We start from the raw sequence: 115,343 nt of genomic DNA, 5'->3' as shown, positions 1-115,343 counted from the left end.
TTGATGCATTATTATGCTGCGTGGTGAGCTGCTGTAGCACATTGTCAATATTGGCAGGATTATTGCCGGCTTGCGCATTCATGCTTAAACTTGCGGTTAAAGTAATGCTCGCCAATCCAAGTAAAGATTTGCTCACTGTTTTCATGGTTACACCTTTAGTATTGAAAACTCTGACAATGATTGAAAAATCGGAACATACTTAGCAAAGTATGCACAAATCAGAGTCAAAACATTATGTAAAATACCACTTCAAAAGATCAATGCAGTATCAATAAAAATTAATAAAAGAAAATGCTCATTGATGTAGTGCGCATCAAATACCTTATCTTAGCACTATTTTTTGAAATTACAAGGTCAATTATTCGCTGTTTTGGCGGATATTGATCAAATTTTGTACAAAATATGGATAAATATTCTAAAAATCGCATCTTAGAAAAATATTAATCCAAGTCACTATGGCACCAAACTTTAATTTCAAATAGGTATTTATTATTGATATTATCAATAATACCTTTATAATATGGGGTTGATTTGCTAAATTTCAAGCAATCGAGTATCCTGTCGGTGATGGATCAAATAATTTGGCGGTGAATTGATGAAAAATTTGAATCAATGCTTTTTGTTTATACTTATCATAAGTACATTGGCAGCCTGCAACACGCCCACACCAACCAAACCGCAAGCAGCACCGATAAAAAAGCCGTCGGTGGTCATCACTCAAGCCAAAACGAGCGAGCACACGCATGAGCATGATGAATCTGTGAGTGATGTGGGGCTACAGACACATTTTGAGACTTGGCTGCAGACGCATCGCACCGCCGAGCAAGAGGTAGCAAGCTATCAAGCGTATTTGCGATCAAGATTTGGCGATCATGTGCCGCCTATGAGTCAGCTGCTAACGACTGCGCGCTCATGGCAGGCGTGCGGTCATGAACCTTATCAGGTGCCGCCTGCACACCTTTGGGATAAGATTGTACCGACATTGCTGTTATATCAAGATCTCAAAAGCAGGGGTATATTGCCAGACAATACGCAAATTCGCTCAGTGTATCGAAATCCTGAGCTCAACCACTGCGCTGGCGGCGCGCCAATGAGTAAGCATTTGACCAATGGCGCCATTGATATTTGGGTGCCTGACTTTGAAATACAAAGCCAAGCATTGTACGATCTTCAAAATCGCTTATGCCAGTATTGGCTAGATCATGGCGAAAACCGCAATTTTGGGCTAGGTTTATACGCCACAGGCGCCATCCATTTGGATACCCAGGGCTTTAGAAAATGGGGGGCTCAATTTTCCGAGGCGAACTCTGTTTGTCGTTATGTCTTGCCTAAAAGTACGCTATAATAATTGGCTAATCTTCAGCGGTATAAGTTATGTTGCCAACGCGCCTTATTCAAAATCGTCACATCTTAACTGAACTTGGCATCACTATGTGGGTGCCAAGACATGCTGATGTGATGACTCTGCCGTCTTGGTCTGGCGCATCTATGGAGGGCGCTGATGTCAAAGGCTCTGATTTGTCGATATCATCCATGCAGCCGCCTGCCCATCAGTCGCTGTCGCCGAAGTCAGAAGTGCCGATACCACCGATCATACAAAGCTTGGATCCCCAACCAAAGACAGCCCCAACACCAGTTGGGCGCAATCCAAAGCAGGTGATCGATACCCTACTCAAGACCCAACAAGCCAAAACATCACAGCCGAAATCGCTGCCGAATGACGATATTTTGGAGGCAGATCAGCTGGTTTCTGAATCTAAGCCGAAGGCTAGGGTGCTTGAATATCATGTGAAAGTCATGATATATAGAAGCTGGATGATTATGGTTGATGTCGATGCTTTGGATACGGCAGGGCGTGAGCTTTGGCTGTCTTTGCATCAGTCACTGACTCGTCAGGCAAAGCAGCATCAGCTTTCATTAATCAGTAGACAATTTGACTATCCATTATTTGAGGATGACCCTGAAAGTAACTCTGTGTCTTTGGCAAATGTCAGTCTTAGAGGATTTATTTTTGGGTGTATGCGCGAATCTGGTCAGGTGAAATACCTTGCGCCTTTGACAACCTTGCCTGATTATCTGAATTTAGAGAGCATTCAAAATTTGACGCTTATTAGCGACCATCAAATCAGCCAAATGCTGCTAGATGGCGCGGCAAAAAAAGCATTTTGGCAAGCGCTGCATCGCTGAATGATGAATTTGATGGATAGTTTTAGCGCTATAAAATAGACCAATCAATACAGAATTGGTCTATTTAGGTCATCAATCTGAGAAAATCAGGATGTTAATGACAAGGCTTTTTGAAAATGCCGCCGCAGTCAAGCTCACCTTGCTTGATAGGTATTTGCTCGCCGTGAGCATGGCGTGATGAGGTATCAAGAGCCTGACCGATCTTGGGCTTGGGCTTGCCATACATCAAAGCACCGACCCACATCGCGACATACATCAAAAGCTCGCTGCCTTCTTCGACAATGATACCCAGATCGCCCAAATTTAGCCATCCGTGCTCGCCAATATATTGTAGCCATAATAAAACAATGCCAGATAGAAGCATCAATCTAAAGCTTGCGCCTTTTGGGATCCATCGCTGAGCTTTGCCTTTGATCAGATAATTAAGCGCAGTCAGACCGATCACGCCCATAACAAAATGCGTATAAGTGCGATTGCTGATACCAAACCAACTCGCATCAACAGGATATAACACTCCGCGCAGCATATTGGTTTCGCGAATGACAAGCAATAAAAATACCATGCCCACCCCAAGCCACAACCATCGATCCATCTGACTCAAGCGATTACCAGACAGATAAAACGAGCAAAAAGTTGCCAAAATCAGCAGCAGGCATTGTAGATTTTCAATTAGCTGATATTCATCAAACCAAATTCTTGGCAAATAGGGCGCAAATGGTACAGTCAGCACCGCCACGCACAACAACAAAACCCAAAACCACCCATCAGTACTCATGTGTTTATGTCTAAAAATCATCTTAAAATCCTTACTGCGTGATCATAGCGCTGATAATTGGCTTCTTCATCTTATACATGGTGCAGTCTGATCGCTGTATTTTTGCTGGTCTAGACTTTAAATAATCAGTCATCGACTGGCGACTTAAGTAGCGTGAAATTTTAACATAATTGTCATAATTTAATAGTGCAAAAATGCCTGCAAAAATAGAAAATGATTTTGCAAATTTGTCAGTTAAATGAAAAGCTACTAAGCTTTGATCTTGTCATCCTAAGCGATCGCTTATGAAAAATAATGAAGCCTTTTTTGAGGATATTTACTGATGAAATGTTTAAATACCGTCAAATGCCATAAATTTTCATGATATACTATGATGATTTATGGCGTCTTTTTTAAGGATAATAATATGACTCGTTTTGCAAATTTTTGTGCTGGTCCTGCCACCATGCCAACCGCCGTCCTTGAGCGTGCTCAAGCTGAGATGCTTGATTGGCAAGGTCTTGGCGCATCGGTGATGGAGGTTAGCCATCGTGGTGCGGATTATATTGAGATGGCTCAAAAAGCCGAAGCTGATTTGCGACAACTCATGGGCATCAGCGATGAATATGCTGTGCTGTTTTTGCAAGGCGGAGCGTCACTGCAATTTTCAGCAATCCCCTTAAATCTGATGAACGGCGGGACGGTGGATTATCTTGAGACGGGCACATGGTCAAATAAAGCCTATAAAGAAGCCAAGCGCTATGAGTCATTAGGTCTTGGTCAAGTTAACTTGGTCGCAACAGGCAGCGAAACACAGTTTAGCGATGTCCCAGATCCAAGCACTTGGCAGCTCACCGAAGGTGCAAGCTATTTTCATTATTGCCCAAATGAGACCATTCATGGTGTTCAGATGTTTGATGTGCCGACAGTTGAGGCGCCCATCGTCGCGGATATGTCATCGTGTATTTTATCTGAGCCGATTTCGGTAGATAAATTTGGTGTCATCTATGCAGGCGCCCAAAAAAACATCGGTCCAGCAGGCTTGACTTTGGTCATCATTCGTAAAGATTTATTAGATCAAGCCAGCGCATGGTGCCCGATGATCATGAGTTATAAAAATCAGCATGCCAATGACTCTATGCTCAATACGCCATCGACGTATGCCTGGTATTTATCAGGACTGGTGTTTGAGTGGCTGCTTGAGCAAGGCGGTGTCGAAGCGATCGCTAAAGTCAATCGCGCTAAGGCAGATGCTCTGTATGCCGCCATCGATGGCAGCGATTTTTATGATAATAAAGTCAATCCAAAATATCGCTCAATCATGAATGTACCGTTTCATTTGGCGGATGACAGTTTGGATAAGTTGTTTTTGGAAGAATCCAAAAAAGCAGGCTTACTAAACTTAAAAGGCCATCGTGCGGTGGGTGGGATGCGTGCCAGCATTTATAATGCCATCACACTGGAACAAGTTCAGTCGCTGACGGCATTTATGGCAGAGTTTGAGCGTAAGCACGGCTGATCATTGATGCGCTTGGCTTTTAGAGTTTGTCAAAAACCACGAATCGCATGGCTTGGTTCGTGGTTTTTGGTATTCATGGTGGCTTTATATGGCTGTGGCTACCATGATGATCATTCTTCTAATCATAAAACCAACCAGTCGGTATCTCAAGATACGGATACCAAATCATTAAATGTCCAACCAGATTTTTTAAATACGCTTGATCCTGCACCGCTTAGCCAAGCTCGGCGCGACAGTCATTTAACCGATCGGCTGCAGACTCAGACAGCTTTGGCGTTTAATAATAGTGCCCAATATGCTCATCTTAAGCATCTACCCTACGCCAATCCTCATGCACCCAAAGGTGGCACCCTGTCGATGGCAGCGATTGGCATGTTTAATAGTCTAAATAGCTTCATTGATCAAGGAGTGCCAGCGGCGGGCACCTTTTATTTGTACGACACTTTGATGGCAGGCTCGCTTGATGAAGCCTTTGTGCTGTATCCACAGCTGGCTGACAAGGTGAGCTTTGATCCAACTGATCGCAGCTGGATTATTTATCACATTCATCCAGACGCCCGATTTTGGGATGGTAGTGCGGTGACGGCTTATGATGTGCAAGCGACTTATCAAGCCATCTTATCAAAAGGCTTGATGTCTTGGCGGGCGTTTTTGTCAGGCATTGAGGCGATCGAGGTGCTAGACACCCATCAGGTTAAATTTTACTTTACGCCTTCGGCGCCGACTGACTTGGGGGCGACGGTCGGTTTGATGCCAGTATTTGCGCGTGATGATATCATTCAAAATTTTGATAAAATCAGCTTAACGCCGCTCATGGGCAGCGGTCCTTATCGCCTAGACCGAGTAGAGCCTTCACGCCGCATCCGCTATATCAAAGACCCGTCATATTGGGGGCAAGATATCATGGTCAATCAAGGGCGATTTAATTTTGATGCCATTGAATATGTGTATTTTGCTGATGAAGCGATCGCCTTTGAAGGCTTTAAATCAGGCACTTATCGATTTCGTATCGAAAATGATATCAAGCGCTGGGCGACTTTTGAGCCAAAAGCTGCCCATGGGATTTTAAAAGCTGCTATCCCAAATGATAATCCCGTGCTGATGCAGGGCTTGGTGATGAATCTTAGAAAGCCGCTATTTCAAGACATTCGCGTGCGCCGCGCACTGAATTTGGCGTTTGATTTTGAATGGACGAATGCACAGCTTTTATATGGCGAGTATGAGCGATTAAACAGCTATTTTTTTGGCTCTGAAATCCAAGCCAAAGGTCAACCCGATGAGATGGAGCGCCAAATTTTATCCAGCTTACCCTTAAATGATGACGAAAAATCCGCGCTAATTGGCGTGCCAAAACAGCCCATCTCTACCCACGATGGCATTAATCGCAGCAATTTATTAAAAGCCAAAGCGCTGCTTGAGCAGGCAGGATTTAGTTATCGGCAAGGTCATCTGATCGATCCGTCAGGAAAGCCTGTGCGTATCGAGATTTTATTGGCGGATGATCAGTATGAGGCTATCATTTTGCCATATATTACTCATCTTAAGCGGCTTGGTATTCAAGCCAGCTTGCGACGCGTGGATAATGCCAGTTATATTCATCGTAAGCGGCATTATGATTTTGATATGATTATTGATCGGTTTATGCAGGGCAATGCTCCAGGGGCGGAGCAGGCATATCTGTGGGGTAGCGCATCCGCCGATGAAATTGGCAATCAAAACACCATCGGTATAAAAAGTGCTGCCATTGATCAGCTGATCGATCGGCTGACTCAAGCGGACACTCGGGCGGATATCGTGCGCCATGCCAGAGTGCTCGATCGGCTGCTGCTGGCGGGGGAGTATATGATCCCTTGGTATGGCAAAACAACCACTGATGTGTTGTATTATAATAACTATCACCATCCCGACCGTCTGCCCAGTAGCAGCATCGGTTTGGATTATTGGTGGTATGAATAATTTTCAATAAAATTTTTTGAATACAGTTAAGGTGTAATGATGAAAAATTATCAGATTCAAGCGGTATCAGCTTTTGAGGATAATTATATTTGGCTGATTCATGATGACACCCAGGCGATCATCATCGATCCAGGCAGTAGCCAAGAAGTGCTTGATTATTTGAACAGGCATCAGCTGATAGCCAGTGCCATTTTGGTGACGCATCATCATGATGATCATACAGGTGGCGTGCGTAAGATTTTGAATGTTTATAAAGACTGTGCTTTGTATGCGCATGAAGAGCACGGCTTTAAAGAGTTGTCTTTTGTCAATTTGGTGGATGAAGGTGATGAATTTGGCGTGATTGGTCTGACCTTTAAAGTTTGGCGCACCGCAGGGCATACAGACAGTCACTTAAGCTATGTGGCGGATATTGACCAAAAAACGCGTGTCTTTTGTGGTGATACGCTGTTTAGTGCAGGCTGCGGGCGAGTGTTCACAGGTACGATGGCGCAGATGTTTGAGAGTATGCGTAGGTTTAATGAGATGGATGATGGGGTGGTTTTTTATCCTGCGCATGAATATACGCTGTCAAATCTTAAGTTTGCTCAAAGTGTGGCGATTGATGATGCTCAGCCGATGATCGATCAGGCGACCCAAGCAGTCAAAACCTTGCGCCAAGCAGGTAAAATGTCTTTGCCTGTGACTCTTGAGCACGAACGGAAAATCAATGTGTTTTTGCAAGCGTGCGATGCCCAAAAAGCCAAAGAATTTGCTGCCAAGCATCATTTGGCACAAGATGCTGCGCTGTCGGTATTTACATGGCTGCGCGAAAAGAAAAACAATTTTTAATCAGTGATGAGAGATAAAATCATTATCCCAAGGGCTGGTTTATGAGTTTGATTGCGCTGATCATTTTGGCATTGAGTATGTCGATGGATGCATTCTCTGTGGCGATTGCCAAAGGCGTGGCGACTCGTGATATGACGCTCGCCAAAGCGCTGCGTCAAGGATTGGTCTTTGGCTTGGTGGAGGCGATTGCGCCCATCATAGGCTGGGTGATGGGTCGTCTGGCGCATCAATGGATGCAAAGTGTTGATCACTGGATCGGATTTATTTTATTATCCGCTTTGGGTGTGCGCTGTATTTATGAAGGGCTGACGGGCGAACCAAGCGCTGAGTCTTCATCACAAACCGGCATTTGGCTGGTCATTACCGCCATCGCCACGAGTATTGATGCAACCGTGGTTGGTGTTTCGCTTGCGTTTTTGGAGGTGAATATTTGGCTGGCTGCGGCATTGATTGGTGCTGCGACGACTATCATGGCGACACTGGGACTTACTTTGGGGCAGCGACTTGGTGCACATTTTGGTAATCGCGCAATGGTCTTGGGCGGGCTGATGCTGATCGCCATTGGTACTTATATTCTGTACAGTCATTTGACGGGGTGATAATGCGTTATGTTCTAAAGCGTTTGGGGCTGATGCTGCCGACCTTGTTTGTGATTTTATGTATTAATTTTATCATCGTTCAGATGGCGCCCGGTGGACCGGTGGAATATCAGCTGACCAAAATCCAAAATGAACAACAAGCCCTAGCTGCTCAGGGTTTTGCGCTTGCCAATATCAACTATCAAGGGGCGAGCGGTCTATCACCACAGATGCTTGCAGAGCTGAACGCTCGCTTTGGCTATGATTTACCTTTGATTGAGCGTTTTTGGCTGATGATGTCAAATTTTGCTCGCTTTGATTTGGGCGAATCTTTTTTTCAGGGTAGGGCGGTGATTGAGCTGATTATAGAAAAAATGCCAATCACGCTTTTATTGGGAGTTTTGAGCCTGATAGTGATGTATGGTTTTGGAATTGTGATTGGACTGTACAAGGTGCGCCATCATCGGTCGTTGCGCGATTCTGTGTTGACGGCGGTTTTGGCGGTACTACATGCTTTGCCGGTATTTATGCTTGGGGTGCTTTTGCTGGTTTTATTGGCTGGTTCGAGCGGTTGGCAAATTTTCCCTATTCAGGGCGTGGTTTCCCCAAATTTTGAGCAGCTTGGCTGGATTGGCAAAATTAAAGATTTGCTTTGGCATTTAAGCTTACCAGTACTTGCTGGTAGTCTTGGTTCTATTGCTGGTATTGCTTATTTGACCAAGTTTAGTGTGATGACAGAGCTTGATAAGTCATATGTTCAAGCGATGCAGGCGCGGGGATTGACACGGACTCAAATCATCTACACCCAAGTGCTCAAAAATGCGCTGCTGCCCGTGATGTCGCATTTACCAATGGCGGTAGTGGGTGTACTGTTTTCGGGGAATTTTTTGATTGAAATTATTTTTGGTATTGATGGCATTGGGCGTTTGGGTTATGAGGCGGTGATGCAGCGAGATTATCCATTGATGTTTGGTATTTTATACATCTTTACGCTGATCGCAATGGTGGTGCAGCTCATCTTTGATGTGCTGTATCGCATGATTGATCCTAGAGTGGACTTTGAGGCTGTCTGATGCATCATTTGCCAGATGATTTACCCACAAAAAATCAGCCAATCAGCCGAATCGCAATTATTTGGCGAAAGTTTTATGCTCAGAAGCTTGCTTTGGTCTCTTTGTGTTTATTTGTGCTGATTTTGATTGTATCACTATGCGCCCCGCTGATCGCCAATGATAAGCCGCTGTATGTGCATTATCAAGGCGAGCATTTATTGCCCATGTTGCAGGCGTATCCTGAGACGAGATTTGGGGGCGACTTTGAAACGCCGACCAATTACCATGATCCTGCAGTATTAAAATTAATCCGTCAAAATGGCGATGTGTGGATGCCGCTCATAAAGTACGGTGAGCAGACATTGGTGCTGGATGCGCAGATGCCGCACCCAGCCGCCCCAAGCTTTGCGCATCCACTGGGAACAGATCAGGTAGGACGAGATGTACTGGCACGGCTGCTTTATGCGCTGCGTATATCGCTGATATTTGGCATAGGACTGTCTTTGATTGGCAGCATTTTTGGGGTGCTTGCAGGCTTATTGATGGGCTATTTTGGTGGGCTGACCGATTTATTCGGTCAAAGGCTCATCGAGATTTGGATTGGTCTGCCGCAGCTGTTTGTCATGATCATTTTGGCAAGTATCTTTGAGCCTTCATTGACGGTGCTATTTTTATTGCTGCTAAGCTTTGGTTGGTTGTCGCTGGTTTCGCTGACTCGGGTGCATTTTTTGCAGTCACGAAGATTGGATTATGTGCTCACCGCCCAAAATTTGGGTGTCCCTGCGTGGGTGATTATTTATAGGCACATTTTACCCAGTACATTTTTACTGGTGCTCTCACAACTGCCTTTTGTGATGGTGGCTAATATTTCTGCCCTAACCACCCTTGATTTTTTGGGATTGGGATTGCCGATGGGCTCAGCAAGCCTTGGCGAGCTTTTGGCACAAGGTAAAAACCATCTGGATGCGCCACATTTGGTTTTGTCAGGTTTTGTCGCTTTGGCAGTGGTTTTGTCGCTATTGATTTTCATTGGGGAAGGCTTAAGAAATGCACTTGCCAGATGAGCAAAACCCAAATAATCTGCCTATTTTGGCGCTTCAAGATTATCACTTAAGCTTAGGCGATCGTGTGCTGATCTGTGGCTTGACAGTGACGCTGTCGGCTGGCGAAATCTTGGGCGTCGTCGGTCGTTCAGGCGTCGGCAAAAGCTCTGTCATGCTGTCGCTACTAGGGCTGCTGTCGCCTGAATTTCAAGCTAAGGCAAGGTTTGCCGCCTTAGAAGATCAGCCAATTTTGCTATCTAAACAAGGTGATGAAACAGCCTTTTTGCCCATTCGAGGTCAAGGGATTGGCTATATTTTTCAGGAACCCAAAGCGGCATTTAACCCAATTCATACGATCGCCAAACACTTTGATGTTGTCTTAAGTCGGCTTAATACCCCCAAAAAATCGCGCAAATCTGTGATGCTTGAGCTGCTTGAACAAGTCCATCTGCCAAATCCAGCATCATTTTTAGGGCGTTATCCGCATCAGTTATCAGGCGGTGAGGCGCGGCGGATTAGCATCGCTTTGGTATTGGCGATGTCGCCTAAGCTGATCATTGCTGATGAGCCGACAGGGGCGCTGGATGCTGACTTAACAGATGAAATTTTGGCGTTATTGACCCAGTTATGTCAAGACAGATCCATCGCGCTCATCTTGATCAGCCATGATTTAGGCAGTATTGAGCACCGCTGCGATTGGCTGCTTGCCATGGATTATGATGATCAAGGCGCGCACCATGAGTTTGGGGCAGCTCAAGATGTGCTACAAATGCCCATCGCGCTTCGGCTACTCGAGGCTGATTATGGTGAACCTATCCCAATCAGCAGTGAGCGCGCCGTACTTAGGCTTTGTGATGTGAGTGTGGGATATCGCACATTTTGGTGGGTGCGCCAACAGCCAGTGATCCAAAATTTTAGCCTATGCATCCATCAAGGTGAGATTGTTGGTATCATGGGGCGCTCAGGCGTCGGCAAGACAACACTGGCAAAAGCGATCACGCGCTTAGATAGTGATTTGGTTGTCCAAGGTGATATGAGTATTGAGGGTAAAACCTTGTATCAGCTATCAGGGCGTGCGCTTAGGCAGGCTCGCAGGCGTGTTCAGATGGTCATGCAAGATGCACGCGCAAGCCTAAATCCAAACCTAACCATCGAGCAAAGCCTCAATGAAGCGATCTTAGCCGATCATGATCAGGCAAGGCAGATGATTGATGAGCTGTTGGGACAATGTCAGCTGCCAAAACAGATACTAAAGCGCTATCCCGATCAGCTATCGGGGGGCGAGTGTCAGCGTGTGTGCCTGGTGCGTGCATTACTTGCCAAGCCTTCGCTGCTGATCTTAGATGAGCCGACAGCGATGTTAGACCGTATCGCCATCGCTCAGCTGCTCAAGCTACTTAGGCACATCAATCAAACTTATCATACATCTATGATGATAATTAGCCATGATGGATCTGTCCAAAGCGCGATATGCCACCGCATCATTGAGATGGTACACTAAGGATAATTGATTTAAATTTAGATCATATTAAACGGCTGAGCGATTCAACACTTCTCGCAGCACAAAACTGGTGTGCAGCTGGCTGACACCGTCAATCTTACTTAGCCGATGTAGCAAAAATTCTTCATAATGGCGCATGTCTTTGACCAATACTTTGAGCAAATAATCTTCGCTGCGCCCTGTGACGACGCTACAACTGACCACTTCATCAAAGTTTTGAATTTGGTTTTCAAATTCGCAAAAGCGCTCGGCGGTGTGCTTATCCATACTCACCGCCACATAGACCGACAAAGAATAGCCAAGCGCATCAGGATTTGTGGCGGCGTGATACCCTGTGATGACGCCGGCATCTTCAAGTCGCTTGATGCGGCGGATGGTGGGTGTGGCAGACAGATTAATCTGTTCGCTGATTTCTGCGATGGATACTCGGGCATTGGTGGTGAGTATGCGCAGTATTTTTTGGTCAGTTGTATCTAAGATGACTTGTTCGTTGGGAGTACTCATTCAAATTATCCTAAATTATGGTTATTTTTACTATATATTATCATATATTTAGTACAATCATCTAAAATATCCGCAAATGAGTGCAAAAATAAGTAAAAATTGCTATACTTTCTTTGATAAAATTTAGCCATTAAAACATTTAATATTTAAAACTCAATTCACTTTTTGGAGCTTTTATGCCACACATTACCCCAAAAAATCCGGCATTTGATTTTAATAAATATCAGCCATTTGCATTTGCGCCTAAGCTTGAAAACCGCACTTGGCCTGATAAGACCATCACCAAAGCCCCGATTTGGGCAAGTGTTGATCTGCGCGATGGCAACCAAGCCTTGATCGATCCGATGAATATCGAACAAAAATTAAAATTCTTTAAATTGCTTGTGGATATTGGCTTTAAAGAGATTGAGATTGGTTTTCCTTCAGCGGCGCAAGTTGAGTTTGATTTTACGCGTCGCTTGATTGAAGAAGGTCATGTGCCTGATGATGTGACCTTGCAGGTATTAGTGCAGGCGCGAGAGCATTTGATTGACCGTACTTTTGAAGCGCTGCAGGGTGCGCGCCGCGCGATTGTGCATGTTTATAATTCTACCTCAAAAGTTCAGCGCGATAAAGTCTATCAAATGGATAAGCAGCAAATCAAACAAATCGCCATCGATGGGGCGACCATGCTGCGCGATAAGGCGAAAAATTATCCAGACACACAGTGGGTGTTTCAGTATTCGCCAGAAAGCTTTAGCCAAACCGAGACCGATTACGCGGTGGAAGTGTGTGACGCTGTCTGTGAAGTCTGGCAGCCTGAAAATGGGCAAGAGGTGATTTTAAACCTACCTGCCACTGTCGAGGCATCGACGCCAAATATCTATGCTGACCAAGTGGAATATTTTTGCCGACATCTCAAAGCACGCCCCCATGTGATCATCAGCCTACACACGCACAACGATCGCGGCTGTGCGGTGGCTGCCTCTGAGATGGGCATGATGGCAGGCGCGGATCGCATCGAAGGCACGCTACTGGGTAATGGCGAGCGCACGGGTAATATGGATATTTTGGTCATGGCGATGAATCTGTACACCCAAGGTATCGATCCTGAGCTTGATTTTAGTCAGGTCAGTGAAATTGTGCAAATCGTCAGTGAGTGTAATAATTTGCCAGTACATCCGCGCCATCCTTATGTCGGCGAATTGGTCTTTACTGCATTTAGCGGCTCACATCAAGACGCCATCAAAAAATCCTTGGATTATAACGAAAAACATCCTGAGACTGAGCAGCATTGGGATGTGGCATATCTGCCCATCGATCCGATGCACATCGGTCGCGGCTATCAAGATGTGGTGCGGATTAATAGCCAGTCGGGCAAGGGCGGGGCTGCCTATATCTTGCAGCGGCACTATGGCTTTAATTTGCCACGCTGGACACAAATTGACTTTGCCCGCGTGGTGCAGGCTCAAGCAGAAAGCATGGCACGCGAGCTAAAAACCGATGAATTGCTTGAAATTTTTACCCAAGCGTATCTTGAACAAGACAAATTCCGCCTAAGTGACTACACCATCAGTAATAAAGGCGGCGATGTCAGCTTCCAAGGTCAAGTGGCTGCGCCTGAAGAGGTGTTCGAAGTGATTGGTCAAGGTAATGGCGCCTTATCCGCCTTCATTGATGGGTTGGTCAAGTCCACAGGTAAGCAAATTCATGTCACCAACTATGCTGAGCATGCCATCGATAAAGCAGCTCGCAAGGATGGAGATACTGATAATCAAACGGATGCCGCTGCTGCTGCTTATATTCAACTGTCGGTAGATGGACAAATCTATTCAGGCATCGGTACTTGTAGCAGCACCGTATCGGCCATGCTAAAAGGCACCTTATCTGCTTTGGCACAGGCTTGGTAATTATAAGACAAAAAAAATCCTGCATGATTGCAGGATTTTTTGTGTTATCAATATAATCCATCTTTAATCACAGCTTAATTATCATAAAAATACATCAGACAATCGGCTTACGACGATAAAATAAAATGCCAGGAATGGACAATCCCAATACTAACGCTGAAATGACAAAGATCGCATCAAAAAAGTGGCTCATCATGACAATAAATAGATCCATACTAAACCCAAAATAGCCGATTTGTACCATGCTGACCATTGCCTTATAGGCGGCGATCCCTGGCATCATACAGATCAGGCTAGGCACGATCAGAGCTTTGGGCGGCAGACCATAGCGCTGTGCAAAATGCACGCCCAAAAAGCTGCCTGCCATCGCCCCAAAAAAAGTCGAGACCGCCAAATGCACCCCAAAGGCGACCATGATTTGCTTAAGACCAAAGCCAAGCGCCGTCACCATGATGCAGTGAATGATGTAGCGCTTAGGTAGCGTGAACATCAAGCACCAGCCTACTGTGATAATGCAAGATAGCAGGATTTTTTGGAGAATTTCAAGCCAATCCATCACAGCCCCCAGTGTGGAATCTGAAGAAAAATTAAAGTAATCACAATCCCCACACAAGCCGACAAGGTGAGCATGGTGGCAAACATCCATCGACCCACACCCATGTTCATATAGCCTTTTAGAATATCCGATAAGGCATTAATGATGGGAAAGCCAGGAACCAGCAGTAAGACACTGGCTGCAACAGCAATATCAGCATTGACGCCCAAATCCAAAAAATATGCCGATGCCGCCAATAAAGTTGCCGTAAAAGCTGTGATAATCACTACAACAAATGGATTAAAATGCTTCGCTAAAAGATAAACACGCATACGCATTGCCACAAAACTTGCAATCAAAGTGATCAATGACATCATCAGCGTACCGCCATTTAAGTAAGCGAAGCTTGCACAAGACAGACCCACAAAAAATGACATCAAGTTATTTGGATAACTGGTGCGATTCATGTGGTCAAAATCTTGCTCAATGCCATCAATCAGCGCGTCTTGTGCATCGGGTGATGGCGGCGCTTGCCGACTGTGCTGATCTAGCTCGGCTTTTAGGATGATCTGCTGAATTTGAACCAAAATGCTGACATTGATGCCTTGATGAATGGTGTTTCTAACCGTTGTAATGCAGCGACCTTGATATAAAGTGGTCAGTGTGACTGCATTAAAGGACAAACCACACTCCACGCCATCAATTCCAAGCGCTACCCCAAGCCGCTTGGTCAAATCGACCACCACGACCGATTCTGCGCCATATTGCATCAGCAGGAGCGCACAGCGGATACACAGCCTTGTGATGCGCTGCTGCTGAGCGTAGTTTAGGCGGCTGGCAGGCACGTCAAATAAAATGCTGGGCGTATCGTCGGCTGAGTTTGTCATTGGGTAACTTTGGATGGTTTGGATGTTTGGCATGGCATCACTCATATTCAAACTTCAATAAGATTGATTGAATAACCCCGCCAAAAAATCAGTCATTTTATCAATGAGCAAAGCGGTATCTTGTTTTGATAAATTCAATGCTGGTAACAAACGAATGACATTGCCGCCTGTGACATTGATGATCAAGTGGTGCTGATCGCGAGCGATATTGACAGCCTCGGTGAGATCGATCTCTTTTGGCATGGCAAAGCCAATCATCATCCCGCGTCCTCGTGCGCTGACCCCTTGTGCGCCAAATTTATCCACAATATGCGCGCGAATGGTATCGCCTTGGGTGCGTGCATTATCCATGATCACCTCATCAAGCACGTCATAAACGGCGCATACTACGCGGCTGCCAAGCGGCGTACCGCCATAGGTTGAGCCATGCGAGCCTGCACCAAATAGCCCAACGGCTTTATTGTTAACCATACAAGCACCAATCGGAAAGCCGTTACCCAAGCCTTTGGCGGTAGTCAGCACATCAGGTGTGATGCTTGAATATTGATAAGCAAAATATTTGCCCGTGCGACCATTGCCCGTTTGAACCTCATCGAGCATCAAAAGCCAGTTGTTGTCGTTGCAAATTTTTGACAGTTTTTCTAAATAATCATCAGGGGGTGTGTGTAAGCCGCCTTCACCCTGAATCGGCTCAACGAGCACCGCACAGATGTCTGGATCGCCAGACAGTGCCGCCACTGCATCAGCCTCCCCAAAAGGCACGCGCACAAATTCATCATCAAGTGTATAAAAGCCAGCACGCGCCTTAGGATTGGCGGTAGCAGAGACTGTCAAAAGCGTACGCCCATGAAATGAGTTTTCCATCACAATGACTTTAGGCTTGGCTTTACCTTGATTGTGCGCATAAAGACGAGCGATCTTTAAGGCGCATTCATTGGCTTCAGCACCGGAATTGGCAAAAAACACCTGCTGCATGCCGGCAGCTTGGCACAGCTTATCTGCCGCCTTTTCTTGCCAGTCAATGCCAAATAGGTTGCTGGTATGCACCAAACTAGAAGCCTGCTCTGTGATGGCTTGAGTGATGGCAGGGTGGCAGTGCCCAAGACCGCATACGGCAATGCCGGTCAAGGCATCCAAATAAGCCGTACCATCTTCAGTGTATAGGTATGAGCCTTCGCCACGCACAAAGCTGATGGGCTGGCGGGCATAGGTGGGCATGATGTGACTGTTCATGAAGCGTCCTTAATGTCTTTAATTTAAAGATGAATTTAATATTCTGATGATTCATCATGCTCAGGCAATGACAGCTCGTCGCCTGTAATTGAATACTCATCAGATGCCCACGCACCCAAATCAATGAGCTTACAGCGCTTTGAACAAAATGGGCGGTTTGGGTTGTCAGACCATGTGGTCGGCGTCTGACAGATTGGGCATGGATAGGTGACTTGAGTCATAATTTATGATACTAAAAATAATGTGTATTTTATCATAATTTGGCAAAACTAAGCAGCCAAATCCTTGAATGGCTGACATGATAATTTAAATTGTCTATATAATTATACAAAATTTGCATAAACATGCCGCTTAATACCAATGATAACTACACTTTATGCCATTTTTGCAAAATACATCAGTTTTTCTTTTAAAGTTATAAAATTCATAAAATAATACATGACAGAAATATTAAAGCAAGCTATAATCCCACGCGATCAATTTAGAATAAGACCAAAGAACTGCAGCAGCAGACGAATTTAATCAATAGCAATAATAAGGAGAATATTGTGAGTGATTCAAATCCGGTCACCGATGATGATATCTTAAACAAATCATACCGCGAACTGCATCGTCCTAGCTCAAGTTTTGAGACGCGTGATGATTATCTCAAGCACGAATTACAAATCATGAAACCGCGTCGCTGGCGTGCAAACCTACCTTTTCGTGATTACCGCTTTGAATTAGAAGACACCATCCCTGCGATGGCAGGTACCATCGGTAAGATTGTGATGGTGGGCGCGATGGCGGCTGCATTTGCTGCGCCGTTAGGGCTTGGCGAGGCGTTTGTTTTGGAAAACGTGCGTTATGAGATGTTGATTGCGGCGGTATTTGTGCTGCTGTTGTCGGGATTTTTATTGCCGACAGCGAATTTGGCTGGAACACATGGACCCTTGATTCCGCTGATTCCACTGGTGGTGGCAGCAGGTGGTCATCCATTGGCTTTTGGTCTTTTGATTGGTGTATTTGGAATATTACTTGGATTATTTAAGGGCGGCTCATTGCTTGCTAAGCTGACCAGTAACGGTGTGGCTGGGGGGCTTTTGCTGTATTTGGGCTTTGTGGGATTGACCGCTCAAGTCAAAAACATGATGGCGTGGTCTGAGTCAATTGGACTGCCGCATTTGGCATTTATCATCATCATTGCAACGATTGTGATGTATGCCTTGCTTGAGCATTGGCAAAAAAGATGGCTGGCTGTACCGATTGGCTGTGCCTTGGCTGGGTTGATTGCATTTGCTTTAGGTGCGCCATTTGAGTTTAAGACTGAGCCTGGATTGCCGCCGCTAAACCCAATGTACTGGTGGGGCGAGGACACTGGCTGGACGATGGGATTGCCAGACTTAAAAGCGTTCATCGTAGTGTTCCCTTTTGCGGTGCTTGCTGTTGCGATGTGGTCGCCTGACTTTTTGGGTCATCAAGTATTTCAAAAAATCAGCTATCCACCCAATACTGAGCGCACGCACATGAATATCGACGATACCATGATCAGCGCTGCCACTCGTCAAGCAGCAGGCTCGATCCTAGGTGGTGCAAACTTTGCGTCATCATGGGGGACTTATATTGTACCTGCGGCGATCGCCAAGCGTCCGATTCCTGCTGGCGCTGTATTGACCGCAGTTTTTTGTATCGTTGCGAGTATTTGGGGTTATCCGATGGATTTGGCAATTTGGCAGCCTGTGTTGTCAGTTGCGCTGATTGTTGCGGTGTTCGTGCCGCTACTTGAAGCAGGCATGGAGATGACGCGTAAGGGTAAGACCACGCAGTCGGCGGCGATTGTAGTATTTGCGTCTGCACTGGTGAATCCAGTCTTTGGCTGGTCATTGACAATGATGCTGGATAATTTGGGTTTGATTGGGGACAAGCAGCGCAGCGTCGAGCTTGGTTTATCAGGTCGAGTGGTCATCCCATTGGTAGGATTTATCGTGCTTTGCTCTGTCATGGCTGCCGTTGGTATGTTCCCAGGCATACCTGCGTTATTACCGCAGTTTAGACTCTGATTTTTGATTGGTTCCATAAATCGCTCCACTGATTGGGGGCGATTTTTTTATGACTCATATTTTTATGGCTCATATAGATGGTGTATAGCCCCAGTCATTGCAAAATGAAGGCAATTATGCTAAATTGTGCGATTTAACTCTTTTATAATCAAAGCCTTGGAGATTTTCATGAAACAAAGCGAGCAGACCACTTTTAACATGCGCGTAGACAAGCATTTGGTCGAGCAGTTCAAGCAAGCGGCGCGAGATAATAATCGTACTGCAAGTCAGCTACTGCGCGATTGCATGATTGAATATGTTAAGAAAAATCGCCAAGCGGATATGTTTAAGCGTTAATTTACTCACAACTCAATGGGTGGTATATGGATTTTAAAGCCGTTGTTGATCATCGCCGTGCGGTGCGAGATTATGATTCAAGTCGGGTGCTAGACCCAGCATTGGTGGTCGATTGCCTAAAGCTTGCGCAGCTGTCGCCCAGTAGCTCAAATATGCAGCTGTACGAATTTTATCACATTACTGATGCCGATATGCTCAAAAAGCTTGCCAAAGCTTGCCTGTCACAGCAAGCGGCTACCAGTGCCGCCCAAATGGTCGTTTTTGTGACGCGCCAAGATAAATATGCCCAAAGAGCCAAATCGGTACTGTCTTTTGAGCGAAATAATATCAAGACCTATAGTCCGCCTGAGCGTCAAGCATCGCGCATTAAGCGCATGGAGAAATATTATGGCGTGCTGATGCCAACGATTTATCGAAAGACATTTGGCGTGCCAAGTTTGCGCAGCGCAGCATTTTCAGCCATCCAAAAATTCAAGCCTGTATATGACCGTGTCTCTGCTACCGATGTGCGGATCATGGTGCATAAAAGCTGTGCCTTGGCTGCCCAAACTTTCATGCTTGCCATGAGTGCAGCAGGGGCTGATACTTGTCCGATGGAAGGCTTTGACAGTAAAATGGTTAATAATTTACTCAATTTACCCGAAGATGCCGAAGTCAATATGATCATCTCATGTGGCTACCGCACCGAAAAAGGGGTTTGGGGTGAGCGTTTTCGTGTGCCTTTTGAGGAAGTTTATCGGCAGATTTAACCAAATAAAAAACCTTTTGCTTTGCAGAAGGTTTTTTATTTTAAATATCTTTAATTACGCGACTTTTTTATAAATCATCAATTAAACTTAGCGACAAGTCAATATCATCTAATTATAAATTTAAAAAATGATGAAAATGATTTGTATGTTTATTATTGATGAAATACAATGAGTTTACATTTCATATAAATTATTGTTATGATCTCTCGTCAAGCACTCAAAAATGGCATTGAAGCAGCATTCGTGCTTGCTGTCGTGATGGGTTTTGGGCGTTTTGCTTATACCGCTTTATATCCGTATATGGTGAGTGAGCGAATTTTAAGCATTGAGCAGGGCAGCTTGGCAGCTTCGGCAAATTATGTGGGTTATTTGATCGGGGCTTTGATGGCGGTGCGGATTAAGCCGTCCAAAGCGCACCAAATGGCATTTGTTGCGTTGCTTGGCACAGCGATTGGCTTGGCGGCTTTATATTTTGTGCAGTCAAGCTTTGGTATTATTTTTGTGCGTCTGTTGGCTGGTGTGCTCAGCGCGCTGGGGATCGTATCAACTTCGATGTGGCTTTTGGGGCAGCGTCATCTGCCGCAAGCTGCGCCCATGATGTATGCTGGTGTGGGCTTGGGCATTGCGCTATCGGCGGAAAGCGTGGTTTGGGCGGTCGGTCAAGGATGGTGCTCACCGATGATGTGGCTGATGCTGGGTGCAGTGGCAGTTTTGGTGATGATGAGCGTCTTACATGGGCTATTTTTTGACAGGCGCTTTGGGCAGGCAGATCAAGCCGCAGCCCAGCAGCCAGATACGCCCATCAGCGCCAATGCCTTGATTGGGGTGTATGGATTGGCAGGATTTGGTTATATCGTCACAGCCACTTATCTGCCACTGCTGGTTCAAATGGCGCTGCCTAAGGCTAATATTGGTCATATTTGGGCGGCATTTGGCTTGAGTGTGATCCCGTCTTGTTTTATTTGGTATCTATTGCGTCAGCGTTTAGGTAGTCGCGCAAGTCTGACTTTGAATATGGCGATGCAAGCGCTGGGCGTGACCCTGCCTTTAATTTTGCCTAATACTTGGGGATATGTGCTAAGCGCTGTGCTTGTTGGAGGTGGGTTTATGGGTACGGTCACTTTGGTGATGCCGATCGCACAGCAGCTGGCTAAGGACAGCGGTAAAAATCTCATCGCCATTGTGACGGTCTCATACAGCGCAGGACAGATCATTGGTCCGCTAATTTCAGCAAAACTTTATCAGTGGACACATGATTTTCAAGCTTCGCTAGTCTTAGCAGCCTGTGCGCTGAGCTTGGGTGCGCTCATTGCTTGGAAAAACGGTTAGCTGTAGGATTTCAAATGCATTAAATTCTTAATCAAAAACTTTATTCTTGAACAACATCAACACAGGAGGGCGATATGCCGTATGTCAATGTCAAAGTCACAGGGGGCAGCGAAGCACCCACTACTGAGCAAAAGCAGCAGATCATCGAAGGCGTGACCGAACTGCTTGCGCGCGTTTTGAATAAAAATCCTGCCACTACTGTCGTCGTCATCGATGAAGTTGATATGGATAATTATGGATTGGGCGGCAAGACCATTACCGAAGTGCGTAAGCTTGCCAAATAAGGTTGGATGATTGAGGCGTCAATGCGCCAGCCACCGTATTGATGCCTCATTGCCACGCTTCTTTGATCCAGTCGCTAGGCAGCACATGCCGATACCATTTGCCGCCACCACCCGTGATGGCATCAGGTGGGTTAATCTCCCCATGGAAGATCACAATTTTGGCATTGGCAGGTTTTTTTGGTGGTACAAAATATGCCAAAGGAATTTTTTGTAGGCAGTGGTATTTAAAGCTGACGCACCAAGATGGATCCCAATATTCCAAATGATGATGCTCTCTCAGATAATTTGACAAAAATGCCTGTTCGTGGCGAACTTCTTTGCGGATTTTTTCAAAATTTTGCTCGAAGTATTCAAGCAAATGTGGATATGTGTTATACCCCACTTTGAAACGATACACCGAACTGTTACCTACCATGCGCCAAGGCTTTTTCCAGTCACGGATGATCATGACACTGTCGTCATGTTCGGCTTTATGAGTAAAAAAAGCATCAATATTATCAATGATAACGATATCAATATCCAAAAACAGTGCCGTACCTTTTAGCCCATATAAATCAGGCTTAAAGGTGGTAAGTTTTTTCCAGCCGCGCTCTGGGGTATTGCTCGGTAAGTTCAGCTCTGGAATGGGGTGGCAGACGACTTCTTCTCGAATGCCAGTCGCATCGTCAGTCAGGCAAACCATGGTAAATGGCAAAGTCATATTGCGCTTGACCATATTATACAAGCGATTAACATATTCAGCACCGTATTTGGTACCCCATTTCATACAGATGATATAATTTGTGTCACTCATAACTATCCTTAGGTGCAGCTTGAAGCTCGATGGCGATATTTTTTAGCTCATCTTTATTAAGTAAATAAGGATTATTTGCCAGTGGTGTGTGTTTGAACCGACGATAGCCCCACATATAATGCAAAAAATGCGGATAAATCATTTGCTCCATCGCTCGGTTGAGGGCTGCGGTTGCAATTTTGGTGTCCTTTGAATACAGGCGCTCATCGTTTAGCTCATAACAAAACACTTCAAAACCATCGCCATGCTCACGTTTTATACAGCTTAAACCAACCAAAGCACAGCCAGTTTTTGCGGCAAGCTTTGGGGCTAGCGTACTGGTGATGGTCTCAATCCCAAAAAAGGGGACGATCTCACCACCTGACACATCAGGCACATGATCGGGCAATATGATACTAAAGCCACCTTCTTTGAGTGTTTTAAAAATTGCCTTAACACCGCTGGCATCCGTAGGCACCAGACTGGCATTAAGCCGTTCGCGCCCTTGTAAAACAAAGCGATCTACCGCCGCATTTTTCATGGGCTTATACATGATGGTTGGAGAGCCAAACGTATTTAACCAAGCATTCATCATCTCCCAAGTCCCAATATGAGGCACGATTGCAAGCATGCCATTGGGATTGGCAAGGGCTTTGGTTAAAATGTCTTCATGATGGACTTGTTTAATTTGTCTCACAGACCACTTTGGCGGCATTGCCCAAGTTTTAAAGCTATCTACCGTGCTGATGAGCTGGTTTTTGAGAATTTGTTTGGTCAGTTTTTGCCGCTGCTTGTCCGGCATCTGAGGGTGAACCAAGATTAAATTGGCTTGGATACTGCGATAAATGCTAAGCTGACAATGATAGGCAATATAAGACGCACACGCTGCCAATCCACGCAGGACTGACAGCGGTACATATCTTAAAAAGCCAAGCACTGATTATTCTGCTTTTTGTTTTTCGCGAATGCGAATGCCCAAATCGCGCAATTGGCGATTATCCACTTCGGCAGGTGCTTCGGTCAATGGGCAGTCAGCAGTTTTAGTTTTTGGGAAAGCGATGACATCACGGATTGAGCTTGCGCCGACCATCAGCATGATCAGGCGATCCAAACCAAATGCCAAGCCACCATGCGGCGGCGCACCAAAACGCAGTGCATCCATCAAGAATTTAAATTTAAGCTCAGCTTCTTCTTTTGAGATACCTAGCGCATCGAAGACCGCCTCTTGCATCTCGACTGTATTAATACGCAGTGAGCCACCGCCAATTTCCGTCCCATTTAGCACCATATCATAAGCGATGGATAGAGCGGTTTCAGGATTTTGTTTCAGCTCTTCAACCGACCCTTTAGGGCGTGTGAAAGGATGGTGAACAGATGTCCATTTACCATCGTCGGTTTCTTCAAACATTGGGAAATCAACGACCCAAAGTGGCGCCCACTCACAGGTAAATAAGTTTAGATCAGTACCGATCTTGACACGCAGCGCGCCCATAGCGTCATTGACGATTTTGGCTTTATCGGCACCAAAGAAAATGATATCGCCAGTTTGGGCATCGGTACGCTTAATCAGCTCAACCAAGACCTCGTCGGTCATGTTTTTGATGATAGGGGATTGCAGACCAGAATCTTTATCGACGCCGTTATTGATGTTGGTGGCATCATTGACCTTGATATATGCCAATCCACGCGCACCATAGATGCCGACAAATTTGGTGTATTCATCAATTTGCTTACGGCTCATCTCGCCGCCACCAGGAATGCGCAGTGCCACGACGCGACCTTTAGGGTCTTGTGCTGGTCCTGAAAATACTTTAAATTCAACATCTTGCATGATATCAGCGACATCGACAAGTTTCAAAGGAATACGCAAATCTGGCTTATCCGAGGCATAGTCACGCATGGCATCTGCATAGGTCATGCGCGGGAAAGTATCAAACTCAACATCAAGCATGGTTTTGAACAAATCTTTGGTCAAGCCTTCGGCGATGTCCATGATTTCTTCATCTGATAAAAATGATGTTTCAATATCCACTTGGGTAAATTCAGGCTGACGGTCAGCGCGTAAATCTTCATCGCGGAAGCATTTGGCGATTTGGTAGTAGCGATCAAAACCTGCCACCATCAACAGCTGCTTAAATAGCTGTGGTGATTGGGGTAGGGCGAAGAAGTTGCCTTGACGCGTACGCGATGGCACCAAATAGTCACGCGCACCTTCAGGTGTTGCGCGCGTCAATACGGGTGTTTCGACATCCAAAAATCCATGATCGTCCAAATAGCGGCGAATGGTTGAAGTGGCTTTGGCGCGGAATTTCATACGCTCTTGCATCTCAGGGCGGCGCATATCTAAGAAACGATACTTTAAGCGAAGCTCTTCTGAGACGGTGATGTTATCGTCGTTCAGTGGAAATGGCGGCGTGTCCGCTTTGGCAATCAGTTCAATTTCTTTACCGAGCAGCTCAACCTGACCGCTGACCATGTTCGGATTTTCGGTGCCTTCATAGCGGCGGCGCACGCGTCCTGTAATCTTCAGCAAATATTCTGAGCGAGCGGCATCGGCGGTAGCAAAAGCTTCAGGCGTATCAGGATCGATCACCACTTGCAGCAAGCCTTCACGGTCACGCATATCCAAGAAGATCACCCCGCCATGGTCGCGGCGACGATGTACCCAGCCTGCAATGGTAATGGTTTGGTCAATCAGCTCTTCGGTCACCTGACCGCAGTATGTGCTACGCATCATAATTTTGCCCTAAAAACAGTGCTACCGCATTCATACGGTTGCGAAAAATGTTAAATTAATAAGAGTTTAAAACGCTACATTATGCCTTTTAATTGGCTTTCGTGCAAGTATTGCCGCAAGAAAATTTATTGTTTTTGGAAGCGGTTTTGACTGATTTTAGTGATGATTGGCTTTACTGTGTTAGGTTGATTGATGAAGTGAGCGATAAAAAAAGCAAGCATGTTTTTATCTGCTCATACAGTCCACTTATATAGAATAAAAATACAGTAAAAATTTATTACTTATCAAATTTTCAAATCTTAACCATTTATATTTTGCATAAAAAATGGCAATTTTTTCAAGATTTTTTATGGCATCTGACGGGTAGCTATGATAGGATTTGAGTAATTTGATGGCGCAAGTTTGAATGGATTTAAAATTTAAGCCAATCACTGATATTGAAACTTGTTGTATTTGCGGTAAATGAGTCGCCTTAGTTAGGATTGTAAATTATCGATGGTCACCTTAAATATTTTATATGTCGTTGCTTCATTATTGATATTTGCCAGTATCATGACGAGCACGCTGTCAGCGCGTTTGGGCGTGCCTTTGCTGTTGTTTTTTTTGGGCGTGGGCATGTTGGCGGGCGAAGAAGGTATTTTGGGGATTGAATTTGCTGAATATAATTTGGCAAACTTCATCGGTCAGGCGGCGCTTGCGTGTATCTTGTTAGATGGCGGTCTGCGTACTTCGATGCGCTCGTTTCGCGTGGGGCTTAAGCCTGCGGTCACTTTGGCAAGCTGGGGCGTATTAGCGACGGTGTTGGTGACAGGCATTTTTGCGACTTGGCTTTTGGATGTGGATTGGCGGCTGGGCGTATTGATGGCTGCCATTGTGGGTTCGACCGATGCAGCGGCAGTATTTAGTCTGTTGCGAAACGGCGGCGTCAAGCTCAACGACCGTGTCCAAGCCACGCTTGAGATTGAATCAGGCGCGAACGATCCATTGGCGATTTTATTAGTCACGGCGATGATCGCCTTAAATCTTGATCCGACCAGTCAGGGCATTGGCGATATCATCTTTATGCTCATCAGTCAAATTGGCATTGGTTTGGTGCTTGGGCTGTTGGCAGGTTGGGCATTATCCAAGATGCTGCCAAAAGTCCACTTGGCAGATGGCATGTACGCCATTTTGATTTTATCTGCTGGTTTGATCGTCTTTGGTATGACAAACCTTTTGGGCGGTTCTGGATTTTTGGCGGTGTATTTGGCAGGCGTGGTGATCGGTAATACCAAAGTGCGCGCCACAGAGCATGTGCTGCGCGTGATGGACAGTTTTGCTTGGCTGTCGCAAGCGGTGCTATTTGTGGTGCTTGGTTTGTTGGTGCAGCCCTCAAGCATCTTAGAAGTAATTCATTATTCACTGCTGATCTTTATCTTTTTATTATTTGTGGCGCGTCCGATCGCAGTATTTAGCTCATTATTACCGTTTCGTTTTGGCATGCGTGAGATCAGTTTTATTTCTTGGGTGGGCTTGCGCGGAGCGGTGCCGATTACGCTTGCAATCATCCCAGTGACGATGGCGGTACCTGGCGCTGACTTGGCTTTTAATATTACTTTTGGCGTGGTGATTTTATCCTTATTGGTGCAAGGAGCGACCATTCCGCTGATGTCTCGTTTATTTCGTGTTTGGGTGCCAACGAATAACGAGCCAAAAGCTGAGCACGAAATTTGGGTGGGAGATCAGGCAAATATTACATTATACGAATTTGAAGTCAAGCAGGGCGCGTTTGCCATCGGTCGCCATCCTCAAGCGATTTCTACCAAATTTGATGCGCAAGCCTTGTCTTTATTTGCGTTGGTGCGCCATGATAAGCTTGTCAATGTCAATGAAGATACGATCTTAAAGATGGGCGATGTGGTTTGGTATGCCATGCGCGGTGATGATGCGCCGAGCATTGCCAAGATTTTTAATAACTCTGCCACCCAATATCAAAAAAACAGCGAATTTTATGGCGATTGGCTGCTGTCTCCCCATGCGCGCATTGCTGATTTGCCGTTTTATAATTTGGCGACGCGCTCACTTGCCGCCAATTCATCAAGCCGCTTACCAAGACCTGTCGCCAGTGCCTTTGATGTATTTACCGTACCGCCACCGGTTGGGGCATTGGCTGGGGTTGATGAAGATTTGGTGAATAAATTAACCGAAGCCAAAAATCAAACCGTCGAAGAATTTATGATGCAATATTTTAAGACCGAGCCTGTCAAGGGCGATGAAGTGTATCTCAATGAAACTTGGTCGCTCATCGTGCGTGATGTGGACGGACGCGGTCGCTTGCGCGGTGTGGGTCTAAAAAATAAAATCAAAAAAGACACTTAATTGAGCGATGATCAATCCTGGCTTAGCTGGTTTGTGCGATTTTTGTAATTAAGTGGTGTTGGGTGTTTAAATTGGGTATTTTTTCCCCATTTATCATCAAATACGCTTTGATTGATTGAGATATTTAAGGAAAATTATGTTACATATTTCAAAAAAACCCATTGAACTACGCATCACCCATCTGAATAAAGTTCAAAAAGATACTAAAAAAAGAATCGAAACCATTCAGTCTGATCATGATGATGCCTCGCATAAGCTCAAAGATAAGCTGTGCGAATTATTTAAAGATGTTAAAAAATTAGATAAAAAACGCGAGCAGTCCACCGATGAGCGTACAAAGCAAAAATCGATTTATGTCCTTGATTTTGACGGTGATATTAAGGCAAGCGCTGTCGCTCACTTGCGTGAAGAGATCAGTGCCATCATCAGCGTCGCTAATCAGGGTGATGAAGTGGTGGTGCGTCTTGAAAGCGGCGGTGGTCAAGTGCATGCTTATGGCTTGGCTGCCGCACAGCTTGTACGCATCAAAGAAGCAGGATTAAAACTCACCATCTGTGTCGATAAGATCGCTGCCAGTGGTGGCTATATGATGGCTTGTACCGCCGATAAACTCATTGCCAGTGATTTTTCGGTGATTGGCTCTATCGGTGTGATCAGTCAGCTGCCTAATTTTCATGAATTTTTGAAAAAACACGATGTGCAATTTGAGCAGTTCACAGCAGGTGAATATAAGCGTACTGTGACGATTTTTGGGGAAAACGACGACGAAGATCGCGCTAAGCACCAAGCCGACATTGAGCGCATTCATGAGTTATTTAAAGGTTTTATTAATAAACATCGTCCTCGGTTGGATCTTGAGCGCGTCGCGACAGGCGAAGTGTGGTTCGGTGAAGACGCTCTAGAGCTTGGGCTGATTGATGAGATTGGCACTTCAGATGCCTATTTGCTTGATAAGCTAAAAACACACGAAGCGTATTTATTACATTCGCGCAGCAAGCCGACTTTGGCAGAGAAAATTGGCTTAGCTGAGCAGCTTGGCAGTAGCGTCGCACATCTGATTGGGCAAACTGGCGATCTGTTGGGTCAGGCTTTGGCTAAATTTGGCAGACCTTGAGTGATGACTGAAGAGTCTTCAGAAAATTTAAGCTAAACATAATTAATGCTGTGATTTTTAGCTCGGTTGCGTTAAAATAGGCGATTTAGTCATTTTGATGACGCAGATGAGCTTGGTTGTAATTTCCATGAAAAAACTTGAAGAATTATTTAGTAAAGCCGATAAATTTGGTCGTGTTGTTGCCAACCGTTTTAATAAAATTAAAGACTTAAATGACATTCGCGGTATCGGCGCAGGTAAGACAGTGCTGATCACAGGGGCAAGCTCGGGACTGGGTGCGATGATGGCGCGTAAGTTTGCGTTTTTGGGCTATGATTTGGCGATTTGCGCGCGCCGCCTAGAGAGACTTGAGGCGATCAAAGCTGAGCTTGAGGGCGATTATGGCATCACAGTGCATACTAAGCGCTTGGATGTCACTGATTACGAACAGATTTTTGAGGTTTTTGGCGAATTTGCCGAACAAATCGGTCAAATTGATAAAATCATCGTCAATGCGGGCGTGGGTGATAGTCGTGTGATCGGTCATGGCCGATTTAACATTAACCGCGCCACCGCCGAAACAAACTTTATCGCTGCTATGGCTCAATGTGAGGCAGCGATGCAGATTTTTCGTAGCCAAAACAGCGGGCAATTGGTTGTCATCTCTAGCATGTCAGCGGTGCGAGGTTTGCCGCGTCATTTGACGACTTATGCCGCTGCCAAAGCTGGTCTTGCCAGACTGGCTGAAGGCATTCGCGCTGATATGATCAAAGAAAAATTACCGATTACAGTTTCCACCATTTATCCAGGTTATGTGCGCACGGATTTAAATATCGGTGCCAAATATTTGCCTTTTGAGGTGGAAGAAGATGAGGGCGCTGATGTGATCGTCAAGGCCATCGAAGCAAAGGTTTCGGAAGCTTATGTTCCACTTTGGCCATGGCTTCCGATTGGACTGGGGATGAAGTATTTGCCGCTTAAGGTAATTACTAAGTTTATCTAATAGAGTATATCATTTTATCAAATAAAGGCTTGTATTTACAAGCCTTTTGGGTTATGAAGAACACAGTGATGGGGAAGTCATGAGTCAAAGTAGCACTGAGAATGCTGAACTAGCAAATGCCACCCTTGCGGTCGCGGATGCTGCCGAAACCGCCAAAGAAGTCGCAGCTGATGCAGCAAAAATAACCAAAGATACGCTTGAGCATGGTGCTAATGACACCTTGCAGTTTTTGGGCATACCAATAGATATTAACACACTTACTCATCTGCTGATTGACTTATCAGGTCGATTGGTGTTGGCGCTGCTCATTTTCTTTGTGGGCAAGTGGATTGGTAAGCGCATGGTGCGCATTGCCAAGCATGTCATGGCAAAAAGCCGACTGGATAATACTGCCGCCAACTTTTTGGGCAATTTATTATATGGTCTCATGCTTGTTGCGGTGGTTTTGGCATCTTTAAATAAGCTTGGTGTAAACACCAACTCATTCGTTGCTATGCTCGGTGCAGCAGGCGTTGCTATTGGTGTATCGCTAAAAGATCAGTTATCAAACTTAGCAGCAGGTGTTTTGATTGTCATTTTTAGACCGTTTGGTCGTGGCGATGTCGTCGAAGTCGGTGGTAAACTTGGAACGGTGCTTGATATCAGCTTGGTAAATACACGCATCCGTACCGCCAATAATCACGAAATCATCATACCTAATGGCGATATCATGACCACTGCCAGTATCAACTATTCATCCCTGCCAACACGCCGCGTGGATGTCGAAGTGGGTATTGGTTATAGTTCAGACATTCGCGCTGCAAGGGAGGTGATGGTCGCACTTGCCAAGGCTCACCCCAATGTTTTGGATGATCCAGAGCCAAGCGTCATCGTAACGGCTTTGGCGGACAGCTCTGTGAATTTGATGCTCAGAGCATGGACGAATAACGATGATTGGTTCATGACACATGCTGAGCTGCTTGAACAGGTCAAATATGCATTTGATGAAGCGGGCATTGACATTCCCTTTCCAAATCGTACAGTGCAAATTGATGGCTTTGAGATGGATAAACTTAATGCGCTGTTTGAGTCCAAAGCTGAGCATGCACGCTTAATCAAAACTTCTAAACAAGATCCAATCAATTAATCCAAATCCTAAAGCCTCTGCGATCTCACGGAGGCTTTTTAGCGAAACTCACAATCGATCACATGATCATTCACCATACCCACTGCTTGCATAAAGGCATAGCAAGTGGTTGGACCGATAAACTTAAATCCTTGATTTTTTAGAGCTTTTGCTAATCTTACCGAGGCGTCGGTTTGGGTGGGTATGTCGGTGAGTGTTTTGGGATGATTGATGACAGGCTTGCCATCTGGCGTCGCGATCCCCCAAAGATAGTCACTAAAACTTTGATGCTCAGTGATGGCAAGATAGGCTTTGGCGTTATTGATGATGGCGCTGATTTTACCAAGATGGCGGATGATGCCTGTATTTTGCATCAATGCTTCGATCTTGGCTTGGTCGTATTTGGCGATTTTATTTGCGTCAAACTGATCAAACGCATCATAATAATGATCGCGTTTTTTTAAGATCGTAATCCAGCTTAAGCCTGATTGCATCGACTCTAAGCAAAGCTGAGCAAATAACATCTGATCATCATATATAGGCTTACCCCACTCATGATCATGATAATCTATGTAGATCGGATCGGACAGGCACCAAGCGCAGCGATGGGGTGCCTTGGTCATCAAATCGCTCATATCAAATGTGATAGTCAGGCTTTAAATCTTCGCCATCAAAGACATCCAAATCATCCTTGCACAGTGATTTTATGCCTTTGGGAGTGAAGTTTGGATCCAATTTCTTGACCGCGGCGGTAAGCTCACAGATTTGCTTATCGCGCTCTTGGATGTGCGCCAATAAAGCAGCAATGCTCGATGCGACAGGGTCTTTGGAATCAGGTTTTAGACCATAGGCGTTAAAGAGTGCTTCGGACTGGGCTTGATGTTCGGTGGGCTTTTGTTCTTGTTTGTTTTTGACGACCATGCGAGCGGCGCTACCGACCATCGTGGCACCAGCCGGCACTGGCTTGACAACAACAGCGTTTGAGCCGATCTTAGCGTCATCACCGACACTAAAGCCGCCCAAAATCTTAGCGCCTGCACCAACAACGACATTATTGCCAAGCGTTGGATGGCGTTTGGCGCCTTTTTCCCAAGACACACCGCCCAAAGTCACGCCATGATATAAGGTAACATCATCACCAATTTCAGCAGTCTCACCAATCACTACGCCCATGCCATGATCAATAAAAAAACGCTTACCGATCTTGGCGGCAGGGTGGATCTCAATGCCTGTCGTGCAGCGACTAAAATGAGAGAGTGCTCTTGCCATAAACTTATGGTCAGAATTCCATAAGCGATGTGCCCCTCGGTGCATGATGCGCGCATGAATACCTGGATAGGTTAAGAGCACTTCCATCTGACTGCGCGCCGCAGGGTCACGCTCAAGCACTGCTTTGACATCCTCATGGATGGCATTTTTTAATTTAAATAGTTTTTTTAGCATGTGATTTTCCTAAAATTTCTGTCATCATATCGCTCAATGTGAAATTTATCAAGTCAATCTTGGCATATTGATATGATTGACTATGAGCAATCACGCGAAGCTAAGGCAAGCTTTTATCAATCTTAGCGATCAGTGCGCGAATTAACGCGTATTCTTTTTGGTCGAGCTGTAAGCGGCTATTCAAGCGAGATAAGCGGTTTGGTAGATGCTTAAGATCGTCGTCGTGCGCAAGATTTAGTCGCTGCATTAATGCGATGAGCGCGCCTTCAAGGCTGGCTGCCTGCGCTTGAGTGATCGCAGGCTCATCCCAGTCGGTGCGTATGTGTATGGGCAGCGAGTGATTCTCTTGCTGCACGCCTTGCGTCTGCTTGGTGCTGATAAGAGGGGATGATGTCAGCGTACTGGCAAATTGATCAAAAAAGTTAGCGGCGATGACCTGTATGGCACTGGCGACATTGAGCACAGGATAGTCTGGGTTGGCGGGAATCTGTATGTGATAATCAGCCAATGACAGCTCCTCATTGGTCAAGCCTCGATCTTCACGCCCAAATAAAATGGCAATTTTGGGTAGGGCATTAAGAAAATCATCAGATGATTGCGCTGTATCAGCCAAAGATGGTGCTAAATCATTTGTTGGATCAGTCTTTGATAATTGCTTGAGTGCAACTTGTGCTGCCATACTTGGGGTGAGTACAGGTCTAGGCATTTGGCGTGAGCGGGCACTGGCTGCAAAAATGAGCATACAATCACCAATGGCATCTTTAAGGTCTTTTGTGATGCAAGTTTTATCCAGTAATGCGCCTGCGCCTGCGGCATTGGCATAACTGCTGTCATCAATCGGCAGACGCGGATTGACAACCACCAAATCATCCAATCCCATGGTATGAAGCGCACGTGCCGCCGAGCCGATATTGGCAGGCAAGGTGGTGCCAATCATCACGATACGAATGCGTGATAGCCAAGATTTGAGTAAAGCATGAGTCATTAACGGAACACCAAATGATCATCAGTGAGATGATTTTTTAATTGAGCGATGTTTTGATCGCTGGGGTATAGTCGCAATCGGTCATTGGTTTGGACACGTGCAACACTGCATTCATCATATAAATACAGTGATAAAGGTACGCACAAATCGCCTACTTGACCGATATCCATAGCGTCATCATGCTCTGAATTTGGGTAGGAGCCCCGTTTGATAACTTCAGGCGGCGGGCTATTTTCTTTGATCACGCTCAAAATCCCCGCAAGCGCTTGGGTGTCATCACAAGCAAGCTTAAGATGGATTTCCTTAAGTCGGCGAATCCGTGCGGTTTCGATGGATTCAATGTGATGTAGGCGAGTAAAAATCCGACCATCGTCACTTTCACGGACACCGATTTTGGCGATGACGATATTAGCGATGGTCATATTTGCACGCTCACCTTTGGTATATGAAGGTTCGTACTCTTCATCAATGTCGGGCACGCGTTTACCTGCGGTCAAAACATCTTTAAACTTATTAAAAGTTTCGCCATAACAGCTCATCTCAATGCGACCTTTACCATCGTCAAGCTTCACGACAATGCGCTCCCCAAAAAACGCCACATCATAGATCAAGCCTGCAATCCATGCAAAGCCTTTGCCGGTATCTTTTAGATCGAGGACACTCTTGACGGTGGTATATAAGGGTAGCTCGCTGCGATACTCATCCAAAGGATGACCTGTCAAATACAGTCCAAGTGTGGCTTGTTCATAGCGTAAGCGATCTTGGGGCTGCCAGTAGACATCCTCAAGCGGTGGTGCGACAAACAGCGCATCATCAACATCTGCAAATAAATCCATCGTCCCGGTCAGTTGATTTTGGCGGTTTTGGTCAGCTGCCGCCATCGCTTCGGGGAGCTGTCGCCACAAGCCACGGCGAATTTGGTAGCTTTGATCTGACTGATCGGTGATATAATGCGGTTTTAGGTTTTCGGCCAAAATATCAAAACAGCCTGCTTTGATGAGTGCTTCTAATGAGCGCTTGCCCACTTTTTTGATGTCAACGCGATTACAAAAATCGTATAAATCCTTAAAAGGACCGTCCTTGCGCGCAGCGACAATACTATTAACCGCTTCTTCGCCCACGCCCTTGACAGCGCCCAGCCCATAGACAATTGTCTTGGCGTCTCTGACTACAAATTTCCACTGGCTGTGATTGACACTGGGCGGAATAATATTTAGCCCAAAATTATCCCGACAATCCGACAGCAAAAAAACCACCTGGTCGGTATCATCCATTTCGGATGTCAAGACCGCTGCCATAAATTCAGCAGGATAATAATGCTTTAGATAAGCAGTCTGATAAGCAAGCACGCCATAGGCTGCCGAATGCGATTTATTAAACCCATAGCCGGCAAATTTTTCAACCAAATCAAAAATCTGCGCCGCTAAGCTGCCATCGATATTTTGTCCTATCGCTCCATCAACAAAAGTACTGCGCTGCTTGGCCATCTCTTCGGGTTTTTTCTTACCCATGGCGCGTCTTAGCATATCCGCCCCGCCTAGGGTATAACCTGCCAAGACCTGCGCGATCTGCATGACTTGCTCTTGATAGACGATCACCCCGTAGGTCGATTCAAGCGGCGGCTGTAGCAGCTCATGCTGAAACTGAGGGTGGGGGTAAGCCACTTCCTGGATGCCATGCTTTCTGTCGATAAAGTCAGAGACCATACCTGACTCAAGCGGACCAGGTCGATACAAAGCACACATCGCAATGACATCTTCGATATTTGAGGGCTTAAGCTGCGCTAAGTATTTTTTCATGCCGCTACTTTCTAGTTGAAAGACAGCACTGGTTTTGGCTTCTTGGAGCACTGAGGTATAGACATCGGCATCATCAAGCGGTAAGGTTTCTAAATCAATTGGCGCTTGACCTTGGGCTTGGCGAGTTTGATTGATGTTATCGACCGCGGCTTGAAGTACGGTCAAATTTCGAAGTCCTAAGAAGTCAAATTTCACCAAGCCGACCGCCTCGACATCGTCCTTATCATACTGGCTGACAGGATGACCTTCGCCATCACAATAGATGGCCGAAAAGTCACTGATACGATTCGGGGCGATGAGTACGCCGCCTGCGTGCTTACCGACATTACGCGTCAGTCCTTCAAGTTTTTTGGCCATCTCCCAAATCTCAAGTGCCAACTCATGATCTGGCGCATCTGGATTGGTGAGCAGCTCTTTGAGCTGCGGCTCTTGATCAAAGGCATCTTCAAGCTTAATGCCAGGTGTTTTTGGAATCATCTTTGAGATGCGATCACCCAGGCCAAAAGGCTTACCCTGAACACGCGTGACATCACGAACCACAGCACGCGCCGCCATCGTACCAAAAGTGATGATCTGACTGACCGCTTGGCGACCATACGCCTGTGCCACGTAGTCGATCACGCGGTCACGCCCTTCGATACAAAAATCGATATCAAAGTCAGGCATCGAGACGCGCTCAGGATTTAAGAATCGCTCAAATAACAAATCATAGCTCAAAGGGTCAAGATCAGTAATGTTAAGCGCATAAGCAACCAAAGAACCTGCGCCTGAGCCACGACCAGGACCGACAGGCACACCATTGGCTTTCGCCCAGCGGATAAAGTCCATCACGATTAAAAAATAGCCAGGAAAACCCATTTTAAGAATGATGCCAAGCTCATACTCAAGACGCTCATCATAAGGTTTTCGTACTTGATCCCAATCGTCACCTCTTTCTTCAACGGGATAGAGCTTCTCAAGGCGTCTGTTTAAGCCATCGGCGGACACTTTCTTAAAAAAAGTCTCAATGGTATCACCCTCTGGGATGGGAAAATCAGGCAAAACATTGATCCCAAGCGTGATCGTTACATTGCATCGGCTGGCAAGCAGGCGCGTATTTTCAATGGCTTGGGGCAGATCAGCAAACAGCTCGGTCATCTGCGTTTGGCTTTTGAAATATTGAAGCTCGGTATATTCTCTTGGGCGTCTGTCATCCGCCAAGGTATAACCATTGGCGATACAGACGCGAGCTTCATGCGCATCAAAATCTGTGCTGACGGTGTTGTTTTTGTCGTTCGTCTCGGTGGGGCTTGCATGAATAAAGCGCACATCATTATGTGCAACGATAGGAATGCCAAGTTTGACCGCTTGAACGATGGCGCTTTCATTGAACCTGTCATCGCTGGCTTTGACTCGGCGAATGCCAATATAGAGCCGATCGCCAAAGATACCTTGCCAGTTTTGTAACATGGGCAGGGCATTATCAGGATTATTGCCCAGTAAAGGCTGAGCGATCTCTGAGCGATGTGTCAAGATGACGATCAATCCATCAGAGCGTTCCGCTAAAGCCGCTTTGGTGATGATAGGCGTTTCAAATTCTACTGAGCCATGATTGTTCATTGGGCGGTTGGTATAAGCGTCCGAAATCAGGCGCATCAGATTTTGGTAGCCGTCATTATTCATCGCATACAAGATGACGCTGTGGCGCGCATCGGCAGCATCTTTATCAATATGCTCACCAACCACCACTTCAGTCCCAATGATTGGCTTAATGCCAGCGCCGATACATGCTTTATAAAATTTCACCGTCGCAAACATATTATTCCAGTCAGCCAAAGCAAGTGTATCTTGACCGTCGGCGACGGCGGCTTTGACTAGGTCTTTGATGCGGACGATTGAGTCTACGATGGCGTATTCGCTGCGAATACCTAGATGTACAAAGGACATAATCTTCTATTTTGAGTTAAGCTGACTGTGCCTAAGACACAGAAACCACAGGAATGGGATTGACGTTGTCAGCATGATGGTTTTGAAATTGACCAAACACATACACACCGATCAACAAAAAAATCATCAAAAGCATCAGCACGCGAATGACTCTTAACATGGCATCAAACCAAAATCAGCCAATTGTCATTGAGCCACTGGCTAAGCCAGGGCAGATTTTTCAAATTGGCATCTTCAGCAGTGATGGCATCCCCTTGAGTCAGGCGTTCAAGATGTGCTCGTTCATCATCTGTCAAATCAACTTTTTCACCATTGATGTACCACGCATCAGACACACGCACAAAGCGGCAAGCAGGATTTAGCAACAAACATTCACCGTCTTCTAGGCGAGTTTTGAGTGTATCAGCATCCAGCTCATCTTCAAACGCAAGTAGTTCGTACTGACGCTGACTGACCAACTCACCGATGGCATCTGAAAATAGTGCATCGCCTTCTTTAGAGTTTAGCAGGGTGATAAGTTCATTTTTAAGTGCTTGAAGGCTGTCGTGGCTCAGCTCATAGGCATCTTCTTGGGCAGCTTGCGGCAAGCTAAGAACGCGAAACAGCTTGGCGTGATTGGTGGATACATCTGCCAGCTCATCCATGATCTGCACAAGATTGGGTCTGCGAAAACCAAATGAAAATGTCAAGCAGTCATTCATCGCAACCCCATGATGACTAAGTCCTGGCGGTACATAGAGCACATCGCCAGCTTCAAGGACTTCATCAAAAATAATCTCGCCCATATCATCCAAAAGGCGTATCGGCTGATCAGGCACAAACGGCGTATCGGCTGTGCACATCTTACCCAGCTGCCATCGGCGCGCGCCATAACCTTGGGCAAGAAATACATCATATTCATCATAATGCGCACCCACCGAACCGCCTTCAGGGGCGACTGATACCATGATGTCATCTTGTTGCCATTTGGGAATGAAATCAAAATACGACCAAAGCTCGCCAAGCTCAGGCGACCACTGCTCAAGATTTTGTACTAAGATTGTCCAAAGTTTGGGCGCTTGATTGATATCTTCTTCATCAAGTGGCGCAGACTTTAGCGACCATTGGTGGGTATTTTCATCGCTTTGACTGATCAGGCGTGCAGATACGCCGTCTTCAAGCGCCAAACCAAGCACATCTTCAGGCTCAAACATACCCACCAAATCAGGTAAACCCCCCTTAATCAGCAGCGGCTTTTTTTGCCAATATTCTGCCAAAAAAGTCTCATGGCTCATGCCTTGGGGCAGGCAAAATCTTGTCGTATCAGTCATTATGGTCTCAAAATTAATCAAAAAACTTAGCAAAAATTTGGGGTATGGCGCACTTAATTTAAGCCTTTAGTTTAACAATTTTTTGGCTTAAAACCAATCACATTCACCAAATTTTGATGTTTTTATAGGCTTTTATTTCATGGGACTGTGCCATGATTTTGGTAAGAGCTTCTAAAACAGTGGCAAATTTTTGCTAAGTTGATTATAATGAAAAGTATTTGAATATCACTTTATGCAGGGCATGACAAAAGGCAGCTTGATGACAACTGATACCCACTTTGACGCTGACGATTTGGCGGAATATGATTTTGATTACACGATGAATGAAAATGGTCAGCTCACTCAAGCAGAGATCGCCACATTGTATGCCGAGCTTGGTGAAGCTGAGCAGGCATTGGTGACCATTCGTGATTTTATCCGCTTTGTGGTGACCAAGCTTCGGCAGTACGATGTCGTCGTGGCGCAAGGGACAACGGATGAATTTGCTGAAGCGGCGGCGATTGTTTTGCATTCTTTATCGCTTGAGTGGTCGGCTGATGAGCAGATTTTGGAGTGTAAGCTCACGCCCAGCGAAAAGCAAGAAGTCTTGACCTTATTATCCGAGCGTATCATTCAGCGTAAGCCTTTGTCTTATTTGATTAATTTGGCGTATTTTTGTGGGCTGCCTTTTTATGTTGATGAGCGCGTTTTGATTCCACGCTCTCCGATTGCCGAGCTGATCAATCAGCAGTTTTATCCGTATTTTGATGTCGATGATGTGCGAAAAAACTCATTTTTTAGCCACGGTTTGGAAGAATCGCAGTTGGCAGCGCCTGAGCATATTTTGGATTTATGCACAGGATCGGGCTGTATTGCCATTGCGCTTGCTAAGGCTTTCCCTGATGCTAATATTGACGCCACAGATATTGATAAAGATGCCCTTGAAGTGGCATGGACAAATGTTGAGCATCATGAGCTTGCTCATCAAGTCAATTTGCTTGAATCAAATTTATTTGCCAAACTGCCTGCCGAAAATCAATATGAATTGATTGTGACCAACCCGCCTTATGTGGATGCAGCGATCATGGCGGATCTGCCGCCTGAGTTTTTACATGAGCCTGAACATGCGCTCGCGGCAGGTCAAGATGGCTTGGATTTGGTGCATCAGATTTTGTACCATGCGCCTGATTATTTGACCAAAGACGGCTTATTGGTCTGTGAAGTTGGTGATAGTGAGTGGGCGCTACGCCAAGCTTATCCTGAAATTCAATTTGATTGGCTGATCTTTGAAAAAGGCGGCAGCGGTGTGTTTGCCATCACCTGCGAAGAGCTTTTGGAATACCGAGAGGATTTTGCTAAACAAGTTGAGCGTGTGCAAGGTTTGGCTCACTAAAATCATTGATGATCTGTTTTATAAAAAGCAAATGGACTCTCCGTTTGCTTTTTATTATTTGTAGCGCGCCCCTTTGGCATGACTTTAACTTGAAATTTTAGTATAATAATTGGTTTAATTAAATATTTTTATAGAGCACACCGTGAATAAAATTCCTGTCATTGCCACCGCTGAGCAGTCCGACCAAGCAGCTCAAAAAATCAATCTTTTGGGTATGTCAAAAGACGAATTATCGGCGTTTTTTGTGTCTTTGGGTGAAAAGCCGTTTCGTGCAACGCAGGTGATGAAGTGGATTTATCAATTTGGCGTGACAGATTTTTTTGAGATGACAAATATTTCAAAAAAACTTCAGCAAAAGCTGCATGAAGTCGCTTATATCGCGCCGCCGACTGTCAAATATAAAGAGTTCAGTCAAGATGGGACGCGTAAATGGGTCTTTGAGGTGGCGGGTGGTTCGCTGGTTGAGACGGTCTTGATTCCTGCTGAAGATGGTAAGCAATTTGGGCGTAAGACGTTGTGCATCTCATCGCAAGTGGGCTGTGCGCTGGATTGTTCTTTTTGTAGTACGGGCAAGCAGGGCTTTGAGCGGGATTTGACGCCAAGCGAGATCATTGGACAGCTTTGGGTTGCCAATCAGTCTTATATGGAAGATGTGACACCAACCGAGCGAGAAAACCGCGTCACCAATGTCGTCATGATGGGCATGGGTGAGCCTTTATTAAACTATGATCCTGTGGTGGCGTCGATGTCACTCATGCTTGATGATCATGCGTTTGGCTTATCCAAGCGCCGTGTCACGCTCTCGACATCAGGCGTCGTCCCAAAAATGTATGACTTAGCCAAAGACATTGATGTGGCGCTTGCCATCAGCTTGCATGCGCCCAATGATGAGCTGCGTGATGAGCTTGTGCCAATCAATAAAAAATATCCTTTAAAAGAGCTTATCAAGGCTGCCAAAGCCTATGTGTATGATGAAAATCCGCGCCACAAAAAACACGTCACCATCGAATATGTGATGCTGGCAGGGGTGAATGATTCTGATGAACACGCGCATCAGTTGGTTGATTTATTAAAAGATTTACCAAGCAAAATTAATTTAATTCCATTCAATCCATTTCCGCACGCGCCTTATGGTCGCTCAAGCAATAATCGGATACATGCTTTTAGCAATATCTTAAATCAAGCGGGGTTTGTTTGTACGATTCGCCAAACTCGCGGCGATGATATTGATGCTGCTTGCGGGCAACTGGTGGGTCAAGTCGCTGATCGTACACGCCGCGCCAAAAAATGGCAAGAAAGTATCCAAAAACGCCAAAGTCATCATGAATGAATTGATGCCACTATTTACTAATGATGCCAAACCTTGATAGAATGGACGCTGCATGAAAATCCGAGTAAAGTGGCTTATGATCATGGTGACTGGGGCGGTATTGAGTGCCTGCCAAAGTACACCGCCACCACCCAAAAATAATCCGCATCTGGCACAAATCCGCACTCAGATTGCAGTCTCGCTACTGGACATGGGTCAGCTTGATCAAGCCAAGCAGCAGCTGGACGCGGCGCTGTCAGCTGATCGGCAGTTTGCGCCTGCTTATCGTACCTTGGCAAAAGTCTATCAGGCGTCAGAGGATGCTGCTCACCAAGCCAAGGCTCGACATTTATTTGAACAGGCGATCGCGCTAAATCCTGAAGATATGCAAAGTCATATGGATTATGGGCTTTATTTGGTGCAGATGGGGGATTTGTCAGGTGCGTTGGCTTATTTTGATCAGCCTAGCCGAGCCATCGGCTATGAAGGGCGTGTGATCGCCATCGAAAATATGGCGTATATTTATTATCATCAGTATCAAGCCGCCAAACTGCCAACAGAAGATATGTATCATAACGCCAAATCAGCACTTGAGCGTGCGTTGGCTTCAGGCACTCAAAATGGTGAAATTAAAAAGTCTTATGATAAATTATTAAGTGATCATCACTAGTATGTGATGATCATTACTAATGTATTTGGTTAATTGAACAATAATAACGGTAATACCATGTCAACACACAATCCGATCAAACGCCGCCCCACCAAAAAAATCCACGTCGGTAATGTCGCCATCGGCGGTGATGCTCCCATCAGTGTGCAGAGTATGACAAATACAAACACCTGCGATGTTGACGCTACGGTCGCACAAATTCAGCGCTGCGTGGAGGCAGGCGCGGACTTGATGCGCGTATCGACACCGACGATGGAAAGTGTGGCTGCCTTTGCCGAAATCAAAAAACGCGTCTCAATCCCGCTAATTGCTGACATTCATTTTGATCATAAGATCGCCATTGCGGTGGCAGATGCAGGCGCTGACTGCTTGCGCATTAACCCTGGCAATATTGGTAATGATCAAAAAGTCAGAGAAGTGGTGGCAGCAGCGCGCCATCATAATGTGCCAATTCGTATCGGTGTGAATGCAGGCTCGCTTGAAAAGGATCTGCAAAAAAAATATCGTGAGCCGACAGGGGAAGCGATGCTTGAATCGGCGCTCCGTCACATTGATATTTTAGAAAATCTTGATTTTCAGAATTATAAAATCTCAGTCAAAGCCTCAAATGTGTTTTTAACCTTGGATGCGTATCGGCTGATTTCGGCGCAGATTGATAATCCACTGCATCTTGGGGTCACTGAAGCGGGCGTGTATCGTACCGGTACGGTCAAATCCGCCATTGCACTTGGCGGACTTTTGCTTGAGGGTATTGGCGATACCATGCGTATCTCACTTGCTGCTGAACCTGAAGAAGAAATTAAAATTGGTTTTGATATTTTAAAATCACTGGGCATCCGAAGTAATGGCGTCAATTTCATTGCTTGCCCAAGCTGCAGCCGCCAAGAGTTTGATGTGATCAAAGTGATGAATGAGCTTGAAGCTCGCTTAGAGGATGTGCGTGAGCCACTGGATCTGTCAGTCATCGGCTGTAAAGTCAATGGGCCGGGTGAAGCCAAAGAAGCTACCATCGGGGTGGTGGGCGCAAGTCCTAATAGCTTGGTCTATAAAAATGGCGCAAAAAGTCACCTGATCGACACCACAAAATTAGTGGATGAAATCGAGGCGATGGTGCGCGCTCAGGTCAAAGAGCTGCAAGATAAGCGAGCAAATGAGATCATCCGCATAGGCTAAATGTATGAGCGATCAGGATAAATTGGGCTTTGTGGATTTAGCGGTGCATGCGATGGCGATGGTCAATCGACCAATGACAATCGCACAGCTGTGGGAGTTTGTCCTTGCAAATAAATTGCATCATAGGTTAAGATCTTATGATGTTTCCACTAAATCTTTCATTGGTAAATCACCAGAAAGAACATTTCGCGCTATAATTACTCGCAATAAACATATCTTCGAGGAAGTTCCAAATACTAAGCCAAAACAATATATTTTAAACTCTCAACAATCACGACAAGCACAGTCAGAAGTGACGGATAATTCTAGCCAAATTGCTCATCACTCAGATAAATATCATGAGCGAGATTTGCATCCTATATTGACTTACTTTTTGAAATCTGATGAATATTTTCAAGCTTATTCAAAAACCATCTTTCATGAAGTCAGTCCAAAAGGGACAAAGGGTGAGGATAAATGGCTATATCCAGACATGGTGGCGGTGCATTTTGAATATGCCAATTATCAAAAAAGCTCTGTCCTGAATTTTATTACGAAATTTAATAAGCCGCCAATAAAAATCTATGCATTTGAAATCAAAAAAGAGCTAAATTTTAGTAATTATAAAGAAAGCTTTTTTCAGGCGGTGAGTAATTCAAGTTGGACAAACGAAGGCTATTTGGTGGCAGCACAGATCTTGCCTGATGGTCAATTTATCGAGGCGCTCAAAAAGCTGAGTCAAAGCTTTGGCATTGGTATCATTGAGCTAAATAGGCGCGAGATAAGTCAAAGTAAAATTTTATCACCTGCCAAACTCAAGGACATGATGGATTATTCGGTGGTCGATGAATTGGCGAATAAGAATGCCAATTTTTCACAATTTTTAAAAACGATTACCGATTTTGATGTCAATCATCCCCACCGATTTAAAGGCGAGTTTGATAAAATTTTGAACTTACATGAACTTAACGATATGACTCATTGATTGGATTTTTATTAAGGAAATATTATGAATAAAATTACCGCCATTCGTGGCTTTAATGATGTACTCCCCGAGCAAACACCAGCATGGCGTGCGATGGAGCGGGCATTGATTGAGGTAATGGACAGCTACGGATATAGCCAAATTCGCCTGCCTTTGGTTGAGGAAACTCAGCTATTTGCACGAGGTGTCGGTGAAGCGACTGATATCGTCGAAAAAGAAATGTTTGGCGTGGTGCATGGCGGAAATAAGGGCGATGAAGGATCTTCTTTTACTTTACGCCCTGAAGGGACGGCAGGCTGTGTGCGATCGATTGTTGAGCATAACTTAACTCGTGGTGATACGCCAAAACTATGGTACCTAGGCCCAATGTTTCGTTATGAGCGTCCCCAAAAAGGACGCTATCGCCAGTTTCATCAGTTGGGCGTAGAATATTTTGGTTCTGAGCTGCCTGATGCTGACGCTGAGCTGATCGCCATGACCTATCATATGTGGCAAAAACTTGGCATCAAAGATCATGTCACACTTCAGCTAAACACCTTGGGCGAGGCTGATGAGCGCGCGGCATATAAGTCTGCATTGGTTGAGTATTTGACGGCACACCAAGAGGCTTTGGATGAGGATTCAAAACGCCGCTTAAGCACCAATCCACTGCGGATTTTGGATTCTAAGGATGAAAAAACCCAGCAAATTTTACAAAACGCCCCTAAGCTTGGTGAATTTTTGGGCGAAGCGTCGTTGGCGCATTTTGAAAAAGTGCAGCAGTATCTGTCTGCGCTTGGCATTCCGTTTGAGCTCAATGATAAATTGGTGCGTGGTTTGGATTATTATAATAAAACCGTGTTTGAATGGGTGACTGACAAATTGGGCTCACAAGCGACTGTCTGCGGCGGTGGTCGTTATGATGGCTTGGTGGGTATTATCAAAGGCAAAGCCGAGCAGTCAGAGCCTGCGGTTGGATTTGCCATGGGGCTTGAGCGCTTGATGCTATTGATTGATGCGGTTAATCCTTATCAAGCAGCGTCCCAGTGTGATGTTTTTGTGATCGCGCATCCTGATTATTATATTGATGGCTTAAAATACGCCGAATCACTTCGCTTGCGTCAGACGGATTTGCGTGTCAAAATGGCAAGTGCCACAGGACTAAAATCGCAAATGAAAAAAGCCGATAAATCAGGTGCCGCTTATACGGTGATCATCGCAGAAGATGAAGTGAGCGCCAATCAGATCACCATCAAGACGATGGCAACAGGCGAACAAAGCCGCGCGCCCGCTGATTATCAATTTGTGCTATAAAGTGCGTATGGATAAAAACCGCATGAAAACGTTTGTGTGTGATATAATGCGTGCAATTTTCAATTAGAGTTTGATTATGACTGACACTCCGAAGAATGACAATAATTTTGCGGATCAAAAATCTTTAACTGCCTTAAAATTGCATGGCGAAAAGATTATTTATGCAGTGCTTTTGGTATTGGCTGTCTTTTTTGGTTGGCAGTATTATCAAAAGAATTATGCCAAGATAGACACCGTCGCTGCAGATGCTTATACGTCGATCTCGGCGCGCGACGAGCAGCTGGTACAGGCATATTTAAATCCAGAGCTCGATGCGGCTGGCAAGCAGGCACTGGCTGAAGAAGAAAAGCAGCTTTTGGGTGATATTGATGCACTTGTTGAGGCGCATGGCGATACTGCTTATGCCTGGCAAGCGCTCATGATTAAGGCGCGCCATCAGACCAATAATAATGATCTTGAAGGTGCGGTCGCAACGCTCAGCCAAGCCGCTTCAATCGATCTTGATGACGACGGTTTGACAGCGATCGCCAAAATTCGCCATGCGCGAGCCATGCTGGCAAATGGTGATGCCGAAGGTGCGCTATCGATCGCCAATGAAACCATGCCGACAGCGTTTGAAGCGTCGCGCCAAGAGCTTTTGGGTGATATTTATCATGCCAGAAATGAAATTGACAATGCCAAAGCTGCTTATACCAAAGCTTGGGAAGCACTGCGTGAGCGCCAAGAAAACCGCGCGGTATTGGCTTTAAAATTACAGTCACTTGGGGTCAGTGTTGAGCCGATCGAGCCTGCCCAATCAGTGGTGTCGATACCAAATACTCAGCCAGCAGTTGAGGGTGGGGACACATCACAGATCGTTGAGCACGATTCGGCAGTAGCAGACACACAAAACCCACAAAATGGCAATTAGTGCTTAGCAAAGACACCTTATAATAATGGTCAAATACACTTAATTAAGAATAGCAAAGTAAGGATATTTTATGTATCAGCGCTTTATCAATACCGCATTGGTTGCAGCATTGGCGGTAACTATGGTGGGCTGCGGCACCAAAGCCATCAAGCCAACCGAGCGTAAGCCTGCCAAATTGGTTAATATTCAGGCGCCAGTCGCTGTATTGACACAGGTATCGAGCGTCCGCTTGGATCAAGGTCGATCGGTGTTTAGTCGCAGTGGTACCAAAGTGCGAAAGGATGTGATTGATTTACAAATTGCACCTGTGGCAGATGGTATGATCGCAGCAAGTCGTAGCGGTATTGTTAGTGGGTACATGGGTGGATCTACTGCTTGGCAATATAACGCTGAAGATGCGATTACCAGTGGTGTTGGCATTGATGATCAAGGAAGGGTGGCAGTCATTGGCACACGCTCTGGCAAAATGATTGCGCTCGATGCCCGTACAGGTGCGCCGCGTTGGACGGCGGAGCTTGGTTCTTCAAGTTTGGCGCCAGCTTTGATCAGCGGTGATAAAGTGATTGCCATCACTAACAGCGGCGCGATTTTTGGATTGGATATTAACAGTGGTGCGACAGTTTGGCAGTACAACACCCAAGCACCAAATACCAGTGTGCGCGGCATGGCAAAGCCTTTGGCGCTTGATACTCGCACGGTATTGATTGGTGGCTCGGATGGGCGTATTCATGCACTAGATACCATGACAGGTGCGCCTGTATGGGCTCGCCGTGTGGGATTGGCGATGGGTTCTGGAGAGATTGATAAGCTGCGTGATGTCGATGGCACTCCGATCGTATCAGGGAATCATCTGTACGCTGCCAGTTACAGTGGACAATTAACTGGCTTTGATATGGCAACGGGGCGCACCATGTTCGTCAGCGAGCTATCTAGCACCAAAAAACTGACTACTTTGGCGAACACTGTCATCGGTAGCAGTACTGATGGCGATGTGGTTGCCTTTGATCGACTGACTGGCGATAAGCTTTGGGAAAATAATGAGCTAAAATATCGCGGATTAACCAACCCTGTAACCATCGGCTCTTATATCGCTGTTGGGGATGCAGATGGTATGGTACATATTTTAAATAATCAAGGCAAAATTATCAGCCGAGTCAATACCAAGGGTGCTTTGACCAGTCTGACTGTCGTCAATAATCGCCTATATGCTCAATCAGCGGATGGTGTTGTCACTGTTTGGCAGTTTTAAATGATCAATGAAATCAGCATCCTTTGTCACTTCATGAGTGGCAAAGGTTTTGCTGTTTTGGGTTACTGATTATTAATACAGCATCACATCCAAAGTGCTATAGATTTAATTTCAATATATTAAGAGTAAAACATGAGTATAAAACCTGTGGTCGCCTTGATTGGTCGCCCCAATGTCGGCAAATCGACCTTATTTAATCAGTTGACTAAGAGTCGTCAAGCACTGGTGGCGGATTTGGCAGGTCTAACCCGTGACCGTCAGTACGGCGATGCACATTTTGAAAATAAGTCATTCATTGTCGTTGACACTGGTGGTATCGGCGAGATGGATGATGGTTCAGGCAATATCGACGATTACATGGCGACTCAGTCATACACGGCGATTCATGAAGCAGATATCGTTGTTTTTGTGGTAGATGCGCGTGCAGGATTGATTGGTGCGGACAGTGAAATTGCCCGTTTTTTGCACACCTTGGGTAAGCCTGTATTTTTGGTGGCAAACAAGATGGATGGCGTTCACGAAGCGGCATATGCAGAGTTTTTTGCCTTGGGATTTGGTGAGTCCTACGCCACCGCAGCTAGTCACGGCAGGGGTGTTACCAATTTACTTGAGTCTTTGACGGCGGATATGCCCGAAGATGTGCCTGAAGATGAACTTGATGACAAAGCCTTGAAACTTGCCATCATTGGTCGCCCTAATGTCGGTAAATCGACCTTGGTCAATCGCTTGCTTGGCGAAGATCGCGTGGTGGTCTTTGATATGCCTGGCACGACGCGTGATAGTATTTATATTCCTTTTGAGCGAGAAGGGCGCAGCTATGTCCTGATCGATACGGCAGGTGTGCGCCGCCGCGGTCGCATTGATGAGAAAGTAGAAAAATTTTCTGTGGTTAAGACGCTGCAAGCGATCAAAGATGCCAATGTCGTGGTAGTAGTCATCGATGCCAAAGAAGGCATTGTTGATCAAGATTTGCATATGCTTGGCTATGCACTAGACGCAGGGCGCGCCATTGTCGTGGCAATCAATAAATGGGATGGCTTAAGCCAAGATCAAAAAGATTATGTAAAAATTGAAATTGATCGCCGTTTTAATTTTGTGCCTTGGGTAAAAATTCATTTAATTTCTGCTTTATATGGCAATGGCGTGGGCAATCTTTATCCTTCGATCCATAAAGCTTATGAAGCATCGATGTTTAAGGTGTCAACCAATCAGCTGACGCGAATCTTGGAAGATGCTGTTGCTAGTCATCCGCCGCCGATGGTGGGTGGTCGTAGAATTAAGCTAAGATATGCGCATTTGGGTGGGCATAATCCCCCAGTGATCGTCATTCACGGCAATCAAACTTCTTCACTTCCCAAAAGCTATCAGCGCTATCTTGAAAATGTGTTTCGCGAAGTGTATAAGCTTGAAGGGACGCCGCTGCATGTGGAGTTTAAGCAAAACGCCAACCCATATGAAGGTAAGAAAAATCCCGTCGTCAAGAATAAAGCTAAGCTGATGCGCGAGAAAAAACGCATTCAGCGGTTTAAGCGTGCCGAGAAAAAACGATAAAAAAAGCGGGTAATGCCCGCTTTTGTATTTATGGTGATTCAGCCGTCAGATGTTTGATATGTGGTGGTCGCTATGACTACCAGTGATTTAGATTGGTAAATCCTTGATCATATAATTCACGAATCGGTGAAAAGCTGCGACGATGCTCAGGTAAAATGCCATATTCTAAGATAGCAGCTTTATGCTTGGCGGTCAAATAGCCTTTATGCTTATCGAGCAGATACTCAGGATAAGATTTGGCATACTCAACCATCAAACGATCGCGATGTACTTTAGCCAGTATACTAGCACAAGCAATACTGCTATGCGTGGCATCACCTTTGATCATCGCATGAATCTTAAAATGCTCGCCTAATCCGCCAACCATTGAAGGCAGCTGATTGCCATCCACCAAGATGGTTGTGTTTATTTCACTTAAACCATGCTTCATAATTAATGTCTCAATGACAAGGCGCATACCAAGCATCGTGGCTTGATAAATATTTATCTCATCAATGATCACCCTTGGAACATCAACAATCACATAGTCAAGTGCCACATCTGAGATGATGCCAAACAGCTGCTCTCGGCGTTTTTCGCTCAGCTTTTTACTGTCGTTTAATAAAGAAATGTTAGTAGGCGTTAAATCTATCTCATCAAAGCGACCGCTGAGCTCATCAGGTAAGATGACCGCCCCGACAGTCATATTTCCGAACAGCGCACCTCGTCCAACCTCATCGATACCGATGATGGGTGCTTGACTTGATAAAGTGGCATTGGGCTTAGTATGGATGGTGCAATCATTCATAAGCTTTGCCAGTGGTGAGATGGTGTTTTTCATATTAATTTCTGGCGTTCATCAAATAGTGGTCTAACACTGCTTTGGCAGGACTTTGGCGACTTTGGCTGCGCAGCCACGCCGAAATTTCGCTCAGATGCGCGCTTTGCTTACTTGGGTCATGTAGAATTTCTAGCGCTTCAGTGCTGACTTTTTCGGCGGTGGCGTCAGATTGTAGTAGCTCAGGCACGATCGGGCGACCAAGATGCTGATCAGCCAAGATGTTAGGCAGTGAGACATAAGGAATTTTGACCAAGCGCTTGGCGATCATAAAGGTCAGTGGATTGACTTTATAGACCACGACCATGGGGCGCTCAAGCAATAAGCATTCTAGCGTGGCTGTACCTGATGCCAAAAGCACCACGTCACTGATCGTCATGCAAGCATGACTGATCGCAAGCTGATTTGTCTTTTGAGACTGATTGCGATGATCCAAAATATGCACGCAATCGATCAAGCTGGTATGATGAGCGTGTAAAATTTCAGTCACCAGTTGCGCATGCTCGGCGCTCACCACTGGCAGCACAAACTGAGCGCTTGGTAGCTGCTGATGAATTTTTTGGGCGCTTGTTAATAATAGCGGTAAAATGGCTTGAATCTCAGAAGTGCGCGAGCCTGCCATGATACAGATGATGTGACTTGCTTGCGTGAGCGCTGCCGTGCCATGATATTTGTCATTAAATTGTTGAATAAAATTCTGCAAACGAGTCTTTGGCGGATTTTGATCGGCGTGTAGTTTATTCAAAAGTGGATGTCCGACGCAGACAGCAGGATGGGCGTGCTTTTGGTACACGCCCAATTCAAAAGGAAACAAACACAGCACCAAATCCGTCGCCGCCTTAATGTGATGAATGCGACCTTCGCGCCATGCCCATACCGACGGGCTGACGTATTGCACACAAAATATGCCCTGATTTTTTAAAACCTTACCAATTCGTAGATTAAAATCAGGCGCATCAATGCCAATAAATAGATCGATGTGATGATCTTGAAATGCGCTGATGATCTGCTTTTTGGCTTTTAGTAAATCGGGCAAATGCATCATCACCTCTGCCAAGCCCATCACCGATAAGCGCTGCATATCGATCACTGAGCTTAGCCCTTGTACCGCCATGGATCGTCCGCCAACACCGACCCAGCGAATGTTTGGGTGCAGGGCGTTCATTTGCTGCATAAAATCACCGCCAAGCGCATCCCCTGAAACTTCACCTGCCACGATGCCGATGGTCAGTGATGATGTATTTTTCATAATCTTCTCAATTTTAATAACTAAATTCATCGAAAGTTTGACTGTATTGTAATGCCATGTCAAGGCGCTTGCAATGACTAATTCAAGCCTACAAGATCCTATAAAAACAGTCTGAATAATATCATTTAATTAACGCATCATTGGTTAGAATTTTAATTAAATAGTAAAATCTATAATATTATAAGAAAATACTATAAATAAAGAATTTTTTATCAAAATAAACTGTTTTTCTTTTTACTAAAAATTTTGCATACTGTTTCCACCAAGAAATTTAAGTTATGAATCTAGGTCAAATAGGGAGTGTTTTTATGAAGCTAATCAGTGCCATCATCAAGCCATTTAAGCTAGATGCAGTACGCGAAGGGTTGTCGGATATCGGTGTACAAGGCGTCACTGCAACCGAAGTAAAAGGCTTTGGTCGCCAGCAAGGTCATACCGAAATGTATCGTGGTGCAGAGTATGTCGTCGATTTCTTACCAAAAATCAAAATTGAAATCGCTACAACTGATGAAATGGTTGAGCAAGTGATTCAAGTGATTATACAAAATACGAATACAGGTCGTATTGGTGACGGTAAAATTTTTGTGACTTCGCTTGAGCAGGTGATCCGAATCCGCACAGGCGAGATGGACGAAGCGGCATTATAATTTAATATGACTACAATGAAAAAGGGAGAGGGTCATGAATCGGTTTGGTAAATGGGCGTCGCTGAGCGTTGGGCTTGGCTTGCTGAGTGCATCAAATTTGGCATATGCTGAAGATGTACTGGATACTGGTGATACGGCTTGGGTTTTGATATCGACGGCATTGGTTTTGATGATGACACTGCCAGGGCTTGCGCTGTTTTATGCTGGGATGGTGCGTAAGAAAAATATCTTATCAACCATGATGCACAGCTATGGCGCTACGGCTGTGGTGTCGGTGCTTTGGGTGGTCATAGGCTACTCGTTGGCGTTTTCAGAGGGTAGTTTTAATGCCTTTGTGGGCGGGTTTGATCATGTGATGCTGGCTAATATTGGGCTTGATGATGTCAGCGGTACCATTCCTGTGATCTTGTTCGTGGTCTTTCAGCTGACTTTTGCAGTGATTACAGTGGCAATCTTAGCAGGCTCATTGGCAGAGCGTATTAAGTTTGGCGCGTTTATGTGGTTTTCTGCCGCTTGGGTTGTGCTGGTGTATGCGCCGATTTGTCACTGGGTGTGGGGCGGTGGCTGGCTCACTGGAGATGCGCTTGATTTTGCTGGAGGTACAGTCGTTCATATCAATGCTGGTGTGGCAGGGCTGGTGCTGGCAGCATTACTTGGCAAGCGTAAAGATTATGGCAAAGGTATTTTGGCACCTGCAAATCTTTCACTCACGCTCATTGGTGCAGGCTTGGTATGGGTAGGCTGGTTTGGATTTAATGGTGGATCAGCTTTGGGAGCCAACGGATCAGCGGCGATGGCACTGGTCGTATCACAGGTGGCAGCAGCGATTGGCGCGATCGCTTGGATGGCATGTGAATATATTGTGCGCAAAAAAGCGTCTGCGCTTGGCGGTGCTTCAGGTGCGATCGCAGGCTTAGTTGGTATTACACCTGCGGCAGGCTTTGTTGATGTCTTTGGTGCACTTGCCATCGGCGCGATCACAGCAATTGCTTGCTTTGTTATGATTCATTATGGTAAGCGCCGTTTGGGTATTGATGATAGCTTGGATGCGTTTGGATTGCATGGTGTGGGCGGTATTGTGGGTGCGGTATTGACTGGGGTTTTTGTCAGCTCAGCCATTTATCCAGATGCCGCTGAAGTGAGCATGGCAACTCAATTATGGCTACAAATTGAAGGCGTGCTTGCCACCATCGCATACAGCGCAGTGATGACGGCGATTATTGGACTTGTCATCAAATACACCATCGGTCTGCGTGTCGATGCTGAAGATGAATATCAAGGTCTTGACTTAGCCATCCACGGTGAGAAAATCGCAGATTGATTTTGATAAATAAAATAAAACGCTGCCAAAACAGCGTTTTATTTTTGTCACTCAATCCAGATCATTGCCAACATCAACGGCGTTTATCTAAACACCATACCGCCATCAGTTAAGATGGTCTGACCTGTGATATAGTCAGCATCAGAAGATGCCAAGAAAGAAACCAAATTGGCAACATCATCAGGCTCTTGAGGGCGACCTACCAAAATACCACTGGTAAACTCATTCCAAGCTTGCTTAGGCTGATAGTCTTTGTGCTTGACAAAGGCAGCATCGATGCGCTCCCACATGGGCGTGTCAGCCACACCAGGGCAGTAAGCATTCACACGAATATTATAAGGCGCAAGTTCTTTGGCGGTAGAGTGGGTCAATGAGCGTACCGCATGTTTGGAAGCGCAGTATAAACTGAGCATTTCATAAGATTCATGTCCTGCGATGCTGCATGCATTGATGATCTTGCCAACACCATCTTGTTTTTTCATCTGTTCGGCAGCAGCTTGCGTGCCATAAATCACACCTTTGATATTGATGCCAAGCACCCGATCAATCTCATCGCCCTGAATTTGCATAAAAGGCTCCACAGATTCTACGCCTGCATTATTGACAAAGACATCGACCTGACCAAATGCCTCTACTGCTTCTTGAACGAGTCGAAATTGGTCATCGCGATTGGCGCTGTCGCCTTGAACAGCGATGCTTTTGTATCCTTGTGAGTCGAAGTCTTGCTTAGTTTGATTAAGATTTTCTTCATTAATATCGTGCAAAACTACCGCAAAGCCATCTTTGGCAAGCCGAGTGGCGATGGCTTTACCGAGTCCTGCAGCAGAGCCTGTAACAATAGCAACTTTTTGAGCGTTCATCATAATTCCCCTGAGTGAATGTGTGTCAGTCGATGACAAACCAAGCCTAAAGCTGATTTGATCATCGTACCAAAAGATAGTTTAATCACTACCACAATCATTATAGAAGGCTTAATTATCCCAAATGGCACTCATTATGATAGGTTTTGTTGGTTTTTGTTACGGATCTTTTTTGGATGACTTCTTTTTGAGTAGCACCAACACCGAGCCATTGCCGCCATCTTTGGCAGGTGCAGAGACGAAAGCCATGACATCTTCCATTTGGCGCAGCCAGCCATTCACACAGGTTTTGATGATGGCATCTTTACCCTTGCCGTGCACAATCTTGACGACGGTTTCGCCTTTATTGATCGCTTGGTTGATGAGCAATAAGACGGCATTGCGCGCATCTTCAATGCTTGAGCCATGTAAATCTACCGCATCATACCAGCGCAGTTTGCCTTGTTTGAGCTGCTCAAAGACTTTGTTTTGTAGGGTGGGATTTTTGTAGGATAAAAAAGCCTCGCCCGCTACAGGATTTAATAAAGCTTGCATATCAGACAAAATGCCTTCGATCTGCTCGCCGCCTTCGGCTGACGCACGGCGACGCAGCACATTTTCATCAGCTTGGGCGGGCTTGGTGTGGCTGACGACGGCATCAGTTTTTAGAGGTGTAACACCGCTCATCGCCTGCATAAACAGCACGGTGTCATCAGTGATGGCATCGTGATTGAAGCGTTTGACTTCATTGGCGATGGCTTTTGAGCTGGGCAGTTGTACGTTTTCATTGGGCTTGCCAGTTGCCAATTCAGGTTTGGCGGAAGGCTTGACCATTTGTTTTAGGTCTTCTTGGAGTGACTTTGATAATAAATCTTTAAAGCTTGGATTGCTCATACTGATCTTCTGATGATATTTTGATAAATTAAGATGAAACAAAAACCGCTAATCAAAAGCGGTTTTTGGGTATTTTGGGATATTTTAGCGATTTGGCAGGTGCGTCTTCACTGTTTTGGCAAAGGCGCGCAAGGTCTCAACTGTCGCCTCCCAATCCAAACAGCCGTCTGTGACAGACTTACCGTACTCCAAATCCGCCAAATTAACAGGGATATTTTGGCGACCGCCCTTAAGATGACTTTCGATCATCAAGCCCATGATAGACAGATTGCCATGCTCGATTTGGCTGGCGACATTTTGGATGACCATAGGTTGTAAATATGGGTCTTTGCCACTGTTGGCATGGCTGGCATCGATCATGATTTTGCCATTGGTTTTGCCTTTGGCAAGCTCATTTTCGGCAGCAGCGACCGCGGTTTCGTCATAATTGGGCTTGTCATTGCCGCCGCGTAGCACGACATGCGCATAGCGGTTGCCTTTGGATTTGATGATAGAGACTTGACCGTCGCCAGACAATCCCAAAAAGCTGTGACCTGACTGCACTGCCTGCATGGCATTGACCGCGACCGTCATGCTGCCGTCTGTACCATTTTTGAAGCCGACAGGGCAAGATAGTCCAGAGCTCATCTCACGATGCGTCTGACTTTCGGTCGTACGTGCGCCAATGGCAGACCAGCTGATCAAATCTTGCATGTACTGCGGAGTATTGGGATCAAGCGCTTCAGTGGCACAAGGCAGACCTTTTTCATTCAGCTCAAGCAAAAGCTTTCTTGCGATATGTAAGCCTTTTTCGATATCAAAGCTGTCATTCATATCAGGGTCATTGATCAAGCCTTTCCATCCTGTGGTTGTGCGCGGCTTTTCAAAATAAACGCGCATCACGATGAACAGCTCATTTTTAAGTTCTTCTGAAAGAATTTTAAGCTTATCAGCGTATTCATGCGCGGCGACTGGATCGTGAATAGAGCAAGGTCCGACGACAACCAAAATACGCTTATCTACGCCATCTAAAATATCTTGGATGGTTTTTCTTCCTTCAAGAACAGTCTTATAAGCAGCATCAGATAATGGCAGTTCGCTTTTGAGTCGATTTGGTGTAATCAGCGGAATGAATTGTTCAATATTCACGTCATCAATTTCTTTATGTTGTGTAATGGGTTGGCTCATGGTTGACTCCCTGTATAATTTGGGTGTGTACAGTGGCTTGGGGCGTAGGCACAAATTTAAATCCACATTATGCCTATAGTTTGGTTGATTTACAAGCAGAAAAGTTGATTTTCTCTATTAAAAAATAACATAAAGTTATGAAATTTTTTTCTAACCAATCCAACCAACTGACCGATAAATAATTTCGTCCAAGCCTTTTGAAAGCATCAATGCAAGGTTTGAGTTGTCATAATTTTATGCTATGATAGCGTTTTTGATTTTAAGACAGATTTATCAATTATGAATGCCTCTCAGCTGACTTATGCCGATATCCAAGCCATTGTTTCTGAAGACTTTGCCATTATGGACAAACAAGTCTTTGGCAGTCTAAATTCCAAAGTGCAACTGGTGATGAGCGTCTCTAAACATGTGATCGACGCAGGCGGTAAAAGAATGCGTCCTTTGATCACACTTTTGACGGCGCGAATGCTGAATGATGTACAAAGTGAGCAAGCGATGCAGTTGGCGGCGATCACTGAGATGCTGCACACGGCGACTTTGGTGCATGATGATGTGATCGATGCTTCAGGTCTTAGACGAGGCAAACCGACAGCAAACGCCACTTGGGACAATCCGACGGCGGTTTTGGTGGGGGATTATTTGATTGCTCGATCATTCAATTTATTGGTCGGCTTTAATAATTTGCCGCTGTTAAAATTATTCAGTGATGGCACTTGTGATATCGCCGAAGGCGAGGTGCTTCAGCTGCAGCATCAGCATAACCCCAAAACCGTAGAAGCTGACTATTTGCAAATCATTGATGGTAAAACCTCTAGGCTATTTATGATGGCGACCAAAGGCGCGGCGCTGCTACAAGGTCGTGATGAGCTACTTGATGATTTGGGCGCATTTGCTTACCATTTTGGCAATGCCTTTCAGATGATTGATGATGTATTGGATTTTAGTGGTGATGCTGCCGTCATGGGCAAAAACTTGGGCGATGATTTGGCAGAGGGCAAGCCTACGCTGCCCATCATCAAAACCTTAGAACTCTTAAAAAATACTGATCCTGCAGCGTACGATAAGCTGCGCATCGCGGTGCAAACAGGCAAAGTCGATGATGTGCAAGTGCTCATTAAGCTTGTGCAGTCATCTGGTGCGCTTGACTACTGTAAGACGCGTGCACTTGAAGAAACTCAAAAAGCCCAACAAGCCCTTAATAATCTACCCAACAATCGCTATCGTCAGGGGCTGCATCTGCTGACCGAGCTTGCCAGTGCTCGTCTTGTGTAGAGTGTAGTTTGATTAAGATGCTGTCAATGATGATGGCATTTTTATTAAGCTTAAAACGGTCTAAAAGCTGATTCATTGAGTAAATTCATCACATCCATCAGCCCAAAAGGATACAGCATCATTTGATCTTGAGTGATCAAAATGGGAATGTGTGTGCCAAGTGCGTCAATCAGTGATTCATCTTGGCTATCTGCCAAATCCAGAACGCCAAAAGTCAGCGGTGTGCTGGTCATTGATAAAGCTTGCTCTATGATGGCTTGAGCGCTGTGGCATAGATGACAGCCTTCTGTGCCAAGCAAATACCAGTCTTGATTTGCCGCGCCCAAAGTTGCCAAAATTTGGGCATGGATGGGCTGATACGCTTGTTTGGGCAGTTTTGATAGCGCATGGCGATCATCAGAAAGCTGCCCAAGCGCCTTAAGTGTCTGTAAGCTTAGATAATTTGACATAGATTTGCAAGGCTATACAATAAAGCGCTGATAAGGTATGATAGGTGCATTGATTAACAGATGAGTATTTTAGCGTGTTTCGCACATTTTTTAAATGGATTCTTGCGCCTTTATTAGTACTGTTTTTTAGTTTTCATGTGATGGTGGCAGGGCTGTTGGTGGTGTGGGGAAATTTACCTGTTCAAAATTCCGCATTTATGCTTTGGCACAGGCTGTCAGGTGGCAGTGTTACCCAAACTTGGGTGGATTATGATCGCATTGCTAAGTCAGCCAAGCAAGCCGCCATTGCCAGTGAAGATGGTAAATTTGTTATGCACCGCGGCTTTGATTTTGATAGCATGCAAACAGCGATGCGCTCGAATGAAGCTCAGGGCGCTGTCTCTGCCGGAGGATCAACCATCAGTCAGCAACTGGCAAAAAATTTATTTTTGACGTCGCATCGCTCTTATGTCAGAAAAGCAGAAGAAGCCATTATTGTCGTGATGATGGAAACCTTATGGTCAAAGCAGCGCATTTTGGAGGTGTATCTGAATGTGGCTGAATTTGGCGAGGGGATTTATGGCATTGAAGCGGCATCACGACATTATTTTGGGCGTTCGGCGACGAACTTAAGCCGTGATCAAGCAGCTTTGCTTATCAGTTTGTTACCAAATCCTAAATATTATGGAGAAAGGCTAAACGCCAAGCGACTCAGAAATAAGCAAAGAATCATCATGCGGCGAATGAATAGCGCACAGATTCCCTGAGATAGTTTGAGAGTTATAATATAGACATTATCAGCTTGATTTGTCATTAAGCTGTCATTAATTTTTGGTACTTTGACGGGGATCCACAAGTGCCCACATGGCAGTCGGTGACCGGTTAATTAAGTTCAACAATAATTTAAGCTGTAATCATCGAAATGCAATATGAATCATAAATTTCGCCTTCAGGCATTATACACATCCATCCTCCAAATTTTGGCAACTTTTAGGGAACATGCCATGATTAACACTATGAATAATGTCAATCAAGCCAATCAAGCTGACACTAACAAGCCAACCGATCAACTTGATCAAACTAACCAAAACACTCAAATTTACCAACCTGATCAACCCGACCAAGTTGAGCAAAGCGCTCAAAGCTACTCAAGCCCAATCGCTCTTGGTGAGCTTGATTTGGCAGATGCCCCTGTTCCTGCGAGCGAAACAGTAGCTAATGTTCCTGTGAGCGAACCAGAAGCTAAGTCGCATCTGACTCAGATTGATCATTTATTTGATGAAAAGGGTGGTTTTACGCCTGAATGCTATATCAATCGTGACTTATCGGCGTTGAGATTTCAGCTCAGAGTCTTAGCGCAAGCAGCCAATCCAAATCATCCTTTGCTTGAGCGTATGTTCTTTTTGACCATTTTTTCCTCAAACTTAGATGAGTTTTTTGAGATTCGCGTTGCTGGCTTATTACAAAAAATGAAGCAAGGCGATCAGGTGAGCAGCCTAGATGGTCGTAAGCCCAGCGAAATTTTGCAAATCATCAGCGATATCGCTCATGGTGCCGTCGCTCAGCAGTATCAGATTTTAAATGATGAAATCCTGCCACAGCTTGCCAAGCACGAAATCCGCTATCTGCGCCGTGATGAGCTGGATGCAGAACAGCGCGCATGGCTAAGAGAATACTTCTTAAGCCAAGTTAAGCCCGTATTGACACCGATCAGCATTGATCCGGCGCATCCTTTCCCAAGACTTGTGAACAAATCTTTGAACTTCATCATCAGTCTAGAAGGGAAAGATGCCTTTGGTCGTGATATCAATCGTGCGATCGTACCTGCGCCTCGTTCATTGCCTCGTGTCATTCGCCTGCCTGATGAGATCACCGATGGTAAAGAGCATCATGTCATGCTCTCGGCGGTCATTCATGAGCATGTCAATGAGCTGTTTTTGGGTATGAAAGTAACTGGCTGCTATCAGTTCCGACTCACTCGAAACGCTGATTTGGCACTGGCTGATGATGTCGATGATATTGCCAAAGCTTTAGAAGGTGAACTTGATAATCGCCGCTTTGGTCAAGAAGTGCGATTGGAAGTTACCACAAATTGTCCTCAAGAAATTTGCGATTTTCTATTGGATGAATTTGAGCTAGATGAATCTCAGCTGTATCGCGTCAATGGTCCTGTGAATCTAACGCGGCTTTTGACCAGTTTTGATCGACCTGAATTGAAATTCAAACCCTTTACGCCTGCCATGCCAAAGGCGTTTCGTGATATAGATATGGGCAGTGCAGGCTCGATGTTTGCGGCAATATCACGCCAAGATGTGCTTGTCCATCATCCATTTCATACCTTTAATCCGGTGATTAACTTGCTGTGGCAGGCGGCAAATGATCCCAATGTTCTTGCCATTAAGCAGACCATTTATCGCTCAGGGGTGAACTCTGAGATCGTTCAGGCGCTTGCTGCTGCCGCTCGAAGCGGTAAAGAAGTGACTGCTGTCATTGAGCTGCGCGCAAGGTTTGATGAAGCGTCAAACATCGCTGTCGCCAATATGCTTCAAGAAGCAGGTGCTGTGGTGGTTTATGGTATCGTAGGCTACAAGACGCATGCCAAAATGATGCTTATCGTGCGCCGTGAAAATGGTAAAATTCGCCGCTATGTGCATTTAGGCACAGGCAACTACCACGCAGGGAATGCCAAAGCCTATACAGACTATGGTCTGTTCACTGCCAATACCGAAGTCACCGAAGATGTGGCAGGCGTGTTCCAGCAGCTGACAGGGATGGGTAGACCCGTACCATCCAAGCAGATTCTTCATGCGCCATTTACGCTGCATGATACCTTGATGCGTCTGATTGATGATGAAATTGCTCATGTCAAAGCCGGCAAAAAAGGGCGCGTCATCATGAAATTCAACGCGCTGACAGAGCGAAAAATGATCAATAAACTGTATGAAGCAAGCATCGCGGGTGTTCAAATTGATTTGATTGTACGCTCTATTTGCTGTCTTCGTCCGCAAGTGGCAGGTCTGTCTGAAAATATCCGTGTTCGCTCCATTGTGGGTCGATTCTTGGAACATACGCGCGTCTATTATTTTGGTAATGATGTTGAAAATGGGGGCGAAGAGCGCCTGTACTGTAGCTCAGCAGACTTGATGGATCGAAACCTACTGCATCGTGTCGAAGTGGCATTCCCTGTGCTTGATAAAAAGATCTTTAAGAAAATTTATGAAGATGGTTTGATTAACTATCTAGAAGATGATGTGCAGGCTTGGGAGCTGTCAGGTAATGGAGAGTGGCATCCGCTTTCATTGTCAGGTGGCACGCACGACGCCCAAAAAGTCTTACTTGAGAAAATCACCTCTTGAAAGCAGTCAAGGAATGCCCGTGTGGCTCGCTGAAAAGCTATGCCAACTGCTGCCATCGGTATCATGATGGCAGTGAGTTTGCGCCGACTGCCGAATGCCTGATGCGCTCTCGTTACAGTGCGTTTGTACTTCAAGATATTGACTACATCATACAAACCACGGTACCGGCTTTGCAGCCGCTTTTAGACGTATCTGCGCTAAAGGCATGGGCAGAGCAAACCCATTGGCACCATCTTGAGATCATGACTACTGCTCCCAAAATAGGTAAGCGCCATGCTCAAGTGCATTTTCGTGCGTATTTTGAAGAGTCGGGCACCCAAGGATGTCATAATGAGCGCTCAGCATTTGTGACAATCAATGAAAATGGGCAAGATCGGTGGTATTTTCTTGATCCGACACTGCCAATTACTTTGAGCGGTAAGCAGCCATGTTTATGTGGCTCTGGCGAAAAATTTAAGGCGTGCTGCGGTAAATTTTTATAAATGATCAGAATTTTTAGAAGGCAGGGTATCAAATATCCTGCTTTTTAATTGCCTAAAATATGCTAAAATAACGCAATTTTTATACAAATCGGATGAAGGTGGCATCATGGCAGGCAATACCATTGGGCAAATATTTACTGTGACGACATGTGGGGAATCGCATGGCGCAGGTTTGATGGCGATTGTGGACGGTGTGCCACCCGGGCTCATGCTGAGCGCAGAAGATCTGCAAGTTGAGCTTGATCGCCGCAAGCCCGGCACATCTAAATTCGCCACTCAAAGAAAAGAAGCAGATGTGGTTGAGATTATCTCTGGCGTCTTTGAAGGACGTACCACTGGCACACCCATTGGGCTATTGATTCGCAATACTGATCAAAAATCCAAAGATTATGGCAATATCGCCAATACATTCCGCCCAAATCATGCTGACTACACTTACACGATGAAATATGGCTTTCGAGATTATCGTGGCGGCGGTCGTTCCTCTGCGCGAGAGACCGCAATGCGTGTGGCGGCAGGTGCGATTGCTAAGAAGTACCTTAAAGAGCGCTTGGGCATCGTGATACGCGGTCATGTCACTCAAATTGGCACCCAAAAAGCACAGACACTAGATTGGGACTTGGTGAATAATAATCCATTTTTCTGCGGGGATGCCGAAGCCATTCCTAGATTTGAAGAGTTGGTGACATCACTGCGCGAACAGGGTACAAGCTGCGGCGCTAGGCTTGAGATATTTGCCGAGAATGTGCCTGTAGGTCTTGGTGAGCCTGTGTTTGATCGCTTAGACGCTGATATCGCACACGCCATGATGTCGATCAATGCGGTTAAGGCGGTAGAGATTGGCGATGGTTTTGATGTGGCGGCACAATTTGGACACGACAGCCGAGATGAGCTGACACCTGATGGCTTTGCTGCCAATCATGCTGGCGGTATTTTGGGTGGTATCTCCAGTGGTCAAACGATCCGTGTTGCCATTGCGCTAAAACCCACCGCCAGCATCACCACGCCTGGCAAAACGATCAATCTTGATGGCGAGGCGGTTGATGTGATTACCAAAGGTCGCCATGATCCTTGTGTGGGTGTGCGTGCCACACCAATTGCAGAGGCGATGCTTGCCATTGTGATTTTGGATCATTACTTGCGCCATCGTGCCCAAAATGCTGACGTTGTGCCACCACTAAAGCCCATTGAAAATTAATACATCTGATTAAACTGACTCATGGACTGTCATGACACCTGCTATCAAATTGTTACAAAAACAAAAAATTGCTCATCAGGTGCTTGAGTATGAGCATGATCCAAATGCATCTAGCTTTGGGCTTGAAGCTGCTCAAAAACTTAATTTGCCCGCTGATCAAGTGTTTAAGACATTATTGGCGACAGACGGCAAAGTCTACTTTGTGGCAATTTTACCTGTGGATTGTCGATTGAGTCTCAAAAAACTGGCAATGGCGGTGGGCGCTAAAAAATTACAAATGGCGAACGCTGAAGATGCCGAGAGAATCACCGGTTACCTGGTGGGTGGCATCAGTCCATTGGCTCAAAAAAAGCGCCTAAAGACCGTGATACAAACCCAAGCAAAACACCTTGAGTGTATGTATGTCAGCGGCGGTAAGCGTGGCTGTGATGTTGGTATCCATCCAAATGATTTGGCAAAATTGTTGAATGCAATGTTTGCTGATGTCATTGAGTCGGTATGATGTGTGTGAATGGATATGAGCGAGATGATGACTGATCAATTATCTGACATTTTTGATGATGCAGCCATAAAGTGTGTTGATGGTGAAGATACTGCTACCAATTAAGCAAACGCTTAAAAATTATAACAGCTATCCTGCTGCGATGATATTATCGCTGATGGGATTAACTGCTTGTCAAGAGGATCAGGCAAGCAAAGATGCGTCTGCGCATATTGGTCTTCAGCAGCCCAAAAATAGTACAGTGAATGCTCCCAATCTGCTCAAAAAAGCCAAAGCCCAAAACAGCTGCCCAAGATTGGTACAAAAAAAGGTTGATCGCACTCAAATATTAAGACACGACACCTTGGCGACCGATTCTTGTGATTATTTCATTTATCCTAATATTGGCGACACTGTTGAGGCGAGCGTCTCGGATCGACGGATTGAGCTTAGCTTAATACGCCCTGATTGGCATGATTTTGACAATGGCGGATTTGTGGTGACCAAAAATGGTCGTCATGTCATTCGTTTACAATACGATGCATTTGGTAGTAGACCGCCCATCATGGATTATGTCATCCAAATTGATATCATTCCACCCAAAGATGAGTATTAAAAATGGTCGAAAACTGATTTTCGACCATTTTTATTGATATGCCCAAATTATTGCTCAGTCCAACGCTTTTGGCTTTCTTTGATCACTTCTTTGGCTACATCAGCATCAAAAAAACCTTCAACAACGGTTGAGCCTGGTTTTTTTAGATCTTTGTAATGACTAAAATGGAATTGAAGCTGCTTGATCAGCTGCTTAGGCAAATCTTCTAAGCTGTTATAAGCATTGCCATTATTACGATCGTCAGCAGGGACAACGATCACTTTATCATCCACTTCACCATCATCCACAAACTTCATAACGCCGATTACTTTGGCTTTTAGGAAAATGCCTGTGGTCAAAGGCTGCTCTGTGATGATCAAGGCGTCAAGCTCATCGCCATCTTCATCTAGGGTTTGAGGGATGAAGCCGTAGTTGCATGGCTTAGCAAACGCAATCGGCTCAACACGATCAAGCTCAAAACACGCCAAGTGGCGGTTCCATTCAATTTTGTGGTTTGAGCCAGTAGGAATTTCAACAACCACATTGATGATACCGCCATCAACATCGCCTGCGTCTAGAATTTTATTAAAATCTGCCATGAGTTACTCCATGAAATTAAAAAGATGATAAAAAAACAAGCTCATTTTAGCGTATCTTGGGGTCGTAATTCAACCAAACCTGCATGACGCTCAGCGATATTTTTGATCAATTTGGCGATGAACTCACCCATCTGAGCTTGATCAAATCGCTCAAAACTTGAGAGTTTTGCCATCGGCATTCCTGCATAGCCGCAAGGATTGATGGCATGAAATGCGCTCAGATCATTGATCAGATTGATGGCGATGCCATGATAGCTAAAGCCTTGCTTGATCTTAAAGCCCAAGCTTGCAATTTTGCCAAGCATATCGCCTGCTTGATTATAAATATATACCCCAGGTGCATCACGCCGAGCTTTCACAGTCAGCGCATCAGGCAGATACTCGCCAACCACATCGATGATAGCTTGTTCGGCATGGCTAACCAAATCTCGAACGCCAAAATTCAAACGATGCAGATCAAACAACCAATAGACCACCAGCTGACCTTGACCATGCCAAGTCACCTGCCCGCCTCTATCGGTTTGGATCACTGGCGTGTCTGTGCGATATAAGATATGTTCAGGCTTGCCAGCTTGCCCCAGCGTATAAACATCTTGATGCTCGACGATCCACAGCTCGTCAGCATGATGCTGTGCTGACTTTTTATCCTCGATGCGCTGCAGCGTGTGATTTAGCATGGCTTCGTGAATGGCTTGATAGTCAGCATCATCAAAAAGCCGCACGATCAGATCATCGGTCGATAGAGTTTGAAGCTTAGGATAATAAGAGGGCGTGATAGTATTCATGTCAAAGGGATTGGACTTGGTTTTTAAATTATAAACTTTTGTCATAATAAGGGGTTTATTGGCAGATTGCAAGATAATTTATGGTCAGCTGACCGTGGGGCAGAAGAAGTTTGATAATTATTAATGTATAATTAATGAAAAATAGATAAAAACCCCATAAAATGATGCAAATCAGGATGTTTTTGTGTATGATAGGGATTTTTATAAGAATCAACCACGGATTTAAGGCTTATGAATGTCTTTTTGAACGCCGATGAACCGATTGTCACATCGCTGCTTGATAATGATTTGTATAAATTTACCATGCTTCAAGCCATGCTACACCAGTTTCCGCAGACGCATGGTGTTTATCGGTTTCGCTGTCGTAATAATCACGAAACCGCCTTTCCTTTGGGGGAGATTAAAGCAGATCTTGAGCAGCAGCTGGATTATTTATGTCAGCTAAAATTCACTCAAGACGAGCTTGATTATTTGCGCGGCTTGCGATTTATTAAATCGGATTTTGTGGACTATTTAGAATTATTTTCGCTTAAGCGCCGTTTTATTACGGTTTCTACAGATGACAATAATTTTTTAAACATCGATATCGAAGGTCCGATGATCCAAGCGATGTTTTTTGAGATTTTTGTGCTTTGTATTGTCAGTGAGCTTTATTATCGTCGCTTGGTGACGGATGATATCATGGCAGAAGGTCAAAAACGATTGGATGCCAAAATTGCGTTATTGCGCGACTATCAAGCCAAGCAAAGCGCCGAGCCGATGTCTGCTGATAAAGCCTTTACGGTGGCTGATTTTGGGACGCGTCGCCGATTCAGTAAAGCGTGGCAATATCATGTGGTCAAATCGCTTTATGAAGCGTGCCCTGAGATTGTTCGTGGTACTTCCAATGTTTATTTGGCTAAGCAGCTTGGCATTACGCCAATTGGGACGATGGCGCATGAGTTTATGCAAGCTTTTCAAGCTTTGGATGTGCGACTAAGAGATTCTCAAAAAGCGGCACTGGATTGTTGGGTGCGTGAATACCGCGGTGATTTGGGCATTGCACTGACCGATGTGGTCGGTATGGATGCGTTTTTGCGTGATTTTGATTTGTATTTTGCCAAATTATTTGATGGGCTTCGTCATGATAGTGGCGATCCTTATGAGTGGGGCGAGAAGGCAATTGCACACTACCATCAACTAAAAATTGACCCAAAAACAAAAATTCTGACCTTCAGCGACGGCTTGACCCTACAAAAAGCGTGGGATTTGCATCAGCATTTTAAGGGAAAAATCAAAACAGGCTTTGGTATCGGTACAAACCTGACCAATGATATGGGTGTGGTGCAGCTAAACATCGTCCTCAAACTGGTGGCTTGTAATGGACAGCCAGTCGCCAAACTGTCCGACAGTCCAGGTAAGACGATGATTGATGATGACACTTATTTGGCGTATCTTAAGCAGGTCTTTGAAATCAAAGAATAAACATAAAAAGCTGGATGGGCTGATTTGGTCATCCAGCTTTTTAGATGAATAAAAGGCTGCTAGAAGAGTGTAATAAAGCGTAAGATTATGCGTCTTGGGTGGCGACTTCTGCTTGTTCAAAAGCTGATTGCAGCGCCTGCTCCACTGTCTCAATGCGAGATTGGCAAACACGGTACGCCGCCAAAGACTCCTCCACAATCGTCACCAGATTATCAATATCTAAGGTTTGAGACTGCTCAAGTTTATCGGCATTGGTTTTTAAGATGTGATAAGCGTCTTTAAAGTTCTCAGGGGTGGTTTGGCTCATGGTATTCATCATTTGATCGTCAAAGTATGCTGAGTATTGTAACGAATTTTTGGGATGATGTTAAGTCGTTTATAAATTTAACCATTAAGCACGCTCATGATCAAGATAAAACCTATGAATTGCTAATCTTTGTTTGATGGGTGTCACAAAATCATTGCAAATTATTATATTTTTGTTATCATACTTTTAATAGTGGAAAATCAATGGGCAAAAGGGAGTGTCTGCATAGTCGTGGCTTGCAGACTTTTTTGTGCTTAAGTTGATTTTTGTGGATTTGGGTGAGCTTATGGGTGTTGACGAAGATCATCGGCACTGCATGAGAGTTTATGATCAAGGATTTAATATGACACGATCAGATCAATCAAAAGAAACAGACTTTACGCTGAGAACAGATTTTCAGCATGATGACGATGGCGTACCACCCTCTGGTGAGGTGCGTTCAGATGCCGTCAAAGGCGTTATCATCACAGTCATTGCAGCCATCATCGCTTATGTGCTTTATGCGTTTGTTTTACCATTTGAGCCTTTGGCAAATAAGGGCTTGGCGCTGCTAACATTCATCGGTATCTTGTGGTTAACCGAAGCGATCCATGTCACCGCAACAGCCATCTTGGTGCCGCTACTTGCATTATTTATTGGCATTCCTGACTTTAATACTAAAGCGGCATTGACCAGTTTTGCTGACCCAATCATTTTTGTATTTTTTGGTGGTTTTGCGTTAGCAGCCACCTTGCATGTCCAAAAACTGGATAAAAAAATCGCTTATGGCTTGATTGGGCTTGCTGGCGGTCACTTAGGGCGTGCTGTGATCATGATGTTTGGCGTCACAGCGGCATTATCAATGTGGATCAGTAATACGGCGACAGCTGCCATGATGCTGCCTTTGGCGATTGGCTTGCTGGCTCAAGTGGACGCCACCAAAGATCGTAACACCTTTTTGTTTGTGCTTTTGGGCATTGCCTATTCTGCTTCTATCGGCGGCTTGGGTACATTGGTTGGCTCACCGCCAAACGCGATCGCTGCCAAGGAGCTTGGCATCGGCTTTAGCGAATGGATGAGTTTTGGCTTACCGATGGCGATCGTACTCATGCCATTTTTGATCGGTGTCATGTATCTGATCTTGCGCCCAAACTTAGGTCAGCGTGTTGAACTTGGTACCCAAGAAGCCATCCCAATGACCATGCCGCGTATTTTGACGACGATTGTGTTTATCATTACGGCTGCTAGCTGGATTTTTGGTAAGCAGCTTGGCACTGCTTTGGGCTTTAGCAGTCCTGATACAGTCATCGCTTTGTTTGCTGCGGTGGCGGTATTGATGCTTGGTTTGGTCAGCTGGAAGCAGATTTCGGACAATACTGACTGGGGCGTCTTAATGCTGTTTGGTGGCGGTATTGCTTTATCAAATATCATGAAAGACACAGGCGCATCTGCAGTCTTGGGTGAGAGTATCGCAACTTTCTTAAGCGGATCATCTAGCCTGCTTGTGATCTTGGTGATTGCTGCGTTTATCATTTTCTTGACAGAGTTTACCAGTAACACTGCATCTGCAGCCTTGCTTGTACCATTGTTTGCGCCGATTGGTGTTCAGCTTGGGCTACCGCCTGAAGTATTGATCATGGTCATCGGTATTGGTGCTTCTTGTGCATTTATGATGCCAGTTGCCACACCGCCGAACGCCATCATTATGGGTTCAGGTCATGTCAAGCAAAAAGACATGATGAAGGTCGGTTTTTGGCTAAACTTAATTGCCATCTTAATCGTGACCGCATGGGCGTATCTGTTCTTAGCTTAATGTGATCACACTAAAAATCCCCAAAATGACCTTTTGGGGATTTTTAGTGTTTTTTGTAAATGATCATCAATCCTAAAAATCAAAAACCACCAGTCAAAAGTGGTTTTTAAGAGATTTTATATAAGTTTAGTTTTGGTCAAACTGTGCTTGGCATAATTTAATGAATTCGTGACCAAACTTACGAATCTCACTGTCATCACGCACCGCGATCCAACTGGTAAATCGCCCAAAATAACTGACAGGAATAGCAACCAAATCAGGATAGTGCTTGGGCTGATACGCCATCTCAGCAATGATTCCAACGCCGAGCCCTGCTGAGACATAGGTACTGATAACATCCGAGTCAAGCGCCGCCAGAACAATATCGGGAGAAAATCCTGCTTTTTCAAAGACCTTATCGATCGCGCCCCGACCCGTAAAGCCGCCATGATAAGTCACAATCGGATAACTGGCTAGGGTCGGTAAATCAACGCCGTCAGGCATATCGGCAAATTCCGCCAGCTCGTGCTCTTTGGGTACGATAATCACATGTGACCAATCATAATAGCGGTGGCAGCGCAGCACAGCATTATTAAGCAGCGACTCAGTGGCAATACCGATATCGGCTTGACCGCGGATCACCATCTGAGCAATCGTCTCGGGGTCAGCCTGCTGTAATACCAGATTGACTTTATCAAATTTTTCACGAAATTCTTTGACAATTTGGGGGAGTACATAGCGCGCTTGGGTGTGTGTGGTGGCAACGGTTAAGGTACCTGCTTGAGCATTATTAAAATCAAGGCTTAAATTTTCGATGGTGCGAATTTCGGCAAAAATCGCTTCAATGTGTGGCAAAAGCGCCTTGCCAATTGGCGTCAGCCCTGTTAAGCGCTTACCTTGACGGGTGAACACATCTGCTTTTAGCTGACTTTCGAGTGCGGCGATTTGCTTAGATAGGCTGGATTGACTGGTGTGCAAAAGCTCAGCCGCTTGGCTAAGATTATAGCCATTCACTACCGTATGCCAAACAGTCTCAAGCTGCTTGAGCTGAATTTGTAGATGACGTTGATTAATGACGATGTCAATGGCCATAAAGATCCTTGCATGAATGGTTGTCAAGATAAATCAGCTCATCATACCGAATTTTAACAAAAAAAGGTAGGAAAAATTTACCAAAATGACAAGTAAACTGCACAAAATTCAGGTAAAATGGGAAAATTTTATTATTCCATTGTCATCATTCAACCTAAGCAAGCTATTATGAACGGTCAAATCCAGCATCAAGCCAATCCAAGCGCATGGCAGGCATTTCGTCAGGCGTACTTTAATCAGCAGGCGGTCGCACTATTATTTTTGGGATTTGCGGCAGGTGTGCCCATCTTGTTGGTGTTTTCAAGCTTGGGGCTTTGGCTTCGTGAAGCCGGCATTGATCGCGCGACGGTGACGATGTTCAGCTGGGCGGCGCTGGGTTATTCGTTCAAATTCATTTGGGCGCCGTTGGTTGATACGCTGCCATTACCTGTGCTGACGCGTCTTTTGGGTAGACGCCGCGGATGGCTATTACTGACCCAAATTTTGGTCATCAGTGCATTGATTCTGATGGCGATGACCAATCCCCAAGGCAGTGAAGCGATGCTAAGCGTCATGGCAGCAGGCGCTGTCTTGCTTGGTTTTTCTTCAGCTTCCCAAGATATCGTGATTGATGCCTATCGTATTGAGAGCGCGCCTGCTGATATGCAGCCTGCTTTATCAGCGACTTATGTCATGGGCTATCGCATCGGTATGATCGTGTCGGGTGCAGGTGCACTGTATTTGGCAGATTTTTTTGGTTCGACGATGGAGGCGTATTCTTATGCAGCATGGCAAAAAACCTATCTGATCATGGCGGCTGTCATGGGCATTGGTGTTTTGACCACGCTGATCATTCCAGAACCAAAAACCGTGGTCAAGCCCGTCACTCAAGACTCAAAAGACTATGTCAGATTGGTGATGGTGTTTGTGCTGTCTGTGGCTGCATTTATTTTGGTGTTCCGAGGCGTGGGCGGTGTGCTGCCAGAGACTGACAGCACGCTGCTTGGATTTATATATGGGACGCTTCGTTTTATGGCAAGTCTGACCGCCTTTGGCTTGATGGGCTTTGGCTTGGTCAAAGCAGGGCTGGTACCCAAGCAAATGGCTGTCAAAACTTGGGTTGAGCCTGTGATGGATTTTTTCCGCCGCTATGGCAAAAAAGCCATCTTTTTGTTGGCGCTGATTGGGCTATATCGTATCAGTGACGTCATCGCAGGCAATATTTCAAATATTTTTTATCAAGACTTGGGCTTTAGTAAGACCCAAATCGCCGAGGCGGTGAAAGTAGTGGGGGTGATCGCCAGTATTGGCGGTGGTTTCATTGGTGGCTGGCTTGCCCAAAAGATGAATATCATTAAGGCGATGAGTATTGGCGCCATCTTGGCTTGTGTGACCAATCTTTTGTTTATTTTACTGTTTTACACCCCGACAGTGCCTATGATGTACTTTGCGGTGATTACGGATAACTTAGCGGCAGGCTTGGCAAGTGCGGTGTTCATTGCGTTTTTATCGGCGCTGACTTCGATTCGTTTTACAGCGGTGCAATATGCGTTATTTTCATCATTAATGACTTTGGCGCCAAAGTTGATCGGCGGCTATTCAGGCAGTATCGTGGATGCAACAAGCTATGCGTTTTTCTTTGGAGTTACCTTTTTGGTTGGTATTCCTGTACTATTTTTGATTTATCTTGTGAATAAGCATATTGACATCAGCCAGCCCCAAATAGGTGAATAAGCCGTGCCAACGATAACTCAGTTACATGGTTTGACTGTGCGCCAGATCCGTGAGATTTTTAAAAGTATTAGTTCTGATGCTTTGCCGCTGCATTGGCTTGATGGTTGGCTAAGTTATGTACTTAATCAGCCGTTGGCATTTTTTATCACTGATGGCGACTATCAGCCGACCGAAGATGAGCTGTCAAACATTCAGGCAGGCTTGGCAAGACTGTCATCGGGTGAGCCGCTTGCCTACCTCATTGGGCGGCAAAGCTTTTGGGGTCGTGAATTTTTGGTCAATGCACACACGCTGATCCCTAGAGCAGATACCGAGATTTTGATTGAAACTGTATTAAATCATCCCAAATTTAAGCAAAATGCTGACCGTCTAGATGACACCAAAAAACCCATCACCATCTTGGATCTGGGCACAGGCACAGGCTGTATCGGTATCACATTAGCGCTTGAGCTGCCTTTAGCGCAGGTAACGCTCGTCGATGTCAGCGCTGAAGCGTTAAAGATCGCCGCACAGAACAGTCAGCGCCTTGAAGCTGGTTGTCAAGTTTTGCAGTCTGATTGGTTTGCAAAGGTGGTAGATAAATTTGATTTGATCATCACTAACCCACCTTATATTAATGAAAACGACGAGCATTTGGCACGCCTTCAGCATGAGCCAATCACTGCACTGGTGGCAGCCGAGAGTGGTTTGGCAGATATTCGCCGCATTATCGAAGAAGGCAGGGCGTATCTCAATGATGGCGGACTGATGGTCATTGAGCATGGATTTGATCAAGCGGCGGCGGTGCGCACATTGTATGAACAAGCAGGCTATGCCAATGTACGCACCGTCCAAGATTATGGTGCCAATGACCGTGCGACGCTTGGACAGTATCGACAAGATGACAGAGGCGGAGAATGACACACCTAACCGACGATGAGATGATGCGCTACTCACGCCAAATCCTACTCGAAGATTGGGACTTGGAAGCGCAAATCCGCCTAAAAAACAGCCATGCGATTATCGTGGGCATGGGCGGCTTAGGATGTCCTGTGGCTCAGGTCTTGGTGCGAGCAGGGATTGGCTCGGTGGATATCATTGATCATGATGTCGTCGATGTCAGTAATTTGCAGCGCCAGATTTTATACACCACATCAGATGTCGGCAGATCTAAAGCACTGGCTGCCAAAGATGCGCTACAAAAACAAAACGAGTGGGTGAACATCACCGCCATCACGGATAAGATCACCCAAGCCAATGCCGCCCAATTTATCAAAACTGCTGATCTGGTGATCGATTGTACGGATAATTTTTTGATTCGTGATGTATTAAATCGCACGTGTCATCACCATAAGATTGCACTGTTATCAACTTCTGCCATCGCTCAGACGGGGCAAATTGCTCTTTATACGACTGCCACGGCGTGCTATCAATGCGTCTTTGGTGAGGAGGCGGGCGATGAGATGAGCTGCGCCACGTCTGGCGTGTTGGCAAGTACGGTATCTGTGATTGGTGCTTTGGCATCACAGGCTGCGCTTAGCTTTTTGGGTAAGGGTGTCAATCCGATTGCCAATGAATTGCTGATTTGGCAGGGCGAGCGATTTCACTTAAAAAAGCTAAGCATTTGCCGTGATGCCCACTGTCCTGTTTGTGGCTCATGAGCGTCTGGGCAGCTTATGTATTTTTGTGCGACTATTGAATTGACAGTCTTTGATGACCATTTAAACCAAATTATTGAATAACAAACGACGATTATGCCAAAATTCTTACCAAAAAATCCATTATCCACCGCCAAAAACGCACTAAATCAAGGTGTGCATGTTTTAGGGCGTATCCAAAAAACTGCGAGTGTTGCAGGCTTATCAGCGCTCAGAATCGCTAAGGGCGATAAAATGGATGCGCATCTGCTTCGTGAAGCCTTTGAGCAGATGGGTGTAACTTATATTAAGCTTGGACAGTTTATCGCTAGTACGCCTTCTATTTTTCCTAGAGAGTATGTTTTGGCATTTCAAGGCTGCTTAGATCAGACGACGCCAGTACGATTTGAGCATATTCGCCAAGTTTTGATTGATGAGCTTGAGACGCCCGAGCGCGGATTGGGCGATATTTTTTCTTATATTGATCCTAAGCCTTTGGCGTCCGCCAGTATTGCTCAAGTGCATAAAGCGGTCCTTGCTGACGGCAGGCAAGTCGCGCTTAAAATCCAAAAACCAGGCGTAGAGACAGTGATGCAAACTGATCTGGGAGTGCTGCATAGCGTATTTTGGGCGCTAGAAAAAGCAGTACCAAGCCTAAAAGCGGCAAATCTTGCGCCGATTGTGGATGAGATGCGCGCCAGAATGCTGGCAGAAACCGACTTTTTGGCAGAAAGTCGCCATATTGATAAATTCTTAGCGCATCTGCATCAAGTGGGCAATACTCAAGTCACTGCACCCAAGGTGCATCATAGATTATCCACCAAAAAAGTATTGGTCATGGATTTATTGACCGGCAAATCGCTGGTGGATGAATCGCTCGTTTGGGATGGGACAGCGGGCAAAGACAGCAAAAAGATCATGAATGATGTTTTGGATACTTGGTTTTTATCCTTGATGATGACAGGCGAGTTCCATGCTGACCTGCATGCAGGCAATCTGATGCTACTTGATGATGGGCGGATTGCTTTTTTGGACTTTGGGTTAATGGGTCAAATTCAGCCAAGCAGCCTGCAGGCATGCTTTAACCTGGTGCAAAGTCTGCAAATGAATGATTATCATGGCATGGCGCAGGCGATGGTCAATATCGGTATGACGCACACCTCCGATAAAATGAACATTGATCATCTGGCGGATGACCTAAAACGGATGCTTGGCAAAATCACACCCGACCCCGCGCCTGCACCGGTCAATAACGATAGCCTAAATGCCATGATGCTGGAGATGGTCGACATTGGCAAGCGCCATGGCATCCACTTCCCCAGAGATTTTGCGTTATTGACCAAGCAGCTTTTGTACTTTGACCGCTTTATGGTGACTTTGGCGCCGGATATGGAGCTGTTTGAAGGCGATCGCTTGGATTTGGTGAGATTGAATTAATCTTAGCGCGCATGTGATTGGGCTGCTTTGTGAGCTTAGGTCTGATGCATCTGCCTAAAGATTTGGCTATCAATGACGCTTTTAGTGATTCATATCGAGTCTTTGTAAATGCGTAACTAAAACTTCTGCCAAATGTTGCGCCAAATCCGATCTGAGCGCCGCCTTGTCATCGTAGCTGCCATTGAGACTTGAATAATTAGGATGGCTGCGCGCTTTTTTGATCGGGCTTGGTAATTTATCGCTTTGCCAAGGCAAATTTTGATCGCTGGTGGTAATCTCTGAGAAGCTGGCGTGCCCACGATGTCTAAGATGATGGTGTAGATTTTGGGCACGAGCGGCGAGCAATGTGATCGTCGGTGCGTCAATCATGAGCGTCTGCACGCCCATCGCTTTGTCTTTGATGGTGGTGGAATTTGGTAAAAGTCCGCCAATGACACCGCCGATGGCTGTGCCAAGACCAAGGCTTGCGCCCAAAGTCGCCACATCAATGCCTGCACCGATGATCATTCCCGTGACGCTACCGCCTGCTGTGCGTATTCCATACTGAGTCAATAGCTCGCTATCAAACACATCTTGGGTGCTGCTTGTGATATCTAGCCGCTCAGAGGTGATGCTTTGATGATAAAATCGATATAAATTTAGTAATTTATCATGTAGAATCGATTCGCCTTGACGCACCGCATTTTGCATCTGCTTAAGTGTTGGTATAGCATCGGCGTCGCTTGCGATTTTTTGGTGATATGCGGCGACATTAATCAAAAAATCAGCGATCATCTCAGAACCAGTTTCCATCAGCTCATGCCATGTATCGCTGCGCTCTTGCTTGAGTCTTTCGATATTTTGATCATGGTTGGATAACAGGCTAAGATTTGACCATAAAGCCATCTCATTTTCAAAGTCAAAAGCAACCGTATCAAAGGCATTGACCACATGTAGTGCACGCCGTGACAGCATCTCGCGCCAAGTCTGCATGTGATGATTGGGATGATTAATGAAGTTAAAAACCGGCAAAATCGGCGTGCCTGATCCAGCCAAGATGGCAAGCTCGTCTTTATATTTGCCAAGCACCGGCTCTTTGGCATCAATAATATAAAGGGCAATATCTGCCTCAAGTAAGCTTTTGATGACTTTGGCTTCTTGGCTAAAATCCCCGTCTAGTCGCGCATCATGATTATGAGCTGCCTGTAAAAAAGCAGATAGGCGCTCCACACCATCGGCGCGTCCATCGGTATGATCCTGTAAAAAATCCATCACACCTGTGGCATCCTCTAATCCTGGTGTATCATGCAAAGTGATCAGTGGCACATTGTCTTTACTTAGTATATCAACAGCACTGACATGGCGCGTGGTCGCTGAAGCGTTTTGTACTTCGCCAAAATAGCTGTCGCGCAGCAAGGTTCTTAGTAGCGATGTCTTACCGACATTGGTATGCCCGATCACAGAGATGGTGGTCAGGCGATTGGATGAAGTGGGCGTCATAAATTTTACCATTCGTGCTGCTGAAGCTCGATGCGCAGCTCCTTGCGTTTTTTTGCCATTTCGTAGCGCTGTTTAGCAAGCGGATCATCCAAAACCAAAGGTGGTACAGGCACAGGTTTGCCTTCTTGATCGACAGCCACCATATTAAAATAACAGCTGTTGGTATGACGCGCTGTGCGAGTTTGGATATTTTCCGCTTCCACGCGTATGCCTACTTCCATTGATGTGGTGCCCACATGGTTAATACGCGCCAAAAAAGTGACCAATTCACCCACATAAATCGGTTCTTTGAAAATCACTTGGTCAACAGACAGCGTCACCACATAGCTGCCCGCATAGCGACTGGCGCAGGCATACGCAACTTGGTCAAGCAGCTTCAAGATAGTGCCGCCATGCACATTCCCTGAAAAATTCGCCATATCAGGCGTCATCAGTACCGTCATGGTCAAGTCAGTCGGGGCGATATTTAGGGTACAAAATTCACTCATGGCAAATCCTTATGTAATGAATTATAAACAATTCGGTGGCTTAGGCAAGCCTGCAATGCGGTTGACATGCCGAGCTACCAAGCCTGTCTTAAACAGCTGTTGTAGCTTTTGATTGCTGATATCAAGACTGGGTAAGCTTAGCATCAAATGCTTGATCAATGGGCGCGTTGATGGACTGTGGTGATAAGTTTCAAAAAAAACACGCACCTGACTAATGATCTGATAATGCTCACTTTCAAGCGTCACTCCAAGCGTATCAGCAAGCCTTTGTGCGACCTCAGGCGTCCAATCGGTATGATCTTTTAGGTGACCGTCATCATCTAGGCTGGGTAAATGGTCCATAGTTATATCAATGATCTAATTAAAATATAGTGTTGTATCGTACTCATCTGATCGTGCGCTGCCTGAGTGTAATGATGCTTGTATGGCATCATCCAAGGCATCTATCTCTTGAAAATCATGATATGCTTTGGGAAGATCATAAAGCGCCAAAGACTGGATCATACCATATAATCGGCTTTCAGGATTGGTTAGTAAAACTAACACTTTCTCACCGAGTTCAAGCTGAACATCATGATCAAAAGTCGCCAAAGTCAGCGCCAAAGCAATCGCTTCATAGCCGATTAATTCGCTGTCGGTATCGATATGAATTAAAAATTTCATCCATTATCCTTAAAACTGCATCACTGATGAGGCATCATCAATCATCATGGCAAGCTCAGACAGCCCAACCAAATAAAACGGCGACAGCAAATTATCCCCTGTCAGTCCATGTCGAGCGGCATTTTGGGCATCGCACACACCCCGAGCCAAAGCGGTGCTGACACAAACGGGCAGGGCGATGCCATGATCGTTTGCCAATACTTGCCACTGCTTAGCAACACTTGGTACATCAGCGGTCTGCCACATCAGTCGATTGGCGGTATAAGCCCCATCACCATAAAAAAACACCGAGATTGGATTGCCTAAGTGTAATTGCTTGGCGGCGTATTCAACCGCAAGCTTGCCTGCATGGCTGTGCGGCGATGAAGTGACAAGTAGTAAAGTCATAAATGAAAGCAGCTTTTGGATCAACAAATCATGATAATCGTTTATTATAGCCCAAAAATTGGTGTAAAATAAGCCCAAGTCATTTTTTATTGATACATGGATTTTAAGGCGACTGCATGGCTTCTTTGTATTTTGTGCCCAATCAAACTCAGCTTGACTACTTATCATTGGCAAGCCCATTTGCATCTCAAATTTATCAAAAACACACCGAAGACGCCCAAGTATTTTTGGGAGAATATGGGTTTGGGCGAAGTTTGTCAAGGTTAGATTTTGACGCATTGGTCCGCCGTTTTGTTGGGCTTGGCACGACCAATTACCTTGATTTTACCAATGAAGAAATGGTCATGTCAGGGCTTCGTAAGCTGCGCCAAATGCTGATGCTAAAGTGGATTTGGCAAGATGCGCTGTCGGTGATTTCTTTGGAAGATTTGACGCGTGAGCTGTCAGATTTTGCTGATAGTTGTATTGGGTTTTCTAAGGATTTTGTGTATCACAAGCTGACCAAACGCTATGGCGAGCCTATCATTCGCCAAAAAAACAAAACGCTCAAAGATGAGCTTGCTATCATCGCCATGGGTAAATTGGGCGCCCAAGAGCTGAACTTGTCCAGTGATATTGATTTGATTTTTGTGCATATTGATAATGGCGAAACAGACGGCAAAAAAATCATTGATAATCATAAATTCATGCGCGATCTTGGACGCGGCGTGATTAAGCTTTTGGATGAAAATACCGAACATGGCTTTGTCTTTCGGGTGGATATGCGCCTGCGTCCTTGGGGTGATGGCTCACCACTGGTGATGCACATGGCGGCATTGGATAAGTATTTTAGTCAGCATGGGCGCACTTGGGAGCGTTTTGCTTGGCTAAAGGCGCGCGTGGTGAATGACATCAGTGATGAATTTGCGCAACAGCTTAGCCAATTATCAAGAAACTTTGTACACCGTTATTATATTGATTATAGTGCGTTTAGCGCGCTGCGCGAAATGAAAGCCATGATCATCAATCAGCAAACCCAAAGGCAGGATTTGGATAATGTCAAGCTTGGGGTGGGCGGTATCCGTGACATTGAATTTATTGTTCAAGCATTTGCCTTGATCTATGGTGGGCATCATGTTCGCATCGCTGAGAATCCTGCGTGCCTGGATTGTTTGGCGGTATTAACCGAGCTTGATTATATTGATAAAGATGAAAGTAAACAACTGGCGGCGGCGTATCGATTCTTGCGCCGATTAGAGCATGCCATCCAAGCGCGCCACGACCAACAAACCCAATGCCTGCCAAGCAATCCCGATGAGATGCTTGCCATCGCACAGACCTTGGGCTATGAGTCGGTTAAGGCATTTCGCTCAGTGCTGGATGCGCATCGCCATAATGTCAGCAGACCCTTTGGGCGCATGGTGACAGACAGGCAGTCTCCGAAGCAAGAAAGCTTGGATATTATTCAGATTCAGTCGTCATTGGATGAGATATTGGGCGATGATTCAGCGGCAGCGCTTGATGAATTTATGAACTCTCGGCTGGTGATGGGGCTTGATGATGTCGCCAAAGATAGGCTCAATCAAGCCTATCCCATCATCTTGCATGCTTTATTGACGCACGCCGAAAAAGATGGCGCAGAGTCAGCAAAAATCGCCTTGCCCAGATTGATTGCGCTCCTAGAAGCCATTTGCCGCAGGTCAATTTATCTGGTGATGCTGAGCGAAAATCCAGATGCAACGGTGCGCCTGATCCCGACTTTATCGGCAAGCCCATGGATCGCCCGAGAGCTTGCGCATTATCCAGTGCTGCTTGATACATTCCTTCAAAAGCGTTATCTACATTTGCCTGATAAAACTGAGCTTACCGATATTCTCAGACAAAGCCTGCTTAGAGTGGAGCCCTTTGATGACGAAGGCTATTTGACCACCATACGACTATTCAAAAAAACTCAAGTTCTGGCAGTGGCGACCGCAGATGTGCTGGGTTTGCGCCATACCATGAAAGTGTCCGACAGTTTGACCTATATCGCCGAAGTGGTGCTTGAATCAGCGCTGTATCGAGCGTTCCATGAGCTGTCCGTCAAGCACGGGTTTCCTTTATTAAATAACGGTGAGCGTGCGCACATTGCCGATTGCGGCTTTGCGATCACTGGTTATGGCAAATTGGGTGGTCTTGAGATGGGTTATGCGTCGGATCTGGATTTGGTGTTTTTGCACCGCATCGACGAAAAAAGCGAAACTGATGGCGATAAGCCGATCAGTGGCATGAAATTTGCTTCTCGCTTGATCCAAAAACTGATGAATTATCTGGCAACTCAAACCCGTGATGGGCGCGCCTATGAGATTGATACACGCTTGCGCCCCTCGGGTAATGCTGGCGTGCCGGTAATTTCTACCCATGCTTTTGAGCTGTATCAAACGGACAAGGCTTGGGCTTGGGAGCATCAAGCTTTGGTTCGGGCGCGGGGTCTGACAGGTGATGTATCAGTGCTAAAAGAGTTTGACCGCATTCGTAAGCAAGTCCTGACCACACCAAGGCAAGCGGCACAAGTACGCCAAGATGTCATTGAAATGCGCCAAAAAATGCAAAATCATTTGGGCACAAAGACGACGAGGCGTGAGCATGGAGAAGCCGAGCAATTTAATCTCAAACAAGATTTTGGTGGCTTGATAGACATTGAATTTTTGGCTCAATTTATGGTCCTTGCCTATGCGCACGAGCATTCAAATTTGGCAATTTGGCCAGATAATGTACGCATTTTTGAGGAAGTAGAAAAAACAGGCATTTGGACTGCCGATCGCTGCCAAAAGCTGACCCAGGCTTATTTGGATTTGCGCAAAAAAACCCACGAACTTGCCTTATCCGAACAAAAAAATGTCGTCGGTGATCAAGAGTGGCATGAGCTGCGCCAATTTGTGCGAGAGGTCTGGGAGGATGTGCTCGGCTGAACATATTAAAATTCCGCAAATTTATGATCAAAAGTGTGTTTTGACATAATAAAAAGCAATCAATTTGGCTAAGAAAATCATTTTATTATTTTTATGGCATCTGCTATAATCGCTTGAAATATTAAATTGTAATAATTTTTAACAACCGATATGGAGTAATTTATGAGCATGGCAACCCAAGAAGGCAAAATGTGGCTAGATGGCGCATTGGTAGAGCAGCCAGATGCCAAGGTGCATGTGCTGACCCACAGCTTGCATTATGGCTTGGCGGTGTTTGAAGGGGTGCGTGCGTATCAGACGCCAGATGGGCGTACAGCCATTTTCCGCTTACAAGAGCACACAGAGCGCCTGCTAAACTCCGCCAAAATCTTTCAATTAGATTGTACTTATGGTTTTGATGAGCTTATCCAAGCTCAAAAAGATGTTGTGCGCCTGAATAATTTGGCATCGGCATACATTCGCCCTCTGATTTGGGTGGGTTCTGAAAAGCTGGGTATCGCCGCCAAAGATAATACCATTCATGCGGCGGTTGCTGCATGGCATTGGGGAGCATATTTGGGTGAAGATGGCATCAAAAATGGCATCCGCGTCAAGACATCTAGCTATACCCACCACCATCCCAATGTCACCATGTGTAAGGCAAAAGCTGCCAGCAACTATCCTGTGTCAATCCTAGCCAACCAAGAAGTGACCCGTAACGGCTATGATGAAGCCATTTTGATGGACCCTCAAGGCTTTGTCTGTCAAGGGTCGGGCGAGAACCTATTTTTGGTTAAAAATGGAGAGCTACACACCCCAGATTTGGCAGGTGGTGCGCTTGACGGCATCACTCGCCGTACCATCATTGAGTTCGCTCACGATTTGGGCATCAAGGTCATTGAGCGCCGCATTACTCGTGATGAATTTTATTTGGCGGATGAGATCTTTATGACTGGTACAGCGGCTGAAGTGACGCCAATCCGCGAATATGATGACCGTGTGATTGGCAATGGGGGTCGTGGTCCGATGACCGAGCAGCTGCAAACTTTATATTTTGATGTCGTTCAAGGGCGCAATGATAAGTATAAGCACTGGCTAAGCTATGTTGATGAATAATCTTTGTCAATGATATCAACATCTTGATATGATCTTGATGACAGACTTCTTAAAAGTCAAAAGGCGCTTTGGGCAACTTAAGCGCTTTTTAACTTTAATTAAATTTTAACATATAAACAGGTTGATGATGACTCAAAGTGACTTTAATGAAGTGCTATTACCCAAGCCTGACTATCCTGAAGATTGGGAATGCTGCGGCAGCGAGTGCGGAGACTGCTGTGTTTATGAGATTTATCAGCGCGATAAGATAGCATATGATGCGCAGCAAAAACGCTTAAAAGAATTTTTAGACCAAAAAACAGCTGAATGATTCGTTGTTTTTTATTTCATTGTTTGCATCAATCCAATAAAAAAACCTGCCAATCGGCAAGGTTTTTTTTAAAAATGGTGGGGACGGAGAGACTCGAACTCTCACACCTCGCGGCGCTGGAACCTAAATCCAGTGCGTCTACCAATTCCGCCACGTCCCCAAATCTGGTGAAGCATCACTGCTTTTGTGCGTGCTATTATAGCGGATTTTTATGATTTGACAAGTATTTTGTGCAAATTTTTTATTTTTTAAAGAAGCTGACATAGTGTTATGATTTATTTTGAAATGTCGCCATCATCTCATTGGCGGTGATCGTCAGGGTTCTCATGTATTCGTTGATTGATTGGTATAGATTTTAGCGGTATAATCATTCTTAAGTCAATGGCAAATCCTGTCGCTCGGTGGTCGTGTTCTCTGGGCGATTTTTTTGACAGTAATTTTTAATATGACATAAGGCAGTTATGCGACATTTTTTATTTGATATCATTTTTACTTTTGTCTGTTTTGTGATCGCGGCATGGTGGGGATATAGCCGTGGCGGCATCTCTGGAATGTTTTTGGTGCTGGGGATTACAGCGATTTTGGCAATCATGGAGATTTCGTTATCATTTGATAATGCGGTGGTGAACGCTTCTATTTTAAAGGGTTGGAATGATTTTTGGAAAAAGATTTTTTTGACCGTCGGTATTTTGATCGCTGTTTTTGGAATGCGTTTGGTGTTTCCAATTGTCATCGTCGCAGTGACCGCCAATTTGGGTATGGGCGAGGTGATTCATCTGGCGCTGAATAATCCAGTCCAATATGCTGAGCATCTCAATGCGCATCATGCGGAGATCTCGGCATTTGGGGGGATGTTTTTATTACTGGTGTTCCTAAAATTCATCTTCGGTGATAAGGATGTGCATTGGTTTAAGTGGCTAGAGTCTCGCTTGGTCAAGTTTAGCAAAGTCGATGCCATGAGTGTGTTTGTTGCGCTTGTTGTCTTGATGATCTCTATGAGCTGGGTAGAAGAAGCAAAACAAGGCGTCGTCATGGTCGCAGGCATTTGGGGGATTTTGGTCTATTTGGGCGTCAGTGTGCTATCAGCGCTCCTAGAAGGCGACAGCGACGCAGAAGAAGTGGTGTATGACTCAAAAGGTAATGAGATCGTCAATACCGCTGGCGTGTCGCCCACGATTTTAAAGGGCGGCATTGCAGGCTTTCTATATCTTGAAGTGTTGGATGCATCTTTTAGTTTTGATGGTGTGATCGGTGCTTTTGCGATTACTAATGATGTGATTGTAATTATGATTGGTTTGGCGATCGGTGCGATGTTTGTACGCTCTATGACGATTTATTTGGTAGATAAAGGGACTTTGAATGACTTTATTTATTTGGAGCACGGCGCACATTATGCCATTGGCGCACTCGCCATTATTATGCTGCTATCGACACGCTTCCATGTGCCTGAGATTGTCACAGGCTTGATTGGCGTTGCATTCATTGTGTTGTCAGTATTTAATTCGATTCAATATAACAAAAGACACGCCAATGATTAATTAAAAAAGCCAGCATCTTACTGGCTTTTTTATTAAATTAATAATTAAACAGCGTCTTCTTGGTTTTCGGGCATCGCAGCAATAAAGGCAGGCTGAGTGTTGGCATATTCATAAATCCGCCGAAGTGTTGGATAGGCGCTCAGATCCACATGAAAGCGAATGGCGTTGTACATTTGAGGAATTAAAAAACAATCAGCGAAGGTCGGCGTATCGCCAAAGCAGTATCGGCTTGCTGTTTGGCTTAATGTTGTCTCTAAAGCATCAAAGCCAAGCTGTATCCAATGTGCGTACCAATCATCAACGGCAGCAGCATCCAAGTGAAGTGTGTTTTTTAGATAATTGAGTACTCTTAAATTATTCAGCGGATGAATATCACAAGCGATGTGCTGCACCACGCTTAAAACCTGAGCTTTTTTGGCAGGATCGCTGGGCAATAGGGCAGGTGTAGGATATTTATCCTCAATGAGCAGCATGATGGCAAGAGACTGGCTATAGCTCCCAGAATCATCCTCCCAAGTAGGGATTAGTCCTTGAGCATTGATTTGTTGATAGTCTTCTGCAGTCTGCTGCCCCTGTCTTAGATTAACAAACGCCTTTTGATATTCCAGACCTTTGAGTGCCAAAAAAATGCGTACCCGATAAGCAGCCGAGCTGCGAAAATAAGTGTGCAAAGTCGCCAAATTCTAAATCCTTTTATGGGTTATTCATTAATTGTGCTAAACTTATCCATCTGGATTTTTATTATTACTGATATTGATGAATTTATCAATATCAATCAACCAAGCCTAACATTCTCCATTTAAAATGGATATCAATTTGGGTTATTGTGGCTGATACAAATCCACCACACGACCAACAATGATGATGGCAGGCGCACTGATACCGGATTTATCTTTTTTATCAACAATATCTGTCAGTGTGCCTGTCAGTACTTGCTGGGTGGGCAAGCTGGCATTTGAGATGATGGCGATGGGCAAATCGCTTGGTAGACCAGAGCCAATCAAAGAATCGACAATTTTATTAAGCGCGTGTAAACCCATATAAAAAACCAACGTTTCATCAGTTTGGTAAGCGCTTTTTAGACCATCAAAGGCTTCATTGGTCTGATAACAGCCGGTCAAAAATCGTACAGAAGTTGCGACACCGCGATGTGTCAGCGGTATGCCCGCATAACTACCCGCCGCCAATGCAGCTGTAATCCCGCTGACAATTTGATAGGGAATATTAGCAGCTTGGCAAGCAAGCATCTCTTCGCCGCCGCGCCCAAAGACAAACGGATCGCCACCTTTTAGGCGCAACACGCGATGACCTTTTTTGGCATACTCAACCAATAATTGATTGATTTCATCTTGGGTTTTGGCATGATCTTTTCTTTTTTTGCCCACAAAGATTTTTTGGCTATCACGGCGGCACAGCTCCAAAATCTCATTCGACACCAATGCATCATACAGTACGATGTCTGCCTGTTGCATGAGTCTTAGCGCCTTAAAAGTCAGTAAATCTGGATCGCCTGCGCCTGCGCCGACGATATAGACTTCACCTGAGCGATTATTGGTATTTTTAAATTGATTAAGCTCATCACTGAGTGAGTCAATTTTTTCATCTTTTAAGGCACGGTTAAAAATTGACTCCCAAAAATATCGCCGCTCGGTGAGGGTAGGGAGAGTGTTTTTGACAGTTTGGCGAAACTCACCCGCCTTGTGTGCAAGCTCTCCTAAGCGACTGGGTAATGACGATTCAATTTTGGCTCTAATTAAGCGAGCAAGCACAGGCGCTTTACCATTGCTGGATACGCCGATCATAATCGGGCTTCGATCAACAATGGCAGGGAAAATATAATCGCACAGATCAGGCGTATCGACGATATTCACTGGCACGCCGTGCGCTTTTGCGGCATGATGAATGCTTAGATTGGTCTCATGATCGTCAGTTGCACCGATGACTAACGCAGGCTTATGCTCGTTAAGATCGGTTGGCTCAAAGGATTTTTGATGAGCTTGATGGTGATTGGACTGTAAAAAATTTAAAAACTCGTCATCAAAATGCTTAGCAATGACCACAAGTCGCGCTTCAGCTTTTGCCATTAAGAGTGCTTTTCGGTGGGCGATATCACCCCCACCGATAATCAGCACGGTTTTATTGTTTAGGTTAAAAAATAATGGCAAAGTCTTCATAACGCTCACTTTAATGTTTTAATATTAGCTAAACAATGGCAAACGATTCACCGATTCGCCATCGTAACCTGTCGCCAGATCCTGCAAGGTTTTTGTCAGCGTCTCAACATTTGCTTCGTTCACCAAAAAAGCCGTTGCACCAGATTTGACAAAGTAATTGGCTTGATCAAGAGCAAAGTCACCACCTACAATGATCTCACCTTGAAAGCCTTGGTGTCTGGCATGGCGAATCAAGCTAAAGACGCGACCGTCCATGAAGTTAGCAACCACAAAGACAAGGCGCTCTTGATCAGCGATGGAAGCTTCGATATCATCAGGTGTGGCGTCAGCCGTCAGCGCTTGGCTTAGATCAAGCTCAGCGGGCTCTGAATTGGCATGTCGATCAACTTTGATTGTACTCATTATTTATCCTTAATATAAATAATCTATCTGTTATAATATTTTATAAATTTGATTAGCTAATTAGCTATATACGGCTGCTTTGAAGGGCGCAATGCCAAGTCTTTCAACAGCTTGAGCAAAGCTTTCGATATGCTCGTCACTTTCGATGCGCTCATTTTTATAGACATCAACAATGGTGGCGATGGTTTGGGCAACTTCGTCAGCGGCTACAGCGCGTCCTAGGATTTGACCCAATTTAGCATTCTCGCCTGAATTGCCACCTAGGCTGATTTGATACCAGTGTTCGCCTTTTTTATCAACGCCTAGAATGCCGATATCACCCACATGGTGGTGCGCGCAAGCATTCATACAGCCTGACATATTTAGGCGGATATCGCCTAAGTCATACAGATAATCTAAGTCATTGAACTGTTTTTCGATGGATTCTGCAATATTGTGCGTGGTGGCATTGGCAAGCGCACAATAATCAAAACCAGGGCAGACGATCATATCGGTCAAAGTGCCGATATTGGCGCGTGCAAGGTTAAGCGCAGTTAATTTTTGCCAAAGCGCGTATAGGTCGGTGACTTTGACATCGCCGAGTACCAAGTTTTGTTGGTGTGTGGCGCGAATCTCACCCAAGCTGTATTCATCTGCCAAATCCGCCAGCGCAAACATTTGTGTATCGGTGATGTCGCCTGCAGGCACATACGCGCCATCAACAACGCCAGCCTTTAATGAGATGACAACGGCTTTATAGCCATTGATTTTGTGGGCGACGGTATTGTGCTCATACCAATCACGAAAAGCCTTGTCGGCTAAGAACTCATCAAGTTTTACTTGCGCTGCCAAGCCATCAATTTGCTCATAAGCTGGCGTGGTAAAATAGCTTTCGGCTTTGGTAAAGTGCGCATCGGTCAATGTCAAGTCGCCATCTTTTAAAGACTGCCATTCATCATTGACTTTTTGGGCGAAGACTTCTTTACCCAAGCTTTCCACCAAAATCTTGATACGAGCTTTATATTTATTATCGCGGCGACCTTCCAAGTTATAAACACGCAAAATGGCATCAAGATAGCTAAGTAAATGCCTGCGCGGTAAAAATTCATTGATCAGCTTACCGATGATCGGTGTGCGACCTAAGCCGCCGCCGACAATCACTTCAAAGCCAATTTCGCCATCGCGCTCTACCAAGTGCAGACCGATGTCATGAACCTGTGTGGCTGCGCGGTCGGTTTTTGTACCGATGACGGCAATTTTAAATTTGCGTGGTAAAAAGGCAAATTCAGGATGGAAAGTACTCCACTGACGGATGATCTCGCAATAAGGGCGTGGATCGGCAATCTCATCAGCATGAATGCCAGAATAAGGATCGGTGGTGGTGTTACGAATACAGTTGCCTGAAGTTTGGATGGCGTGCATTTGATTGGCAGCCAATTTGGCTAAAATATCAGGCACTTCTTCAAGTTTCACCCAATTAAGTTGTAAATTGGTGCGCGTGGTAAAATGCCCATAGCCTTTATCATAATCACGCGCAATCTCAGCCAATGTGCGCAGCTGATGACTGCCCATCAAGCCATAAGGAATCGCAATACGCAGCATCGGCGCGTGGCGCTGAATATAAAGACCATTTTGCAAGCGCAAAGGCAAAAACTGCTCTTCGGGCAGCTCACCTGCCAAGAAGCGTTCGGTTTGGCTGCGAAATTGTGCCACTCGTTCATCGACAAGTTTTTGGTCGGCATAGCTGTATTGGTACATTATAAAATCCTATTTGGCTTAGCTGATTTATTTTGCATCATGTTAAGTGTTTGATGCCAAAAATTTAAATTCAAAAATGGAATATAGGTAGTGATTTTGGGGATATATTACACCCATCAATAATAAAAACGCCCCATGCAAAAGCAGCGGCGTTTTTGTGCTGACTGCTGATTGGTTAGTCGGTGCCAAATTCTTTGCGTTTTTTGGCGAAGAAGCGATCCAATCTGTCCATGGCATCTTCTAAATCAATGAGATTTGGCAAGAATACGACTCGGAAATGATCAGGTTGATCCCAATTAAAGCCTGTGCCTTGGATGATCAATACCTTTTCTTCGATCAAAAGATCCATCATAAATTTCATGTCATTATCAATGGGGTAGATCTCACGGTCAATCTTAGCAAAGCAATAAAAGGCGCCTTGGGGCATGGTACAGCTGATGCCTTTGATGGCATTAAGACGCTCAACCGCCAAATTGCGCTGCTTATATAAGCGTCCTGTCGGCGCAGTCAATGCTTGCATGGATTGATAGCCGCCCATCGCTGTTTGGATGGCGTATTGGGCAGGGACATTGGCACAAAGGCGCATGCTTGCCAGCATCGTCAGCCCCTCAATAAAATCGGCGGCATGATCTTTTTTGCCCGAAACCATGAGCCAGCCAGCACGATAGCCTGCGATGCGATGTGATTTGGATAGCCCATTATAAGTCAGGACTAAACTATCATTAGTTATGGTGCACATGGGTGTGTGCGTGACACCATCATACAAGATGCGGTCATAGATTTCATCTGCCATAATCACCAAATCATATTTTTTGGCAAGTGCAGCGATGCTTTTTAGGATGTCATCAGAATAGACCGCGCCTGTGGGATTGTTGGGGTTGATGACCACAATTCCCTTAGTGCGTGGAGTAATTTTACTTTCAATGTCTTTTAGGTCTGGTTGCCAATGATCTTCTTCAAGACAGCGATAATGCACCGCTTTGCCACCTGCTAAATTTGCCGCCGCTGTCCATAAAGGATAATCAGGCATAGGGATCAAAATTTCATCATTGTCGTCAAGCAGTGCTTGCATGGTCATGACGATCAATTCACTGACGCCATTACCGATATAAACATCATTGACATCGATGGCAGACAAAAGCCCTTTGCCTTGATAATATTGAAGCACCGCTTTTCTGGCGGCAAAAATGCCTTGAGAGTCAGAATAACCAGACGCCTCAGGTAAATTCAGCGCCACATCACGAATAATCTCTTCGGGAGCTAGTAGCCCAAAAGGGGCAGGGTTACCGATATTGAGCTTAATAATCCGCTGACCTTCAGCTTCCATGCGATTGGCGGTTTGTAGTAGCTCACCGCGAATATCGTAACAGACATTGGCAAGCTTGTTGGATTTTTTTAAAGGTTTTGGGTATGACATGGTGGTGTATTCCGATGGCAAAGTAACAAAGATCTGATCAGGCTGTGGTTTGATGAGAGTTGATTTTGGGTGAATTTCATGAATGGGTTGTTGCTCAGGTGCTTGTGGGGCTGAGTCACCGCTTACAAGATAGCTTTCACTGACGCCCAAAGCTGCCGCTAATATGGGTAATTTGCTCATGACGATGCCATTTTTGCCACATTCCCAATTCGCGATCGCACCGCGACTGACAGGCGCGCCAAGCTCACTCATCTTGGTGGCTAGAGCTTCGGCGGATAACCCCAAAGCCTTACGCCGCGATTTTAGCCGTAAGCCTTGTTCTGTGATGGTATTTTGTGGGTCATTCATGATAATATATCCTTAAGTGTGAAGATCATTTTATGTGATAAAATGATGAATTGCAAGTTATACTTTACAAAATTTCTTGGTGAATTAAGATGATTTTTTTTATGCAAGTAAATCTTGCAATGTATCATCCTAAATTGATCAGTAAAGCATTTTTTCAAAAAATTTTAAGGAGTGAGTCATGAAACCCCTTGATAAAGCAGTGATAGAGACGATGAGTGAAGCAGATTGGCAAAATCGTTTGGATGATTTGTCATACTATGTGCTCAGACAAAAAGGTACTGAGCGTGCATTTACAGGACTTTATACTGACACCGAAGCGGATGGTGTGTATCGCTGTAAGGGCTGTCATACGCCGCTTTTTGATAGTAGTGCTAAGTTTCATTCAGGCTGCGGTTGGCCAAGTTTTGACAAAGTCATCGGCGATAATGTCGTTGATGAAACGCTGGATTTATCGCATGGCATGCGCCGTATTGAGGTAACTTGTCATCACTGTGGCGGACATTTGGGCCATGTTTTTCCAGATAATCATGTAACCGACACTGGGCTAAGATATTGCATTAATTCGGCAGCAGTTGTGCTTGATGAAGCCTAAAACCGTCATAGATGTGATGTTATTTTGAGTAAAAATTTTTGCTCAAAATATAGATTTTTTGTATTTTTTTATATATAATAAGCAAAATCTACGATGAGCGAGTGATTATGAATCCACATAACTTTATCTTGGCACTGACGCAAGGGTAAGTTATTTGTTTTAATCATTCGCTTTTTTGTGGGCAAAATCAAGCAATAGCGATGAGTTTTTTGGCGGACAACCGCTAAAAAATTTTATCTAAAATTTGGTAAACGCCAATTTAATCTATAAGATTTTATCACATAAAAGTTTAATTCTAATAAAAAATTCGGGTGAAATTCATGACAGCTCAAACAACAAAAAAAGCCGTTTTGGCACTCGCTGATGGCACGATTTTTCGTGGTGTAAGTATTGGCGCAGCAGGCAGTACCGTTGGCGAAGTGGTATTTAATACTGCCATGACGGGCTATCAAGAAATTTTGACCGATCCCAGTTATTCAGGTCAGATGGTTACTTTGACCTATCCGCATATCGGTAATACTGGCTGCAATGAAGAAGATTCTGAATCTGGCCGCATTCATAAAGTTTGGGCAACTGGCTTGATTATCCGTGATTTGCCGCTTTTGCACAGCAATTTTCGCGCGACAGGCTCGCTGTCTGAGTATCTCAATGAGCACAATGTGGTGGCAATCGCTGACATTGATACGCGCCGACTCACCACACTACTGCGCACCACAGGTGCTCAAAATGGCTGTATCATGACAGCTGATGAGCAAGGTGAGATTGATGAAGCGCGAGCGGTAGAGTTGGCACGCTCAGCGCCGAGCATGAAAGGTCAAGATTTGGCCAAAGTCTGCTGTGACCAAGAAGGCTATGAGTGGACTGAAGGCTCTTGGGAGCTTGCCAATGATGGTCGTAACGCCAAGACAACCGAAACAGGCGGGCGATTTGCCAAGCTTGGGGTGGATATTGAAAAACAGTTTAATATCGTGGCGTATGACTTTGGGGTAAAAACCAATATCTTGCGTATGCTGGTAGATCGTGGCTGCCATGTGACGGTTGTGCCTGCCACCACGCCAATCCAAGACGTTTTGAAGCATAATCCTGATGGGATTTTCCTATCAAACGGACCTGGCGATCCTGAGCCTTGTACGTATGCCATTGAGGCGATTCGTCATGTGCTCACTCAGACCCAGATTCCTGTCTTTGGCATTTGTCTTGGTCATCAGCTACTGGCATTAGCCAGCGGTGCTAAGACCATTAAGATGAAATTCGGTCATCATGGTGCCAACCATCCTGTCCAAAATCTGGCAGATGGCACAGTGATGATCACCTCACAAAACCATGGTTTTTGTGTGGATGAAGAGACTTTACCTGAGCATGTTCGCCCAACGCATCGTTCATTGTTTGATGGCTCAAACCAAGGCATTGAGCTGACCAATCATCCTGCGTTTAGTTTCCAAGGTCACCCTGAAGCAAGCCCAGGACCGCATGATTGCGCGGTGCTGTTTGATAGATTTGTGGCAGAGATGCAGAAGTCTAAAGCTTAATACAGGGTGTCAGATCCTGTTTTTGAATTGATAAAAATATTTTAATAAACCACATTGAGATAAAAAGAGAGTAAACATGCCAAAACGTACAGATATAAAGTCCATCTTAATCATTGGGGCAGGTCCAATCGTCATCGGACAGGCTTGTGAATTTGACTACTCAGGTGCGCAGGCATGTAAAGCCCTAAAAGAAGAGGGCTACCGAGTGATTTTGGTGAACTCAAACCCAGCCACCATCATGACCGATCCTGCGATGGCGGATGCCACGTATATCGAACCGATTACTTGGCAGACCGTTGAGGGGATTATTGCCAAAGAGCGCCCTGATGCCATTTTGCCAACAATGGGCGGTCAGACAGCGCTTAACTGCGCGCTTGATCTTGATAAGTATGGTGTGCTTGCCAAATATGGCTGTGAGCTGATTGGCGCTACTAAAGATGCCATCGAAAAGGCAGAAGATCGTGAGCTGTTTGATAAAGCGATGAAAAAAATTGGACTTGAATGTCCGCGTGCCGATATTGCAGAAACCATGGAGCAGGCACTTGAGATTCAAGCGCGTTTTGGCTTCCCTGTGATTATTCGTCCTTCATTTACCATGGGCGGCTCTGGCGGTGGTATTGCCTATAATCGCGAAGAGTTTGTGGAAATTTGTGAGCGCGGATTTGATTTATCGCCAACGCATCAGCTGCTTATTGATGAAAGCTTGATCGGTTGGAAAGAGTACGAAATGGAAGTGGTGCGTGATAAAAATGACAACTGCATCATTGTCTGTTCTATCGAAAACTTTGATCCGATGGGTGTGCATACGGGTGATTCTATCACAGTTGCCCCTGCGCAGACTTTGACGGATAAAGAATATCAGCTCATGCGTAACGCATCGATCGCTGTATTGCGTGAGATTGGCGTCGAAACGGGCGGCTCAAACGTACAGTTTGGCATTAATCCTGAAAATGGTCGCATGGTCGTCATCGAGATGAACCCTCGCGTGAGCCGTTCATCGGCATTGGCATCTAAGGCAACAGGTTTCCCGATTGCCAAAATCGCCGCCAAGCTTGCTGTCGGTTATACACTTGATGAGCTTAATAATGACATCACAGGTGGTAAGACGCCTGCCAGCTTTGAGCCGTCGATTGACTATGTCGTTACCAAGATTCCTCGCTTTAACTTTGAAAAATTCCCACAAGCTGAAGAAACGCTTACCACTCAAATGAAATCTGTGGGCGAGGTGATGGCGATTGGTCGCAACTTCCAAGAGTCCATGCAAAAAGCATTGCGAGGTCTTGAGACGGGCGCAACAGGTTTTGATGAAATTTTAGAGCTTGAGGGTAAATCAGCTGAAGCCATTGAAAGCGAAATTAAGAACCGCTTAAGCATCCCCACGCCAGACCGCATTTTTTATATTGCCGAGGCGTTTCGTCATGGCATGAGCTTGGGCGATGTCTTTAAATACACCAAAATTGATAAATGGTTCTTGGTGCAGATCCAAGATATCGTAGCAGTTGAAGCACAAATCAAAGCGCTTGGCTTTGGCGGCTTGACTGCTGAAAATCTGCGCCAATTTAAGCGTAAAGGCATGAGCGACTTGCGCATTGCTAATTTGATGGGCATCAGCCAAAAACAGCTGCGCAAACAGCGTTGGGATTTGGGCGTGTATCCTGTCTATAAGCGCGTGGACACGTGTGCTGCTGAATTTGAGACTTCGACTGCCTATATGTACTCAAGCTATGATGAAGAGTGTGAAGCGCGTCCAAGTGACAAAGACAAGATCATGGTCATTGGTGGTGGACCAAACCGTATTGGACAGGGCATTGAGTTTGACTATTGCTGCGTTCATGCTGCCTTGGCAATGCGAGAAGATGGCTATGAGACCATCATGGTCAACTGTAATCCAGAGACCGTCTCAACCGATTATGACACTTCTGATCGCTTGTATTTTGAGCCTGTTACGCTTGAAGATGTACTTGAGATCATTCGTACCGAAAAACCAAAAGGCGTGATCGTGCAGTACGGCGGTCAAACTCCGCTAAAACTTGCACGTGCCCTAGAAGAAGCGGGCGCCCCAATCATCGGCACCAGTCCTGATGCCATCGACCGCGCCGAAGACCGTGAACGTTTTCAGCATATGATTCATCAGCTGAATCTGAATCAGCCGCCTAACGCACTGGCTACCAGTAGCGAAGATGGCATCGTCAAGGCGCAATCGGTTGGCTACCCTTTGGTGGTGCGTCCATCATACGTATTGGGCGGTCGCGCGATGGAAATTGTATATAATGAAGATGAGCTAAAACGCTATCTGCGTGAGGCAGTTCAAGCATCCAATGAAGCGCCAGTGCTGCTTGATCGTTTCTTGGATGATGCCATTGAAGTAGATGTTGACTGTGTATCGGATGGTAAAGAAGTGGTCATCGGTGGCATCATGCAGCACATTGAGCAAGCAGGTGTGCACTCAGGTGACTCAGCGTGTAGCTTGCCGCCATACTCATTGAGTGCAGACATTCAAGACCAGATTCGTGAGCAAACGATTGCGATGGCAAAAGAGCTTGGCGTGGTTGGATTGATGAATGTGCAGTACGCCATCAAAGACAACACCGTGTATATCCTTGAGGTCAATCCACGTGCTAGCCGTACGGTACCTTTCGTTTCTAAGTGTATTGGCGCTTCTTTGGCTAAGATTGCAGCACGTTGTATGGCGGGTAAATCGCTTGCTGAGCAAGGTTTTACCAAAGAGATTGTACCAAGTCATTATTCAGTCAAAGAAGCTGTTTTCCCATTTGCCAAATTCCCAGGTGTGGATCCGATCCTAAGTCCAGAAATGAAATCTACAGGCGAAGTGATGGGTGTCGGCAAGACATTTGGTGAGGCGTTCTATAAGGCGGTGATTGGGTCAAATGAGCGCCTGCCTGGTCTGCCCGTTAATGGTGAGATTAAAAAGGCGTTTTTATCGGTGCGCGACAGCGATAAGAAGAACTTGCCTTCAGTTGCTCAGCAGCTGCTTGACTACGGCTTTAAATTGGTCGCTACAGGCGGTACGCAGCGCGTACTTGCTGAGGCAGGCATTGAGTGTGAGCGTATTAATAAAGTCAATGAAGGGCGCCCGCACATTGTGGATATGATCAAAAATGGCGAAATCCATTTGGTGGTCAATACCACTGAAGGTAAGCAAGCCCAAGAAGATTCTTTCTTGATTCGCCGAAGTGCCTTGCAAGCCAAGATATTTTATGTCACTACCATCAGTGCGGCACAAGCGGTATGTAAAGCCTATCAAGTCACTTTGCCGTTTGATGTTTATAAGCTGCAAGATTTGCACGCTTAATAAGGGTTTTGGAACAAATTTGCTCAAGCTTTCATATTGGGCAAATTTGTTTTGCTTAGTATAACTGTGTCTTTGTGCTTTAGAGCATTTGCCAAATTGCGCTTGCATTTTTTCTAAAACCCAGTACAATACCTTAGTAAATCTAATTTAACAAAACCTTGCCAGATATCGTATTTGGCAAGTTTTTTTACATTCTTAATATTTGTATTTAAATGATTTTTTGAGTTAATGTTTAATGAATTGACTTAAATTGATTTAAATCATGAACATTGAAAGGAAAATTATGCAACGTTATCCAATGACGCCCGAAGGGCACAAAGCGCTTGAAGATGAGCTAAAACAGCTAAAAACCGTTGAGCGTCCGCGCATTACCACAGCGATCGCAGAAGCGCGTGAGCATGGCGATCTCAAAGAAAATGCCGAATATCATGCCGCACGCGAGCAGCAAGGCTTGTGCGAAGCGCGCATCAGAGATATTGAAGCCAAACTTGGCGGCGCTCAAGTCATTGATCCGACTAAACTGCCCCAAGATGGTCGTGTGGTTTTTGGGGTGACTGTTGTGCTTGAGAATATGGATGATGGTGCTGAGCGCCGCTATAAAATTGTTGGCGATGACGAAGCGGACTTTAAAATAGGTAAAATCTCAGTCAACTCTCCGATTGCACGTGGTCTGATCGGTAAATCTGAAGGTGATGAAGCCAAAATCCAAACCCCTAGCGGATTGGCTGAGTTTGAGATTTTAGAAGTCATTTATGCTTAATCATTAGAGCGTGTTTATGAAACATTTACATATGCTTTTGGCGATCATTGTGCTATTGATTTTCATATTTCAAGCACTGCCCATGTTTATGGGTAAAGCGCCAAAAGTATCAAATGCCATCAAAATCTTAAATCATGTCTTCTACACAGCGGTTGTCTTGACTGGATTGGTGCTTTTTTGGCAGATTTATCAGGTTGCAGGTATTCAGCACTGGGCGCTTGCCAAGTTGGTTTTGCTGATTGTTGCTGCATCTGCCACCATTAAGGCGCAGCGCAATTACGCCAATGCGCCATCTCAAGCCAAAGCAGGATTGATCATTGCTTGTGTGGCTTATGTGGGCATTGTCGTGTTGGCGATCACTAAGCCAATGCTATTTTGATGAAATTTTCAAACTAATCTAGCTGCGTATTTAAAACGGCTGAAGCTTTTTCAGCCGTTTTTGTTTTTTGGGGATTGTTGGCAGAGATTAATTGAACGATTTATAAAATGCCTTGGCGTATTTGATCAATAATTTTTAGGCAAAAAACTTTGACAAAAAAACACAAAAGCCCAGGTATTGTGGGTTTTGTGTTAACTTATCCCATGTTACAATAGGGCATTTGTCGTTTCAAATTTGGGCAAAATGATTTGCCAAATCTGCTTAATCAATCATCAGTACTGGAGTATGACTGTGACGATAATAATCAATTCACAAACCCAAAGACCCATCAAGCGCTTGGGCTTGGTTTTTGGCGTGATCACCACTTGTATTTTGGCGGGATGTGCCAGTAAGCCAACTTATAACAGTGCGTCAAGCTCAGGTGGTTCAGGGATGGGTTCGCAAGTCATCACAGACAGTAAGGGTGTGCCAAATCGCTATCAAGTCAAGCAGGGTGATACTGTCAGTAAGATTGCTCAGCGCTATGGGCTAAATTGGCGTGAGATTGGACGCATTAATAATCTTAATAGCAGTTATACCATTTATACAGGTCAGTGGCTAACTTTATGGTCAGGTGATATCAGAGCGCGTGAGCGCAGTATCAGAGCTGGCGCGAATACAGCTCGCACACCTGCACCTGTAGTGACTCAAAGCAGACCGCCAGTTCAGCAGCGTCCCGTGGTACAAGCCCCCACGCCGACCCCGCCTGTGGTTCAGCAGCCGGCGCCAGTTGTCCCAACTGTAACAGAGGCGCCATTTGCCACTGGTAGCTCAGGCGTGATGCAGTTTCGCTATCCTGTTGGTACTACCAATCCAGTGGTACGACGCTTTGGCACGGCGACAGTGGCTGGTTCAACTGTCACCAGTAATGGCATGTGGTTCTCTGGACGAGATGGGGATGCAATTAATGCCAGTAATGCAGGGACGGTGATCCAGGCTGATCGCAACATGGATGGAGCCAGTATCGTGATTCAGCATACCAATGGCTTTGTGTCCAGCTATATTCATATCAAAGACGCTCAAGTCAGCGCCGGCGATACGGTGCGCACCGGTCAGCGCATTGCAAGCATGAAAAATCAGCCAAGCGGCGCAGCGCTATTTGAATTTAGAATTTCTAGAAATGGCGTTTATGTTGATCCATTGACAGTGCTTAAATAGCTGCCAGATGCCAGGCTAACTGAAGTATTGAAAAATCCATCAAGTTAGCCTGACTTAAACCGCTAAGATAATTTTAATGACCTTAAAAACACCGAAGATTCAATCTTCGGTGTTTTTTATTTATTCGTAAATTTTGATATAAGCGCTTGAGCGTAGCTCTTGTAACCAGTCTTCTTGAGCCTGTGGGGCGCGTCGCGAGAACAGATATTCGCGCGCAGCATTACGACGATATTGCTCTGTGACATCACGTTGTCTAACGTCATTGACTTTTAAGATATGCCAACCAAATTGTGAGCGAAATGGGGTAGAAAAATCACCCTGTGCAGTATTTTTCATCACAGCTTCAAACTCTGGCACCATGTCGCCTTCATTAACCCAGCCCAAACTGCCTCGCTGAGATGCTGAACCTGTATCGTCTGAATAAGTCGCTGCCAAAGTTTCAAAATCAGCGCCTTGCTGTAATTGCTGATAAATGGCATTAATTTTTTGTTCAGCGATACCGCTGCTTTGATTATCATCAATTCGAGCTAAAATATGACTGGTTTGCCATTCTGGCACGATGACTTGGTTTTGCTGTTGTTTATTTACTACTTTGACAATGTCAATACCGCTTGAGGTAACGATCGGCGCCGATGTTTGTCCGATGTCTAGCTTATCTACTTCGGCAGCAATGGCTGGCGGTAGGGCAACCACATTGATCAATCCAGTATCAGCACCTTGAAGCTCAGGGGTGTAGTTACCACGAGCATTTTGCATGGCTTGATCCAAATTCATGCCAGCGTCTAAAGAGGATTTAACACGCTCAGCAACCAAAGCAGCTTGCTGGCGATTTTGTTCGTTCGCGGTATTGTCAAGATAAGGCACACGAATGTGCAAAAGGCGATACTGAACTTGGTTTAAACGCGCTGATTCAGGGCTCTTTAAAAACGCGTCAATCTGATCGTCGGTAATGCGAACGCGGCTTTGAACCTGATTTTGCCACAAGGCTTGCATGGCAGCATCCTGAATCAGGCTTGCGCGTAAGGCAGCGTAACTGCCTGAACGCTCAGCATCTAGCCTAGATTGAAGTTCTGCCAAATTATTCAAGCCTTGAGACTGAGCAATTTGTAGTAACTGCTGATTGATCACAGTATCATTTGGAACGACGCCGGCACGATTAATGATGGCAAGCTGAAGTTTTTCATTAATCAGCTCATCCAAAGCTAGGATTTGTGCTTGATCTTGGGTGACGCTGCCACCGTTTCTTTGGATTTCGGCTGCTACCATCTCGGTGGCTTGATTAAGCTCACTTTTTAAAATGATTTCATCATTGACAACAGCTACAATGCCGTCATTGCTATTCCCGTTGATTGATGCTTGTGACACAAGGCTTGCGCAGCTGATCACAGCAGCGGTTAAAGCTTTGATGATAAATTTACCTTGCATTGGATAATCCTTAATTGTGAATAATAAATATCAGCCTAAATGAGTAAAGTTTAGCATTTGTCTGTCTTAGCGTCAAACCACGCCAAAAACTTGCTGATAATTGATGTTAATTTAAAATTTTTAGGCATGGCTGTATAATTAATAGTCGCGCTGCCAAGCATTTTGGACTTGATCATAGCCCATAACTTTCTCGCTCAAAAGTCGATTCAAGCGACCACCGCCACCGATGCCATTTAGGCGAACTTCTGCCATCACTGCTGTATTCGGCGATAAGTGCGGATTGAAAGCATCTCGATAGCGTCTTGCATAGATCGATAAGCCATAGCAGCAGTCTTCATAATTAAGACCCACCAAAGAATCCATGACATAATCTAGGTTATAGTCGTATTGTAGCTGCCCCATCACACGCCAGCGATTATTGATCGGAAAAACGGCAGAAGCGGTATATGCTGATAGGGCGGCTTGATTAAACGCACGATTTTCTTTTCTTTCCACAATGCCCAAATTGAATAATTGACGATCACTCGGCTGATAGCGGATTTGTGCCACAATACTACTCAAATCATAATTGGTTCTAAATGAGCCTGAGGCATCAAGCCATAAATTATCTTTAGGTTGTAGGCTGGCTTGCCACGCCAAACCAGAGCTTCTGCCGCTATAGTTTTCGCTGTCATCGATACCAACGCGCGTGTCATCCAATAAGATCTGCTCTGCAGCGCCACCTTCAAATCGTGTCCGACCCGTTTGGTCTATATAGCGATAGCTGACCGCAGGCGTGATGGCGTGTAAGTCTTGAATACGGTCGTGACCCAAAAACCAGCTATTGGTTAAGAGCTGCTCATAGCTAAGCTGCGCAATTTTTGTCTCAAAATTTGGGATGTTTTGTTGGTCTTTGAAAGGGGTGTAAGTATAATGCAGTCGCGGTGTCAATACTTGGTAACCGCCTGCATTTTGACTCATGCCAAATGGCGCGCCAGCTTTTTCAAAGAACAGTCCAGCATCCAAGCTGACCGTTGGTGCAAACACCGAATAGCTGCCGTCTTGCTTGGTGAGATTTTGGTCGGCTAAGCTGTCTTCATCATAGCTGGCGTACAGATGCGTCAAGCTAAGCTTAGGTGTGAAATAGCCCCACGAGCGCAGCAGTGGATAACTGGCTGTGAATTGGTTAAATATTCTGCCGCCGCTTTTTTCTGGTTCAGAATTATCTTCAATGGATTTTTTGAAATAGGCTGAATTGTGAATGCCGCTTAGCTCAAGACCGCTGGGCGTGCCCATCCAAGTTCGAGGCAAGCGATAATTGACTGACAGCTGTGGTAGGCGCGCATAGGGTCTGTCTTTGTCTGTGATTGGCGTACCATCTAAGTTAAAGCCATCTAAGCGCTGAAAATCTTCAAATCTTAAATCAGCCGAGACATTTTCATCCAAAAAGCTTGCGCCGATCCGTCTTGGGAGATTTAGCTTGGTGCTTTCAATGCCTAAAGTATCAAAATCTGATAAATAACTGGCATCAGAGACATATTGATATTGTGCGTAAGTGGTGATTTTATCAAACTGCTTGGGCTGCCAGGTGTGATCAAATCTGACTTGGCTACGGTCCTCATGATCATATTGACGATCTTTTGGAAGGTAGGATGCGATTAAGATACCTGATCCATAATCTTGGGTCAGATAACGAAATTCACCCGTAAGCATGGGGTTACGATTGGTAAATACAGTCGGTGTGATGGTTGCATCATAATTAGGTGCCAAATTCAGATAATAAGGCGCGCTGATCTCAAAACTGTCTGATGTGCCAAATCCCGCTGATGGTAACAAAAATCCAGAAGAGCGGCGGCTGTCGATCGGAAAATTAAAGTACGGTAAGTAAAATACGGGCACTTCTTTGATGCGCAGTGTTGTATTTTTGGCGATCGCACGACCTGTGTCGGTATTGATATCAATACTATCAGCATCCAAATACCATTTGCGTTCTGTTGGTGGGCAGGTTGTGAACATGACATCTTGAAGCTGATATTCGCTACTGCTGACCTTGTCCATTTGACTGGCGTAACCGTGCGCGTTAATGGTGGTACTTGCAAAAGCAACATCTTGCGCGACTGCTGTTTGTCCGTCCGTACGGTATTCTAAGTTTTCTGCCACACCGATAATGCCAACACTGTTATCGCTTGCGCCGCCATCACTAAACTGCACTTGACCTGAAGCAATGGCTTGTCCTGTTTGAGTATCTAAGGTGAGCTTGTCCGCCATCACACGCTGACCGTTTTGTTCGACAATGACATTACCAGACAGCTCAGCATAGGTTTGGGCATCATAATAGCCATAATCCGCTTGAGCAAAAATACTGCCTGCTGCAAGCGGATTGCCATTCTCATCCAATCTTGGGGCAACGGGGCCATTTGTACGTGCAGCTTGGTGGATTGGCTGCATCCACACACCTTGACAGCGAGCATCTGAGCTGGGTTTTGCGTGATAGTTTTCGGCTAATTTGGCTAAGCTTCTGCTGGCAGAGAGCGTAGCCTGCTCAGCAGGTGGCTTAGCGGTCTGTGAATTTGTATTATCTGGCTGACTAGCAAAGGCATCCAGCTGGCTGATTTCATGATTGCTTTGGCTTTTTTGATCACCAGTTTGCTCGGCTGCTTGCTGTGCGATAACTTCAAGATCGAAGCCATCAAAAGCATTTGCCGTCTCATCAATACTTTGTAGATCGGCATCTGGATCGGATGCAGTGATGGGCTTGGCATCTGGTGCATAAGGCAAATCTTCTTTGCTAATGTCACTGTCTGCGCCAACAACTGTGAGTGAACGACTGGTATTGATCTCTGCATAAGTTGGCATCACAAATGGCAAACTGGCTGCACCAAACAGCGCATAACGGATGGCGGCAGTCAAATACGCTTTTGACTTTGAGCGATGGTGGTGAGCGGTGTGCATTGAACTGGCAGAAAGAATACGAGAGCGAATCACAGCTAAACCTTACAAATCAATATAAAATTTTTGCTATTTTACACCATTCTCAGCATTTGGTGCGATTATTTTATCGGTTTTGTAGATGAAATTGCAATCACACCATGGTTATATGCTTGATAGAGCGGTCAATTTTTTGGATGAGTGTTTTAATGACAAGTTTGTCAAATGCTTGATTATTTTCCATTATGATACTGGTTTAAACCACCAAAATCCGCTAAACTGTCACTTTCATATCACCAATAGTTGAGAAAATTTATGAGCGATGCGCGCCACACTCAGATGATGAAGTTTTTGAATGCAAATTTGGCAACCGGCTTTCTTGTGGAGAGCTTGCCAGGAGATGCCAGTTTTCGTCGCTACCACCGCATTTATTTACCGATGAGTGGTGAGGCGGGCAGCCGCGAGATGACGTATCTATTGATGGATGCACCGCCTGACAAAGAAAGCATCCAAGAGTTTATCCACGTGGCGGACATCATGAGCGAAACGGTGAATGTGCCTGACATCGTGGCGCGTGACGAAGCGATGGGATTTTTACTCTTGCAAGACTTTGGGGGGGTGGAGTTTGCTCACGCGATCACCAAAGATGCTGATAAAAAAGATGACTATTACACTAAAGCCCTACAGACGTTAGCTCAGCTGCAGACGATTGAGGGTGCTGATTTGCCTATGTACAGTGACGAAAAACTCGCTCAAGAAATGGATTTGTTCAGTGAGTGGTTTTTGCCTTATTTGGGCGTTGAGCTGACTTATGAGGGTGCTCAAAAATGGCAACATTTGAAACATACACTCATCACACAGATCAGCAAGCAGCCCAAAGTGATCGTGCATCGCGATTACCACAGCCGTAATCTGATGATGGATAAAGGCAGCGATCATCTTGGTGTGATCGATTTTCAAGATGCGGTGATTGGCGCTTATACTTATGATTTGGTCAGCCTAGTGCGAGATGCGTATATTGATTATGATGAAGCATGGGTTGAAAAGCGCATTCATGAATTTTATCAATTGACCAAGCCTAGCGTTGATTTGGGAACATTCATTACACAGACGAACATCATGGGCGTACAGCGTCATTTGAAAGTTTTGGGGATTTTTATTCGCTTATCAGAGCGTGACGGCAAGCATCGCTACCTTGACAATATTCCTAAGGTGATGCGCGACTTGTTATCCGAGCTGTCTTGGCTATCTGAGCGTGGTAATGAGTCAATCTATGGTGAATTTATGGCGTGGCTGAAAGTAGATGTGCTGCCATCTTATCGCGCTAAGTTTGGATGCTCGGAGGGGGTATGATTGAGCAAGCAATGATCTTAGCGGCAGGCAAGGGTACGCGTATGCGCCCATTGACGCTTACGAAGCCTAAGCCGCTGATTCCGGTTGCCGGCAAGCCATTGATCGAATGGCACATCGAGCGCTTGGCGGCGGCAGGCGTACGCCGTATTGTCATCAATGCCGGCTATCTGTCCGATGTGCTATTGACAGAACTAAAGGCGATGAATTTGTCTGAAAAATTCGGTATTGAGATTTTGCTTTCTGTTGAGCAGGGTGAGCCGCTTGAGACTGCCGGCGGTATCAAGTTTGCTTTGGATCAAGGCTTGCTGCATGATTCACCATTTATTTTGGTTAATGGTGATGTTTGGACGGAGTTTGAGTTTGATCAGCTGCTGAGTCATCAGCTTAATCACAGGTTGGCGCATCTGATTTTGGTGGATAATCCTAAGCATCACCCTGAGGGCGACTTTGGATTAATCAAAGACACAGTCACCCTAAAAAGTGATGGTCATAGCGCATTGACCTTTGCAGGGATCAGTGTGATGTCACCTAAGATGGTGGCATCATTGGATCGAGGGCAGATTGCGCCGCTAGCACCGTATTTAAAATCTGCCATTAATCAGCAGTTGGTGAGTGGTGAGCGGATCACCGATCAATGGATGGATGTCGGCACGCTTGATAGGCTCGCTGAAACCGAAGCATACATTCAAAACAAATATGGTAAAAATTAAAAATTAACCCATTAAATATCAATCACTTATAAACTTTATCGAAAATATCAGGTAATTTCACCCAAAAAGCATTTGACACTGCTGTGAAATTCTATATAATACGCACCACAACGAACGAACACAGTGAGACATCACTCACGGGGTCGTTTAAGAACTTAAAATGTTGATACCTTGACACCGTATCGAATCTTTTTCTTAAGCACAGTAAACTGTTTAAAGAAAAAACACATTTTAGGGTGGTTAGCTCAGTTGGTAGAGCATCTGCCTTACAAGCAGAGGGTCAGCGGTTCGATCCCGTTACCACCCACCATATTGCAGCGGTAGTTCAGTTGGTTAGAATACCGGCCTGTCACGCCGGGGGTCGCGGGTTCGAGCCCCGTCCGCTGCGCCATATCTCAAAATCCCAAGTCTTTATGGCTTGGGATTTTTTTGTGTTATAAATAAAAATATCAAAACTGCTTGCGATGTCTGAATTTTTGTTTAAAATAACACAGCATCTATTTTGCATGAATGCTTTATGATTTGAATGATTTAAGGATAAAATTGCGATGAAATATTCTTCATTAAAACTTGCCATAGTCACTGCTTTATTTGGGCTAAATGCCGTCAGTACCGCACAAGCTGCACCGATTTTGCAGGCGCATCAAGATTATCGTTATGCCAATCACGCCAAAGCCAATGCTTGGCTTGAAATCGATGTCAAAGCGTTTGAAAATAATATCACGCGCTTACAGCACAATTTATCCGATTCAACCAAAATTTGCGCCATCATGAAGGCGGATGCATATGGTAATGGCATTGATTTGTTGATGCCAAGTATCATTAAGCTAAACGTTCCTTGTATTGGCATCGCAAGCAACGAAGAGGCCAAAATCGCGCGTGCACATGGCTATCAGGGAGTGATTATGCGTGTGCGCTTGGCAAGCACAGATGAGGCTAAGACTGCATTGGGATATGATGTCACTGAGCTTACAGGTAGTCTGGCTCATGCCCAAGCACTAAATGAGCTTGCTGCAGCAAATGGTAAACAGCTTAATGTGCATTTATCGCTTAACAGTGGCGGCATGGATAGAAATGGTCTGGATGTCCAAAACTCCCAAGGCAAAGCCGATGCGCTTGCCATTACGAAGTTATCAGCGCTGAAACTGACAGGCATTATGACGCATTATGCTTTTGAAGATGAAGACTTTGTGCGTGAGCGTTTGGCTCGATTTAATGAGCAAAGCGCTTGGCTGATAAATGAAGCAAAACTGGATCGTAGCCAGTTGACTTTACACACTGCCAATTCCTTTGCGACCATCACTGTACCCGAAAGTCATTTGGATATGGTTCGTCCAGGCGGGCTGATTTATGGTGACACGATCGATGCTAAGCCTGCGTATCAGCCGATCATGAGCTTTAAGACTAAGGTGGCAGGCGTGCAATTTTATCCAAAGGGCTCAACAGTGGGCTATGATGGCACGCATACCTTGCAGCGCGATTCTTATTTGGCGAATCTGCCTTTTGGTTATTCAGATGGATATCGGCGTGCATTCACTAATAAAGGCGTGGTACTGATTGGCGGTATGCGCGCGCCAGTATTGGGCAAGGTATCGATGAATACGACGATGGTGGATGTGACAGATATTATCGCTAGGCAAGCTGTTAATATCGGTGATGAGGTGGTGATCTACGGTCGCCAAGGTACGGCGCAAATCAGCCAAGGTGAAATTGAGGACATTAATGATGCTTTGTTGGCGGATCTTTATACCATTTGGGGTAACTCTAATCCTCGCGTGATTAAGCCTTAAAAGGGTAAATGGCACAAGATGCGCAATGGTAAATTGTCCTGCTTGACCAAATTATCCCACATTCAAATCAGGAGAGTGCTGTGATCGTCCGAGATAAATCAAACAGTCTAAAGCTGCTATTTGTGTGGCGTGGCACAGTGCTACCCAAAGTGCTACCAACGATACTGGGCATCATGGTGCTGTCCTTGATCGCTGGCTTTTTGGCGCAATTTCAGTGGTATTATGTCGCTACCGTCCCTGCAGTTGGTTTTACGATGTTTGGTGTTATCATCTCTATTTTTTTGGGATTTCGTAATAATGCCTGTTATGATCGATGGTGGGAAGGTCGTAAGCTGTGGGGTGCTTTGGTGGCTAATACGCGCCATCTAAGCCGTGATAGTCACTTTTTGGCACAGAGCGAGCGTGAATCACTACTGTATCAGATGCTACTGTTTGTGGCGACGCTTCGTGATCGGTTGCGTGGGCAAAATATCGAGCGATCACAGTTTGGCTACACCAAGATTGATGATCATTATTTGGATTGGCTTGATCAGCAGATCAATGCGCCGCAGCGAGTTTTGGAGGCGATGCAGCAGCAATTGATCAAATCGGTTCAGCAGGGTCAAATCAGCGACATCATCTATATGACCATCCAAAAACATGTGATTGAGATGGGTAATATTCAAGCAGGCTGTGATCGCATTCATGGCACACCGTTGCCATTTCCTTATTCGGCGCTACTGCATCGGGCGGTTTATTGTTTTTGTTGGGCGCTGCCTTTTGGTTTACAATCCGTGATGGGTTTTTGGACGCCTTTATTGGTTGGGTTTATTTCTTATTTATTGCTTGGGCTAGATGAGCTGGCAAGGCAATTAGAAGAACCTTTTGGCTCTGATCATCATGATTTGGCGCTCGATACGATGGTAAGAATGATCGAGCGTGAAACCTTAATGTTGATGGATAAACCACTGCCTAAGCCATGGGAGATTGATAAAAACTTTAATATGAGCTAGTTGTTTTGCTCAATTTTTGGGTTCTGAAAGTCACCTTCGGTGTTCGGCGTAATCTTATGACCTTCATAAGAGATGTAGGGCTTAGGTCCTAAGGGTGGCTTGGTTAGTACTGGCGGATTTGGATCTGAGTACTGCTCTGGCGGATTCAGATCAGTTTGTGCAAGATATTGAGCATTTTGTATATTTTGCTGAGAATCTGGTGGATATGTGACTTGGCAGGCATTGATACTGGTCACATAGGTCATTAAGTCTCCTGATTGGCGAACTGCTTCAGAACCCTTGACGCCTTGGGTTAGTACAGTCTCCAAAACCATTGGATTGCTGATTTGGGCGAGATACCCATTAGCGACTGGTAGATATGACCAATGCCAAGGCTCAGGATTGTACCCATGCTGGCGATCGTCGCCATAGGTTTGGCAAAATCCAAATTTGGGCGCATGATTTTGCAGCCACTCATAGACCTTTAAGCCCTCTTTAGACTTCCAATAAGCCAGCTCGACGCTATTAAAGTCCACATCGGTACCCCAATGATGGCGACTTGTCCCCGGAAATGAAGACCATTTTAAGATATCTTTAGCTTTATTGATGTCATTATCCGGATGCTTGCCCCATTTATTCTCCCAGATTTGTCTTTGTCTTTCATAAGAGCGAAATGCCGAGACGACGCTAAGCTTAATATTATCCGCTTGTGCAGCCTGAATCATAGAGATCAATGGGTTATAAACTTCAGGATGAATTTGTTCGGGCTTTGAGGTGTATTTTTTTGGAATGGGCACCAGTTTGACTGAGCTTTGATTAAAGACGCCATGAACTTCTTGCAGGCGCGTTGGTTTGGATGTCGTAGGATCCAAAGGCTTGGTTAATTTGTTTATCTCAATCGGCTGATTGGTATAAATCACTGGCTGGACTTGATTGGAGTCGCCCATATGCTGTTGTTGAATTTTTGCTTGAGGCTGTGCAGATGTAATCCTTAAAATTTGCTTTTTACCTTCAGCTGTCTGATTTTGCTGATAAAACTGATAACCAAAAACAGTCACACCCAATGAGCCAAAGACAATTAAAACCCAGCCCGTCTTGTTCAGACGGTTGGGTTTCTTTGGGTTTTTGGGTGTATAACTTCTTTTAGGAGGCATAATGACTCAAATATCTAAAACCCAAGCAATGGTGGGCTTGGGTTTAAAAAATTAATACTGCAAATAAGCACCAAAGCTATAGCCAGTTAATCCAGCAGCATCCACAACTTTTACCCAGCAGCCATATAGACCATTAATAGTTTGGCAGTTGGTTGTTTCACCAACGACCCAAATATCTTCGCCGTCATACAAGTAGCCGACTTTGCGTGCGTTGCGATTTGGTGCACTACGAACCATGACATTGCTGCCATGTTGTGTCAGTACATAGGCGCGTTTACGGACAACTCGTTCGCTGACTTGTGGGGCAGGTGCAGGCTTAGGTGGCAAGGGTGCTGCTTGTGCCATTGTATTTGGATCTTGAGTTTGAGGGATCTGATTGGGCTGCATGGGCATCTGCTGCTGATTTATGATTGGCTGCCCATACTGATCGTATTGCTGCACAGGCTGCTGACCATTAGGAATGACAGGCTGAAGATCTTGCACTTGTGGCTGCTGCGCCGTTTGTGCAGGAGGTGCTTCATCTTTTAATATTTCGCGGGCGACGCCTTTGACAACATCATCACAAGCGGTCAGTAAAGTTGCCCCTGCTAGCAGGGCTGCTACTAGGATTTTACGCTCCATGGTATTACCTTTAAGCTGTTTAGATTATTAAAAAATTGTTATTTTTATTCTATAATAAATCAACAACCATTTCAATTGGTAAGTAAATGTATTTTTATGTTAATTCACCAATAAAAAAAACAGCCGATCATTATCATCGGCTGTTTTGATTTTATTAGTAAGCTAAAAAATTCGGTTCATCCCATTAAGAGCGGCGACACGATAGGCTTCTGCCATTGTGGGATAGTTGAAAGTTGTATTAATAAAATACTCAAGCGTATGACCACATTTCATCACTGCCTGACCGATGTGAATGATCTCAGAAGCGTGGTTACCATAACAATGAATACCAAGCAGCTCAAGCGTCTCGCGGTGGAATAGAATCTTTAAAACGCCTGAGCGTTCGCCAATAATCTGCGAGCGCGCCAAGTGCTTAAAGAATGCCTGTCCGACCTCATAAGGAATTTTTTCTGCCGTCAGCTCAGCTTCAGTCTTACCGATACTAGAAATTTCAGGAATGGTATAAATGCCAGTCGGAACACTATTGACAAATTCAGCATCCTCATCACCTACCATAAATCCTGCAGCGTTACGCCCTTGATCGTAGGCTGCTGAAGCCAAAGATGGCCAGCCAATCACATCACCAACGGCATATATATGTGGTACGCTGGTGCGGTAAGTTTTGTCCACTTCAAGCTGACCGCGGCTGTTTGCGGTGAGTCCAACGGCCTCTAGGTTTAGGCTGTCGGTATTGCCCGAGCGGCCATTACACCATAAGATGGCATCAGATTTAATTTTTTTACCGCTTTTTAGATGTAATACTACGCAGTCGTCGTGTGTCTCAAGGTGATCGATTTCTTCGTGGTTGCGAATGCGTACGCCAAATTGTCGAAAGTCATGACTAAGCGCATCGGAGATTTCTTCGTCTAAGTAGCTTAAAAGCTGCTCTTTATTATTAATCAAATCAACCACATAGCCTAAGCCTGTAAAAATAGAAGCGTACTCGCAACCAATGACGCCAGCGCCATAGATGATGATTTTGCGTGCCACATAGTCCATTTGCAGGATTTTGTCTGAGTCAAAGACACGCGGATGATTAAAATCCAAAATATCAGGGCGATAGGGGCGCGAGCCAACCGCGATCACCGCCTGATTAAAAGTAATGGTCTTGGTCGGTTCGTGATCACTGGTGTACACTTCTAATGTGTGCGCATCAACAAAACTTCCCCAACCATGGATGACTTGAATTTGGTTGCGCTCATAAAACAGCTTGTGCGTATTGACCTGGTGGCGAATGACTTCACGCGCGCGGCTTAATACTTTGCTTAGTGGGACTTGATAACTGTCTTTGGTTTGTTTAAACAAAGGGTCGCGGCGAAAGTTAATGATATTGAAGACAGACTGGCGCAGCGCCTTACTTGGGATCGTGCCTACGTGCGCGCAATTACCCCCAACTTGATCACGCGGATCAATCACTGCAACGCGATGCCCAGATTTGGCAAGTTTCATCGCCGCCGCTTCACCAGCAGGACCTGCGCCAAGCACGATGGCATCGTATTCATAATTGTGCTTGATTTTGTTTTTATGAGGGCGATTTAGACCGACGCGCTGACCATCTAAGGGGCTGATGAGACTAGGATGGGTGTGATCATGCTCAACATGCTCAAAAGTTTGAGATTTTTTTGTTTGGGTAGGGGCTTCGATCAAAGCAACTGGGTCAGCATCTTGGGTAGTTTTAGGTTTTTTTGACATAACTAATCCTTAATAATTGTTCTAATAGAGCTTTTTAATTGATCGTCTGGGATAAAATTTCTTCTAATTGCCAAGTGCCTGTCGGTGAGTTGGTGCTCTTTTCAAATTCTTGGCTGACGCGAATCTTATAGCGAACGCCCAGTTTTGGTTCAAAGCCTTTGATGGCATTAAACCCAATGCCAAAAATATCGCTGTCAGCACTGCCTGCAGGCTTGACCATTAAGCACTGCATGGGCGATGATGAGTTACAAGATGTGCGCAGTGGCAACACTTCAAGAATTTGACTATTGGCAGTGACGATCTGTGGAGTCTGATAAGGGGCGGGTTTTGGCGGCATGGTCTGACATGCTGCTAAGCCAGCTGAGATGATCAACAACATGATCGGAAGTTTTTTTGACATAATTTTGCTCGATACTATTAATCAATGATTCTTAAACACCAATGCGCCGCTTTAGACCCGTAATTTGTAAAATGCGGGTGGCAATCTCTTCAACAGACATCTCAGAGACATTCAGATTGGGGATTTTTTGGCTGCTATAAATGGCTTGAATGGCTCTTTGCTCTTCTTGACATTGTGCCAAGCTTGCGTAGCGGCTACCAGCTTTGCGCTCTTGACGGATGCGTACGAGGCGCTCTGTGTCGATGGTTAAACCAAAAAGTTTGTGATGATATGGCTTTAAAGCTCTTGGCAACTGACTGGTGTCCAAGTCTTCTTCGGTTAGAGGGTAGTTGGCAGCACGGATGCCATATTGAAGCGCCAAATATAAAGAAGTGGGCGTCTTGCCTGAGCGGGATAAGCCAATCAAAATAATATCGGCGCCGTCATAGTGGTTGGTACGAGCGCCGTCATCATTATCTAAAGCAAAATGCACCGCATCAATGCGCGCCTTATAATCATCTGAATCAACGCTGCTGTGCGCCATGCCAGCGTGCGGATTGGGCTTATGATTGATTTCAGTGGCGATACGATTGATCAAGCCTTCATAGATGTCCAAATTGTGCGCATCGGCAGCATTAATAATTTCACGAATCTCATCTGAGACAATGGTATCAAAGACCAACGGACGAAGACCACTGGATTCATAAGCTTTATTAATACGCTGAACTGCTTCACAGGCTAATAAAGGCGTATCAACATAAGGGATGACCTGAATGTCAAATTCCACATCGCTAAACTGACTTAGCAGTGATTTTCCTAGGGTTTCGGCGGTGATCGCTGTGCCATCAGAAATAAAAAAAGCGCTTCGGATGTTTGACAGTTTTTCTTGTTGAGTAGGTGTGGGAGTGTGGACGTACATGTCTGTGCTTCATTATTTGACCAAAACAAGTGTTTTGTCATTATAGCATAAAAAAGCCATTTTGCACGCGATGGACAAGCGTACTTCCCAGAGGATATGCATAATATTTAGGATTTATATTTTTGTAATTTATGGGTATATTTTTATTATGAATAAATAGATAAATTGATTGAGAATTGCAACATTTGTCGCTATAATCGCTAAAAATATCTCAAAGCCTTTGGCATCATTTCTTTGACGAGTAAAAAAAAGGAATTGGAATCATCTGTGCCAAAGTTTTTGTTCACCAATCGGAGCTAACTATGAACAAGCAAGTCATTGCCTTTAATCAACTTGGTAAAAATGACGTTGAAATCGTCGGTGGTAAAAACGCCTCATTGGGCGAGATGATCAGCCATTTGGGCAACTTAGGTGTGAATGTACCTAATGGTTTTGCGACCACGGCAGAGGCATTTAATCGCTTTTTGAATGACACAGGTTTGCTTGATAAGATTAATGCCGAACTCAAAGGTTTAGATGTTGATGATGTCGATTTATTAACCCAAACAGGCGCCAAAATTCGCGGTTGGGTCATCGAACAAGAACTGCCAAAAGACTTAGAAGATGAAATTCGTACTGCTTTTGCAGAATTGTCAAAAGGTGAAGATATTGCCGTCGCCGTACGTTCATCGGCAACTGCTGAAGATTTGCCAGATGCCTCATTTGCAGGTCAGCAAGAGACTTTCTTGAACATTCGCGGTATTGATAATGTGCTGATCGCCATCAAGGAAGTCTTTGCTTCATTATATAATGACCGCGCCATCGCGTATCGCGTGCACAAAGGCTTTGAACACGCAGGCGTTGCGCTGTCAGCTGGCATTCAGCGTATGGTGCGTTCAGAGACGGGCACCTCTGGTGTGATGTTTACGCTAGATACCGAGTCAGGCTTTAATGAAGTGGTATTCATTACAGCAAGCTACGGTTTGGGTGAGATGGTCGTCCAAGGTGCGGTCAATCCTGACGAATTTTACTTGTCAAAAGTTTTGATCGAACAAAATCGCCCCGCGGTTGTGCGCCGTAATTTGGGCTCAAAACAAAAGAAAATGATTTATGGTGATGAAGGTAGCACCACCAAGTCTACTAAAATCGTTGACGTCGATAAAGCTGAGCGTAATCAATTTGCTTTGAGCAGCGAAGAGCTAACCCGCTTGGCAAAACAAGCTATGATCATTGAAAAGCACTACGGCTGCCCAATGGATATCGAATGGGCAAAAGATGGTGATAGCGGTGAAATCTTTATCGTACAGGCACGACCAGAAACGGTTAAATCTCGCCAAGACAAAAATCACATGGAGCGCTATGTGATCGACTCAAAAGGTGCCAAAGTTCTGACGGAAGGGCGCTCGATTGGTCAGCGCGTCGGTAGCGGTAAAGTGCGTATCGTCACCAATTTAAATGAAATGAGCAAGGTTCAAGATGGTGACGTCTTGGTCTCTGACATGACTGATCCTGATTGGGAACCTGTGATGAAGCGTGCTTCAGCGATCATCACAAACCGCGGCGGTCGTACCTGCCACGCAGCGATCATCGCGCGTGAATTGGGCGTGCCTGCCATCGTCGGTTCTGGTAATGCCACCGAAGTGCTCACCGACGGTCAAGAAGTCACCGTATCTTGTGCAGAAGGGGATACTGGTTTTATTTATGAAGGTCTTTTGGATTATGAAGTGCAGCGCAACTCAATCAGCACCATGCCTGAACTTGCCTTTAAGATCATGATGAATGTGGGCAATCCTGACCGTGCTTTTGATTTTGCACAGATTCCGAACCAAGGCGTGGGCTTGGCTCGACTTGAGTTTATTATTAACCGCATGATTGGCGTGCACCCTAAAGCTTTGTTAAATATCGACACGCTACCACAAGAGACCGTACAAGCTGTCCAAGAGCGTATGGCGGGTTATAATTCTCCTGTTGAATTTTATATCAATAAATTGATTGAAGGCATCTCAACTTTGGCGGTGGCATTCCGTGATAAGCCTGTCATTGTGCGTATGAGTGACTTTAAATCGAACGAATATGCCAACTTGATCGGCGGTAAGCTGTACGAGCCTTCTGAAGAAAACCCCATGCTTGGTTTCCGCGGTGCGAGCCGTTATGTATCGGATAATTTCCGCGATTGCTTTGAGCTTGAGTGCCGTGCGCTAAAATATGTGCGTGATGACATGGGCTTGACCAATGTTAAGATCATGATCCCATTTGTGCGCACCACTGAAGAAGCAAGACAAGTCATTGAATTACTTGAGAAAAATGGCTTAAAGCGCGGTGATAACGGTCTTGAAATCATCATGATGTGCGAGCTGCCAACCAACGCTGTACTGGCTGATGAATTCTTAGAATATTTTGATGGATTTTCAATCGGCTCAAATGACCTAACTCAGCTGACGCTTGGTCTTGACCGCGATTCAGGCATCGTATCCCATTTGTTTGATGAGCGTGATCCAGCAGTCAAAAAAATGCTAAGCTTAGCGATCCAAGCTTGTAATAAAGCTGGTAAATATGTCGGTATCTGTGGTCAAGGTCCGTCAGACCATTCTGATTTGGCCTATTGGCTGATGGAGCAAGGCATTGACTCGGTATCTTTGAATCCAGATTCGGTGCTAGATACTTGGTTCTTCTTAGCGGATGAAAACAATAAGCCTTAATTGTGATTGATGATAAAACCCTTAAGGTGTCCGCCTTAGGGGTTTTATGCTTATATTTAATTTTTTAAGCCCATGTATTCGATGACAAAGCCTAAGATTGCTGAGTTCTTTGAAAGAACACTACAAGAGCTGTATCAAAATATCTATCAACTGTTCGGCGGGTCATTGGATGATCAGACGCTGACTTTGGCGCACATCGGCTTGTCAATATTAAGTACCAGTATCAAAATCATCATTTTGCTTTTACTGGTGGGGTTTATCTACTGGTTTTTGGTTTATACCGTCAAAACCGTGCGCAAGTTATTTGGTCTGCCTTATCGCTATGCACGCATCGCACGCGCAACTTTGCGGTATTTATGGTTTATGACCAGTTTGCTTGCCGTGATGTCGCAAATTGGCGTTACCGACAATACTGTGACAGCCACAGCCAAAGCAGCGACATGGGCGGGGTTTTATTATGTGCTTTGGGCGCTGAGCGGTCAAATGGTCAGCAGTGTGTTAAAGCATTATGATTTAAACGCCTCCATTGAGCAGCTTTTAAAAAACTTATTGCTGGTCATCATATTGGCGCTTGCTTTTGCCACAGTCATGGCAAAATTTGGCTTTGATATATTTTCCATTGTGGCAGGTCTAGGTATCGCTGGTCTTGCTGTTGGTTGGGCATCTCAAAGCACCCTTGCAAACTTTATCGCTGGAATCGTGATTTTGGTTGAGCAGTCGTTTCAAGTTGGCGATTGGATTCGTTTGGGTGAAAAAGAAGGGCGCGTGGTCAAAATCTCCTTACGCGCCACCCAAATCCTTGACCGCGATAATATCATTATCATCATTCCAAACTCGACGGTTGCCTCATCTGAGGTGGTGAATTTAACGTCCAAAAAAATGATCCGCTTTGATGTCAAAACCCGCATTGGCTTGCATGCGGATATCACAGCAGCCAGAAGCGCGATCATCAAAACCCTTCAAAAAGATGAAGTGGTCTTGAAACACCCTGCGCCGCTTGCGACCGTATCAGACATTGGTGAGTCGGGTGTTCATTTGATAGTACGTTTTTGGGTGGCGCCGCTGTCTGTCGCTCGAATCCCGATTATTAAAGAAAATATTAATGAAAAAATCAAGCGAGCACTTGATGAAGCAGGCATTGAAGTGCCATTCCCGTATATGAGGCTGATCATGACCGAAGATGGCGATCAAGTACAGCGTCTGAAATTTGATGATGAGGAACAAAAAAGTTAAGCATTGGGGATCATGAACCACCTGACACACTGGGCGGTTCATATTTTTTAAATTCTTATCATGGTTTATGCTATAATACTCTGTTCTTTAAAACCCAAATTTGGACTCTTATGACTCAGCACAAACCCTCTTATTTTGCCGATCTCAAAAACTTTGACGTAAATGAGTTCACCATCGTTGTGACGTGTGCCGATGGTCTTGAAGCTGCCTTACAAATTGAGCTGGGCAGTTTTGGCTTGTCAAGCGATGTGCTGCGAGCAGGGCGTGTGGCAGTCATTACGGATTTGGCAAAGCTATACCATATTTGTCTGTATAGCCGAGTGGCTAGCCGTGTTTTGTTGCCGCTTGGTGAATACCATTTTAAACAAAAATTATCGCAAACTGCACCTAGACAGCCTGTTGAGGTATTGGATGAGGATGTGCCTGAGGCACTGTACCAGTTTGCCAGTCGTATTGATTGGACAGATTTATTTGGGCTTGAGCACCGTTTTGCGATTCGTTTATCAACTGATAAACGCTTGTCGGTCAATCAGCAATTTGCCACTTTGCGTATCAAAGATGCCATTGCTGACGTCTTTAATCGTGCCTTTGGTGCGCGACCTGATGTCGATGCCAAGCAGCCTGATTTTCAGATTTTTGCGGCAGCTAACCATAAATTTGCTGAGATTTTTTTGGATTTATCGGGCACCAGTTTGCATCGCCGAGGCTACCGCGTTGCCAATACTGCAGCGCCGCTCAAAGAAAACTTAGCGGCTGCACTGCTGTACGAATGTGGTTGGCATGAAGGAACTTATGATGCGATCATCGATCCGATGTGTGGCTCAGGCACTTTCATCACCGAAGCTTTATTGATGCGTGCTGATTATCCTGTCGGTCTAGAAAAGTCGGCTGATGAATTTGGATTTTATTGTTGGCAGCATCACGATGATGAGATGTGGGATGAGATGGTGTCAGATGCGACACAAAGATTCCATGC

General features: G+C 45.2%; 103 protein-coding genes and 3 tRNA genes (2 of these 106 only partly in view). 62 read left to right on the top strand and 44 right to left on the bottom strand.

Annotation, left to right across the window (positions count from 1 at the left end):
• Nucleotides 1-145 carry the 5' end (the start) of a septal ring lytic transglycosylase RlpA family protein gene (locus tag U0021_RS01500; protein WP_114801087.1) on the bottom strand. 425 nt of this gene lie to the left of the window's left edge, so the window shows 145 of its 570 coding nt (coding positions 1-145); the start codon lies at nt 143-145; the stop codon falls past the left edge of the window.
• A 474-nt stretch (nt 146-619) separates the two neighbouring features.
• Here U0021_RS01500 and U0021_RS01495 point away from each other — a divergent pair, with 474 nt between their 5' ends.
• Nucleotides 620-1,345 carry a D-Ala-D-Ala carboxypeptidase family metallohydrolase gene (locus U0021_RS01495; RefSeq protein WP_227538744.1) on the top strand — a complete coding sequence of 242 codons (726 nt, stop codon included), beginning with the start codon at nt 620-622 and terminating at the stop codon, nt 1,343-1,345.
• A gap of 29 nt (nt 1,346-1,374) precedes the next feature.
• The gene (locus U0021_RS01490; RefSeq protein WP_114801086.1) at nt 1,375-2,187 is read left to right on the top strand and encodes a hypothetical protein; all 813 of its coding nucleotides are present in this window, start codon (nt 1,375-1,377) and stop codon (nt 2,185-2,187) included.
• A gap of 94 nt (nt 2,188-2,281) precedes the next feature.
• Here U0021_RS01490 and U0021_RS01485 read toward each other — a convergent pair whose 3' ends face one another.
• Entirely contained in the window at nt 2,282-2,983 is a 702-nt protein-coding gene (locus U0021_RS01485; RefSeq protein WP_114801085.1) for a hypothetical protein, read from the bottom strand.
• A 385-nt stretch (nt 2,984-3,368) separates the two neighbouring features.
• Here U0021_RS01485 and serC point away from each other — a divergent pair, with 385 nt between their 5' ends.
• Genes serC through U0021_RS01450 form a run of 7 tightly spaced genes read left to right on the top strand, consistent with a single transcriptional unit; the run spans nt 3,369 to nt 11,421 of the window.
• On the top strand, nt 3,369-4,460 hold the full coding sequence (serC, locus tag U0021_RS01480; RefSeq protein WP_078255759.1) for a 3-phosphoserine/phosphohydroxythreonine transaminase: 1,092 nt from the start codon (nt 3,369-3,371) through the stop codon (nt 4,458-4,460).
• Between the two features lie 6 nt (nt 4,461-4,466).
• The gene (locus U0021_RS01475) at nt 4,467-6,416 is read left to right on the top strand and encodes an extracellular solute-binding protein (protein ID WP_114801084.1); all 1,950 of its coding nucleotides are present in this window, start codon (nt 4,467-4,469) and stop codon (nt 6,414-6,416) included.
• Nucleotides 6,417-6,455: 39 nt separating this feature from the next.
• Nucleotides 6,456-7,247, top strand: a complete 792-nt coding sequence (gene gloB / locus U0021_RS01470; RefSeq protein ID WP_114801083.1) for a hydroxyacylglutathione hydrolase — start codon at nt 6,456-6,458, stop codon at nt 7,245-7,247.
• 41 nt (nt 7,248-7,288) lie between these two features.
• Nucleotides 7,289-7,846: a manganese efflux pump MntP gene (locus tag U0021_RS01465; RefSeq protein WP_114801082.1), complete on the top strand. Its 558-nt coding sequence runs from the start codon at nt 7,289-7,291 to the stop codon at nt 7,844-7,846.
• Nucleotides 7,846-8,898, top strand: a complete 1,053-nt coding sequence (locus U0021_RS01460; protein ID WP_114801091.1) for an ABC transporter permease subunit — start codon at nt 7,846-7,848, stop codon at nt 8,896-8,898. The genes U0021_RS01465 and U0021_RS01460 overlap by 1 nt, the downstream gene beginning before the upstream one ends.
• On the top strand, nt 8,898-9,941 hold the full coding sequence (locus U0021_RS01455) for an ABC transporter permease (RefSeq protein WP_327037530.1): 1,044 nt from the start codon (nt 8,898-8,900) through the stop codon (nt 9,939-9,941). The genes U0021_RS01460 and U0021_RS01455 overlap by 1 nt, the downstream gene beginning before the upstream one ends.
• Nucleotides 9,925-11,421: an ABC transporter ATP-binding protein gene (locus tag U0021_RS01450; RefSeq protein WP_114800507.1), complete on the top strand. Its 1,497-nt coding sequence runs from the start codon at nt 9,925-9,927 to the stop codon at nt 11,419-11,421. The genes U0021_RS01455 and U0021_RS01450 overlap by 17 nt, the downstream gene beginning before the upstream one ends.
• 27 nt (nt 11,422-11,448) lie before the next feature.
• Here the strand turns inward: U0021_RS01450 and U0021_RS01445 are convergent, their stop codons facing one another.
• A complete protein-coding gene (locus tag U0021_RS01445) occupies nt 11,449-11,925 on the bottom strand; it encodes an Lrp/AsnC family transcriptional regulator (protein WP_114800506.1) in 477 nt (158 codons plus the stop codon).
• Between the two features lie 176 nt (nt 11,926-12,101).
• Here U0021_RS01445 and leuA point away from each other — a divergent pair, with 176 nt between their 5' ends.
• Nucleotides 12,102-13,814 carry a 2-isopropylmalate synthase gene (gene leuA, locus U0021_RS01440; RefSeq protein ID WP_049235763.1) on the top strand — a complete coding sequence of 571 codons (1,713 nt, stop codon included), beginning with the start codon at nt 12,102-12,104 and terminating at the stop codon, nt 13,812-13,814.
• Nucleotides 13,815-13,908: 94 nt separating this feature from the next.
• Here the strand turns inward: leuA and U0021_RS01435 are convergent, their stop codons facing one another.
• From U0021_RS01435 to U0021_RS01420, 4 genes are read right to left on the bottom strand one after another with little or no spacing between them, the layout of a single operon-like run.
• Nucleotides 13,909-14,370, bottom strand: coding sequence for a threonine/serine exporter family protein (locus U0021_RS01435; protein WP_114800505.1), 462 nt, complete (start codon nt 14,368-14,370; stop codon nt 13,909-13,911).
• Nucleotides 14,370-15,269, bottom strand: coding sequence for a threonine/serine exporter family protein (locus tag U0021_RS01430; protein ID WP_114800517.1), 900 nt, complete (start codon nt 15,267-15,269; stop codon nt 14,370-14,372). Before U0021_RS01430 ends, U0021_RS01435 begins: the two co-directional genes overlap by 1 nt.
• Nucleotides 15,270-15,290: 21 nt before the next feature.
• Nucleotides 15,291-16,469, bottom strand: a complete 1,179-nt coding sequence (locus U0021_RS01425; RefSeq protein WP_114800504.1) for an aspartate aminotransferase family protein — start codon at nt 16,467-16,469, stop codon at nt 15,291-15,293.
• Between the two features lie 35 nt (nt 16,470-16,504).
• A complete protein-coding gene (locus tag U0021_RS01420; RefSeq protein ID WP_114800503.1) occupies nt 16,505-16,690 on the bottom strand; it encodes a DNA gyrase inhibitor YacG in 186 nt (61 codons plus the stop codon).
• Nucleotides 16,691-17,017: 327 nt separating this feature from the next.
• Here U0021_RS01420 and U0021_RS01415 point away from each other — a divergent pair, with 327 nt between their 5' ends.
• From U0021_RS01415 to U0021_RS01395, 5 genes are all read left to right on the top strand, one after another.
• A complete protein-coding gene (locus U0021_RS01415) occupies nt 17,018-18,508 on the top strand; it encodes a DUF3360 family protein (RefSeq protein ID WP_078255700.1) in 1,491 nt (496 codons plus the stop codon).
• A 168-nt stretch (nt 18,509-18,676) separates the two neighbouring features.
• Entirely contained in the window at nt 18,677-18,844 is a 168-nt protein-coding gene (locus tag U0021_RS01410) for a hypothetical protein (protein WP_167366915.1), read from the top strand.
• Between the two features lie 26 nt (nt 18,845-18,870).
• The gene (locus U0021_RS01405) at nt 18,871-19,593 is read left to right on the top strand and encodes a nitroreductase family protein (protein ID WP_114800502.1); all 723 of its coding nucleotides are present in this window, start codon (nt 18,871-18,873) and stop codon (nt 19,591-19,593) included.
• Nucleotides 19,594-19,791: 198 nt separating this feature from the next.
• Nucleotides 19,792-20,922, top strand: coding sequence for a YbfB/YjiJ family MFS transporter (locus U0021_RS01400; RefSeq protein WP_114800501.1), 1,131 nt, complete (start codon nt 19,792-19,794; stop codon nt 20,920-20,922).
• 74 nt (nt 20,923-20,996) lie between these two features.
• Nucleotides 20,997-21,206 (top strand): tautomerase family protein, encoded by a 210-nt coding sequence (locus tag U0021_RS01395; RefSeq protein WP_064610821.1) that lies wholly within the window; start codon nt 20,997-20,999, stop codon nt 21,204-21,206.
• A 46-nt stretch (nt 21,207-21,252) separates the two neighbouring features.
• Here U0021_RS01395 and U0021_RS01390 read toward each other — a convergent pair whose 3' ends face one another.
• From U0021_RS01390 to aspS, 3 genes are read right to left on the bottom strand one after another with little or no spacing between them, the layout of a single operon-like run.
• Entirely contained in the window at nt 21,253-21,999 is a 747-nt protein-coding gene (locus tag U0021_RS01390) for a glycosyltransferase (protein WP_114800500.1), read from the bottom strand.
• A complete protein-coding gene (locus tag U0021_RS01385; protein WP_114800499.1) occupies nt 21,992-22,915 on the bottom strand; it encodes a lysophospholipid acyltransferase family protein in 924 nt (307 codons plus the stop codon). The genes U0021_RS01390 and U0021_RS01385 overlap by 8 nt, the downstream gene beginning before the upstream one ends.
• A 3-nt stretch (nt 22,916-22,918) precedes the next feature.
• The gene (aspS, locus tag U0021_RS01380) at nt 22,919-24,715 is read right to left on the bottom strand and encodes an aspartate--tRNA ligase (protein WP_049235773.1); all 1,797 of its coding nucleotides are present in this window, start codon (nt 24,713-24,715) and stop codon (nt 22,919-22,921) included.
• A gap of 495 nt (nt 24,716-25,210) precedes the next feature.
• Between aspS and U0021_RS01375 the strand changes: the two genes are divergently transcribed.
• From U0021_RS01375 to U0021_RS01360, 4 genes are all read left to right on the top strand, one after another.
• Nucleotides 25,211-27,073 (top strand): potassium/proton antiporter, encoded by a 1,863-nt coding sequence (locus U0021_RS01375; protein WP_114800498.1) that lies wholly within the window; start codon nt 25,211-25,213, stop codon nt 27,071-27,073.
• Between the two features lie 136 nt (nt 27,074-27,209).
• On the top strand, nt 27,210-28,187 hold the full coding sequence (gene sohB, locus U0021_RS01370) for a protease SohB (protein ID WP_114800497.1): 978 nt from the start codon (nt 27,210-27,212) through the stop codon (nt 28,185-28,187).
• Between the two features lie 280 nt (nt 28,188-28,467).
• Nucleotides 28,468-29,169, top strand: coding sequence for an SDR family oxidoreductase (locus U0021_RS01365; protein ID WP_233424918.1), 702 nt, complete (start codon nt 28,468-28,470; stop codon nt 29,167-29,169).
• 79 nt (nt 29,170-29,248) lie between these two features.
• On the top strand, nt 29,249-30,295 hold the full coding sequence (locus tag U0021_RS01360; RefSeq protein WP_114800496.1) for a mechanosensitive ion channel family protein: 1,047 nt from the start codon (nt 29,249-29,251) through the stop codon (nt 30,293-30,295).
• 38 nt (nt 30,296-30,333) lie between these two features.
• Here U0021_RS01360 and U0021_RS01355 read toward each other — a convergent pair whose 3' ends face one another.
• The 6 genes from U0021_RS01355 to U0021_RS01330 all read right to left on the bottom strand — a co-directional run bounded on the left by U0021_RS01355 (nt 30,334) and on the right by U0021_RS01330 (nt 37,737).
• A complete protein-coding gene (locus tag U0021_RS01355; RefSeq protein ID WP_078255709.1) occupies nt 30,334-30,927 on the bottom strand; it encodes a DNA-3-methyladenine glycosylase I in 594 nt (197 codons plus the stop codon).
• Entirely contained in the window at nt 30,911-31,717 is an 807-nt protein-coding gene (gene cysE, locus U0021_RS01350) for a serine O-acetyltransferase (protein WP_114800495.1), read from the bottom strand. Before cysE ends, U0021_RS01355 begins: the two co-directional genes overlap by 17 nt.
• A 100-nt stretch (nt 31,718-31,817) precedes the next feature.
• Nucleotides 31,818-32,702, bottom strand: a complete 885-nt coding sequence (locus U0021_RS01345; RefSeq protein ID WP_114800494.1) for an RNA methyltransferase — start codon at nt 32,700-32,702, stop codon at nt 31,818-31,820.
• Entirely contained in the window at nt 32,702-36,427 is a 3,726-nt protein-coding gene (gene dnaE / locus U0021_RS01340; RefSeq protein ID WP_114800493.1) for a DNA polymerase III subunit alpha, read from the bottom strand. Before dnaE ends, U0021_RS01345 begins: the two co-directional genes overlap by 1 nt.
• 31 nt (nt 36,428-36,458) lie before the next feature.
• Entirely contained in the window at nt 36,459-36,587 is a 129-nt protein-coding gene (locus tag U0021_RS01335) for a hypothetical protein (RefSeq protein WP_264755536.1), read from the bottom strand.
• 4 nt (nt 36,588-36,591) lie between these two features.
• A complete protein-coding gene (locus U0021_RS01330) occupies nt 36,592-37,737 on the bottom strand; it encodes a cupin domain-containing protein (RefSeq protein ID WP_205276538.1) in 1,146 nt (381 codons plus the stop codon).
• A 259-nt stretch (nt 37,738-37,996) separates the two neighbouring features.
• Here U0021_RS01330 and prmB point away from each other — a divergent pair, with 259 nt between their 5' ends.
• From prmB to der, 9 genes are all read left to right on the top strand, one after another.
• The gene (gene prmB / locus U0021_RS01325) at nt 37,997-39,109 is read left to right on the top strand and encodes a 50S ribosomal protein L3 N(5)-glutamine methyltransferase (RefSeq protein ID WP_078255763.1); all 1,113 of its coding nucleotides are present in this window, start codon (nt 37,997-37,999) and stop codon (nt 39,107-39,109) included.
• A 142-nt stretch (nt 39,110-39,251) separates the two neighbouring features.
• Nucleotides 39,252-40,439, top strand: a complete 1,188-nt coding sequence (rlmN, locus tag U0021_RS01320; protein ID WP_114800492.1) for a 23S rRNA (adenine(2503)-C(2))-methyltransferase RlmN — start codon at nt 39,252-39,254, stop codon at nt 40,437-40,439.
• A 76-nt stretch (nt 40,440-40,515) separates the two neighbouring features.
• Nucleotides 40,516-41,088 carry a tetratricopeptide repeat protein gene (locus U0021_RS01315; RefSeq protein ID WP_114800514.1) on the top strand — a complete coding sequence of 191 codons (573 nt, stop codon included), beginning with the start codon at nt 40,516-40,518 and terminating at the stop codon, nt 41,086-41,088.
• A 57-nt stretch (nt 41,089-41,145) separates the two neighbouring features.
• Nucleotides 41,146-42,261, top strand: coding sequence for a flavodoxin-dependent (E)-4-hydroxy-3-methylbut-2-enyl-diphosphate synthase (ispG, locus tag U0021_RS01310; RefSeq protein ID WP_114800491.1), 1,116 nt, complete (start codon nt 41,146-41,148; stop codon nt 42,259-42,261).
• Between the two features lie 4 nt (nt 42,262-42,265).
• Nucleotides 42,266-43,225: a hypothetical protein gene (locus U0021_RS01305; protein ID WP_114800490.1), complete on the top strand. Its 960-nt coding sequence runs from the start codon at nt 42,266-42,268 to the stop codon at nt 43,223-43,225.
• Nucleotides 43,226-43,249: 24 nt separating this feature from the next.
• The gene (hisS, locus tag U0021_RS01300; RefSeq protein WP_114800489.1) at nt 43,250-44,518 is read left to right on the top strand and encodes a histidine--tRNA ligase; all 1,269 of its coding nucleotides are present in this window, start codon (nt 43,250-43,252) and stop codon (nt 44,516-44,518) included.
• A gap of 76 nt (nt 44,519-44,594) precedes the next feature.
• Nucleotides 44,595-45,428, top strand: a complete 834-nt coding sequence (locus U0021_RS01295; RefSeq protein ID WP_114800488.1) for a YfgM family protein — start codon at nt 44,595-44,597, stop codon at nt 45,426-45,428.
• 70 nt (nt 45,429-45,498) lie between these two features.
• Nucleotides 45,499-46,677, top strand: a complete 1,179-nt coding sequence (gene bamB, locus U0021_RS01290) for an outer membrane protein assembly factor BamB (RefSeq protein WP_114800487.1) — start codon at nt 45,499-45,501, stop codon at nt 46,675-46,677.
• 132 nt (nt 46,678-46,809) lie between these two features.
• Nucleotides 46,810-48,228, top strand: coding sequence for a ribosome biogenesis GTPase Der (der, locus tag U0021_RS01285; protein WP_114800486.1), 1,419 nt, complete (start codon nt 46,810-46,812; stop codon nt 48,226-48,228).
• Nucleotides 48,229-48,304: 76 nt separating this feature from the next.
• On the opposite strand, the gene U0021_RS01280 is transcribed toward der, so the two are convergent.
• Both U0021_RS01280 and lpxB read right to left on the bottom strand, forming a co-directional pair.
• Entirely contained in the window at nt 48,305-49,048 is a 744-nt protein-coding gene (locus tag U0021_RS01280) for a ribonuclease HII (RefSeq protein ID WP_227538700.1), read from the bottom strand.
• A 1-nt stretch (nt 49,049) separates the two neighbouring features.
• A complete protein-coding gene (gene lpxB / locus U0021_RS01275) occupies nt 49,050-50,294 on the bottom strand; it encodes a lipid-A-disaccharide synthase (protein WP_114800485.1) in 1,245 nt (414 codons plus the stop codon).
• 308 nt (nt 50,295-50,602) lie between these two features.
• Here lpxB and U0021_RS01270 point away from each other — a divergent pair, with 308 nt between their 5' ends.
• Nucleotides 50,603-50,941, top strand: coding sequence for a P-II family nitrogen regulator (locus U0021_RS01270; protein WP_049235790.1), 339 nt, complete (start codon nt 50,603-50,605; stop codon nt 50,939-50,941).
• A gap of 34 nt (nt 50,942-50,975) precedes the next feature.
• Complete coding sequence (locus U0021_RS01265; RefSeq protein WP_114800484.1) at nt 50,976-52,262, top strand: ammonium transporter; 1,287 nt, start codon at nt 50,976-50,978, stop codon at nt 52,260-52,262.
• Nucleotides 52,263-52,345: 83 nt separating this feature from the next.
• On the opposite strand, the gene U0021_RS01260 is transcribed toward U0021_RS01265, so the two are convergent.
• The 3 genes from U0021_RS01260 to U0021_RS01250 form a co-directional block, all read right to left on the bottom strand.
• Nucleotides 52,346-53,122, bottom strand: a complete 777-nt coding sequence (locus U0021_RS01260) for an acetoin reductase (protein WP_078255722.1) — start codon at nt 53,120-53,122, stop codon at nt 52,346-52,348.
• A 159-nt stretch (nt 53,123-53,281) separates the two neighbouring features.
• Nucleotides 53,282-53,995 (bottom strand): Smr/MutS family protein, encoded by a 714-nt coding sequence (locus U0021_RS01255; protein WP_114800483.1) that lies wholly within the window; start codon nt 53,993-53,995, stop codon nt 53,282-53,284.
• Nucleotides 53,996-54,079: 84 nt separating this feature from the next.
• Nucleotides 54,080-55,162 (bottom strand): 3-deoxy-7-phosphoheptulonate synthase, encoded by a 1,083-nt coding sequence (locus tag U0021_RS01250; RefSeq protein WP_078255724.1) that lies wholly within the window; start codon nt 55,160-55,162, stop codon nt 54,080-54,082.
• 279 nt (nt 55,163-55,441) lie between these two features.
• On the opposite strand from U0021_RS01250, the gene U0021_RS01245 reads away from it, so the two are divergent.
• Nucleotides 55,442-56,434, top strand: a complete 993-nt coding sequence (locus tag U0021_RS01245; protein WP_264756299.1) for a polyprenyl synthetase family protein — start codon at nt 55,442-55,444, stop codon at nt 56,432-56,434.
• A 50-nt stretch (nt 56,435-56,484) separates the two neighbouring features.
• Here the strand turns inward: U0021_RS01245 and U0021_RS01240 are convergent, their stop codons facing one another.
• Entirely contained in the window at nt 56,485-56,883 is a 399-nt protein-coding gene (locus U0021_RS01240; RefSeq protein ID WP_114800481.1) for a thioredoxin domain-containing protein, read from the bottom strand.
• 74 nt (nt 56,884-56,957) lie between these two features.
• Between U0021_RS01240 and mtgA the strand changes: the two genes are divergently transcribed.
• The 6 genes from mtgA (at nt 56,958) to U0021_RS01210 (ending at nt 62,995) form a co-directional block, all read left to right on the top strand.
• The gene (gene mtgA / locus U0021_RS01235; RefSeq protein WP_114800480.1) at nt 56,958-57,629 is read left to right on the top strand and encodes a monofunctional biosynthetic peptidoglycan transglycosylase; all 672 of its coding nucleotides are present in this window, start codon (nt 56,958-56,960) and stop codon (nt 57,627-57,629) included.
• Nucleotides 57,630-57,791: 162 nt separating this feature from the next.
• Nucleotides 57,792-60,218: a polyphosphate kinase 1 gene (gene ppk1, locus U0021_RS01230; RefSeq protein WP_407666565.1), complete on the top strand. Its 2,427-nt coding sequence runs from the start codon at nt 57,792-57,794 to the stop codon at nt 60,216-60,218.
• Nucleotides 60,215-60,700, top strand: a complete 486-nt coding sequence (locus U0021_RS01225) for a YchJ family protein (protein ID WP_114800479.1) — start codon at nt 60,215-60,217, stop codon at nt 60,698-60,700. The genes ppk1 and U0021_RS01225 overlap by 4 nt, the downstream gene beginning before the upstream one ends.
• Nucleotides 60,701-60,806: 106 nt before the next feature.
• Nucleotides 60,807-61,898 (top strand): chorismate synthase, encoded by a 1,092-nt coding sequence (gene aroC, locus U0021_RS01220; protein WP_114800478.1) that lies wholly within the window; start codon nt 60,807-60,809, stop codon nt 61,896-61,898.
• A 31-nt stretch (nt 61,899-61,929) separates the two neighbouring features.
• Entirely contained in the window at nt 61,930-62,400 is a 471-nt protein-coding gene (ybaK, locus tag U0021_RS01215; protein WP_114800477.1) for a Cys-tRNA(Pro) deacylase, read from the top strand.
• 79 nt (nt 62,401-62,479) lie between these two features.
• Entirely contained in the window at nt 62,480-62,995 is a 516-nt protein-coding gene (locus U0021_RS01210) for a hypothetical protein (RefSeq protein ID WP_114800476.1), read from the top strand.
• A 47-nt stretch (nt 62,996-63,042) separates the two neighbouring features.
• Here the strand turns inward: U0021_RS01210 and U0021_RS01205 are convergent, their stop codons facing one another.
• Nucleotides 63,043-63,573 carry an inorganic diphosphatase gene (locus U0021_RS01205; RefSeq protein WP_049235802.1) on the bottom strand — a complete coding sequence of 177 codons (531 nt, stop codon included), beginning with the start codon at nt 63,571-63,573 and terminating at the stop codon, nt 63,043-63,045.
• 41 nt (nt 63,574-63,614) lie between these two features.
• A complete protein-coding gene (gene lipB / locus U0021_RS01200; protein WP_114800511.1) occupies nt 63,615-64,358 on the bottom strand; it encodes a lipoyl(octanoyl) transferase LipB in 744 nt (247 codons plus the stop codon).
• A 231-nt stretch (nt 64,359-64,589) separates the two neighbouring features.
• Between lipB and pncB the strand changes: the two genes are divergently transcribed.
• Nucleotides 64,590-65,822 carry a nicotinate phosphoribosyltransferase gene (gene pncB / locus U0021_RS01195; RefSeq protein WP_049235804.1) on the top strand — a complete coding sequence of 411 codons (1,233 nt, stop codon included), beginning with the start codon at nt 64,590-64,592 and terminating at the stop codon, nt 65,820-65,822.
• An 85-nt stretch (nt 65,823-65,907) separates the two neighbouring features.
• Here the strand turns inward: pncB and xseB are convergent, their stop codons facing one another.
• A complete protein-coding gene (gene xseB / locus U0021_RS01190) occupies nt 65,908-66,129 on the bottom strand; it encodes an exodeoxyribonuclease VII small subunit (RefSeq protein ID WP_114800475.1) in 222 nt (73 codons plus the stop codon).
• Nucleotides 66,130-66,472: 343 nt separating this feature from the next.
• Between xseB and U0021_RS01185 the strand changes: the two genes are divergently transcribed.
• Complete coding sequence (locus U0021_RS01185) at nt 66,473-67,921, top strand: SLC13 family permease (RefSeq protein WP_078255768.1); 1,449 nt, start codon at nt 66,473-66,475, stop codon at nt 67,919-67,921.
• 126 nt (nt 67,922-68,047) lie between these two features.
• Here U0021_RS01185 and U0021_RS01180 read toward each other — a convergent pair whose 3' ends face one another.
• Nucleotides 68,048-68,992: a LysR substrate-binding domain-containing protein gene (locus U0021_RS01180; protein ID WP_049235807.1), complete on the bottom strand. Its 945-nt coding sequence runs from the start codon at nt 68,990-68,992 to the stop codon at nt 68,048-68,050.
• Between the two features lie 168 nt (nt 68,993-69,160).
• Between U0021_RS01180 and U0021_RS01175 the strand changes: the two genes are divergently transcribed.
• The 4 genes from U0021_RS01175 (at nt 69,161) to U0021_RS01160 (ending at nt 73,758) form a co-directional block, all read left to right on the top strand.
• Nucleotides 69,161-70,705 (top strand): AmpG family muropeptide MFS transporter, encoded by a 1,545-nt coding sequence (locus tag U0021_RS01175; RefSeq protein WP_114800510.1) that lies wholly within the window; start codon nt 69,161-69,163, stop codon nt 70,703-70,705.
• Between the two features lie 3 nt (nt 70,706-70,708).
• Entirely contained in the window at nt 70,709-71,605 is an 897-nt protein-coding gene (gene prmC, locus U0021_RS01170) for a peptide chain release factor N(5)-glutamine methyltransferase (RefSeq protein ID WP_327037529.1), read from the top strand.
• Nucleotides 71,602-72,345, top strand: coding sequence for a HesA/MoeB/ThiF family protein (locus U0021_RS01165; RefSeq protein ID WP_114800791.1), 744 nt, complete (start codon nt 71,602-71,604; stop codon nt 72,343-72,345). Before prmC ends, U0021_RS01165 begins: the two co-directional genes overlap by 4 nt.
• A 93-nt stretch (nt 72,346-72,438) precedes the next feature.
• Entirely contained in the window at nt 72,439-73,758 is a 1,320-nt protein-coding gene (locus tag U0021_RS01160; protein ID WP_114800792.1) for an ABC1 kinase family protein, read from the top strand.
• Between the two features lie 81 nt (nt 73,759-73,839).
• Here U0021_RS01160 and U0021_RS01155 read toward each other — a convergent pair whose 3' ends face one another.
• From U0021_RS01155 to tusD, 5 genes are read right to left on the bottom strand one after another with little or no spacing between them, the layout of a single operon-like run.
• Nucleotides 73,840-75,237 (bottom strand): DUF3482 domain-containing protein, encoded by a 1,398-nt coding sequence (locus U0021_RS01155; protein WP_114800811.1) that lies wholly within the window; start codon nt 75,235-75,237, stop codon nt 73,840-73,842.
• A gap of 5 nt (nt 75,238-75,242) precedes the next feature.
• Nucleotides 75,243-75,725 carry an acyl-CoA thioesterase gene (locus U0021_RS01150; protein WP_114800793.1) on the bottom strand — a complete coding sequence of 161 codons (483 nt, stop codon included), beginning with the start codon at nt 75,723-75,725 and terminating at the stop codon, nt 75,243-75,245.
• A 21-nt stretch (nt 75,726-75,746) separates the two neighbouring features.
• A complete protein-coding gene (locus tag U0021_RS01145; RefSeq protein WP_114800794.1) occupies nt 75,747-76,067 on the bottom strand; it encodes a TusE/DsrC/DsvC family sulfur relay protein in 321 nt (106 codons plus the stop codon).
• 15 nt (nt 76,068-76,082) lie between these two features.
• Nucleotides 76,083-76,388, bottom strand: a complete 306-nt coding sequence (locus U0021_RS01140; protein WP_114800795.1) for a hypothetical protein — start codon at nt 76,386-76,388, stop codon at nt 76,083-76,085.
• A 9-nt stretch (nt 76,389-76,397) separates the two neighbouring features.
• Nucleotides 76,398-76,775 carry a sulfurtransferase complex subunit TusD gene (gene tusD / locus U0021_RS01135; protein ID WP_078255771.1) on the bottom strand — a complete coding sequence of 126 codons (378 nt, stop codon included), beginning with the start codon at nt 76,773-76,775 and terminating at the stop codon, nt 76,398-76,400.
• 116 nt (nt 76,776-76,891) lie between these two features.
• Here tusD and glnE point away from each other — a divergent pair, with 116 nt between their 5' ends.
• The 3 genes from glnE to U0021_RS01120 all read left to right on the top strand — a co-directional run bounded on the left by glnE (nt 76,892) and on the right by U0021_RS01120 (nt 81,110).
• Complete coding sequence (gene glnE / locus U0021_RS01130) at nt 76,892-79,705, top strand: bifunctional [glutamate--ammonia ligase]-adenylyl-L-tyrosine phosphorylase/[glutamate--ammonia-ligase] adenylyltransferase (RefSeq protein ID WP_114800796.1); 2,814 nt, start codon at nt 76,892-76,894, stop codon at nt 79,703-79,705.
• A gap of 162 nt (nt 79,706-79,867) precedes the next feature.
• Nucleotides 79,868-80,800 (top strand): branched-chain amino acid transaminase, encoded by a 933-nt coding sequence (locus U0021_RS01125; RefSeq protein ID WP_114800797.1) that lies wholly within the window; start codon nt 79,868-79,870, stop codon nt 80,798-80,800.
• A gap of 127 nt (nt 80,801-80,927) precedes the next feature.
• The gene (locus U0021_RS01120; protein ID WP_233424915.1) at nt 80,928-81,110 is read left to right on the top strand and encodes an oxidoreductase-like domain-containing protein; all 183 of its coding nucleotides are present in this window, start codon (nt 80,928-80,930) and stop codon (nt 81,108-81,110) included.
• Nucleotides 81,111-81,185: 75 nt separating this feature from the next.
• Here the strand turns inward: U0021_RS01120 and U0021_RS01115 are convergent.
• Nucleotides 81,186-81,270, bottom strand: a tRNA-Leu gene (locus U0021_RS01115).
• A gap of 301 nt (nt 81,271-81,571) precedes the next feature.
• On the opposite strand from U0021_RS01115, the gene U0021_RS01110 reads away from it, so the two are divergent.
• Complete coding sequence (locus U0021_RS01110) at nt 81,572-82,648, top strand: DUF475 domain-containing protein (protein ID WP_078255741.1); 1,077 nt, start codon at nt 81,572-81,574, stop codon at nt 82,646-82,648.
• A 44-nt stretch (nt 82,649-82,692) separates the two neighbouring features.
• Here the strand turns inward: U0021_RS01110 and maiA are convergent, their stop codons facing one another.
• The 5 genes from maiA to U0021_RS01085 all read right to left on the bottom strand — a co-directional run bounded on the left by maiA (nt 82,693) and on the right by U0021_RS01085 (nt 88,726).
• On the bottom strand, nt 82,693-83,328 hold the full coding sequence (maiA, locus tag U0021_RS01105; protein WP_114800798.1) for a maleylacetoacetate isomerase: 636 nt from the start codon (nt 83,326-83,328) through the stop codon (nt 82,693-82,695).
• A gap of 141 nt (nt 83,329-83,469) precedes the next feature.
• Entirely contained in the window at nt 83,470-84,822 is a 1,353-nt protein-coding gene (gene cysG, locus U0021_RS01100) for a siroheme synthase CysG (protein ID WP_078256757.1), read from the bottom strand.
• Between the two features lie 24 nt (nt 84,823-84,846).
• The gene (locus U0021_RS01095) at nt 84,847-85,224 is read right to left on the bottom strand and encodes a DUF934 domain-containing protein (RefSeq protein WP_114800799.1); all 378 of its coding nucleotides are present in this window, start codon (nt 85,222-85,224) and stop codon (nt 84,847-84,849) included.
• Nucleotides 85,225-85,284: 60 nt separating this feature from the next.
• Nucleotides 85,285-86,961 (bottom strand): nitrite/sulfite reductase, encoded by a 1,677-nt coding sequence (locus U0021_RS01090; protein WP_114800800.1) that lies wholly within the window; start codon nt 86,959-86,961, stop codon nt 85,285-85,287.
• 175 nt (nt 86,962-87,136) lie between these two features.
• Entirely contained in the window at nt 87,137-88,726 is a 1,590-nt protein-coding gene (locus U0021_RS01085) for an aminotransferase class I/II-fold pyridoxal phosphate-dependent enzyme (protein WP_114800801.1), read from the bottom strand.
• Between the two features lie 178 nt (nt 88,727-88,904).
• Between U0021_RS01085 and msrB the strand changes: the two genes are divergently transcribed.
• From msrB to U0021_RS01055, 6 genes are all read left to right on the top strand, one after another.
• Entirely contained in the window at nt 88,905-89,318 is a 414-nt protein-coding gene (msrB, locus tag U0021_RS01080) for a peptide-methionine (R)-S-oxide reductase MsrB (RefSeq protein WP_114800802.1), read from the top strand.
• Between the two features lie 320 nt (nt 89,319-89,638).
• Nucleotides 89,639-90,847 (top strand): glutamine-hydrolyzing carbamoyl-phosphate synthase small subunit, encoded by a 1,209-nt coding sequence (gene carA, locus U0021_RS01075; protein WP_114800803.1) that lies wholly within the window; start codon nt 89,639-89,641, stop codon nt 90,845-90,847.
• 76 nt (nt 90,848-90,923) lie between these two features.
• Complete coding sequence (carB, locus tag U0021_RS01070) at nt 90,924-94,160, top strand: carbamoyl-phosphate synthase large subunit (RefSeq protein WP_114800804.1); 3,237 nt, start codon at nt 90,924-90,926, stop codon at nt 94,158-94,160.
• Nucleotides 94,161-94,443: 283 nt separating this feature from the next.
• Nucleotides 94,444-94,920 (top strand): transcription elongation factor GreA, encoded by a 477-nt coding sequence (greA, locus tag U0021_RS01065; protein ID WP_114800805.1) that lies wholly within the window; start codon nt 94,444-94,446, stop codon nt 94,918-94,920.
• 16 nt (nt 94,921-94,936) lie between these two features.
• Nucleotides 94,937-95,299 carry a SirB2 family protein gene (locus tag U0021_RS01060; RefSeq protein ID WP_114800806.1) on the top strand — a complete coding sequence of 121 codons (363 nt, stop codon included), beginning with the start codon at nt 94,937-94,939 and terminating at the stop codon, nt 95,297-95,299.
• Between the two features lie 285 nt (nt 95,300-95,584).
• A complete protein-coding gene (locus U0021_RS01055; RefSeq protein ID WP_114800807.1) occupies nt 95,585-96,496 on the top strand; it encodes a LysM peptidoglycan-binding domain-containing M23 family metallopeptidase in 912 nt (303 codons plus the stop codon).
• Nucleotides 96,497-96,616: 120 nt separating this feature from the next.
• Here the strand turns inward: U0021_RS01055 and U0021_RS01050 are convergent, their stop codons facing one another.
• Nucleotides 96,617-97,921 (bottom strand): peptidylprolyl isomerase, encoded by a 1,305-nt coding sequence (locus U0021_RS01050; protein WP_114800808.1) that lies wholly within the window; start codon nt 97,919-97,921, stop codon nt 96,617-96,619.
• A gap of 138 nt (nt 97,922-98,059) precedes the next feature.
• The gene (locus U0021_RS01045; protein WP_114800809.1) at nt 98,060-100,852 is read right to left on the bottom strand and encodes an LPS-assembly protein LptD; all 2,793 of its coding nucleotides are present in this window, start codon (nt 100,850-100,852) and stop codon (nt 98,060-98,062) included.
• Nucleotides 100,853-101,143: 291 nt separating this feature from the next.
• On the opposite strand from U0021_RS01045, the gene U0021_RS01040 reads away from it, so the two are divergent.
• From U0021_RS01040 to U0021_RS01015, 6 genes are all read left to right on the top strand, one after another.
• Nucleotides 101,144-102,181, top strand: a complete 1,038-nt coding sequence (locus U0021_RS01040) for an aminoglycoside phosphotransferase family protein (protein WP_114800810.1) — start codon at nt 101,144-101,146, stop codon at nt 102,179-102,181.
• Nucleotides 102,178-102,891 carry an N-acetylmuramate alpha-1-phosphate uridylyltransferase MurU gene (murU, locus tag U0021_RS01035; protein ID WP_327037528.1) on the top strand — a complete coding sequence of 238 codons (714 nt, stop codon included), beginning with the start codon at nt 102,178-102,180 and terminating at the stop codon, nt 102,889-102,891. Before U0021_RS01040 ends, murU begins: the two co-directional genes overlap by 4 nt.
• Before the next feature lie 234 nt (nt 102,892-103,125).
• Nucleotides 103,126-103,201 (top strand) — tRNA-Val (locus tag U0021_RS01030).
• Between the two features lie 4 nt (nt 103,202-103,205).
• Nucleotides 103,206-103,282, top strand: a tRNA-Asp gene (locus U0021_RS01025).
• A gap of 157 nt (nt 103,283-103,439) precedes the next feature.
• Nucleotides 103,440-104,681 carry an alanine racemase gene (alr, locus tag U0021_RS01020; RefSeq protein WP_114801129.1) on the top strand — a complete coding sequence of 414 codons (1,242 nt, stop codon included), beginning with the start codon at nt 103,440-103,442 and terminating at the stop codon, nt 104,679-104,681.
• Between the two features lie 80 nt (nt 104,682-104,761).
• The gene (locus tag U0021_RS01015; RefSeq protein WP_114801128.1) at nt 104,762-105,673 is read left to right on the top strand and encodes a bestrophin family protein; all 912 of its coding nucleotides are present in this window, start codon (nt 104,762-104,764) and stop codon (nt 105,671-105,673) included.
• On the opposite strand, the gene U0021_RS01010 is transcribed toward U0021_RS01015, so the two are convergent.
• From U0021_RS01010 to ppsR, 5 genes are all read right to left on the bottom strand, one after another.
• Entirely contained in the window at nt 105,670-106,806 is a 1,137-nt protein-coding gene (locus tag U0021_RS01010) for a M15 family metallopeptidase (protein WP_227538749.1), read from the bottom strand. The two genes, U0021_RS01015 and U0021_RS01010, sit on opposite strands and share 4 nt — an antisense overlap.
• 51 nt (nt 106,807-106,857) lie before the next feature.
• Complete coding sequence (locus U0021_RS01005) at nt 106,858-107,427, bottom strand: SH3 domain-containing protein (protein WP_114801127.1); 570 nt, start codon at nt 107,425-107,427, stop codon at nt 106,858-106,860.
• 162 nt (nt 107,428-107,589) lie between these two features.
• Nucleotides 107,590-109,158 carry a Si-specific NAD(P)(+) transhydrogenase gene (gene sthA, locus U0021_RS01000; RefSeq protein WP_114801126.1) on the bottom strand — a complete coding sequence of 523 codons (1,569 nt, stop codon included), beginning with the start codon at nt 109,156-109,158 and terminating at the stop codon, nt 107,590-107,592.
• Between the two features lie 34 nt (nt 109,159-109,192).
• The gene (locus U0021_RS00995; RefSeq protein WP_114801125.1) at nt 109,193-109,558 is read right to left on the bottom strand and encodes a DUF4377 domain-containing protein; all 366 of its coding nucleotides are present in this window, start codon (nt 109,556-109,558) and stop codon (nt 109,193-109,195) included.
• A gap of 31 nt (nt 109,559-109,589) precedes the next feature.
• Nucleotides 109,590-110,456: a posphoenolpyruvate synthetase regulatory kinase/phosphorylase PpsR gene (gene ppsR, locus U0021_RS00990; protein ID WP_114801124.1), complete on the bottom strand. Its 867-nt coding sequence runs from the start codon at nt 110,454-110,456 to the stop codon at nt 109,590-109,592.
• 302 nt (nt 110,457-110,758) lie between these two features.
• Between ppsR and ppsA the strand changes: the two genes are divergently transcribed.
• The 3 genes from ppsA to rlmKL form a co-directional block, all read left to right on the top strand.
• Complete coding sequence (gene ppsA / locus U0021_RS00985) at nt 110,759-113,134, top strand: phosphoenolpyruvate synthase (protein WP_114801123.1); 2,376 nt, start codon at nt 110,759-110,761, stop codon at nt 113,132-113,134.
• An 81-nt stretch (nt 113,135-113,215) separates the two neighbouring features.
• A complete protein-coding gene (locus U0021_RS00980) occupies nt 113,216-114,367 on the top strand; it encodes a mechanosensitive ion channel family protein (protein WP_327037527.1) in 1,152 nt (383 codons plus the stop codon).
• 29 nt (nt 114,368-114,396) lie between these two features.
• Nucleotides 114,397-115,343, top strand: the 5' portion of a protein-coding gene (gene rlmKL, locus U0021_RS00975; protein WP_114801151.1) for a bifunctional 23S rRNA (guanine(2069)-N(7))-methyltransferase RlmK/23S rRNA (guanine(2445)-N(2))-methyltransferase RlmL. 1,864 nt of this gene lie beyond the right edge of the window; the window shows 947 of its 2,811 coding nt (coding positions 1-947); the start codon lies at nt 114,397-114,399; its stop codon lies beyond the right edge, outside the window.

Origin of the sequence: Moraxella canis, from assembly GCF_034424565.1 — a bacterium.
GTDB classification, from domain to species: domain Bacteria; phylum Pseudomonadota; class Gammaproteobacteria; order Pseudomonadales; family Moraxellaceae; genus Moraxella; species Moraxella canis.
The sequence above is the reverse complement of the archived record's forward strand: the minus strand, read 5'-3'. Positions and strand labels throughout refer to the sequence as shown.

Excerpts from the sequence above, each read along its gene's own strand:
- msrB (WP_114800802.1), top strand. The coding sequence starts at position 88,905 with ATGAAACCCCTTGATAAAGCAGTGATAGAGACGATGAGTGAAGCAGAT.
- xseB (WP_114800475.1), bottom strand. The coding sequence starts at position 66,129 with ATGAGCCAAACCACCCCTGAGAACTTTAAAGACGCTTATCACATCTTA.
- U0021_RS01255 (WP_114800483.1), bottom strand. The coding sequence starts at position 53,995 with ATGAGCAATCCAAGCTTTAAAGATTTATTATCAAAGTCACTCCAAGAA.
- ybaK (WP_114800477.1), top strand. The coding sequence starts at position 61,930 with ATGACACCTGCTATCAAATTGTTACAAAAACAAAAAATTGCTCATCAG.
- aspS (WP_049235773.1), bottom strand. The coding sequence starts at position 24,715 with ATGATGCGTAGCACATACTGCGGTCAGGTGACCGAAGAGCTGATTGAC.
- U0021_RS01245 (WP_264756299.1), top strand. The coding sequence starts at position 55,442 with ATGAATGCCTCTCAGCTGACTTATGCCGATATCCAAGCCATTGTTTCT.
- U0021_RS01165 (WP_114800791.1), top strand. The coding sequence starts at position 71,602 with ATGACACACCTAACCGACGATGAGATGATGCGCTACTCACGCCAAATC.
- greA (WP_114800805.1), top strand. The coding sequence starts at position 94,444 with ATGCAACGTTATCCAATGACGCCCGAAGGGCACAAAGCGCTTGAAGAT.
- U0021_RS01420 (WP_114800503.1), bottom strand. The coding sequence starts at position 16,690 with ATGACTCAAGTCACCTATCCATGCCCAATCTGTCAGACGCCGACCACA.
- bamB (WP_114800487.1), top strand. The coding sequence starts at position 45,499 with ATGTATCAGCGCTTTATCAATACCGCATTGGTTGCAGCATTGGCGGTA.
- pncB (WP_049235804.1), top strand. The coding sequence starts at position 64,590 with ATGAATGTCTTTTTGAACGCCGATGAACCGATTGTCACATCGCTGCTT.
- U0021_RS01155 (WP_114800811.1), bottom strand. The coding sequence starts at position 75,237 with ATGACGCCCACTTCATCCAATCGCCTGACCACCATCTCTGTGATCGGG.
- U0021_RS01475 (WP_114801084.1), top strand. The coding sequence starts at position 4,467 with ATGCGCTTGGCTTTTAGAGTTTGTCAAAAACCACGAATCGCATGGCTT.
- U0021_RS01240 (WP_114800481.1), bottom strand. The coding sequence starts at position 56,883 with ATGTCAAATTATCTAAGCTTACAGACACTTAAGGCGCTTGGGCAGCTT.
- carB (WP_114800804.1), top strand. The coding sequence starts at position 90,924 with ATGCCAAAACGTACAGATATAAAGTCCATCTTAATCATTGGGGCAGGT.
- U0021_RS01375 (WP_114800498.1), top strand. The coding sequence starts at position 25,211 with ATGGTCACCTTAAATATTTTATATGTCGTTGCTTCATTATTGATATTT.
- U0021_RS01150 (WP_114800793.1), bottom strand. The coding sequence starts at position 75,725 with ATGAGTGAATTTTGTACCCTAAATATCGCCCCGACTGACTTGACCATG.
- U0021_RS01450 (WP_114800507.1), top strand. The coding sequence starts at position 9,925 with ATGCACTTGCCAGATGAGCAAAACCCAAATAATCTGCCTATTTTGGCG.
- U0021_RS01465 (WP_114801082.1), top strand. The coding sequence starts at position 7,289 with ATGAGTTTGATTGCGCTGATCATTTTGGCATTGAGTATGTCGATGGAT.
- U0021_RS01090 (WP_114800800.1), bottom strand. The coding sequence starts at position 86,961 with ATGTACCAATACAGCTATGCCGACCAAAAACTTGTCGATGAACGAGTG.
- U0021_RS01175 (WP_114800510.1), top strand. The coding sequence starts at position 69,161 with ATGAACGGTCAAATCCAGCATCAAGCCAATCCAAGCGCATGGCAGGCA.
- cysE (WP_114800495.1), bottom strand. The coding sequence starts at position 31,717 with ATGCTAAAAAAACTATTTAAATTAAAAAATGCCATCCATGAGGATGTC.
- ispG (WP_114800491.1), top strand. The coding sequence starts at position 41,146 with ATGTCAACACACAATCCGATCAAACGCCGCCCCACCAAAAAAATCCAC.
- U0021_RS00980 (WP_327037527.1), top strand. The coding sequence starts at position 113,216 with ATGACAAAGCCTAAGATTGCTGAGTTCTTTGAAAGAACACTACAAGAG.
- U0021_RS01185 (WP_078255768.1), top strand. The coding sequence starts at position 66,473 with ATGACACGATCAGATCAATCAAAAGAAACAGACTTTACGCTGAGAACA.
- U0021_RS01295 (WP_114800488.1), top strand. The coding sequence starts at position 44,595 with ATGACTGACACTCCGAAGAATGACAATAATTTTGCGGATCAAAAATCT.
- U0021_RS01305 (WP_114800490.1), top strand. The coding sequence starts at position 42,266 with ATGAGCGATCAGGATAAATTGGGCTTTGTGGATTTAGCGGTGCATGCG.
- U0021_RS01435 (WP_114800505.1), bottom strand. The coding sequence starts at position 14,370 with ATGGATTGGCTTGAAATTCTCCAAAAAATCCTGCTATCTTGCATTATC.
- U0021_RS01445 (WP_114800506.1), bottom strand. The coding sequence starts at position 11,925 with ATGAGTACTCCCAACGAACAAGTCATCTTAGATACAACTGACCAAAAA.
- U0021_RS01085 (WP_114800801.1), bottom strand. The coding sequence starts at position 88,726 with ATGAATGACCCACAAAATACCATCACAGAACAAGGCTTACGGCTAAAA.
- alr (WP_114801129.1), top strand. The coding sequence starts at position 103,440 with ATGAAATATTCTTCATTAAAACTTGCCATAGTCACTGCTTTATTTGGG.
- tusD (WP_078255771.1), bottom strand. The coding sequence starts at position 76,775 with ATGACTTTACTACTTGTCACTTCATCGCCGCACAGCCATGCAGGCAAG.
- U0021_RS01045 (WP_114800809.1), bottom strand. The coding sequence starts at position 100,852 with ATGCACACCGCTCACCACCATCGCTCAAAGTCAAAAGCGTATTTGACT.
- leuA (WP_049235763.1), top strand. The coding sequence starts at position 12,102 with ATGCCACACATTACCCCAAAAAATCCGGCATTTGATTTTAATAAATAT.
- U0021_RS01205 (WP_049235802.1), bottom strand. The coding sequence starts at position 63,573 with ATGGCAGATTTTAATAAAATTCTAGACGCAGGCGATGTTGATGGCGGT.
- U0021_RS01365 (WP_233424918.1), top strand. The coding sequence starts at position 28,468 with ATGATGGCGCGTAAGTTTGCGTTTTTGGGCTATGATTTGGCGATTTGC.
- U0021_RS01410 (WP_167366915.1), top strand. The coding sequence starts at position 18,677 with ATGAAACAAAGCGAGCAGACCACTTTTAACATGCGCGTAGACAAGCAT.
- hisS (WP_114800489.1), top strand. The coding sequence starts at position 43,250 with ATGAATAAAATTACCGCCATTCGTGGCTTTAATGATGTACTCCCCGAG.
- U0021_RS01040 (WP_114800810.1), top strand. The coding sequence starts at position 101,144 with ATGAGCGATGCGCGCCACACTCAGATGATGAAGTTTTTGAATGCAAAT.
- U0021_RS01425 (WP_114800504.1), bottom strand. The coding sequence starts at position 16,469 with ATGAACAGTCACATCATGCCCACCTATGCCCGCCAGCCCATCAGCTTT.
- U0021_RS01360 (WP_114800496.1), top strand. The coding sequence starts at position 29,249 with ATGAGTCAAAGTAGCACTGAGAATGCTGAACTAGCAAATGCCACCCTT.
- U0021_RS01050 (WP_114800808.1), bottom strand. The coding sequence starts at position 97,921 with ATGCAAGGTAAATTTATCATCAAAGCTTTAACCGCTGCTGTGATCAGC.
- U0021_RS01055 (WP_114800807.1), top strand. The coding sequence starts at position 95,585 with ATGACTGTGACGATAATAATCAATTCACAAACCCAAAGACCCATCAAG.
- gloB (WP_114801083.1), top strand. The coding sequence starts at position 6,456 with ATGAAAAATTATCAGATTCAAGCGGTATCAGCTTTTGAGGATAATTAT.
- U0021_RS01110 (WP_078255741.1), top strand. The coding sequence starts at position 81,572 with ATGCGACATTTTTTATTTGATATCATTTTTACTTTTGTCTGTTTTGTG.
- U0021_RS01270 (WP_049235790.1), top strand. The coding sequence starts at position 50,603 with ATGAAGCTAATCAGTGCCATCATCAAGCCATTTAAGCTAGATGCAGTA.
- U0021_RS01095 (WP_114800799.1), bottom strand. The coding sequence starts at position 85,224 with ATGAGTACAATCAAAGTTGATCGACATGCCAATTCAGAGCCCGCTGAG.
- carA (WP_114800803.1), top strand. The coding sequence starts at position 89,639 with ATGACAGCTCAAACAACAAAAAAAGCCGTTTTGGCACTCGCTGATGGC.
- U0021_RS01060 (WP_114800806.1), top strand. The coding sequence starts at position 94,937 with ATGAAACATTTACATATGCTTTTGGCGATCATTGTGCTATTGATTTTC.
- U0021_RS01140 (WP_114800795.1), bottom strand. The coding sequence starts at position 76,388 with ATGAAATTTTTAATTCATATCGATACCGACAGCGAATTAATCGGCTAT.
- U0021_RS01180 (WP_049235807.1), bottom strand. The coding sequence starts at position 68,992 with ATGGCCATTGACATCGTCATTAATCAACGTCATCTACAAATTCAGCTC.
- U0021_RS01210 (WP_114800476.1), top strand. The coding sequence starts at position 62,480 with ATGGTGAAGATACTGCTACCAATTAAGCAAACGCTTAAAAATTATAAC.
- U0021_RS01280 (WP_227538700.1), bottom strand. The coding sequence starts at position 49,048 with ATGAAAAACACCATCTCACCACTGGCAAAGCTTATGAATGATTGCACC.
- U0021_RS01390 (WP_114800500.1), bottom strand. The coding sequence starts at position 21,999 with ATGAGTGACACAAATTATATCATCTGTATGAAATGGGGTACCAAATAC.
- dnaE (WP_114800493.1), bottom strand. The coding sequence starts at position 36,427 with ATGTCCTTTGTACATCTAGGTATTCGCAGCGAATACGCCATCGTAGAC.
- lipB (WP_114800511.1), bottom strand. The coding sequence starts at position 64,358 with ATGAATACTATCACGCCCTCTTATTATCCTAAGCTTCAAACTCTATCG.
- U0021_RS01160 (WP_114800792.1), top strand. The coding sequence starts at position 72,439 with ATGCCAAAATTCTTACCAAAAAATCCATTATCCACCGCCAAAAACGCA.
- U0021_RS01330 (WP_205276538.1), bottom strand. The coding sequence starts at position 37,737 with ATGACTGATACGACAAGATTTTGCCTGCCCCAAGGCATGAGCCATGAG.
- prmB (WP_078255763.1), top strand. The coding sequence starts at position 37,997 with ATGACAACTGATACCCACTTTGACGCTGACGATTTGGCGGAATATGAT.
- sohB (WP_114800497.1), top strand. The coding sequence starts at position 27,210 with ATGTTACATATTTCAAAAAAACCCATTGAACTACGCATCACCCATCTG.
- sthA (WP_114801126.1), bottom strand. The coding sequence starts at position 109,158 with ATGTCAAAAAAACCTAAAACTACCCAAGATGCTGACCCAGTTGCTTTG.
- ppk1 (WP_407666565.1), top strand. The coding sequence starts at position 57,792 with ATGAATCATAAATTTCGCCTTCAGGCATTATACACATCCATCCTCCAA.
- U0021_RS01315 (WP_114800514.1), top strand. The coding sequence starts at position 40,516 with ATGATCATGGTGACTGGGGCGGTATTGAGTGCCTGCCAAAGTACACCG.
- murU (WP_327037528.1), top strand. The coding sequence starts at position 102,178 with ATGATTGAGCAAGCAATGATCTTAGCGGCAGGCAAGGGTACGCGTATG.
- U0021_RS01260 (WP_078255722.1), bottom strand. The coding sequence starts at position 53,122 with ATGAACGCTCAAAAAGTTGCTATTGTTACAGGCTCTGCTGCAGGACTC.
- U0021_RS01345 (WP_114800494.1), bottom strand. The coding sequence starts at position 32,702 with ATGACTCATGCTTTACTCAAATCTTGGCTATCACGCATTCGTATCGTG.
- U0021_RS01120 (WP_233424915.1), top strand. The coding sequence starts at position 80,928 with ATGACTCAAAGTGACTTTAATGAAGTGCTATTACCCAAGCCTGACTAT.
- lpxB (WP_114800485.1), bottom strand. The coding sequence starts at position 50,294 with ATGAAAAATACATCATCACTGACCATCGGCATCGTGGCAGGTGAAGTT.
- U0021_RS01250 (WP_078255724.1), bottom strand. The coding sequence starts at position 55,162 with ATGAGCCAACCCATTACACAACATAAAGAAATTGATGACGTGAATATT.
- U0021_RS00995 (WP_114801125.1), bottom strand. The coding sequence starts at position 109,558 with ATGTCAAAAAAACTTCCGATCATGTTGTTGATCATCTCAGCTGGCTTA.
- U0021_RS01430 (WP_114800517.1), bottom strand. The coding sequence starts at position 15,269 with ATGCCAAACATCCAAACCATCCAAAGTTACCCAATGACAAACTCAGCC.
- ppsA (WP_114801123.1), top strand. The coding sequence starts at position 110,759 with ATGAACAAGCAAGTCATTGCCTTTAATCAACTTGGTAAAAATGACGTT.
- U0021_RS01485 (WP_114801085.1), bottom strand. The coding sequence starts at position 2,983 with ATGATTTTTAGACATAAACACATGAGTACTGATGGGTGGTTTTGGGTT.
- ppsR (WP_114801124.1), bottom strand. The coding sequence starts at position 110,456 with ATGTACGTCCACACTCCCACACCTACTCAACAAGAAAAACTGTCAAAC.
- U0021_RS01145 (WP_114800794.1), bottom strand. The coding sequence starts at position 76,067 with ATGGACCATTTACCCAGCCTAGATGATGACGGTCACCTAAAAGATCAT.
- U0021_RS01395 (WP_064610821.1), top strand. The coding sequence starts at position 20,997 with ATGCCGTATGTCAATGTCAAAGTCACAGGGGGCAGCGAAGCACCCACT.
- serC (WP_078255759.1), top strand. The coding sequence starts at position 3,369 with ATGACTCGTTTTGCAAATTTTTGTGCTGGTCCTGCCACCATGCCAACC.
- der (WP_114800486.1), top strand. The coding sequence starts at position 46,810 with ATGAGTATAAAACCTGTGGTCGCCTTGATTGGTCGCCCCAATGTCGGC.
- cysG (WP_078256757.1), bottom strand. The coding sequence starts at position 84,822 with ATGAAGACTTTGCCATTATTTTTTAACCTAAACAATAAAACCGTGCTG.
- aroC (WP_114800478.1), top strand. The coding sequence starts at position 60,807 with ATGGCAGGCAATACCATTGGGCAAATATTTACTGTGACGACATGTGGG.
- U0021_RS01265 (WP_114800484.1), top strand. The coding sequence starts at position 50,976 with ATGAATCGGTTTGGTAAATGGGCGTCGCTGAGCGTTGGGCTTGGCTTG.
- U0021_RS01335 (WP_264755536.1), bottom strand. The coding sequence starts at position 36,587 with ATGTTAAGAGTCATTCGCGTGCTGATGCTTTTGATGATTTTTTTGTTG.
- U0021_RS01400 (WP_114800501.1), top strand. The coding sequence starts at position 19,792 with ATGATCTCTCGTCAAGCACTCAAAAATGGCATTGAAGCAGCATTCGTG.
- U0021_RS01455 (WP_327037530.1), top strand. The coding sequence starts at position 8,898 with ATGCATCATTTGCCAGATGATTTACCCACAAAAAATCAGCCAATCAGC.
- U0021_RS01010 (WP_227538749.1), bottom strand. The coding sequence starts at position 106,806 with ATGCCTCCTAAAAGAAGTTATACACCCAAAAACCCAAAGAAACCCAAC.
- U0021_RS01125 (WP_114800797.1), top strand. The coding sequence starts at position 79,868 with ATGAGCATGGCAACCCAAGAAGGCAAAATGTGGCTAGATGGCGCATTG.
- U0021_RS01490 (WP_114801086.1), top strand. The coding sequence starts at position 1,375 with ATGTTGCCAACGCGCCTTATTCAAAATCGTCACATCTTAACTGAACTT.
- U0021_RS01405 (WP_114800502.1), top strand. The coding sequence starts at position 18,871 with ATGGATTTTAAAGCCGTTGTTGATCATCGCCGTGCGGTGCGAGATTAT.
- U0021_RS01005 (WP_114801127.1), bottom strand. The coding sequence starts at position 107,427 with ATGGAGCGTAAAATCCTAGTAGCAGCCCTGCTAGCAGGGGCAACTTTA.
- glnE (WP_114800796.1), top strand. The coding sequence starts at position 76,892 with ATGGCTTCTTTGTATTTTGTGCCCAATCAAACTCAGCTTGACTACTTA.